This is a genomic window from Lacticaseibacillus sharpeae JCM 1186 = DSM 20505 (genome assembly GCF_001436225.1).
GTDB lineage: Bacteria > Bacillota > Bacilli > Lactobacillales > Lactobacillaceae > Lacticaseibacillus > Lacticaseibacillus sharpeae.
This window is the reverse complement of record NZ_AYYO01000011.1, coordinates 1-89,893: the sequence shown is the minus strand read 5'-3', so window position 1 is coordinate 89,893 and position 89,893 is coordinate 1. Positions and strand designations below refer to the sequence as shown.

Here is an 89,893-nt window from a genome sequence, read left to right as displayed (position 1 = left end):
AATTAAGGTCCAAGTGCTTTCAAAAAGTTCTATCAACTCTACTTGACGAAGAGCCAAAAAAAGCACCCACCCAATTGCTTGGGTAGGTGCTAGTTTACTTAGCAGGTAATGAATTACTTGCCGAGCTTGGTCTTGTCCGTAACCTTCAGCTTGTCGTCGAAGGTGTAGACAACTGGTTCACCGGTAGCCATTTCAACGTCCATGATGTCGGCGTCAGAAATGTTTTCGATGTACTTGGTCAGGGCACGGAGGGAGTTACCGTGGGCAGCGATGATGACGTTCTTGCCATCAAGGAGCTTAGGCGCAACTTCGTCTTCCCAGAATGGGATAACACGTTCGAGGGTGACCTTCAAGTTTTCACCACCAGGAACAATCCGTGGGTCAAGGTCTGCGTAACGACGGTCCTGTGCAGCAGATTCTGGGTCAGATGGGTCCAGAAGTGGTGGCAGGGTGTCGTATGAACGACGCCAGATGTGAACCTGTTCGTCGCCGTACTTTTCAGCAGTTTCAGCCTTGTTCAGACCCTGGAGTGCACCGTAGTGACGTTCGTTAAGACGCCAGGTCTTGGTTTCTGGGATCCAAAGCTGGTCAGCTTCTTCCAGAGCGTAGTGCAGAGTCTTGATAGCACGGGTCAGAACACTCGTGTAAGCCTGGTCGAAGAGAATGCCAGCTTCCTTGAGCTTCTTACCTGCAGTCTTTGCTTCCTGAACACCCTGTTCGGAAAGGTTAACATCGTGCCAGCCGGTGAACTTGTTTTCCAAGTTCCATTCGGACTGACCGTGACGAATCAGAACCAATTTTGCCATGTTGGAAATTACCTCGCTTTTTTTGTAACACCGGTTGCCCGGCGCTTTATCCTTTTCATTTTACACTATACATCCTGTTTGTGCACCCTACGTTTTATTGTTGGTGCGGGAATTTTCTTCACGTCCAGGATATCGAGCAGGAATGTAAACACCGGCAGGCCAACGATGAGGCCCCACGTGCCCCACATATGCTCGGCCACCAGCAAAACGACAAAGGTGAAGAAAATCGGTAATTTTGTCCGGCTGCTCATGAACTTCGGGTTCAGAACGTAGGCTTCGAGCATGTGGATGATGATAATCATGATGATAATCGTCACCACATCCTGCCAGCCGCCGACCGTGTACGAAATCACAGACAGCGGTACTACGGAAATGATGGCGCCGGCAACGGGCACAAGCGACAGCAAGAACACCATGACCCCCAAGCTCGGGATGTTCGGCATCTTCATGAAGATTAAGGTGATGACCGTGATGACCGTATTGACCGCAGCAATCAGGATTTGGGCCTCGATGACAATCCCGAACGTATTGATGAATTTGTCGGCGAAATACTTGATGTCCTGGAAGAACCAGCCGAACGCTGAATTCAGGAAGTTATGGCCGAACCGATTCATGCTGTCGAGCTCAATCGTATAGAAGAAACTGAGAATCAGCGCGAGGAGCACGTTCACCACCATGCCCCCAACGCTGGTGACATACTGCACGATGGTCGCCACGCCCAGTTTAAGCTGCTCGTTCAGATTTAGGTCGTTGAGCTGCTGCAAGGCCCACTGCATCGCCTCGTTATGGTCGAACGCCGAGCTGTTATAGAAATCCGCCACGGTGTTAAACAATGTGATGCTCTGCTTGGCGATTTCGGGCACATACTGCGTCACCACGGAATACAGTCCCGCAATGATTAAGATGTAGAGCGGCACCACCACCGCGGTCGGACGAATCGGGATCAGCTTTTGAATCCACCGCACTAACCGAATGATTAGGAACGTGAAGATGAAGGTGAACAAGATGGTACTCATCATGCTGCGTGCAAGCCACAGGACTAGCGCAAGAATCCCCAGCACCATGAAGCGCCGCGGCCGCACATTACTAATAATTCGGTCATATAACGACATAAACATTTCTCCCCTAGCGCCGCCCGCTCCCCGGGACGGCACGTGACCAACTGCTTGGTCTTCCATAAATTTCATTGTAATACACTCGCCCGCAAATTTCTGGTCAACTTGTAACGTATTACCCAGCTGTCACCTCCGTCGTGCTGCGCAAACACACGTTATTTAATCACGACCACATTCCGCCTTTTTCGACGGTGTTCATCACTATTAACCAAATTGCATGTTATAATGACTTCATCGTTAAGCGAAAACCGCGCACCACCCCCACACAGGAAGGAGTAATCGTGCCATGGCAACCGAATACACTCGTGAGCAGCAGGCCTTTAGTCGGGCCTGCATCCAGGAAGCATTATTCCTCCTCATGGCCGACCGTCCACTCGACGAAATCACCATTAGTGCGATTTCTGAACGGTCCGGCATTTCACGAATGGGCTTTTACCGTAACTACAAATCAAAAACTGACGTCCTCAATGACTACTTCACCACCGAATTGAACCGGGTCATCACCATGCTCGGCGATATCGAACCGCTGATTGCCGAGAACATCACCCCCGTCTATTTCCAATCCATCAAGGATGACGGCGACAAGTTCGTGCTCGCAATTAGTGCTGGCGGCGACCAGGTACTCTTCGACTGCTTCGTCGAAACGGTCGGCACCTTCTTCACCGAGAACGTGCGCCGGCCTTGGTTCACCGGGGCGTACGCGGAATACTGGAAACGCTTCGTCACCGCTGGCCTGTACGCCATCACGGTGCAGTGGATCAAAGACGATTTCCGTACCCCGATTCCAGTTCTAGTCTCCGTGACCAACCACCTGGTGGCCCAGGCACCCACGAATATTTCGAACGTGGAAATCAACTCCCGCAAATAACGCAAAAAGCCAGTTACGCAATGACGCGCAACTGGCTTTTTCATTTGCCTAACGAACCGCAATCACTGATACCCGTGCATACCGGGTCAGTTCAGCGGCAACACTACCCAAGTGGTGCTTGCTGTGGGAGCCGATGATGATCAGGTCCGGCTTGAACGACGGCACAATCTCTTCGTTAATCACGCGCGCCGGCTTGCCCTCGCCGATGATTGGCTCGGCATCTTGCACGCCGAACGCCTGCGCCTTCTCGACGTACGTGTTGAGGTGTGCTGCAATCTGACTGCGGCGGTTGCTCAGGATGTCTGGTGACAGGGACTGGTAAATGTTTAGGTCACCGGTTTCCAGAATCGACACAATGCCAAGGGGAATGTTGTACATCTTCGCAATTGTGCAAGCGTAGTTGAATGCCCGGTGACTGGATTCATCGTCATCGTCGTCGACTGCCAGCAGCAGACGGCGGAAATGCATTGTTTCAACTTCGAACTCTTCTTCAGTAGCCATAATACTCCTCCATGAATGGCGCAATTAAGCTTGCTCCGTTCGGTTCAATCAATCTGGCGCAACCATTTGCACCAGCGCTAGTCTCATTGTAACACGCGCCCATTTTACGTTGGCATCAAAAAAGGATTCGGGCCTCTCAATTCCCGAATCCTAAGGTAAAGTTGCTTGCGTTTTGGCTGGCACTATCTTGAGTTGCTTAATGCTTACACCTCTTACAATCATCTATTCAACTGTAGTGTTTCTAAACTCCGATTGTGACACCATACCGTATTACACGGTCATGTTTGACTACCATTGGGTTTAGTCCTAGAAATTGGCTACTTCACTACGGAGCGATTCTGCGCCCCCCGTGGTGCATGGAGGGATTTACTCGTTAACTTAACGGCAATCTGCTCCTTTCAAGCGTGTTCAGTGACTGAACAATTTATCTTGTGGCATCGGAACCAAATCCCTTCTAGTGATTCTGGTCTGTGTCCTTCGATACGCTTTACCGGCCATTCTCAACCTACTTGTTACCTTTGCTAATGATGCTTGGAAAACGGCCTTTGGAATTACCTTACTCATTGACCACACATCGTAATCTTGCCTACTCACGTGAAACTTACTGCTGTGAACTCTGTCGGTATTACGGTGCTTTTGTAACTTGTACCTTTAATCAAACTATTCAACTGTACTCTGTAACAAACTGTGGTACTTATATGCCTGACTGCAACTTCCAACAACTATCACCGGTGAATAACATCTGTAGCCACTCCGGAATGTCTGCAGATGCGGTTGAGAGGACCCGCCGCCATTACGCTGGTAGCGCTTCCTTTACCTTGACTAAAGCATAACACGGATTCCTACACCTGGCAACCCTCATAAAAATTTCTTAATAACTTTCGGGAATTCGGGCAAAAAAATACCAACTACCAGATCACAGTAGTTGGCATTTGGTAGCTATTTACTTACTGGTTCGATAACGTCCAGCACGAGCGGCGTTTGTTCGGGTTCATCTGCGCCAATCGTGAACGCGTGCTGGATATCCGCAGTCAGCTGACCAATCTCGGCCGTGCTGCTGTGGACAGTCACGAGCGTGTCGCCGGCAGCGACCGGCGTGCCCACCTTCTTGTGCAGCACCAATCCCACCGCCAGATCAAGGGCATCACCGGCCTGCTTACGGCCACCGCCAAGTTGCATGCTGACTAAGCCCAGCGCCTTGGCGTCGATAGCCTGCACGTAGCCGCTTGTGGTCGCCTGAACGTGAATGCGGTACTCGGCTTGCGGCAGCTTTTGCGGATTGTCGACCACCGTCGCATCCCCGCCTTGATCCGCAATGAGCTGTTTGAACGCCCGCTTAGCCCGGCCATCACGCAGCACATCACCCGCCAAGCTGGCCGCGGCCTGAATGTCGTCCGTCTTGCCCGCCATGACGAGCATGTGGCTGGCCAAAATCACGGTCAAATCGCGGACATCCTTAGGCCCGCGCCCATTCAAAACCGCGATGGTTTCGGCGACTTCCAGGCTGTTCCCAATCGTCACCCCAAGTGGCTGGCTCATGTCGGTGATGAGCGCCTTGGTGGCAACGTTGTGGGCCGTGCCAATCGCAACTAGGGCCTTGGCCAAGGCTTCTGCATCCGCCCGCTTTTGCATGAACGCACCCGAGCCGGTCTTCACGTCCAGCACCAGTGCGTTGATTCCCGAGCTGATTTTCTTGCTCATAATCGAACTGGCAATCAGCGGAATCGACTCAACCGTCGCGGTCACGTCGCGCAACGCGTACAGCTTCCGGTCTGCCGGTGCCACCTCACCGCTAGCCGAAATGATGGCGATATGGTGCTCCTGGACCTGCTTAATGAAGTCTTCCGTGGACATGTTAACGTTAAAGCCCGGAATGGCCTCGAGCTTGTCGAGTGTGCCGCCAGTAAAGCCCAAACCGCGACCACTGATCATCGGCACATCCACGCCGAGGGCGCCCATCACTGGTGACAAAATCAGGCTAATTTTATCGCCAATGCCCCCCGTACTGTGCTTGTCGATCTTAATCCCCGGGATAGCGGACAGGTCCAGGACATCCCCGGAATGCAGCATGGAATCCGCTAGTGCCGCCATTTCGTCATCTGCCATGCCGTTGAAGTAAATCGCCATGAGCAAGGCACTCATCTGGTAACTCGGAATCCGTTCGGCAACGTACTCACCAATCATCCAGTTAATCTCGTCCTTAGTTAACTGGCCCCCATCACGCTTCTTGGCAATCAAATCCACCATCCGCATATGCTCGTCCTCCTTCAAATTCACAACTGCCAAACCTAAAACTACGCAAATCAATTAATAATAGCTTAATTGTAACAGCTTACATTGCCATCATCAAAGGATTTTGCGTAAAAAAATCGTCCGCACCAAAATGCGGACGATTCCCGAGTTTACTTACTTAACCTGCCATGCGTGCAGGGCGTTTGCGGCCAGAATCAAGCTGACCACCGCGTCACTCGAAAGTGAGTCGCGCACGGTGTCGGCGTGGCCGGTAGCACTAACCGCACCAATAACTTCGAGCCCGAACTTCATGATTTCGAGGTCCTTACGTGCGTGGTACTGCCCATCTGTAAATGGTGTGTCGTGGTTGTACTTGAAATTGATTTCGTCACCAGAAACTGAACCGTCCACGTGGTTAACCATAATCCGGTCAGTCAAATCGCCAAGCCGGGACTTCTCGTCCAGGAGACTGAGCTTCTTGTCGGATTCGGAACGCAGGTAGGTTTCCTGACCCATTTCGGGGTACGAAGCTGCCGGGTTCTTGAGCACGCCCAGGTAATCAACCGCAGCGTACACCTTGTTCAGGTCCAGTACTTCCTTCTTCTCAAGCAAGGCACTGGTGTGTTCTTCAAACCAGTCGGCCAGCGTGCTAACACTGAATTCGTCCATGTTTACCTCCTGCATGCGCCGATGCGCTCATCGGCCTCTGTCCATGTATTATCGCTAATCATTGTACCACACAGAACAATCCAGGTGGAATCCTAGCTTGCGGGCACAATGTGGTCGTCAATCACGCCAACTGCCTGCAAGAAGTTGTAGGTGATGACGGGGCCGACGAACTGGCACCCATGACGCTTGAGGTCCTTGGCCACCCGCTTGGATAGTTCCGTCTGGGTCGGCGTCTGCCCCGCCGCAGTCGGCCGGTTGACGATTTGTTCGCCGTCCGTGAACGACCAGACGTAAGCGGCAAAGGAGCCATACTCGCGCTTTATCTGGAGCACAGCCTTGGCATTGGCGATTGTCGCCGCGATTTTCATCCGGTTGCGCACAATCGACGCATCGTGCATCAGGCGGTCAAAATCAGCATCCCCCATGGCTGCAATCACGTGCAGGTCGTAGTTGGCGAAGGCGCGAGCGAAATTAGCCCGCTTGTGCAGCATCATCAGCCAGTTCAGACCCGAGGAGAACACCTCCAGCACGAGCAGCTCAAAAATCTGCTGGTCGCTATGCTTGGGCACACCCCAGTCGTATAGGTAGTAATCGCGTAGTTCCTGGTTCTGATTCGCCCAGAAATCCGCCGTGGTTCCGGGAAGTAAGTCATTCATCAAATCATCCTCCTGATGCAACTTGGCAGCAACAGCCATCATTAATAGATTACGCAGATTAGTGCACAATGCCCCGAAAATATTTTGGCAAAATTTGGCCGCAAATAAAAACACCAGCAAATCCGCAGATTCACTGGTGCTTAGACGTCAGTGGTGCATTCGTGGCCACTACTTAGTCTTCACGATGAGCACGTCGCAAGGAGCAGTCCGGTTAACGTATTCCGTCACACTACCGACCAGCAAGCGTTCAACCGCATTGAGCCCGGTTGAACCGATCATAATCAAATCGGTGTGGTATTCGTGTGGAAAATCGGTTGCAATCACGTTCTTCGGGTTCCCGAAACGTACGTGAATCGCAACATCGCTGACGCCTGCATCTTCAGCTTCCTTCTGCAAGCGTTCGAGGTATTCTTGAGAGTCCTGGGTCAACTGGTAAATCGCATCTCCAGAAATCATGCCCCCATAACTACCGATAAACTGCTTCGTGTCGAGCACGTTCAGAATGTCGATGCGCGCGTGGTTTGCAATTGCCACCTTGATGGCTTTCTTGAAGGCCAATTCAGCCTCTTCCGATCCATCAACTGGGACTAACAAGCGTTCGTATTCTTGGTCCATACCAGGTCAACTCCCTTACATCTGTATTAAACGGGCTGACGGCTACGAGCCAAAATGCTTACCGCTACCCTGTTTATTTAAGAATACGTCCCTCAGCGCAAAAAAACAAGTGTAAGCGGTACCCGTGACGTAAAAACAGGGCAGATTGTCATGTGTGTAACTGATTGAACGCCTTACCATCACTGGATAGACACGGTTGTATCAATGTTTTAATAAAAAAGTTCCAAGATTTAACAATTTTCTGCCATTATTATTTGCATTTTGAGCAGCAAGTGGTTACATTATAGATAAACAAAAATATAGGAAATGTGGTGTATCATGAATATGGAAAACACAATTGGTTCAGCACTTCGTCGCATTCGGAAGAACCGCGGCGAGTCAATCGTTGAAGTTGCAAAGGCAACCCACACCTCACCCGCTAGCTTCACCAAGTGGGAAAACGAACAGAACATCCCTAGCGAACGCTCCGTGCGCAAGTTAGCTGAATACTACGACATGGAACCTCAGGAACTGCTGGCTCTGGCATACCCAGACAAGTACGCACCTAAGACCGCACCTGAAGAAAACGTTGCGGCAGATGCCATTCGCGTTGAAGACATCATCGCACCCGGCACCGAACTGAGCTACAACGGTAAGCTGGTTTCCGAAGCAGACAAGCACCTCTTCGCCGCATTCATTTCCGGCATCCTGCTTGCTAAAACTGAATAATTTAATCAGAACTGCAAAGCCCCAGAAGCGCACTCACAAACAGTGAATGCGTTTTTGGGGCTTTTACTAAACATGCACAATGCACGGTTGCCGTGTGCTATGATTGAAGTAAATAAATTTATAAGTGAGGCAGAAAACTTGGCACCGACGTTACTAAACATTCACCACGGATTTAACTTTCGCGACCTGGGCGGTTACACGAACCAAGATGGTCAGCGCATCAAAAGCCACCGCTTGATTCGTTCAGGCAAACTCGACCTGCTGTCCGACCGTGACGTCCAGTTCTTAACCGACTACGGTGTCAAGTACGACGTCGACTTCCGCTCCCCGGATGAACAAAAGGAAGCACCAGACCGCGTACCAGTTGGGGCCAGCTACCACTTCCTCCCCGTCTTCCCCGTTGACGAAACCAAAGTCACCAAGACGTGGGAAGAAGAGCAGCGCGAATTCGCTAAGGACGCGCGCGGCGGCTACAAGAACATGATTCGGACCTACGCCGAAATGGTATTACTGCCGGATGCGCAAAAGTCGTACCGGCAGTTCTTTGACCTGCTCCTCAGTAACGATGGGGATAAGTCCTCGCTGCTGTTCCACTGTTCTGCCGGTAAGGACCGCACCGGCATGGGCGCTGTGTACCTATTGTCTGCCCTGGACGTTGATCCGCAAATCATTCGCAGTGACTACATCACCACGAACGAATTCATCCAATATCCACTCCACCAGCAACTCGACGCCATCCGCGCAAACGGTGGTAACCAGAACACGCAGCAAAGCATCCGGGACCTCTGGACCGTCAAGGAGGACTACCTCGACAGCGCCCTCAGCACCATCAGTGCCCACTACGGCAGCATGCACCGGTACCTGGAACAGGCACTGCAGCTCTCTGCTAACCAGGTAGCTGACCTCAAGCAGCTATACCTCGCCGAATAATCTCGAAGGGAGACTTGTCCAATGAAGCTCTACCAAGCACTAACCCAGGTCACCATCAATCAAGTGATGGTTGACGATGCCCCTGAATTCAATATCCGCACGCAGTTGAACCAGCCTCTGCACTTCACGCCCACGGAACTCTACCACTACATTGATTCCGTCCTGAAGCCAGGCAGCCGGCACGACCAGAACAACCTGAAGTTCGTGGCCGACGCAGCCTTCATTGCGGAGAATTACGATTTCTCCGTTTTTGCGGCCCAAAACCGTTTTTACAACTTCGAAGCAAAAATGGAAGCGGCCCGCGACCTGGTGACTGACTTGAACCGCCACGTCAGCGTTAACCTGAACCTGGATACCCGGGAATACCAGCTCCTCTTCGTCGATTAGGGGGCCAAAGCAATGCAAAATAGTAGTTACCCGGCGATGAGCGGCGCCGACATGCGCCACGCCAAGGGGGAAGGCTCGACGCCTGACTGGCAGGCGCTTAGTCACCTACTTCCGGATGTCTTCGGCAAGAACATCCTCGTGCTCAACTGCGCGAACGGGTGGTTGTGCCGGCAAGTGCTGGCCAAAGGGGCCATTGGCGCGACCGGTGTGGATGCGGACAAAGACTTAATTAGCGCCGCCCGCAATCAAGCCGGTTCGGCGCGCTTACGTTACCGGCTCCTGCCCAGCGCGTTTTGGGGCAGCATCGGCGGACACTTCGACATCATCGTGGCGGCAAACGTGTCCAAGGAAGACGCATTGCACCTCGCCACCATTCCGCGCTTACTCCGCCACGGTCACGGCACGCTTGCCATCAGCGGCACGCCTGAAGCCCTAGGCGTTTTGCGCGAGGCCGTGCAGGTGACTGACCAGGAACCCGGCAGTTGGCACACCAACACCGCAACACAGCTTCCAGGCGGCAACGTGGTCCTCATCATGCACCGGCGCCGACTATATCGCGACTAAAAAAGGATGTATCGCTGGCCGATACATCCTTTTGCATTACCGCTATAAAAATGTTGCCGTGAGTAGTTCCGCCAGCCGGCCGTGCATGGCAGCGTAGTCCACGTCGCTGTCGTCTACGCTGACCTGCGCCAATTCGGCCCAGTCCTGTACCATCGCCGGCGTAACTTCCAGGTGGAACTGCAGCCCCATGATGTGCGCGTGGTACTTGAAACCCTGATTTGGCGTTTTGGTGCTCGTGTACAACTGGGTGGCCCCTGGTAGTTCACTCATGTAGTCGCTGTGCCAGTTCATCGCGGTGAACTGCGTGCCGGCAGTGATATCTGTTACCTGCCCGAACCCAAAGTCACGGTCCTTTTTAAACACCGGCGCGCCGAATGCCCGCACAATCTGCTGGGCGCCCAGGCAAATTCCGAACACGGGCCGGCCCAGCTTGTCCAGGCTGCGGATAATGATCCGTTCAGCCGCTAACCAGGTTTCATCGTCGTTCACACTGTTAAACCCGCCCAAAACGAGTAGCCCGTCCATGTCCGCGGGGTTCAGCGCCCGAATATCTTCGCCTTCATCCAGGCGGTGCACGCGCAGCTCAACATCGTTTGCCGCTGCCCAGTCGGCGATACTGCCAAGCCCCACCCGCGCGTCGTGTTGCATTACATCAATAATCATCTGTTCCGTCCTTTGCCAATTATTTGGCGTCCATGTGTTACTTATCCGCTCCAGCATACCACACATTCAGTTCCGGTTGACCACCGCTTGCGGCGACAACCCTGCATTTGCCCAGTATCCTTTCGGGAGTGCTAATTGTATTGTCAGTGTGTGCATGATAAACTAGGGGCAATCTTTTACATTGAAATGGGGAATAAAAACTATGGATAGTGGCCAAGTCGCCTCTAGTCTCTTGGTGATGGTCGTTACCTTCCTGTTCGCTGCGTTCTTCGTGGCGAGTGAGTTCGCGCTGGTGCAAAGTCGCCCAAGCGCGCTCGAGGAACTGTTAGACACCTCTTCTGGCCGGAAGCGGGGCAAGGTCAAGCTTGCCCTCAAAATGGTGCACAACCTAAATGAATATCTCTCCACCACCCAAATCGGGGTCACACTTGCGGGCTTGATTGTCGGGTGGATTGGGGAAGAAGTCGTTGAATTCTTACTGGTCGGCCTGCTCGGATTCGTCCACTTGCAGCTGCCAGGCGGCGGGCTCCACATCGTTGGGGCTGCCCTCGGGATTTTCGTTCTGACTTACCTGGAAGTGGTCCTAACCGAAATCGTGCCGAAGAACATCGCCATTGACTATTCACTGCAGGTCATGATGTTCGTCGTCACCCCGCTGCATTACTTCCACATCTTGTTCTTCCCGTTCGTCTGGTTCCTGAACACCTCATCCACCGCGTTCTTGCGCCTGTTTGGCATCAAGCCCGCCGAGGAAGGCAACGAAGCCTTCTCGCAGGCAGAAATCCTGAACCTGAGTAAGACCGCGGTCACAACTGGGGATATGGAAGAAAACGACGTGGTTTACATGGAACGCGCCTTCGACCTCAACGACAAAACAGCCCGCGACGTCATGGTTGACCGAACCCGCCTGGAAGTGGTCGACATCACTTCCACCGTCAAGGACGTCCTGCGACTGTACCTGGAAGAAGGTTACAGCCGCTTCCCCGTTGTGGCTAACGGTGATAAGGACAAGATTCTCGGTTACGTCTACGTATACGACCTCGTGCGTCAGTCCCAAGTCGACGACACGATTCGAATTTCCAAGATTATCCGCTCCATCGTCACGGTGCCCGAAAGCACGCCAATCCACGCCATTTTGCAGCAGATGATCAAGAGCCAAGCACCAATGGTTGTGGTCTCTGACGAATACGGTGGGACTTCTGGGATTGTCACGGACAAGGACATCTACGAAGAACTCTTCGGGACCGTCAAGGATGAAATCGATGATGTTTCCGATGAATACATCATCACCACTGCGGATAAAACAATTTTCCGCGTCAGTGGTAAAACCACCCTGTACGATTTCGAACGCTACTTCCACACTGACTGGGAGGACTTCGATGACGCCGACATCATCACGGTTGGTGGGGCCATTCTCGAAGACCACCCCGACCTGAAGCACGGCGACACGGTGCAACTCGGCCGGTTCAAGTTCGAAGCAGACGTTGTGGAACGCGGTTTCGTTGATTGGTTCAACGTCACCGTCGGCCCAGAACTGCCCGACCCCGACGAAGAAGAATAAACCCAAAAGGAGCAGAATCAATGCGATTCTGCTCCTTTTTGTATCCCGTGAATTCAGATGAATGATTGCCAATCCGGCGCGATGAACGCACCCACGACGCCTTCCCCAGTGTGTACACCCACCGCCGGACCAATTGTGCCGCGGTCAATGGGACATTCGGGCAGCACCTTCTTGATCTGGTTCTGCAGGGCCGCCACCGCTTCGGGGTTGTTGGCATCGATAACGTCAAACCGCACCGGCAGCTCAATTTTCTCCGCCGCCGTCAGGACGTTCACACCAATCTTCGCGTATGCCCGCCGTGCTGTTCGTTCCTTCCCCACCGGGATAATCTTGCCTTCTACCAGGCTCAAAACGGGCTTGATGGCGAGCAGATTACCGAGGAACGCCATGGAGCCACTAATCCGGCCCGTCCGCAGTAAGTGCTTGAGGTCTGCCACCACGAACCAAACAGAGACCTGCTGGTTGAAGCGCGCCAAAATCGGCAGAATCTCGGCCACCTGCAGTCCGGCATCGAGCAGCCTGGCCGCTAACTTCACCTGGTACCCCAGCCCCGCGGAGATGGACTGCGAGTCAACGACCACCACGTCGATTGGCTTGTAGTCGGCGACAAAACCGCGCAGGCTGTCCACCATCCCGCTGAGGGCCGCGCTCAGGTGAATCGAGAGCACCTGGTCATAACCGGCCGCAGCAAGGCGCCGATACTCCTGATCCAAGCGGGCAAGCGGTGCCTGCGCCGTCGTCGGTAGCGCATCTTCCGTCGCCATCCGGGTGTAAAAATCGGCGCTGCTGATGGTCTCATTCTCAAAGTACTCCTGCTGCCCAAAAATCACGGTCAGTGGGACCACCGTGATATTCATTGCGCGGGCTTCTTCTGGGCTTAAGTATGCGGAACTGTCAGTAACGATTGCGGTTTTCATTGCTTGCCTCCAATGCAAAGTCTTTAGCGCAATTGTATGTGTCTGGCGCGTCCGCCACAAGGTTGCAGCTGTCACCTACCCAAGTGCACAAAAAGTGGGAAAGGCGATTACGTATACTAAAAGTCAATTGGGCGGGAACGTAAAAACATCCCCAGAGATTGCCCAATTTACGCAATTTCTGGGGATGTTCGTTCAATTTTTTGGTCAAACATTATGAATTGGTTGCGATGAATTGTACCATGGCGTGCTGCATTCGCTGCCCACGTACACTAAAGGTGCACGCGGACAAGAACTACAGGTGCTTAGCAAAGAACTTGGTGACACGCTTGGTGTATTCCGCCGTGTGCTTGCCGTAGCTTTGTGCGTGGCCCGCGCCCGGGACAACCCACAGCTGCTTTGGTCCGCGACTGGCCGCGTAGTTCTGGTGCACCATCGTGGTCGGCACGAACTTGTCCTTAGCCCCGTGAATGAAGAACGTGGGCAACTGGTTACGGTGCAACGCGCTTACGGCGTTCGCCGCCGCGTAGTCGATTCGGGTGTGCAGGTGCGCCATGGTCAAAGTACCGGGCACCAGTGGCCAGCGCGGCAGGTTGTACATCGAGCCGGCCTGGTACGAAATTTCCGCATCCACGCTGGTGTAGCCGCAGTCCTCAACGATGGCGTGGACCTGCTTGGGTAAGTTCATCCCTGACAGATACATCACCGTCGCCCCGCCCATGGAGACGCCGAACAGGCCAATGTCGCTTTGCTGACCGTTCACCCGCACGACGCGCCGCAGCCACTTACGGTAATCAAGCCGGTCCGCCCAGCCGTAGCCAACGTAAGTTCCGTCTGAGCTACCGTGGCCGCGATCATCCGGCGCCAGCACGTTGTACCCCGCGTCGTGAAACATCCGGATGTATTCAGCCATATCCTTGTGCGTATTCATGTAGCCGTGCGCAACCACGATGGTCTTGCTTGTCTGCTTGGCCGCGGGCACATACCACGCGTTCAGCTGCCAGCTCGGTTTGCCCACCGCGGTTTCGTGCCACACGCTGTGGGGAACTTCAGCTAACCACTTAATGGCAGATTTCTTGCTGGCACTCTGTTTGGTACTCAAAAAACTCTTTTGACTAGGAATGAAGGCGACGCGGTAGAAATACTCACATGCACCAACATATGCACCGCCAATAATTACCACCAAGATGGTAAGCACGCGAATAAACGCCCGGTGCTTATGCAACCATAATTTCAAAATAACTTTACCTCACTTGCTCAATAATTAATTTATTTGTACAACTCGCCGCCGAATTACAGATTTTTGCCGCCAGCTATTGTACAATTAAAAGCATAATGTTCGATTTACAAAATGGGAGGCCTTACGAAATGGAAACCAACAAGCTGATGACTGAATTCATCGACGTGTACTTCAAGACTATGAAGGACCTCAACTTGACTCTGCAGGCATCCATGGCCCAATACCAAGTATCCTTCGAGCAATACCAAATTCTGCGTGACATCGCTAACGAGCGTGTCAGCAACCTCACCGACATCGTGCGCCTACGCGGTGTCACCAAGCCCGCGATTGCACGGCAGCTGCGCACCCTGCGCAACCTGGATTACATTAGCCAAACCACCGCTGAAGCAGACCGCCGCCGCCACGTGCTCAAATTGACGCCGGCCGGCAAGACCACTGAACGCGAAATCACGCAGACGGTCAACGCGAAGTTCAACCGCTTCGTCGAGACAATTGGTCCGGACAAAGTGGACGAACTGCGGGCGCTACTTGCGACCATTGATCAAGATTATTTGGAACCAGAAAAACGTGGCTAGTTCAGACTGGCTAAATTATAACATCAACAAGTAAGCTGAAGTAAAACCCCTAGCCGTGCAGCTGCACAGTTAGGGGTTTTTACTATTTGCGGTTAAAAAATATATTCGTAGGCCAAGCGTTCCGGCACCGGTTCGTCGAGGTAGACCGTCCCGACGTGAACAAAGCCGTTGCTCGTAACCACGTGCTGCATAATCTTGTTGTCCGGATGGGTGTCAACCCGCACATCGCGAACGCCGCGGCTGTATAGCTCACTGAGTAAAGCCGTCATGAACGGCCGGCTGAGGTGCTGACCGCGGCCATTATTCCCGATTGCAAACCGGTGGATGGCGAAATAGTCGCGGTTGGTTGACCAGCCCGCGCCCTCAATAAACCCGTAAAATGGGTCCGGCCCCGGAATGAGACTGGCAATGCCGCTAACAACGCCATCAACGCACAGCACGCGTCCTGTCCCCGCCGCGACGTCTTTTTGTACCGCCGCCGTGTTCGGGTAGGCGCCCTGCCACTGATCAATGTTCTGCCCGGCCAGGAAGGCTTTCGCGTCTGCAATCACCTGCATAATGGCCGGAATATCAGCAACTGTGGCTTTACGCACAAATATTTTTGTCATCAATAACCCCCACTATATCTTGCCTGTGGTGACATCCGTCAAGAAGTCGCCGAGACCCGCGAAGTAATCGTCCGGATTATCGAGCATCTGCCCGTGCCCCGCATCTGGGGTGATGTGCAACCGGCTGTTCGGCAATTCGGCCGCCATCCGCCGGGCGGCCGTGAGCGGCATCGTTTCGTGGCCGCCGAACGTCAGGTACGTGGGCACGGTAATCTGCTGCAGGTCGCCACGTCGATCCCAGTCCTTCAGCGCACCGACCATCACGAATTCGTTGTCCCCCTGGAAGTAGTTATAAACGGGCGTGCCCATGGTACTAATCAAGTGCCGTGGCTGCGGGTCGCTTTGGTGGTGCAGGTAATTCTCACCCAGCTGGGCCACAAGCGCAACGTAATGTGGGTCGTTGAAGTTGTGATCTGCTTCACACTGCTGCATGTACGCCACCTCGTCCGCACTGAACATTTGCTCACGGATTGCGTTGATGTTCACAATATACTCGTCAAGGTTGTCAATCATCGAGCTCAGAATCAGGCCGCGCAGGTGCTGCCCGTATTTGAGCGCGTACTCGATGGCGAGCACCCCGCCCCACGACTGCCCGAGAAGGAAGAAGTTGTCGAGACCGAGCTGTTTGCGCACTTCCTCCACTTCATCCAGGTAATAATCGATGTTCAGGAACTTCTTGCGGTTTTCGGGGTCCGTGAAGTCTGGTTGGTCAGAGAACCACGAACCGAGCTGATCGTAACGGCTCACCTGGACGCCGTATTTAGCCAGGCGCGCACCGAAGTTCTCGAACACTTCGTTGGTCCCCCCAGGTCCGCCATGTAGCGTGAGCAATTGAATATCACCCGTCCCGTTCGTCTGGGTCCAAAGGTGATAACCGTTACTCAAGGTGACAAAGCGTGTCCCCTGTGGATTTGTTTTTGGCATAGTATTCCCTCCAAGTATGTATTGTGAACATTATCGCGCACCGTCTGCGGCTGAACAAGACTTAAGTCGTGACAACCACCACTTAAGATTTCGTCTAAATCTCCGTCTCGTGTCCCTTTTCCCCCGCCAAACCAGTACAATAATAATATACAAGCAGCGCAGAAAGGGCGTGAGGAATTGACTACAAGCTCAGGATTAACTAGTGCGGAAGTGAACCAGAAAATTCAGGCGGGTCAGGTCAACACGACGTTATCGCCATTAACCCGGTCCGTCAGCCAAATCATCGCCAGCAACACGTTCACCCTCTTCAACTTGGTCAACGTCATCCTTGGCGCCCTGATTTTCACCACCGGCAGTTACACCAACTTACTCTTCCTCGGCGTGGCGATTGTGAACACTGCCATCGGGACGTTCCAGGAAATCCGGGCGAAAAAGCAATTGGATTCCTTGACCATCCTGAACCAAGCCCAAGCCCGCGTGCGCCGCAACGGTCAGGAACAAATGATTCCGCAAGACCAAATCGTTGACGGTGACGTGCTGCTTCTGCGCCGCGGCGACCAGCTTGTGGTCGACGGCACGGTGATTGGCACAAGCCACGTCGAAATCGACGAGAGCCCGCTCACCGGCGAGCCCAACGCCATCAGTAAGGTTCCGGGCGACAAGCTACTTTCCGGGAGCTTTGTCGTTGCCGGCCACACCGAGATGGTGGTAACCCGCGTCGGCCAGGAAACCTTCGCCGCCAAACTCGCACTTGAAGCCAAGGCTGAAAAGGTTGGTACCAGCCAGCTACTGGCCACCATCAACCGTATCATCCAGATTCTGACCTGGGTGCTCATCCCCCTCGGTGTCGCCCTCTTTGCCGTCTCCTTCTTCCGCCGTGGGGATTACAACCGCGCCATCTTAACCACCAGCGCCGCCATGATTGGCATGATTCCGGAAGGGCTGGTACTGCTCACGAACGTCGCTTTGGCCGTTTCGAGCCTGAACCTGGGCCGCAAACGCGTGCTGGTGCGCTCCCTGACCGCGATCGAAGCCCTCGCCCGTGTAGACACCATTTGTCTGGACAAAACCGGGACGATTACCAGCGGCAAGCTCTCGGTTAATCAGATTCAAAGTACCGGCAAGTACCAGCAACACGACGTCGAACAAATTGCGGCGGCGGTCGTATATGCACTTAATGACGATAACGAAACGGCACTGGCCATCAAAAGTAAGATTAACCAACCGACATTCGCTACAGTCACGGCCACAGTGCCGTTTAGCTCCGCGCGTAAGTGGTCGGGGGCCAGCTTCAGTGACGGCAACAACTACTTCATCGGCGCACCAGAATTCACCTTCCCGGACGGTCTACCTCAGGACATGCAAACCACCATCCACCAAGCGGCCGCCAGTGGGCTGCGGGTACTAGTGGTCGGCAAGGCCCGCGCCCTAACTACCCCGTTAACCGCGCCGGAACCAGTCGGTATCATCACCATCGCCGACGAATTGCGCCCAACCGCGATTGATACCCTTGGTTTTTTTGCCAAGCAGGACGTGTCCCTCAAAGTCATCTCGGGGGACAATCCCGTCACCGTGGCCAACGTGGCCAAACAGGCACAGATTGCGGGCGCCGACAAGTACGTGAACATGGCAACCATCCCTGACGATGCCGATTTCCACCAGCTGATGGCGAACTACACCGTCTTCGGCCGCGTCACACCCCAGCAAAAGCGTGCGCTGATTGCCGCTCACCAGGACAACGGCCACACCGTTGCCATGACCGGGGATGGGGTCAACGACGTACTCGCCATGCGCCAGGCAGACTGCGCCATCGCTATGGCCAGCGGCTCCGACGCGGCGAGTGCCATCGCGGATTTTGTCCTCCTCGACTCCAACTTCGACGCGATGACCGGCGTATTGAACGAAGGCCGGCGGGTCATCAACAACATCGAATCCGTCGCCTCCCTCTACCTGATCAAGACGATGTACTCCGCGGCACTGGCGGCAATCTTCATTTTCCTCAACATGGACTACCCCATCGTGCCCATCTACCTGACCCCCGTCTCCGCAGCAGCCGTAGCGATTCCGTCATTCTTCCTGACGCTCGAACCGAACTTCGCCCGCGTCACCGGCCAGTTCCTGCAGAAAGTCATGACCTTTGCCGCCCCGGCCGCGCTGGCGATTGTCATCTACACCCTGGGACTCACTTGGCTTGAATCACTCTGGCACATTCCGTTCGCCCAGACCGGCACCATCGTCGCGCTGCTGATTGGCTGTGTCTCGTACAACGTGCTGTTTCGTGTATCCCGACCATTTAACCGCTACAAGTTCGCCATGGTCGTCATCGTCGGCCTGGCACTGTTTGGCGTCTTCTTCGTGGTCAACCCGCTGTTCTCCCTGAGTAACCTCTGGGACTGGCACCTGTTTCTCATCTACGCGCCGTTGGCCGCTTCGACCGTGCCGGTTTACCTGGCGCTGCAAGAGTTCCTCGGTCGGCGGATTTTGGCCAAAATCAACTGGCGGCATTAACGAATTCAGTCCAAATATAAATGGGGCGTATGACATGCAACCATTGCATGTCATACGCCCCATTTTTTTATGCCCGCGTTAACGCCAGTGTCACCAGATAGATGCCCGCTTCAATCATCGCGATGAAGAAGCTCACCGGCATATCGGTCACGTATGCGAGCACCAGCGCAGACCATACGCCAAGAAGCGCAAAGAACACGGATCGACCAACCATCGCTTGCGGGCTGCCACCCCACCGCAGGGCCGCGCTCGCCGGGATGGTCATCAGGATGAAGATGAGTAGCGAGCCCACAATCTGAGCGGAAACGGCCACGGTTAAAGCCATTAACACCAAGAACACAATTCCGAGGAGATCAACATGTTTGATGGTATATTGGGCGGTCGCAAAATCAAAGGCGTAATGGCGTAGTGGCCGGAATATCAGAACGAGCAGCGCCAAAACGATGACGGACAGCCCGCACACCTGCAAGACATTTTCGTGGTCAATGCTGAAGATGGAACCGAAAAGAATGCTGGTGGCGGCACTCGCATTCTTGTGCGCCAGCGCGAGAAACGCCACACCTAGACCGATTGCGACGGAGCTGACGGTCGCAATCACAGCGTCGGCGTGGCGCTGTTTGGCCCCGAGCTGACCCACCATGGTGGCAGCTGCGGTTGTGAACAGTGCCATCCCAACTAGCGGCGACCACGACATGAACAGGCCAAACGCTGCACCAGCAAACCCGATTTCCCCCAGCACGTGCGTTAAGAACGCCATTTGCCGTGCAACCACGAACACGCCAAGTGCACCACTCACAATTGCGATTAATGTGCCAACGACAAACGCGTTTTGCATGAACGGAAAGCTAAACATGATCCGCCTCCATTCGCTTGGCGTCCGGAGCTAGATGAACCGTCACGTCGGCATACTGCTTAACAATCTCTGGGTCGTGGCTCACCATCAGCACGCTTAACTGACTACGCTTTTGCTCCTCTTGCACCAGATCCATCAATTGGAACTTCGCGTGTGTGTCCAAGTTCGCCGTGGCTTCGTCCAAAATGAGTAACTGTGGGTTGCGCAACAACGCTTGAGCCAAGTATGCGCGTTGCCGCTCACCACCAGAAGCGGTATCAATGCGGCGATTGCCAATTTTGGTCAAACCCGTTCGCCTGAGCACTGCGGCCAATCGGTCACGTTCCACTTGGCGCAGCCAGGGCAAAAGGCCGTGGTCAAAACTGAGCGCGACGAAATCCCTAATCCGCAGGCCAAAGGCATCCGCCTCGGCGCGGTACTGCGGCACGTAGCTGATTACAGGCATTCCCGCCGGCCAGATGATTTGCCCATAAGTGGGCGTCAACTGGCCCATGATGGCCCGCACAAGTGTGGTTTTACCCACCCCGTTCTCACCAGTTAATGCCAGTGTTTCACCCTGGTGCAAGGTCAAATCCACACCAGAATAGAGCAGGCGTTCACCCATGCGGATGCCAACGCCGCTCACCGTTAATATATTTCGCATCACATTATCCTAACCGCGCACCGCAGTTAGGTCCTGCGGTGCACTATTCTTCCTGCAGTCGTTTCAGTAAAACCGTCAGGAAACGACTGATTGTTGCCTGTTCCGACTCGCTGAATTCATCCAGAATCTCTGCATACGCCGCTGCCGTTTCAGCGTGACGCTGCCGGTGTGCGGCCGCATACGATTGGCCAGCATCGGTCAGCGACCAAGCCTTCACGCGCGCGTCACGGGCATCCACCGTTGCCACGGCTAATGCAGGGTCAGCCGTGCTTAAACCGCGCATTGCCTTCGTCACGGCCGCCTGCGACACACTCAGCGCTTTCGCCAGTTCACCATTGGTCATTGCGGGCGTATCTGCCAGTAGCATCAGCACATGGCCCTGCGTACCGGTTAACTGACTACCGCTACCACCAAGTAACAATTCACGGGAATTCTCCGGGAGCATCCCCCGAATATCATTGATGAATGTTGCTAATTGATTCGTGTACTGGTTATCCATCGCACTGTCCTCGCTTCAGTAATTGATAATCTCATTATAACTGAAAGACAGCTCTGCGCATGCATCCTAATCAATTAAGCGTCCGCATCACTTCCCGCAGCAGTGCCTTTTGCCAGGCAATGTACGTCGTGTGCGCGGGTTTAGTTTCAGTCACGTTGATCACCGGCACGTGGTACTTCTTAGCATCCGCGATGGCTTGCTCCACGGTTTTACTGCTGTTCTGCGGATTATTAATCACAAAGGCCACCTGCCGCTTGCGGATCAACTTGTGCCATGTCTTAATATCACTGGCGCGCGGGTCGGTTTCTTCCTCAACCGCGTTCGCGAAATCCGGCAGTTGTGACTGCGCCCCCAACCTAGTTAACGTGTTGTCGTAAACTGGTTCGGTTGTCAGGTAATGAACTCCGCGTAACTTGGTGCGCGCCAGGTGCTGCAGACTAGTTAATGATTGCAGCTTCTGTAAATATTCTTGACCGCGTCGCTCATACGCGTGCCGATGTTTAGAATCCAGGGCGCTCAACTTGTGCACCAACGCATCTGTCAGTTTGCGTGCCATGTCTGGCCGAAACCACAGATGCTCGTTGGCCCCGGTGCGGTAGTTAAGCAACTTAGCGACCGTTATCATGGGCACCTTGACCTGATGTGCGAATCGCGTGCTCCAAGTATCATAGCCGGCACCATTATTCACCACGAGGTCAGCCTCACTGAACTTGCGGGCCACGCTCGCAGTTGGTTCATAATCATGGGGATCAATCCTCGTACTGTGAATAATTGTGGTCACATCTGCATCATTACCAGCGACCGCCTGGGTGATTTCACCGTAAAAATCGAGACTTGCGACAATCTGTGGTCGTGCCTGTTTACGACTCTGCTGCTGGTGCCAGCCACAACCAATGGCTAACCCGACTAACACCAAACCCGCTGCCAGGCCAATCCAAGTTTTCTTCTTCAAAATATTTTCTCCCGTTAATTTTATTTAGTTAACCGGTTAATTAACCAGTTAAGAATAATCCGGGACTTACTTTTTGTCAACCTTCAATTTGCAATCAAAAGGAACAAAAAAGACCACTCCAGGAGAAGTGGTCAATTCGTCGATTTATTAGATGTAACGGGCGCGGTTTTCGAAGTTCAGCTTGCCGATGATGATATCACGGGCAGCGTGGTTCCCTTCGACGAGAATCCCCAGGTTGTCCAGGCACTTGAAGATGTAGTTCTGGGTTGCCAGGGTTGCGTTGCAGTTGAGGGGCAGCTTCTGGCCCTTACCTTCAGCGTATTCCACGGCGTCCATGATTGACAGCGTCACGGTGTCCTGGAAGCTCGTTTCCAGGTGCTTGTACAACTTGCCAATCTGCAGGTCGATGTATTCCTTCACGGCCAAGAAGTAGGGGCGGTTAGCGCTCTGGAGCTTCATGTACCGCTGCACGAGCTGGTTGTTATCGATTTCCATGTATAAATCCTCGTCTTTCACTTAATTCAGTTTCGTTATTGATTGCCGCCATCCGGCAATCATCCGCTGGGCCACGCCGCAGCACGAAAAACACTACTTAACAGTTTAGCTAATCCCGTCCACTTTGCATAGTAAGTTTCAGAAAAAATAATGCGTAAATGACTAAAAGCTAATGTATTTTGGCGTGCTGCCAAGATTTGCTGGCCCAAAAATTACGGTTAGGTACACAAAAGGCCCGTGCACAACGTGAATGTGCACGGGCCTTTTGCCTACGCGTTATTAGTCCTTCTTGTTGCGGGAGTATTCGCGCTTGTTACCGCCACGGTAGCCGCCCTTGCCCCCATCACGGGAGTCCCGGCCGCCACGGTGGTCTCGGTCGTCAAAACGACGCTTGCCGTCGCGATTACGGTCATTGCCGCGATCGGAGTTGCTGCGGCCGCGGTAACCACCACGGTCAGAGTTGCTCCGGTTGCCGCCACGGTAACCGCCACGACCGCCGTTCCGGTTACCACCGCGGTAGCCGCCGCGACCACGGTGACTAGGCAGAGGACGTTCTGGCGTAATCTTAACGGGTACGCTAGATGCGTCATCTGGGGCCACGGCCTTCAGGTAAGCCATCACCAGCTGTTCTGGCGTGTATTCTTCAAGCAGGTCCTTCGCGTCGTCCGCGAACCGGTCGAGGTCGTCAGCACCAAGCTGTTCCTTAACCGTTGCCAGTGCGGTTGCCATCTGGCCCTTGAAGGCTTCAGCTTCCGTTGGTGGCTTGAGGGGCAGCATCCGCTTCTTGGTGAGGTCCTCAATGGTGTGCAGGTAGTCGATTTCGTTAGGCGCAACGAAAGTGACAGACGTACCGGACTTACCGGCACGGCCCGTCCGCCCAATACGGTGGACGTAGCTGTCTGGGTCCTGCGGAATGTCGTAGTTGTATACGTGGGTGACACCGGAAATGTCCAGCCCACGGGCAGCTACGTCGGTCGCAACGAGGAAGTCGAGCTCCCCAGCCTTGAACTGACGCAGAACCTGCATCCGCTTCTGCTGGGTGAGGTCCCCGTGGATACCTTCAGCCTTGTAACCACGTGCCTGGAGGCCCTTGGTCAGTTCGTCGACACGACGCTTCGTGCGGCCGAAGATCAGTGCCAATTCAGGTGCCTGCACGTCAAAGATGCGGGTCATGATGTCGAACTTCTCGTAGTCCTTAGCGCGAACGTAGAACTGTTCAACGGTGTCAGCGGTCAGTTCCTTACTCTTAATCTTCACGGTGATTGGTTCGCGCATGAACTTCTTGGTGATGTTCATGATTGGACCAGGCATCGTTGCGGAGAAGAGCAGGGTCTGACGGTCAACTGGTGCCTGCGCCGCGATGCTTTCGATGTCTTCAACGAAGCCCATGTCGAGCATTTCGTCGGCTTCATCGAGCACCAGGGTTTTGAGTTGGCCCAACTTGACGGTGTGGCGGTTAATGTGGTCGAGCAGACGACCAGGAGTCCCAACCAGGATCTGGGGGTGGTCAGACAAGCCGCGAATCTGACGGCGAATGTCGGCCCCACCATAAACAGCCTGGACCTTGGCGTGCTTGTCGCGGCCAAGACGGTAGAGTTCTTCCTGGGTCTGAATAGCGAGTTCACGCGTTGGGGAAATAACCAGCGCCTGAATGGAACGGTCTTCGGTGTCAATGCTCTGGAGCAATGGCAAACCGAATGCGGCAGTCTTACCGGTACCCGTCTGGGCCTGACCGATAACATCCTTGCCGCTGAGTACGAGCGGAATGGTCTGGGCCTGAATTGGCGTTGCTTCTTCAAAACCGGAACGTTCAACGGCGTTCAGCAACTCCTGGTCGAGACCAAGTTCAGCAAATTTCAAAAAGATTCCTCCTGTTTGTGCACGTATCGCCTAAAATAACGCACACGTGTGTTCAGAACACAATGGTTCCGTATCGACAACGGCACCTCACAAAACAGGATGGAAACACATTTGAAAATACTGCTTTGAAAAGTGCTCAAATGATGCTTATGAAAAAAGCATTCTTACTACTTTACCATTTCCAAGAAAATATTGCAAAAACGCCCACCACAAAAAACAAACGGGCGGTGGGCGTGAAACCAGCCCCACCGCCCGTTTTGAGCGTTACTATGCAAATTATTGGCAATTGTTAACTAAAACTTTATTTACAGAAAACGGCTCAGCCACGTTCAGCGTCGAGCAACGCCTGTAAAACATTCTCGAGGTGCATTCCGTGACTGCCTTTTAGCATAACGAGATCGACGGAGCGCACATCCTCAACCAGCTTCACAATCAGGCGTTTCTGCTCACCTTCTGGGTAGTAATGCAGCTGGTCGGCTGGGTACTTGGCCGCTAGTTCATCGCGGAGTGCGGCCATTTCGTTCCCGTAAAGGTATACCTCACCGATTGCAGCCGGATCAAGGCTCTTCGCCAAACCCGCGTGCAGGTCACGACTGGCTTCACCCAGTTCCAGCATATCACCAAGAACCGCAATGCGGCGGCCCTTAGTTGGGAACCCAGAGAAGTTCGCGAGCACGGCGGCCATCGCGGTCGGGTTCGCGTTGTAGACGTCACTCAAGATTGACTCACCTGCATCGCCCACCAGCCATTCAGTCCGGTTGCTCGTGACCTTGAACGTCGCCAACGCCCGCTGGATGGATTCCGGCTTGACGTGGAAACGGCGACCGACCAGGATTGCAGCCAGCGCGTTGGTGACGTTGTATTCACCCATAATCGGAATGGTGAAGTGCAGATCAGGCCAGCGCGACAGGTCGAAGTCGGTGTGGGTTTGACTGGACACGATGTTCTTAGCGTACAGGTCATTGGTGGGATCCAGGCCGAACGTCTTTTGGTCCTGTTCGACATTCTTCGCGCGTTCCTGGAGCAGCGGTTCGTCACCATTGTAGATGAACAGACCGTCTTCCTTGAGCCCGTGCACGATTTCCATCTTCGCGTCCGCAATCCGGTCGCGGGTCTTGAAGAATTCGATGTGGGCTTCCCCAATCATGGTGATAATGGCCACGTCAGGTTCCGCCATCTTGCTCAGGAAATCCAGTTCGCCGGGGTGATCCATCCCCATTTCGACCACCAGAACTTCAGTGTTGGTCTCCATGCTGAGAATGGTCATCGGTACCCCGATGTTGTTATTGAAGTTATCCTTGGTCTTCACCACGTGGTACTGGGTCGAAAGGACGGCGGCCGTCATGTCCTTGGTCGTGGTCTTCCCGTTACTCCCGGTCACCGCGACGACCTTGGGGTTCACCTTAATCATCAGGTAGTACCGAGCGAGGTCCTGCAGCGCCGTCAGCGGGTCGTCAACAACCAGCAGTGGCAGCTTGGTGTCGACTGGTGCGTGCCCGGCGGCGAAGAAACTGGCAACGGCGCCCTTCTGTGCCGCGGTTTCGATGAAATCGTGGCCATCACGCGCCCCCGCCAGCGGTACGAACAAGTCGCCCGGTTTGATTTCGCGCGTGTCAAAGCACACACCGGTAACAGAGTACTGCTCTGCGGCCTTTGCAACGGTTGTATCCAAAACCCCTGCGATTTCCTGAAGGGTCATTTTCATGATATTACTTCTCCTAAAATCACCTGTAGATGAGCGCGATGGCAAGGACGCCAGGCAGCTCATCTACGGGTTTGCTTGTATTTGGTTACGCCCAGCTTAACTGAGCATCGAATGCCATACCCCAGTTGCCCGGTTGAGCACCAATTGGCCCACCTTCACGCTCGGCACGTCGTTGATGTCCGCATCTACGAACAACCGACGCTCCGAAATCTGGACGAGCGGGATGATGACCGTCTGGCCACTCACCTTCGCACTGTTCCAATCGAAGCCCACACCGTCGGGCAACATGTCCTGCCAGCTCTTCTGCACGGAAGATGGCAGTTGCGGCAATTTTTCGTGCCGGTGCATCCGCAGCCAGAACGCCTGCTGGTTCAGCAGGTCGCGCAGGTGGCGGTTAATCGCCGCACTGAAGACCGCTTCGAACATCTCGGGATGCCGCCAGTACGAGTTCACCAGGCCGGTCGCCATGGGCACGCGGGCATACTGATTCTGCAATTTGTAGTAGAAAGGCAGCGCCATGTGCGTTTTGCGGTGACCCAGATAAAGCAGCTCTGCAATCTCTTGGGGTAATAAATCGTTCACAAAGTCCTGCTCCCGATAGTCCAGCCAGGCAGCATTGCGTCCCGGCACACTCTCAAGAAACTGGCGGACTGCCACACCACCATCAATCACATTGAAACCAGTGTGGGCATTAATTGTTAGGTCGTCCGTAACCGGGGGCAACACAAGGATGTGCTGCGGGTTTGCGTTGGCCGTATTCAACATATCGACAGGTTCAATCCCCATCGTCACGAAGGCGGTCGAAATCGGTTCGAACCGCACGTACATCATCGAATTACGCAAGGCTATTCGTCACTTTCTGCATGGTCATAGACATTGTACACCGCTATTTTCATTGGGGCTATACGCGTGCGCAAATCTCGCGTGGTGGATTAAGGTTCCCTAATTTAACTATTTTTGATTACTGCCGCCGCAGCTTGAATGTGTCCAGCCAGCGCCGATTTTTGCGCAGCGCAAAATATCCGTATACGCCAAGAGCAACGCTACCAAGTACGTCCATCAAGAGGTCACCCATTGTGTCGTATAGCGCGGCTTGGCCAACTAGTGCGTGTCCGTGGGCCATGTAGCGCTGCATGTTCATCCCAAGCAGTGAGTCCCCCGAAAACTCATAGAATTCCCAGAAAACTCCGATGCTGATACCGAACACAGTGGCAAAGATGGCAATTAGCGCGGGATTGGTCCGGGCCAACTGGTCATCTGGCGTCAGCGCCGCGAAGATCATGTAGCCGGTCCCCGCCAAAATGCCGGCAGAAAAAATGTGCTCGATCTTGTCCCAGTACTGAATTGAATACGCCCGCATCCCGGTTCCGAGCAAGATCGCCATCAGGATGAACACTTCATACAATGCAACCAACACGTCCGGGAGCCGGCGCTTGGTCACGCGTTCAATGATTAGCGGCAGTGACGCAATGATAATGCCCGAAGCCACCTGCACCATTAACTGCATTTGGTTGGGGAACGTCTCGTGTCCCTGGGCCAGGCGCACACCACAAAATGCAATGTACGCAATTGCGCCCCCAATATTCAGCCAATAAAAAATTCGTTTCACCATCTGCATGACCGCCACCTCCTAAAATAAGTCTAACATACTGCCCAACGTATTTTGCGCCGACGATTAACTGAATGTGTGGCGGGCACGCTAAAGGCCCCGAAGACCGTCTCCATGTCCGCACGTACCCACACTGCACGATTGAATTTGGTGCGATCCGGGGCCTTATGTTCAAAAACCGTGAATATATGTTCAACATTTTGTCCAGGAATAAGTCTCTACTTACCATACGTTAAGTTTAGTCTGAAATTGTAATTCAGGGCATAAAAAAACCACCGCGGGGCGGTGGAAAGTTTGGGGGAACTTTTTTGGGGAGTGTAAGTTTAGGTTTGTATAGGGTTCATCGCCCTTGCAAAGACTATATTACCCCATCCCCATGCTTTTGCAAACACTTCCTAAACGGTTGGCGGTTCATTTATGACACCTAAAATTAGTGAATAGCATTAGTCTGCATAAGAATATCGTTAGCCAGTTTTTATATCTGTGAATTCTGTTAAAAAGCCGGCACTTTAGCGTTTTGCCGCTAACTATTCCCACGTCGAGATGAAAACGGCGCCCATTAAGGATTGTTCGGTGGCGAAATTCTGTTAAAGTCGCTAAAAACAGCATTTTACACGAAAGCCGCATAGTTTTTACTAAACAATACAATAAGTATTCAATGACGAAACTTTGCGATTTTCGCCAAGCTTTTTTATAAACTTTTTTGTGACATTTGCGAGCAAATTGGGGCAAACAAAAAACGGCAAACCGAGGTCTGCCGTTCCCGTTGTTTCTAGGATTACTTGTTGAGACCGTACTTCTTGTTGAAGCGGTCAACACGGCCATCTGCCTTAGCAAACTTCTGCTTACCAGTGTAGAATGGGTGGGAATCTGAAGAAACTTCGACACGAACGAGTGGGTATTCGTTACCGTCGTCCATGGTGATGGTTTCAGAGCTGTGCTTCGTTGAACCAGCGATGAACTTGTAGCCCGTAGCTGAGTCCATGAATACAACCTGGTGGTAATCTGGGTGAATGCCTTGCTTCATTGTAATTACTCCTTTGCCCTGAGATATTGCCTACCTCAGAGATATTATTTAACCGTCTCAGTTTACCACAACTCGATTACTGAAACAAACGCAAATCGAGTTAGGGCAAATCTAACAACTCAACGTCGGCGCCAAGGGCCTTCAGCTTCATCACGACGCGGTCGTAACCACGCAGGATGTTGTCGACCTTCGAGATGACCGTGTCGCCACTTGCCATGAGGCCAGCGACCATCAAGCACGCACCGCCACGGATTTCTTCCGCAACGACGTCGGCCCCATGGAGATCTGGACTGTGGTGAATAATAATCTGATCATTTTCCACGTGGATGTCGGCACCCATCTTCACCAGTTCCGGCACGTGCCGGGTCCGCTTAGGGTAAATGGTGTCGATAATGCGGCCCTCGCCGTGCGCCGTCAACATCAGTGGCGTGAGTGGCTGCTGCAGGTCCGTTGCCAGTCCCGGATAGGTGTTGGTCTTCACCTGCACCATCTTGAGTTCGCCGGATGGGTAAACGAAGATCGAGTCTTCGCCCACTTCCATCGTCACGCCCATTTCTTCGAGCTTCGCCAGGAACGCATCTAGGTGCTCCGTAATCACGTTGCGCACCATGATGCCCTCACCCATTGCTGCGGCGAGTGACAGGTAGGTTCCGGCTTCAATCCGGTCCGGAATAATCGTATGCGCGTTGTGGGCAGCAAGCTGTTCCACGCCACTGATCCGAATAGTCTCCGTACCGGCACCACGAATGGTTGCACCCATGTTATTGAGGTAAGTCGCCAGGTCGATGATTTCGGGTTCCTTAGCGGCATTCTCAATCACAGTCTGACCCTTAGCGGTGACGGCAGCCAAAATAATGTTAATGGTCGCACCAACAGAAGCCATATCCAAAAAGATACGTGCCCCGTGGAGGCCCTCTTTAGGCGCGTTGATTTCAATCAGGCCATTGTGGTCAATGACGTGGGCACCAAGCGCTTCGAACCCATTAACGTGCTGATCAATGGGCCGTGGACCAATATCGTCGCCCCCGGGCATCCCAATAACGGCATGCCCGAAGCGACCGAGCATCGCACCCATAAAGTAGTACGAAGCCCGTAATGATTTGATTTTTCCATCCGGCAAATCGGTTTTGACAATCGCGGTTGGGTCTATTTTCAGTATGTTCCCGGTGAAATCGGACTTGACGTTCATTTCGCCCAAAATGCTCATCAGGTTGTATACATCCTGAATGTGGGGTACGCCATCCAGAACAACAGGCGTCCGGGACAGGATTGCGGCGGGGATAAGTGCCACAGTACTATTCTTTGCGCCGCCGATGACGACCTCCCCGGCGAGTCGCTTACCGCCGTGAATCAGCATTTTTTCCATTAAAACGATTCCTCACTACTCGTAATCGGTCGTGTTACGAACTTGTAATTCGCATTCATTATTCCAGTGTATAGAAGCGCCCCTCAAAAAACAAGGGGCGCTTCAATAACAGGATATGAAGTTAAACGGTTCTAATTGAAGTTTCCTGCTGCCTTAATGAATGCTTCAAACAAACCTTCTGGCTTCGTTGGCCGGGACTGGAATTCTGGGTGGTACTGGGAAGCAACGAAGAACTTGTTTTCAGGTAGTTCGATGATTTCCATCAGGCGGTTGTCAGGACTGGTACCAGAGAAGACCATGCCCTTAGCTTCCATTGCCGCGCGGTACTTGGTGTTGAATTCGTAACGGTGACGGTGACGCTTCTGGACTTCCTTGACGTTGCCGTATGCAGCGGCAGCCACGGAACCTTCCTTGAGGTCACATGGGTACAGGCCCAGACGGAGCGTGCCCCCGAGGTCGCCTTCCTTGTCCTGGTCAGGCAGGATGTCGATGATTGGGTCGGCGCAGTCTGGCTGGGTTTCGGTACTGCCGGCACCCTTAAGGCCAAGCACGTTGCGGGCGAATTCGACGGACGCCATCTGCATCCCCAGGCAAATCCCGAGGAATGGCACGTTGTTCTCACGTGCGTAACGGATTGCGGCAATCTTGCCTTCCAGACCACGGTCCCCGAACCCACCAGGAACGAGAATCCCGTCTGCATCGCCGAGAATTTCCTGAGCATTGGCGTCGGTCACGTCTTCAGCCTGGATCATGTCGATGTCCATGCCGGTGTTGAAGAAGTAGCCAGCGGCCTTCAGTGCTTCCGCAACGGAAATGTAGGCGTCTTGGAGGGCAACGTACTTCCCAACCAGGGCAATCTTAACCTTACCCTGCAGGTGCTGCACCTTGGTTTCAAGGTCGGTCAGCGCCTTGATGTCCGCATCGTGGGCCTGGATGCCGAGGAACTTGCAGACGTATTCGTCCATCCCCTGTTCGTGCAGGACGCGGATGATGGAGTAAATGGTTGGGACGTCCGGTGATTCGATGACGGCTTCGGTTGGCACGTCGGTGAAGAGCGCAATCTTTTCCTTCATGCTGTCGGTCACGGGCTTTTCGGTCCGCAGTACCAGCATGTTCGGCTGAATCCCGACGCTGCGCAGTTCCTTAACGGAGTGCTGGGTTGGCTTGGTCTTCATTTCGCCGGCCGCACGCAGGTATGGCACGAGCGTTGCGTGAATGTAGAAGACGTTGTCGGAACCAACTTCTGCCTTCATTTCCCGAATTGCTTCGAGGTATGGCAGGCTTTCGATGTCCCCAACGGTCCCCCCGATTTCGGTGATGATGACGTCGGAGTCGCTGTGCTTAGCGGCCCGCATAATCTTCTCCTTAATCATGCCGGTGATGTGCGGGATAACCTGGACGGTCGCACCGTTGTAGTCCCCGTGGCGTTCCTTAGCCAACACTTCTGAGTAAATCTTCCCCGTCGTGACGTTGCTGTACTTGTTCAGGTTGATGTCAATGAACCGTTCGTAGTGCCCAAGGTCCAAGTCGGTCTCGGCACCATCGTCAGTAACGAAAACTTCACCGTGTTGGTAAGGGTTCATCGTCCCTGGGTCGACGTTGATGTATGGATCAAACTTCTGGATGGTCACCTTGAGGCCACGGCTCTTGAGCAGACGGGCAAGGGATGCTGCAACAATCCCCTTACCGAGTGAACTGACAACCCCACCAGTGACAAAAATATACTTGGTCATTAGTATCTCCTTTTAAACCGAGCACCAAACGCGACGTACACGTCCGGTTGCTCAACAACGAGTAGCAATTAACAACAGAAATTTCGGGGTGAAACAACAAAAATAAAACAAGCCCCCCATTTCTCATCGGAACGGGGAGCTTGTAACTGAATTGACTCCTGAACAGGTGAATTACTTCACGCTGTTTCTTGGAGTGCCCAAAAAGTATCGTACCCAAAAGCCGTTCCTAAGTCAACCTGATTCACCGTGGTTTCTTGATTTGTTTCATTTTATTGTGAAACATTTGCAGAAAACTTTCACGGCCGCCGATGGCACAAAAAAACTCCGCCGCACGTGCGGGGAGCTTCTTGCAATGCTTATTCTTCGTCATCGTCATCGTCGGAGAACTCGTTGAGCTGACCTTCGATGCCGTCTGGCAAGTCGTCTTCAGTGTCATCGCCGTCATCTGGGTCGTCTTCAGCTGCATCATCGTAGCCATCGCCAGATTCGTCGTAATCTTCGTCGGTATCGAGGTCGTCGTCTTCAGGATCGTCATCGTTGTAGTCGATCACGTCATCGTCGTCGCCCGCGTCAGCAAGGAAGGCGTTAACCTTCTTGCGCTTCTTGCGGCGGTTCGTGCCCTCTTCTTCGTCGAGGTGGTTAACCTCTTCGTCGACGGATTCGTATGGGTACCAGGAGCGCAGTCCCCAGACGTTGTCGCCGAGGGAGATGAAGCTCCCATCAACGTTCAAATCCGTGTAGAACTGCGGCAGGCGTTCGCGAATTTCTTCATCGCTCTTGCCAAGGTACGTCTGGATCTCGTTGGCGAGATCGACGAAGGCCATCGTGTCGCCCTTTTCCTCCAAGATTGCATGAGCAACCTCAATCATGGATAACTCAGTTTTATCGGCGTCTTTGAATACGTCAAGTTTCAAACTAGTCGCGCCCCTTTCAACATTTTCACAGATACATCTAAATATACTTGATTAAGCAGTAAAAAGCAATCGCATGCGGTAATCGCCTAAAATTTGCCCGTTAGCTTTGAGCCGGTATTCCACGTAGACTTGCCCACCAAGTGGCTCGGTCGTGAAGACGGCATCGAGCCGCGGCGTAATTGTACTTACCGGAATAATACCATATGGCGTGCGGTAGTGGGCCACGATTTCCTTCTCCGCGATGAAATCCATGTGCATGTGGGTGTCGCCCGCACTGCTCCCGCGGCTGAGACCCACCTGCTTGTCGCCCTTAATCTTAACGGTCACCGGCAGCTTGTCGCCATCCGGTTCGGTATAGCGCACATAGACCGTGTCGCCGAGGCGAACCATTTGCCCCTGCTCGTCGAACTGATGATGTTCCTGCTGGCCATCTTGGGTGACCCAGGTTTCGAGCTGCACCCGAACAGGAATTCCTTGTGCCATATCCATTCTGCGCACCTCCACGTACGTAACTTCGACTAATAAATGTCTTCAACCGATATTATAACGCGAAACCACGCTGGAGCCGAACAAAATTACGCTCTAGATGGGAAAGAACGGGCCAGTAGGTGGATTTAATGAGAGCTTTGAATAATAATATAGATAGAACGTAACCAAGTAGGAGGCCTTCTATTGAACAGTCCAATGTTACCCCGGGAAAAAGTTTTTCGTGATCCCGTGCACAACTACATTCACGTCCAGCACCAAGTAATTCTGGACCTGATTAACACCCCGGAAATGCAGCGTCTGCGTCGCATTCACCAACTCGGTGTCTCCAACATGGTCTTCCAGGGGGCTGAACACACCCGCTTCACCCATTCACTGGGTGTTTACGAAGTTGCCCGCCAGATTTGCGACAACTTCCAGCGCAACTACCCAACCCAAAATGGTGGTGCTGATGGTCTGTGGAACGACGATGAACGCCTAGTTGCCCTGTGTGCTGCCCTCCTGCACGACATCGGCCACGGCGCCTACTCGCACACCTTCGAGCACATCTTCGGGACCGACCACGAAGAGATTACCCGGCGGATTCTGACCGACCCCAGCACCGAAGTGAACAAGGTCCTCCGCGGCGTCAGTCCTGACTTCCCCGCCAAGGTGGCCAGCGTTATCGACCATTCCTACCCGAACCCCCAAGTCGTCCAGATGATCAGCAGCCAAATTGACGCTGACCGGATGGATTACCTGCTGCGGGACGCGTACAACACCGGCACTAACTACGGCTTGTTCGATTTGACCCGGATTCTGCGGGTGATGCGGCCGTACGCTGGCGGGATTGCCTTTGAACCCAGCGGCATGCACGCGGTTGAAGATTATATCGTCAGCCGTTTCCAGATGTACCAGCAGATTTACTTCCACCCCGTTTCCCGGAGTATGGAAGTGATTTTGACGAAGCTGCTCGAACGGGCCAAGGAATTATTCGAGGCCGGCGACTTCGACGAGCGCTTCAACCCGCGGCTCCTCGCGCCATTCTTCAACAAGAACTTCACCCTGCACGATTACCTGATGCTCGATGATGGTGTGCTGAACACGTACTTCCACTACTGGCTCGACTATCCCGACCCCACCTTGAGCGATTTGGCGGCGCGCTTCCTCGACCGGCGGCCATTCAAGTCGGCGACATTCACGACCAGCTCAGCGAACCTGCTGCCCGCAATGGCGGACCTCGTCGCCGCGGCCGGTTTTGACCGCCGCTACTACACCGCAACGGATTCGAACTTCGACCTGCCATATGACCAGTACGACCCCACAAGTGCGACCCCGAAGACACAGATTGAAATCATGCAGTTGGACGATACGCTGGAAGAGCTCTCTACACTCAGTCCCCTGGTCGGCGCCATCACCGGGAAGGTCACTGGGGACGAACGGTTCTACTTCCCCAAGCAGATGCTGGCCAAACCTGGCACTCCTGGCTACACGGCAACCATCGCCCAGTTCCAGCGGTACCTGCTAAACGGTGAAGTCATCGACCCCCAGCTTTTGCAGTAAGCACTAAAAAAGGACGCAACTGCAAGTCGCGTCCTTTCGTATTACTGCTTTTGCATTTTGAGCCATTCCGCCACCGCGTACCGGTGCGTGGGCCGCTTCAGTTGTGCCAGTGCCAAGTCAATCGGCATCATCATTAGCGTGTTGAAATCCTCCAGGGGGTCGGCAACCACCTTGATGTCCTGGGCCGCATAGAAGGTTGCTGGATGGTAATAGGCCGTCTGGCGGTGATGGGAATAGAAGTACTCAGCCGCCTTGCCGAGCTTGGCGCCGATGGTGACCGCGACCCCGAATTCTTCGAGCAGTTCGCGGTTCAACGTCTCGGCATCCGTTTCGCCCGGTTCCACCCCGCCACCAGGCAGGAAAATCGCGTTGTTGGGCGCGGCCAGCACTAAAATCCGGCGCTTGGATGAATCCGGAATGACGGCGTACACCCCAACACGTTCAACATAATCATAATCAGGATTCTTGGTACCAAATACTGGATTAGTCATACAAAATGCCTCCTGGCGGCTGGTATTAGTCGAGCAGTGGTGCATTGCTCTGTGTTTTCTCATTATATCCTAACTACTCCCAAACAGAAAGGATACAAATACGTTTTGGACAATTTCGTTATTTTTCTCACCGTCCTCGCAGTACTCTGGACGTTCATCGCGGCCGTCAGCTATGCGGTGGAACCGCGGCAGCTACTCAACGGTCTGCTCATTAACCTGGCCATTGGCTTTGATGCCGTGGCGGCCGGCGCGTTAGTCATCTCAAGTGGCAGTGCGTGGCTAATGACCCCCAGCATTATCTTATTCATCATCGTGTTCGGGGTCATCTTCATCTTCTTTGCCTTCCACTTGGTCTGGTTGCTGTGGAACGCGATTGTGGTGTGGAAGAAAGAACGGCACACGCTGGGGAACATGCTCACGCTGCTGCTTGCCATCTTGATTATCGTCGTTGATCTCTTCGGGGTTTTCGGCCGCAAGTTTTTGCCCGACTACATCTACGGCGGCATCACCAGCCTGATTATCCTGCTCACCGGGTACATCGGGCTAACCCTGATGAACTTCCTCACCGCACTGGTCGCCTACAACCTGCACCGGCCTTGGCACGACCAGGATTACCTGATTGTCCTTGGCGCGGGCCTGCTCGGCGGTGAGCGCGTTGGCCGTCTGCTCGGGGCGCGCATCGATGTCGCCATCAAGTACTACAACAAGCAGAAGGCAAAGGGCCGCAAGCTGCCAACGATTATCTTCTCTGGTGGTCAGGGCCCGGATGAAAAAATTAGCGAAGCAGCGGCGATGCAACAATACGCCATCGACCACGGAATTCCGGCCGCAGACACCTTGCTGGAAGACAAGAGCCGCACCACCCTAGAGAACATGCGCTTCTCCGCCGCAATCATCAACGACATCACGGACGGCGCCAAGTACCGCGCCCAGTTCTGCACCAACAACTACCACCTGTTTCGGGCCGGGTTGTTCGCCAAGCAGGCAGGCCTCACTGCTAACGGGCTCGGGGCCCACACCGCCTTCTACTACCTGCCCAACGCAACGATTCGGGAATACGCGGCCATCATCATGATGAACAAGAAGCGGCACCTCATCACCGGCGCATTGTTATGCTTCTTCCCCATTATCAGCATCGTGGTTGGTTTATTCACCCATTTGTACTGACAAGCGCTTGGGCAACCCGTTATAATTAGGTTATAAATATAACAATAAAAATTAGGAGGGACATTATGCTTAAAGAATTCCGGGACTTCATCGCGCGCGGCAACATGTTGGATCTGGCCGTTGGGGTAATTATTGGGGGTGCCTTCACGGGACTGGTCACCTCACTGACCACCAACCTTATCTCCCCATTAATCGGGATGTTCGTGCGGTCCACCAGTATGACCAAACTGAGCTTCACCATTTTCCAGGCCAAATTCACGTACGGGGCATTCCTGAACGACATCATCAACTTCCTGATTACGGCATTCGTGGTGTTCCTGCTAATTAAGTTCATCAACAAGTTGGTCCGCAAGCCAGAACCAGAACCTGCCGCTCCGGCTGGCCCAACGCAAGAAGAACTGCTCACGGAAATCCGCGACCTGCTGAAAAAAGACAATTAGTGCCACCTAAGTACAAAAATAAGGCAACCATCCAAATCTGGATGATTGCCTTTTTTAAATGCAATGATTAATGCTTATTCAGCGTCTTTACGGAACCGGTTTTCGAACAGTGGGGAAACTGGCCGGTTTTCGTGGATGTGCTTGATGGCACGGCCGATAAGTGGGCCCACGGAAACGGTGACGAGCTTGTCCATCTTGTTCTTTTCTGGCTGCTGGATGGAGTCGGTCACAACCACCTGCTCGATGACCGAGTTGGTGAGCCGTTCAACCGCAGGACCGGAGAAGACCGCGTGCGTTGCGGCAACCATCACGGACTTAGCGCCAGCATTCTTCAATGCCGCAGCAGCCAGCGTAATCGTGCCGGCAGTGTCAATCATGTCATCGATGATGATGGCGTGCTTGCCTGCAACTGAACCGACGATGTTCATGACTTCGGCAACGTTCGGACGTGGCCGCCGCTTGTCGATGATGGCGATTGGGGACTTGAGGAATTCCGCCAGCTTGCGGGCACGGGTAACACCACCGTGGTCAGGTGACACAACGACGGTATCGTCACCGACATAGTTGTTGCTCAGGAAATAGTCGGCGAGCAGTGGTGCGCCCATCAGGTGGTCGACAGGAATGTCGAAGAAGCCCTGAATCTGAGCGGCGTGCAAGTCAAGCACGAGCGCGCGGTCAGCACCGGCACGTTCGAGCATGTTCGCAACCAACTTGGCGGTGATTGGTTCGCGGCTGCGGGCTTTACGGTCCTGACGCGCGTAACCATAGTATGGAATCACAACGTTGATGGTGTGAGCAGATGCACGCTTAAGCGCGTCGATCATGATCAGTAGTTCCATCAAGTTGTCGTTAACAGGAGCTGAGGTGGATTGAATCAGATAGATATCATCCCCCCGAATACTCTCTTCGATGTTGATTTGAATCTCACCATCGGAGAAGCGACGTACAGACGACTTACCCAGTTCAACACCAACTTCAGCGGCAATTTTTTCAGCCAGTGGTTTGTTGGAGTTCAGGGCAAAAATCTTGAGTTTCGGGTCAGCGTAATGCGCAGACATGGTGGCCTCCATTGAATACTTGTATTTTACTTCCGTATTAAAGTCTAACGGAACTTGTGAAAAAAGCAAGCGTAAACCGCGATTGCTTTTCATGAAAAGGGTTACGCCGTTCGTTATCTCGTCAAGCTCTCATTAATGCGTCATTTGGCGATTATCCCGCAATATTCGCGTCTCACTGCAGTTTACCGGTGCTGCAAATACTGGTTAACCCGGTTATTCTTCGTCATGAAAACCGCTAAAAATCCGCCAAGATAAAAAATCGCCGGCAAATGATGGTGCTGCAGTGTGGTTAGTTAATATTTGCACTTCACTGACGCAAAGAGGACACGCACTAAGCAGCACGCATCCTCAAGTTAAAGCTTATTTCCAGTCTTCTGAATCAGCCAGTGGCAGGCGGTCCCAGAAGTCTTCCTTGTTCGTCTGCCGCTCGCGGGCAATGCCCATCGCGTGGAACGGAATGTCCTTGGTGATGGTGGAACCAGCGGCAACGAAAGCGTGGTCCGCAATGTCCACGGGCGCAACGATGTTCGAGTTGCTCCCGATGAAGGCCTTGTCGCCAACGTTACTGTGGAACTTGTGCACGCCGTCGTAGTTCACGAAGACGACCCCACAACCGATGTTGATATCCTTGCCCAGTGTGGCGTCCCCAACGTAGGTCAGATGACCCACCTTAGTGTTTTCGCCGAGGGTAGCGTTCTTGATCTCGCAGAAGTTCCCGATGTGCACCCCGGCACCAATGTCACTCTTTGGCCGCAAGTGGCTGTTCGGGCCAACGTTACTGCCCTGCCGCATGATACTGTCCTCGATGGTGGAACTCAAGGTGTGGACACCGTCTTCAATCGTAGAATCAGTGATGACGGTGTTGCTGCCGATGACACAGTCGCTACCAATGACGGTCTTGCCATTAAGGTACACGCCGGGTTCGATGATGGTGTCGTTGCCAATCTTAACGTCAACATCGATGTACGTGTTCTCGGGGTCAATGATGGTGACACCATCGCGCATGTGCTGTTCGTTGATCCGCTTACGCATGACCTTGGTGGCACTAGCGAGCGCCACGCGGTCGTTAACCCCCTGGCTCTCATCGAAGTTCTTCATCTTGTAGGCCGCAATCACGTCGCCGCGCCGCTTCAAGATTTCGATGACGTCGGTCAGGTAGTATTCACCCTGGGCATTGTTGTTCGTGGTTTCGTGCAGCGCGGAGAACAACGCCTGGTTGTCGAAGCAAAAGACCCCCGTGTTGATTTCGTCAATCTTGGCTTCTTCCGGCGTGGCGTCTTTTTGTTCCACAATCTTCTGCACGGTGCCGAGTTCCCCGCGCACAATGCGGCCGTAACCAGTTGGGTCTGGTGCCTTAGCGGTCAGAATCGTGGCCTTGGCGCCCTTGTCGCGGTGGTAAGCAAAGAGCTTCTCGAAGGTCTGCGCCGTCAGCAGTGGCGTGTCCCCGTTCGCGATGAGGGTCATGCCTTCCTTGTCGCCAAGAATGGACTCAGCCTGCAATACGGCGTGGCCGGTTCCGAGTTGCTGTTCCTGCACTACAAACTGGCTGCGGTCGCCGAGTTCGGCCTCGACTGCTTCCGCACCGTGGCCGACAACCGTCACGATTGTATCTGGGTGGACTTGTTCCACCTGCGTGAGGACGTGGTCCACCATCGGCTTACCAGCAACCTCATGCAACACCTTGTACAACTTACTCTTCATGCGGGTACCCTTACCTGCTGCAAGGATAATCGTGTATTTCTTCTCTGCCATCGATTCGGCTCCTTATTCCTTGGACAATCGTCCGTAGTCTTACCTAATAATCATAGCCCAGCGCACGCAACGACGCAACAACCTGTATAGGAATTAAGAAAAGGCGCCCACGCATTTATGCGGGCGCCTTTTGACAATTGGTATAGATGTTTTTATAAGGCAGATTACTTCAGACGGATGGTTTGGCCTGGCTGCAAGTTAGCATCATCAGTCATGTGGTTGATCTGCTTCAGCTTCGCCAGCGAAATATTGTTATTCGCCGCAATGCGGTATAGGTTATCCCCATTCTTAATCGTGTACGTGGAGGGGCTGGAATTAGTAGTCACTGCCTTTTTGACGGATGAACTGGATGCGCGGCTCGAGGAGCGCGAACTACTGCTGCTGCTGCGCGAGCTTGAACTTGAACTAATCGCACTGCTCGAGGAGCTGCTAGTACTGGTCGCCGTCGAAACGCTGGCAGAACTGGATGAGGTTGAACTGCTTGCCTTACTACTGCTGCTGCTCTTCTTCGCCTTCTTGTGCTTCTTCACCTTCGCGCTGCTCATGGCGATGCTGGTCTTACTGGAACTAGATGCAGCCGATTTTTTGTTGCCGTGGTTACCGAACGTTGCCAAGACAAAGATGCACGCCGCAGCCAGCAGCAACACTCCCAGGAACTGGACGAAGACCTTGCGCGCATGCCGACTTTGCTCAACATGGAGCATACGATCAATGCGCCGCTTTACGCCGCGATTCGGTGCGCCAGTTGCGGCCGAGCGCATGATTTGCACCCGCTCGCGGTAGCTTTTACCAGCTAAACGCGAGCGAGTATGTGAAATGTAGTGTAAATCATCGTTGTCAACAGGCATAGCGCACCACCGTTCCCTTCTTCTCACAAAATTATAAGCTTATGTAAAGTTTAAGGCAAACGCAAAAAAGCCGCCACGACGCAAATTATGCGCCGCAACGGCCAAAAGATTATCAGCAAAAATTAAACTGATTTAGTTGCTTGCTGAACCGTACTAATCTGCTTGGACTTGGCCCAATCGTCATAAAACAGGCGGCCGTCACGACAAATCAGTGTCCAGATGATGTCGGCGGTGAAGAACAGTACGCCGAGGCCCAAGATTGCCAGAATGATGAAGTTGAGTTCGGTGCGCGCACTAATCTTGGTTAGCACCAGTGACAATTGGCGCCACCAGCCAGACCAGATTGGCAGGGCCACAAGGTACAGGAGTGCCTCGCGGATAGAAACGACCCGCCGCCAGGACACTTTACTATTCTCATCCGCCGGCACAATCCGAATGCGCACGAGGGCTTTGCCGAGCGTTGCCCCGTGCAACATGTGCGGCACTCCGATGAAGACAATCAGCACCGCCAGCACGTAGGTCAGTGCGGTGTTTGCCGCCAGCGACTGGGCGTTTACCAAAGCAAATGCTGTGTGAATCAGGTAACGCACAATCGGCAGGATGATCACGGCATCAGCAATCAGCGCCACGAACCGGCGCAGCCAGCTAACTTTGCGCCCCTTGGCGTAACTAACTTGGTCCATCTTCTCCCGGTTCGGAAACGCGAGTCGAAAGAGCGGTGTCAGCCAAAAACCAAGCAGCCCGCCCAGCGAGTTCACAATCAGGTCATCTACGTCAAACAGCCGGTATGGCCGCGGGTAGATGAAGTACAGGCCACTCAGTTGGGTCAATTCATAGAACAAACTGAGGCAAAATGACATGACCAGCGTCTGCTTCCAGGACTTGCGGAAATAATACCGCAGATAGAACCCAAACGGCACCGTCAGCAACATGTTGAACGCGGGCTGGAGAAAATACGAGCTCTTGAACGCTGCCAGCCACGTCCCCGGCTGGCTAACAACGAACCCGCTCTTGCCGAAGAACTCCATCACACCCGTAAACGGCACGAGCTGCATGCGCTGGGTGGTGAGCTTGGCCACCGCCTCACGCGCCGGCAGTGGCAGAATCACCATGAAGTAAGCCGTGAGCATGTAGAACACAAACGAGTACAAGACAAACGCCCGGCTGAAGGTAAAGCTACCGTAGCGGCGGTACTGAATGATCAAAAACGGTAAGGCGATGAGAAGCGCAAGGAACGGAAAGCTGATGGCCGCCATCTTGATTGGAAAGAGGTAGGTCGCCATTTTTACTTATTCAACTCCTTGAACAGGTCGGCATTACGTTCCAGGTAGTTACCAGGCGCAGCGGAGATGTTCTTGCCCTTAGCGTCGACGGTGTCAATCTGCAGCAGGGAGGTGTAATCACTGACCATCCGTTCGCCGGCGAATGAGCCTTCCGCGAAGACCGACACGCCCACGAGCTTGACGTCGAACTCTTCAATCAGACTCTTCATCCCGTTGACGGTCCCGCCGCCCTTCATGAAGTCATCGACAATCAGGACACCCGCGCCGCTCTGGAGACTACGCTTGCTCAGTTCCATCTTCTCCACCCGGTCAGAGGAACCAGAAACATAGTTAACGGACACGGTGGAACCTTCAGTAATCTTGGAGTCCCGGCGCACGATAACAAACGGCACGTTCAGGTATTGGGCGACACTCTGGGCGATGGGAATCCCCTTCGTTGCCACGGTCATCACCGCATCAACGCTGGAATCCAGGTACTGGGTCGCAATCAGCCGGCCAATCTGACGCAGCACTGCGGGGGTGCCGAGCAGGTCGGTCAGGTAAACATAACCGCCGGGCAGCAGGCGTTCGGAATCAGACATCCGCTGCGCCATTTCGCTGATGAATTCAGATGCCTCATCGGCCCCGATAGTAGGGATGTAGCGCACCCCACCGGCAGCCCCAGGGACCGTTTCCAGAATCCCCGTCTGCCGTTGGGCAAACGTCCGGCGCACGATGGCCAAGTCTTCACTGATAGAAGACTTAGCGGATTCGTAACGCTGGGAGAAAAACGTCAGCGGCACCAAGGTGTGCGGACGTTCCAACAGATAACGCGTCATGTCAATCAGACGGTCACTACGACGAACTTTCATAATTTTACTCTCCTCGGTTTTCATTACTAAGCACAAAAACGAAACCGCGAACTGGGTTTCGTTTGGCAGTACGTTCATTTACGTATTATATCTTCTAATTATACATAAGCATACGGATTTTGACCAGCTTTTCGCCAACAAATCGGAGCTTAATTCGTAAATTGCTGACGTTGAACGCGCTTTTCCCGGCAAAAAAAGTCCAACGTTCGGCTGCACACTCATTGGTGCAAGCAAACGCTGGACATTGATAGTTTAATATTGGTTGTCCGTCGAAAAATTACCACATTCAATCTGGATGGTGACGTGGTCAATCGCGCAGGTTTGGCGTAGGGCCTCCGTTAATCCATCAAGGAACGCGTCGTTGCCCTCCCGCGTCGTGCGTTCAAGGTGCACCGTGAGCGCGACGTCCGTGGTACTGATGCTCCAAATGTGCAGGTCGTGGTATGACCGCACCGTTGGGTAATCGCGAATCACTTCCGCCACCTGGGCGGGATCAAGACTGCGGGGCACGGCAGCGAGCGCCATGTTGACGGCGTCCCGGAGCAGGCCCCACGTTGCCCACAAAACGACAAAGGCAACGACCAGCGACATCACGGGATCCAGCCAGGTCCAGCCGGTAAACTGCATGAGCAGGCCCGCTAACACCACGCCGAGGGATACGCCCGCGTCCGCAGCCATGTGCAAAAATGCCCCGCGCACGTTCAAATCGCCGTGCCGGCCAGACATGAAGAGTAGCGCCGTACCACCGTTAATCAGAATCCCAATTCCGGCAACCGCCATGACCAGCCCCGCTTGCACGGGTTCGGGGTGGGCCAAGCGCCCGATTGCCTCAACGATAATTGCCCCCATGGCGACGAGCAGCAACATCGCGTTAATGAGTGCGGCCAAGATGGAGCCGCCCTTCATTCCGTATGTCCGCATCGTCGTCGGGTGCCGGTGCGTCAACTTCTCCGCAATCCACGCAACCGCCAAGCTGAGGACATCCGACAGGTTATGCACCGCGTCCGCCACAAGGGACATTGAGCCAATCATGAACCCAAACAGCAATTCAAGCACCGTGTACGCCGAATTCACAATGATGCCCAGCGAAAACGCGCGGCCCTTGCTGCCAGGAAGTGTTGCGTGCTCGTGTTTCTTGTTTTGTTCCATATCGATAACTCTTTTCTACCTCGGCGTCTTCCACATGCGCCGAAGAACCTACTTCAAGTATACCGACAATTGGCATTAAAGTCCCCTAACAAATAATCAGTTAGCGGGTGTGGACCAGATAGACCTCTTTGCAAAAGCCCTTCATGCTGTTGTAAACGTGCATGGCCCGGCTCTTCTTCTCACACAGGGCGAACACGGTTGGGCCACTACCGCTCATCTGGGCCACCTGCGCGCCGTACTTCACGAACCGCTGCTTGAGCGCCGTAATCTCCGGGTACCGAGCCGCGGTGACAGCTTCGAGAACGTTCGACATCCCCGCGGTCATCTCTTCGAAGTTGCGGTGGGCAATGCCGGCCAGCACGCGCTGGGTGTCAGGTGCTGCCCCCTTATTCGAGTCGTCCACTGCCCGCAGAATCGTGGGCGTCGAGACGGACACGCGGGGCTTAGCGAGAATCACCCAGAAGTTCGGCAAATCGCCTAGGGGCTCCACTACCTCGCCGCGGCCACGCACCAGGGCGGTTTCGGAATACACGCAGTACGGCACGTCCGAGTCCACCGTCAGGCCAATCTCCGCAAGCTGCTGTTTGCTGTAACCCAGTCCCCACAATTCATTAAGCCCACGCAAAACGGCGGCTGCGTCGGACGAACCACCGCCAAGCCCCGCCGCAACGGGAATGTGCTTTTCAATGTGAATGTGGGCACCAGCGTGAATCCCTGCCGCCGTTTGCAAAGCTCGCGCTGCTTGGTACGCCAAGTTGCGCGGATCTTCAGGCAGGAACCCGCTATCTGTTGTCACGTGAATGTGCGCGGCCGGCCGAATCCGCACGTAATCTGAGAGGTCGACGCTGGTCATCACCATTTCCCATTCGTGTTCACCGTCGGAATGGCGAAAAAGGGAGTCGAGGCTGAGATTAATTTTGGCCGGTGCTTTCTGATTTATCTCCATAAGCAACCACCAGTCGTAGCGTAATATTTACTTATCAGTATACGGTTTTTTATAAATGATGAACAGTGGCAAGTGCATGGCGCCACCGCGAACATTCGTCACCCATTGCATATTATGTAGGCACAAAAAAACACGCCGCCAGTTGGGCAACGTGCTCTAATTACGAAACTTGGGCTTCTTCATCATCAAATTCGACTTCAATTGATTTTGTCAGTAAGTCTGCGTAACTGTATGATACCCGTTCGAAGGAGTTCTCTTCCTGATCGAGATCTACAACGAAGATGGCTGGGAACGTCTCGCGAAGAGTGCCCCGACGCCGGGTGACTTTTTTACGGCCTGCTTGTGCAACAACCATAATCTTTTCCCCGATTTTGTTATCGAGTTTATGCTTGATACTTGCTAGTGTAGTTGGCATCCACTTCACCCCTTTATATCAACATTCTATCACTTATTGGTAAAAATTGCAATTATACCACGACGGGCAACCAAGGACAATATAAAAACACGCCAAATGACGAAAGATAGCGCATTCAGGCGTGCTTTTAGTGATTATGCTAAACCATTTTTTTGCAAATTTTGCTGCAATTCTGCGAACTTTTTAATGCTTAATTGTTCCGCACGTGCTTGTTGCTCGACACCGGCATCTGCCAGCGCCTTTTGAATCGCTTCTTTGGCGTCCGGACTCTTGCCGTAGAGGTGCACCAAGTTATTCCAAATCGTCTTGCGCCGGGCCGCAAACGCCCCTTTGACCAACTTATCGAAGCCAGCCTGGTCGGCAATTTCAGCCACCGGCACCTCGCGCATGTGCAGGACCACAATCGCGGAATCAACGTTTGGCGCCGGCACGAAGGAGTTGCGGTTCACCGTGAAGGCGACCTCAACTTCCGCGACGTTCTGGACGGCAATCGACAGGCTACCATAGTCCTTGCTGCGGGGCTCAGCAGTCAGCCGGCCCGCCACTTCCTTTTGCATCATGACCGTAATGCCGGCAATGTTGATGTCAGTGCCGAGCAGGTGCATCAGAATCGGTGTCGTGATGTAGTACGGCAAGTTCGCGACGACCTTGATGTTGTGCTGCCCGTCAAAGTGCTTGGCAATTAGCGCCGGCAAGTCGGCCTTGAGCACGTCCTGGTTCTCCACCGCCACGTTCGGGTACGGTGCCATGGTCTCGGCGAGCACGGGTAGCAGGCTTGCATCAATCTCCAGTGCCAGTACCTGGTGGGCACTGGCCGCGAGGAATTCGGTCAGGGCACCGATGCCGGGGCCGATTTCGATGACGTCATCGGCAGCGGTGACGTCCCCCGCCGCCACGATGCGCTTTAAAACGTCCGTGTTGGTCAGGAAGTTCTGACCGAGGTGTTTCTTCGTGTGGAAGCCGAACTCCTCCATAATCGCGCGGGTGCGGGCTGGAGATGCTACTGGTGGTAAGTTATTAGTCATGGTTAACCTCTTCGTTAATTGTCTTCAGTGCAGTGGCGAAATCCGTCTGGCTGATGCGAAATTCTTGCAGGCGACGGAGCAGCTGCTTCCCGTTCGCGTAGCCAATGCCGAGAATATCACCGAGCCGTTCCCGCCGGTGCTTGGCCGCCGGACCACCGATGAACCCAGCAGTCATCAAATCGGCTTGCGTGATCAAAGTCGGTGCCAGCGTATCCGGTGTGGCGACACTAGCCAGCGCCTTGCGCAGTGCAATCGCGTCCGCGTGTTCTACCCCCAGTGACCCGCCGCTACGTTCCGGCACGGCCGCTTTGCGGGGCAAAAACGCGTGTTGCGCATCCGGAACGTGCTGGCGGATGATGTTCCGAATTCGCTGTCCCTGAAAGTCGGGATCGGTCATCACAATCACACCGCGCACCTGCTGGGCCAGCGCAATCTTCTCAAGTGTTGCCGCGTTAATGGCACTGCCACCAGTCTCAATGGTATCCACATCGCCCAGTGCCAGCCGCAACCGCTTCGTGTCATCGCGGCCCTCGACCACGATGATTTGCTTGAATTCCGTCATCTAGTCTTCCTCATTTAAGCCAAAAATCCGGTGCGCATTGGTCCAAGTTAACGCCGCAATGCGTTCCGGCGTGTCTTCGCGCCACTTAGCCACAGCGTCCACGACGTAATGCGTGTACCCCGGCTGGTTCGGGCGACCCCGGTATGGTTCGGGGGTCAAATACGGCGCGTCGGTTTCCACCAGCAACCGGTCCGCTGGAATCACCTTAACGGATTCGTGCTCTTCGGGGGCGTTCTTGAAGCTGACAATCCCGGAATACGAAACGTACATTCCGAGGTCCAGGAACTTGCGCGCCCACTCCGCATTCCCGGTGAAGCTGTGCATAATGCCGCCAAACTCACGAATCTTGCTCCGCTGCATAATTGCATATGTGTCTTCAAAGGCATCCCGTGAGTGAATTGAAACGGGAATATTCAGTTCTGCCGCCAAATCAAGCTGGCGGGCGAACACCTGCCGCTGGACATCGCGCGGTGACGTATCCCAATGGTAATCCAAGCCAATCTCGCCCATGGCCACGGTTTTCTTAGCTGCCAGCTGTTCCAGTAAAAGCTTTTCGGCCGCGGGGGTGTAGTCCTTAGCTGACTCTGGGTGCCAGCCGACGATGGCGTACAGGTTAGGAAATTCCTGTGCCAGCCGCATTGCACCGGCGTTCAGGTTGTAGTCAGATCCGACAATCGCCATCTTGGCCACGCCGAGTTCCGCCGCCTTTTGGACGTAATCAGCTTCCTGGCCCGCGTATGGCTCGTCATTCAAGTGGGTGTGTGAATCGAAAATTTGCATTGTATGCCTCTCTTAGCTACTGGCAGGGCGTCGTGCTCGTCTTGCCTAGTTTGAACTGTCTGCACCAAGTATATACTATTTGCTGTATGCTTGAGGAATTTCCCTGGTAAAGGGTGCAGTTAGCTTTAACCGCCAAAAATATTTGATTCACAAAATTACGCTGTATTGACCAATAATCATTGTCTTGCACACAAAAAGAGCTCTTCAAATGAAGAGCTCTTTTTGAATCGTTATCCGAGCAGTGCCCCGTTCTCCAGTGCGTTGTCGACAAACGTCAAGCTAATCTTGCCCTTGCTGTCTTCAGTTGACAGCAGCATGCCTTCACTAGCGATACCCATCATCTTACGTGGCTTGAGGTTAATGACCGCCATCACCTTTTTACCCACGAGGTTCTCGTAGTCAGGGTGGAACTTCGCCATGCCGCTCAGAATCGTGCGGGTACCTTCATCGCCAGCGTCCAGGGTGAACTGGAGCAGCTTGGAAGAACCCTTCACCTTTTCAACAGCCAGAATTTCAGCGACGCGGATCTCGACCTTGTCGAAGTCGTCGAACTCAATCTGGTCCTTACGCGTTGCAGGGTCCACAATCACCTTTTCGGGCTTGCTGTTAACCGGACTCTTGGCGCGCTTGTTCTCGTGCTTCTTATCCTTGCTCTTGGCCATTTCGCCCTTGATGTAGGCTACTTCTTCGTCCATGTCGAGACGCGGGAAGATTGGCGTGCCCTTAGCGACGACCTTGATGCCAGCAGGCAGGTTGCCAAATTCAGGCTTGGTCTGTGCAGCATCATCAATGTTCATGCCCAGCTGAGCAAAGATCTGCTTGGAAGCTGATACCAGGACTGGCTGAGCGAGCAGCGCAATCACACGTAGGCTTTCCGCCAGGTGCGCCATCACGCTGTCGAGGGCCGGCTTCTTGGCTGGGTCCTTAGCCAGCGTCCATGGTTCGGTCTCGTCGATGTACTTGTTGGCCCGGGCAACTAGGCGCCAAGCAGCGTCCAGTGCGTCAGAAAACTGGAGCTTGTCCATGAACTCGCCGTACTGCTTAACTGACGTTGCGGCGGCTTCTTCCAGGCTCGCGTCGAAGTCGGTGTGGCCAGCGTCCAGCGCGGGCACAACGCCATCTTCGTACTTGTTAATCATGGCCACGGTCCGGTTGAGCAGGTTCCCGAGGTCGTTAGCAAGGTCGTAATTAATCTTCTCCACGTAGTCTTCAGGGGTGAAGATACCATCACGGCCGAACGGAATGGCCCGAATCATGTAGTAACGCAGTGCATCCAGGCCGTAACGGTTGATCAAGGTTTCTGGGTAAACCGCGTTCCCCTTGGACTTACTCATCTTGCCGTCCTTCATCAGGAGCCAGCCGTGCCCGTAGACCTTCTTCGGCAGTGGCAAACCGAGGGCCATGAGGATGATTGGCCAGTAAATGGTGTGGAAACGCACGATTTCCTTACCCACGAACTGAACGTCGGCTGGCCAGTACTTCTTGAACAAGCTGTCGTCGTCACTCATGTAACCCAGCGCGGTGATATAGTTGAGCAGCGCATCAACCCACACGTAGACCACGTGCTTCTCGTTACCAGGAACGGGTACGCCCCACTTGAAGCTGGTCCGGCTCATCGCGAGATCTTCCAGACCTGGCTTGATGAAGTTATTAATCATTTCATTCTTGCGGGATTCTGGCTGAATGAAGTCAGGGTGTTCGTCATAGTACTTCAGCAGACGGTCGGCGTACTTGCTCATCTTGAAGAAGTAGCTTTCTTCTTCAACCAGCTGCACGTCATGGCCTGATGGGGCCTTACCGCCAATCACCTTACCGTCAGCGTCGCGGTAGACTTCTGCCAACTGGGTTTCGGTGAAGTACTCTTCATCTTCAACGGAGTACCAACCAGTGTACTTGCCCAGGTAAACGTCGCCCTGGTCAATCAGCTTGGTCACAATCTTCTGCACCGCTTCAACGTGCTGCTTGTCAGTTGTCCGGATGAACTTGTCGTTGGTGATGTCTAGGGTCTTCCAGAGGGCCTTGATGTCCTTGACCATGCCGTCGACGTATTCTTGCGGCTCCATGCCCAGCTTCTCGGCCTTTTGCTCAATCTTGAGTCCGTGTTCGTCCGTCCCGGTCAGGAAGAACACATCGTAACCCATCTGGCGCTTGTAACGAGCCAGAACGTCGGACACGATTGTCGTGTACGCGTTACCGATTGTGAGCTTGCCTGATGGATAATAAATTGGCGTTGTAATGTAGTAAGTTGGTTTTGCAGCCATGAATGAAGCCTCCAGAATTCTAAGTCGGGGGATACTATCCCATAGATACCAACTAGTATAGCACAGCCCGCGCGCAATTTCGGTGAAAACTGACCGCAAAAAAATGGTGCCAACCGTTTTCGCGGCTGACACCATTGACTAGCTAATTAGATATCCTGTTTGGCTGCTTGATTTTGATCACGCATCAAGATTAAGGCCGCGGCCCCCGCGATGACCAGCACGATGGCGGACGTAATGGTGATGCCGCGCATCGAGTTGCTGTAGGCGCCCAGGACCACGTTCTGCAGTCCATGGGCGAATGGCATTTTGGTCATGCGGGCAGAAAAGGCAATACCGTGACCCGCAAACGGTCCGGCGTCAACTAGCGCCTGCTTGATTGCACTGCCAGCAGCAGCCGGCATGCCCGCAATTTTGTCCATGTGGCTGGCCAAGAAGCTTGCGTACCGGTGATCTTGCACCAGCCCGAGGCCGACCACCCCGATTGTGGTCCCGATTTGGCGGAACACGTTGATGAGACCGGAAGCCATCCCCATTTCCTTCGGGTTCACGCCTTCCATCCCCGCCGTGTTCAGCAGTGGGTTCACCATCCCGTTCGTAATCCCCATCAGGATCATCGCTGGCCACATCCGGCTGAAACTCAGGTGGACCGTCATGGCGTTCATGAAGAGCAAAAAGCCGATGCCCCCGAGAAAGAGCGAGAAACCAATCATCTTCCGCTTGCTGTACCGTGCCCCAAGAATCCCGGTGACGGGGCCGAGGATAAGCGACCAAATGCTGATGGTGAGCTGCCGCAACCCAGTCGCAAAGGCCGAGTAGCCGATGTAGTTTTGCATCAGCACGGTCAGGAACGCGTTGAAGGAGTAGATGGCCACCCCTAAGGCAAGCGCCACGATGATGGTGCCGATGAAGTGGCCGCTCTTGAACATCGTGAGGTCGACCATCGGCGCTTTGACTTTGCGTTCAGCGACGATGAAGGCGATGAATAAGATAACCGCGGCGATGAGCCAACCCGCCACGTGTAGGTTGGTCCACTGCCAGTTCGTGTGCGCCTCTTTTTGAATCAAACCGTAAATGAGGCTGAACAGCGTGGCCGCAGACAGAATCATCCCGGCAAAGTCAATCCGATCATTGGCGCCATAACTCGGCGTTTCCTGCACGTAGACAATGGTGAGCAATACCGTAATGATGCCGACGGGAACGTTGATGTAGAAAATCGAGGACCAGCCGAACTGTTCAACCAGGTAGCCCCCGATTAACGGCCCAGACGCTGTGGACATCCCAATAACCGAACCAAGGATGCCCAGCGCAAGTCCCCGTTTCTTGCCCGCGAAGTTCGACGCCACCAGCGCCATGGCCAGTGAGTTCATGCCGGCACCCCCGATGGCCTGCACGGCGCGCCCGATGTTCAAAATGAGCAGGTTTGGCGCCATCCCGTTGACGGCGGACGCGACCACGAAGATAACGATGGACGCCAGGAAGATCTTCTTGCGGCCGTACATGTCACCCATCTTGGACATGATGAGCAGACTGACCGCGAGCACCAGGGTGTAAATATTCAGCACCCACTGCAGGTTCGTGAAGGTCTCGTGAAAATGGGTGGCCATGGTTGGCAGCGCCACGTTCACCACGGTCACGTCCAAAAGCCCCATGAAGGTCCCGAGGCACATCGCGATGAGCGCGAGCCACTGCCGTTTACTATTTTGCATAATTTGATTACCCCCGCACGGATTACCCGTGCACATTCTAATTGCTAGCGTCCAGCGCGGTGTACTCCGCGTCGTCCGGCAGGTCGGCCATGGCCTGCAGTTGTGTTTGCGCCCAATTAATCTTGGTCGTCGCCAGCGCGCGTTCCAGTTCTAACGTGCGCAGCGACCACCCCGCATCCTGGCGCGTGGTTCGCCCCGCAACCTCTTGTAGATGTTGCGTCACGAATTGGTAGACTTCCATGTCCGCTGCAGTCGCGCTGATGTAGGCCCGCAGCACCAGCCGCTGAAACCCGACGTTTTCCCGGCCCAACGCGCGGAACTTGAAGCGAAAGGTGGATTCGCGCTTGGCATCCATCGGAATTGGTGTGTGCATGAGCTGGGTGAAATACGCCCGCCCCGCATCCGTAATGGTCGCGAGTTTCTGCGCCCGACCCTTAATTAGCTCGTCGCTGAGCGTAATGTACCCGGCCGCTTCCAGCTTGTGCAGGAGCGGATACATCACCCCGTTCGAAATCTGACGGCGGGGTTCAAGGTTACCCTCCAGAATCTGCCGCAGCTTGTAGCCAGTACGTGCATGCACCATGAGCGCACCAAGAATTAATAAATCATACATAGAATCATCACCATTTCGTTTGTTAACGTGTCGAACCGACATGTATCATTATAGGTCGGTGCGACATATTGTCAACATTTTCTGAAATGTAAGCCAACATTTTTGAAAAATTGTTGGGTAGCGCAAATTGAAACTGACGTGAATTTAGCGTACTTTATTTATGTAGCAATAACTTGGCGCGCAAGATTTGCAGGCGCGTCAGGGCACTATGACACATGGATAACTACATATCTGACTGGAGAAATCATGGATTCGGAAGAACTACGGAAAAATCATATCCACTTAACGCCATCTGCCAAGCACCACATGACCATTCACTGGCACAATTTCGTGCAAAGCGGCGATAAGCCCATCACTGAAAGCAGCCTGCGCGAACGGGCAACCGTGGTTGGCCGCGTTGGGCTGATTATGCTCGCTTGTGGTACCGGGGCGTGGCGGGTGCGCGAGGCAATGAACCAGATTGCCCGGCCCCTCGGCATGACCTGTGCCGCCGACGTTGGGCTCACAACCATTGAGTACTCCTGTTTCCAACGGGGACACCACTACACGCAAACCCTCGCGTTGCCCAGCAGCGGCGTGAACACCGACAAGCTAACCGACATCGTTCGCTTCGTCCGCAACTTCACCAGCGACTGCTTGACCCTCACGCCGCACGAAGTCCACAGTAAGCTGGACGTCATCGAACACAAGGCGGGTAACTACACACCCATCCAATCCGGGCTCGCATCCGCCTTTGCCTGCGGTGCCTTCGTCTTCCTGCTCGGTGGTGGGCCCATCGAAATGCTGTGTGCATGGTTCGGTGCCGGTATCGGCCAGTACTCGCGGCGCATCATGGGCAAGTACTCCGTCACGATGATGGCGGCCACGGCCGTCAGTGTGGCCCTGTCCTGCTTGGGTTACTCCCTCGCATTTGGATTGCTCGAACAATTCATCGGCGTGGCGCCCGTACACGAAGCTGGCTACATCGGGGCAATGCTGTTCGTCATCCCCGGCTTCCCGTTCATCACTAGTGGCCTGGACATCGTCAAATCGGACATGCGATCCGGGTTGGAACGCGCGACGTTCGCCATCACGGTGATCGTTATCGCCACGCTGACTGGCTGGCTCGTGGCGATGCTCGTCCACTTCCGTCCGCAAGACTTCGTGCCGCTTGGCCTTGACCCCGTGCTCAACATGGTATTGCGGCTCATCGCCAGTTTCGTCGGGGTGTTCGGCTTCTCGCTGATGTTCAATAGCCCGGTGAAAATGGCGGCGGCGGCAGGAATTGTCGGCGCGGTCGGCAACACGCTGCGGCTGGAACTTGCTGACCTCATCGGCACCCCCGCTGCTGCAGCCGCATTTGCTGGAGCGCTGGTCGCCGGACTGGGAGCATCCTGGTTTAGCAAGCGCCTCGCCTTCCCGCGGATTTCACTCACCGTGCCCAGCATCGTCATCATGGTGCCCGGCCTTTACATGTACCGCGCCGTGTACAACCTCGGCCTGAACAACTTCGACGTTGGCGGTTCGTGGCTCATTAAGGCGGCCCTGATGGTCGTCGCCCTTCCATTAGGCCTCGCAACCGCCCGGATTCTGACCGATCCGGCTTGGCGGCATTCTGGTTAAACTAAACTGCACGTCCTCCACCTTACCGTGGTGGACTTTTTTGACCCGCCAAATATTAATCGCAAAAAAAAAAATCCCCGGACACCCACCGGGGATTCGCACCGAAAACATGAAAGGAAATAACAGCCGCCTATGCTGTTAAACACGTATTGCGGATAACATGGCTCCGCAGACATAATGTACCGCACTAACGCTCTGCTGTCCGCATTTATCCGATATTTGTTAAGTCGAATTTTGCGGATAGGGCCGACACTAAATGCATGCAGAGATGAGCCAATTATTTTCCTAACGTTTCGGGGCATTAACCTCTTTTTCGCGTAATCTACTAGTAGGGCCATTAAAACACAACTAGTTCACGCACGAGAATTTTATTGACACGCCCACCCAGCTACAATGAGGGTGGCAAGGTTCGGCGTCGTGGCCACTAAGTTGACTAAGGAGGGATTACATGTTTAACAAACACCGCAAGCACCGCGTAATTGAAATGGAGCCCAAGGACTACGACGAGTTTGTTGACCGTATCAACGGCAAGCTGACGCCGGAACGCAAACGGGAACTGGAAGCAAAAGGCAAAGCCATGTTCATCAAAGTGCGCAAGCTGCAGGAGGAACGTACTAATGACCAGTAAGTGGCGTGCTGCAAGCTTAACTAGTTACTACGCGGCACCAATACCTGCTAGTAATATTAATCAGTTTTGCTGTGGCAACCCGGAAATTGATGTTTTTTTACACCAGTCTGCGGATGCCCCAAGAATTGCGAATATTTTCCTGCTCCAAGATCATTCTGAACTTTTAGGCTTTTTTACCTTACAAAATGATTCGCTCGAGCTTTCACGTAAGTTTCGCAGCTCTCACAGCTTGAAGAACCTCGGAATCAATACGTACCCAGCCATTGTCATCAATTTTTTTGCTGTTGCGAAACAACATCAAAACACGCACATTGGCTTTGAAATGATGGTCAAACTATTTGAACTTGCTTTAGCACAAAAATTCAAACTAGGCAGCTATACAATCATCTGTGTGGAATCACTTAAATCAACTAGGGCATACTATGAACAGTTTGGTTACAGTGCCATTAGCCGACCACATAGCCGTGACACAGTCATGCTGGCAATTACACTTGATGAAGTGGCCAACATCATGCAACCTTGGCAAAACAACTGAACAAGCAAAAACAGCACCAACTTCTACCTAATCCAGATAGAAGTTGGTGCTGTTTGTTAGTTCAACGCATGAACGCTAATCAGTTCGTCGCCTGCATACCGCGCTTCCAGGTGTTGCCCGGTCTTGCCCGTCATCATGTGGGGCAATACTTCCCGCACATCGGGCACGGCGCCCATGTTGTTCGGGGCACTGAGCCATTCTGGATCAAGCGCGGCCAGAATGCCCTCGCGCGTGTTTCGCGGCAGGCCCAGTTCATCACCAATTTTGGCGGTGTACAGATAAATCAAGCCGACAAGCTCGTCGTCAACGAACCAGTCCAAGACCCCTAAGTCCGTGAAGCGGTATTCCGGCAGACGCACGCCTGCTTCTTCATAGGTTTCGCGCGCTGCACCGGCCAGGTTAGTCTCGTCCGGTTCGACTTTGCCGCCAATCAGGTTCCACATCCCGCGAAATGGCTTCTTACGCCGGTTAATGGCCACAACGCCAATGGGGGTCATCAAGCTAACTAACGTGTATTTTTGCACCATAATCCAAACTCCAATCAGAGATTCTTATGTTGTTTTTGCCAAACGTGCCGTTCAATTCGCCGGTCCGGCACCGCCCACACGATGAGGTTCACGCCATCAATGATTAGCACCAGCGGCGGCCAGACGAACGCACTAGCCATGGCCACCACGTTGGCCGCCACGCTGAAGACGTTCTTGCGGAAACTACCAGCGTACAAGCGCACGGGCTCACGCAACTTGCGGTTGTCCCGCATGAGCGTCCACACCAAACAGCCATAACCCAGGTTGGCGAGCAGGTTCACCCCGCCGTAGAACATCGCGGGCACGAGCGCGGTCAGGCGCGTGCTGCCCAGCCACGCGGTCGCAAACGGGAAGAAGGACAGCGTGAGTAAATAGATCATGTTCGCCCACAGAACTGGGGTGCTGACGTGGCGCACTAACTGGAACAGGTGGTGGTGATTCACCCAGTACACGGCCAGGGCCAAATACGAGAACAAGTACACCGCGAACTCATGGCGCAAGGCCCAGAGTGCGGCAAATGAGGTTGCAGATGGCGTCTTGAACTCGAGCACCATCACCGTGATGATAATGGCAATAATCCCGTCCGTGAACGCCACTAAGCGTGATTCAGACATAATTCATGCTCCTTAGTCTCCGCCCGCAGCATCCCCCCGGCCGACATTAACGGGCAGAAAATGGCAGCTGGTACCGGCTGATGATTTCGCCCAGCGGCATCTCAATCAATTCGGCAATCAGGCCGGCTTCAAGTGTAGCCTGGTCTTCATGCAACATGAAGGCTACCTGCCCATCCGTTACCCCGGTGAAGGCAATAACCACGTCGGCGTCAAAGGCACTCTTGTATGGCGTGAGTTCGATGTTGAACAGCGCCCCGGCTGGTTGCCGCAGCTGCCGTTCAGACAGCACTGGTGGCACCACGACGAGCTGGCCGAAGCTAACCCCTTCCAGGTCGAACATGTCATCGAACGCCTTGAACATGGCGATGATGGTGCGGCGAATCCCGCGTGCATCCTGCAGGTCATTTTGCAAAATGGTAGCGTACAGCTGGCCCGCAATGGCAAAGGCTGATGGGTACTGATCCTGCCAAGCGGCAATTCCCGGGTTGTCGATGCCAGCAACAATGAGGCCGTCCAGCACGGTCAAGCCTTCACGCACCAGGTCTTCGGCTTCCTTGCCGTCATCACCTGGCGTCACGTCGGCTTCCACGCCCTTGATGATGGCCGTCCGCACGTCGCCGTCAATGAGGCCGTGCTTGCGCTGCCAGGAAGTAATGATGGCCACGTGGATTGCGTCATCAATCCCGGTTGCCACGTCGGCGACCAACTTGCCACTCGGGTCTTTTTCGAGGTCCAATTCATTGTGCACGATTGGGTAACCGCCCATGTCGATGAACAGGTGGCTCAGTTCGCGGCTGAAGGTGTATTCGATGTTGCTGGCGTTGTCGATCTGAATGTAGGCGTCATCGTTATCATCGTAGCCATAGCGCGCGTCGCTTGGCCGCAGCAAGGGGTCACTGGCATCCGCAATCGCCACGTGCAATGGGTTCGGCAGTGCTTTGTTCACCGTAGCGAGGACCTGCTGCGTTGCGGGGTTTAAGTTATCAACGTTGAATTCTGTCATAGTATCTTCTCCTTATGTATGGCACCCGGTTCTCCGGGTACGGGTAAAAAATGGTTAGCGCTGCGAGTAGCCGATGCCAAATGAATCGAGCACTTCACCCAGTGGCTTCGCGTAGAGCGCCTGGAAATATTCCGGTTTGGTCTGGTTCTTGTCCAGCTGCAACACGAATGCGGCCTGGTCATCGCTCTTACCCAGTGCAGTGTAGGCCTGCGTGTGCGGCTTGTCGCTCAAGTATTCTGAATCCGCCAAGAGGTACAGCTGGTTCATGCTGAGGCGCAACTGACGCTTGGACAACACGGGCGGCACCACGATGAAGTTAGCGAAGTCAAGGTTCAGGCCCATGACGCTCATCGTCTCGTTGAACTGCTTGAACATCTTCACAATCGCGGCACGGTAACCCCGTGGTTCGCTGAGGTCAAAGCCGGCAAGCGTGTTGAACAATTCGGTGGCAAAGCCCAGCGCCATCGGGTATTTGGTGTACCAGGCCGAAATCATGTCGCTGTCCGGACCACCGAGAACAATCAGCCCGTCCAGCAGGTTGAAAATCCGCGTGAGCACCATGCCGTCGTCTTCCTTGCTGACTTCAACCGGCGTGTCCGCTTCGATTCCGGCGCGCACGGCCTTGAGCGTATTGTTCGTCAGCAGGTTCGCTTCCGACTGCCAGCCAGCAATGAGCCGGTGTGCCACTGAAGCTTCGAGACCGCCCGCAATCGCCCGCATCTGGTCGTTGTAATCCTGGTTCTCCGTGTGCACTGCCGTTCCCGTAGATGGGAAATTCATGAGACGCAACAACACGTGCCACAATTCGTGGCTGGCCGTGTAATCAACGTCGAATGTGTTGGTAATGCGCAGGTGTCCGTGCAACTGCTCATCAACCTCGGTGTCCCCGTCCCCATTCCGTAATTCTGGCGTTGCGGGACCGTCCACGGTAATCGCAATCGGTTCATCGAAGCCCTCATTAACCTTATCGAGGAGCTCCTGCACCGCGGGATCAAATTCTGTCATCGTCGTGCCTCCCTACTTAGTATCTCCATAATAAAGGTTTGCGCGGCATAGGGAAAGGGGTTTGCGCCGCTAATTATTCAATTCGTCACACTTCGGCGCATAAGTTTCGTTGCTGACGGATAATTTCAATTGCGGACCGAAATTTACCACTTGGCCCATTTTTTTGACCGGTTACGTTAAAAGTATTTTGTTTTTTCTCTTAATGTAGTCTAATAAAGTCATAGCAATCCAGAACTAACCACTTCGTCGGAAAGGAGGCCGCCCATGAAAATTCATATTGAGATTGATGACACGCTGCAAGAGCCCGTCGTCACCATCAAGGCAGCGAGCGCGGATCCGGAACTTGGCCGCATTCAACAGCTCCTAACCACCCCGGTAGACCAGACGCTTGCGTGCTTCAAGGACACCACCGAGCATTTCATCCACCTCAGTGACATCCTGTTCATCGAAACCAGCGACCGCCTCCTCCAAGTACATACGGCCGACAACATCTACACGAACAAGCACTCGCTGCACGAACTAATTGCCGTGCTGCCGGGGTCCTTCTTGCAAATCGCCAAGTCGACGGTGGTCAACCTCAATCAAGTTGGCGCCGTCACCCACTCGATTGCCAACTGTTCGGTCGGGTTCCACCATTCCTACAAACAAGTTTATGCCTCGCGCAGGTACTACAAGCTGCTGCTCGAGCGTCTAGGCGAAATGAGGTCATTATAATGCGTAATCAAACAGTCAAAAATATCTTCTGGGGTGTCTTCTTCCTCGCTTTTGCGGGCCTCATGTTCGCCAGCGCGACGGGCAACCTCATCGGCGTCTCGTTTTGGGCTTGGGTGTTCACCATCTGCTTTGCCGGATCTGCCATCAGCAGCCTGCTTAGCCTCAGTATCACTGGCACGGTTTTCAGCCTCGCCTTTCTCGTCTACATTTGGCGTGCTAGCCTCGGGGTTGCCAGCCTGTCATTTTGGCTAACCATCGGGGTGGCCGTACTCGCATCCATCGGACTCAACATCCTGCTGGCCCCACTCCTGCGCCACCATCGCCGCACGCGCCACATTAAGATCATCACGAACGGCAAGGAATTCACGTTCAATAAGGACAAGGACCCACAGCCAGACGTTAATCCGCTCGCTACCACTGACGTCGACCTCAAAGTGAACGTCAAGATGGGCAGCGCCACCCGCTACGTGCAGTCCACCGATTTTCGCCACGCCCAAATTAAATTCATGATTGGCGAGGCCAAAATCTACTTCGACCAGGCACAAATCAAGCGCGAGCCCGCCATCATCGAAGTCGAGGGCAGTATCGGCGACCTCGACCTATACCTGCCGCACACCTGGAACGTCGACAACCAGATTGAAAGCTACCTCTGCGACATGGATACCAAAGGCAAACCTAGTGCGGACGGCCCGCAAGTCATCCTCATGGGTAACTTCAAGCTCGGCGAAATCACCATTCACTACATCTAAGCGTCAACCTAACTACATCAGTGCGTTCGCTACTTAACGCGTTCAGTCCGCAAGCACAGGTCGCTGGCGGGTGGGGGAAATTATGCGCAAAATCACACCACAAATCTTCAGAATTCTCGTCATCAAACTCGCCGGCAACTTCGGCAGCGCCATGCTGTCCTTTGCCATCGGCCTCTACATCCTCAAGCAAACCGGCTCGGCACTGGGCATGGGTATCAGCATGATTACTGGCCCGCTCGTTTCGCTTGCCATCACCCCCTTTGTTGGCTACGTGGTCGACACGAAAAAGCACAAGCCCATCATGATCATGGCGCAAATCACTACCAGCATCGCGCTGATTGTCTTCGCCATCATTTTTAAGCTTTGGCCCGCGCAGTACTACGCCGAGCTCATCGGCCTCATCATCATGCTGCAGGTCACCGACAACTTCTTAGGCACCACCATCACCGCCAGCCTCATCCAGCTGTTCAAGGGTGACGAGCTGCAACAGGTCAATTCGCTCAACCAGTCCATTCAATCCCTCGCCCAGTTCGCCGCCCCGCTGGTTGGCGCCGTTATCTACACGCTGGTTAGCCTCGACACGTTAGCCTACATCGAAGTGGCCTTCGAACTCATCGCCCTCGTCGGGATTCTGGGGCTCAAGTTCCAATACAGTCAGCACGCGGATAACCCCGCGGCGGACACGCAAAAGCCCAGCGTCCTGCAGAACTTCCGTGAAGGCCTGAGCTACCTCGTCCACGAACGGCTCCTGCTCATCCTGACCATGTCCAGCGCGTTCATCAACTTCCTGTTCGCCGCGCTGAACGTGGGGCTGCCGTTCCTGTTAGTGCAGACGTTGAAATTGAGTAACGCGCAATACGGCTTGATTGAGTCTTCCTTCCCCATCGGCATGTTCATCGGCGGCCTGCTGCTGAGTCAGATGCACCTGAAACGCCACCCGATTACGATTGCGTACCTGAACCTCTTGTACTTATCCGCCGTGCTAATCACGCTTGGTCTCCCCACACTGACCGGTTGGCCCAACTCCCTGAACACGGCGTACTTCATCGGCGTCTGCATCATCGCCGGCATCATCCTCGTATTCGTGAACGCCCCCATCGGCACCTTCATGCAGCAGGTCATCCCGCAACAAATCCAGGGCCGCGTCTTCTCGCTGGACACCACGATTTCCATCGTCCTCACGCCACTTGGTACCATCTTGTACGGCGTCTTGTTCGACCACATTGCGGTCATGCCCATCTTCGCGACCAGCGGCATCTTGCTCCTCGTCCTAACTGCAGGCATTATGCTATACCTCCACCGCGCGGATTTGGTTAAACCACTGCCAGCGGCCGCAGCAGAAAACAAATAATTCGCAAAAACGCGCGTCCACAATGCTGTGGGCGCGCGTTTGGTGAAGCACTCTTTTAACTACGGCTGGGTAAGTCCAGCGTGCTTTGGGCCAGCACGTGGCCATTCAGTGTGTGCTTCAACTCGTTCAACCAGAAACCCTCGTGCAATGGCAGCTCAGTATCCACCGCATAGACAGTCAGCGTGTACACATGCGTCTTGTCTGGCGGGGTGGGTCCGGTGTAACGCTGGTAGACATTGGGGTTGCTGCTACCGACGAACTTCGACGCGTTGGAATTGCGTCCCTGCACGAACTGCCCGGCAAGAACGCGACTCGCGTCTTCCGGAATCTCGGTCAACGCCGCCGGAATGTTCGCGGCCGTCCAGTGAATCCAGGTGAAGCCGGCAACCGGAATCGCGTCATCATCGGTCAAGCTAACGGCAAAACTTTGCGTGTCCGCGGGCGCCCCAGTGATGGTGATGGGGAAGCTGCGGACAGGATTGCCGTCCAGCATGTCACTACCTTCAGCGTACTTGCCGTATTTATCGGGCAACTGGTTAGTACTGGTAATCGGAACAGAAATTTGCATTCAGAACACGTCCTTTCACCTTCAATTATAGTCGGGTTCGCGCTCTTTTTGGGGAAAAGTCATGCTGCAATATTGCGGACCAAAATTCCCAGCTTCTGAATCGAATCGGCACGAAACGGGCAAAAAATGGCGCAAAACTGCTTGCAATTGGCGCACGGTGCTATGCTAGTTGCGTCGAAGGAATGCAGGTCCGCGTTCCCGAGACTCCCCCGTTAGAGCATTGACCGCTGCTAACGAACTAGGCATATACCTAAACCCCAACAACACAAAAGAGGAGACGCCGGAAACGCCTCCTCTTTTGTGTTTATTTTTTGTGCAGCGTGTAGGTGCGCAGCGGTGTGCCGTCCGTGAACGCGCCGTGCACTTCTTGCAGCTGCACCGGCAGCGCGAACGTGCTGGCATTCGGGTGGATCGCGGCGGTAATGCGGACTGCTGAGCCCGGCACCTTCTTTTCTGCGTTCAGCCGCACGGTCAGCAGATTGGCCCGCAGTCCCAGCTGCCGGACAATGCCGTCCTCCCGTGCCACTTCATCGAGCAGCTGCGTGTACTGCTCGATGCGCTCACGGCCCCCGTTGCGCGGTTCGAACGGCCCGGTCGCAATGACAAAGTCAAAGTCGCTGCCTCCGTTATCCTTGAACTGCTGCAGCTCATTTCGTAGTGCCGCCAGCGTGTCTGCCCGGAGCATCTGACTCACCTGCGTATCGCAGTAGCAGTTGCACATGTTGATGGCATTGGCCAAACCAACCGGCCCCGCCCAGACGTGACTGGTTGTGTTGAGCACCAGGACGTTCTCGTACATCATGATGCCGCGCGAAATCTTGTTCAACAAGCCGTTAACTGATTTTTCGTTCACGCGCCACTGCGCCGGCGTATCCGGCAGGGGTTCGCGCCAAGTCTGCCCTTGGTGATCAAAAGTGTACACGCCTAGTGGCCCCGGCTTCATCGTCATCAGCACCAGTAATTTGCCCTTGGCGGCGGGGAAAACTGGATTAATATGTACCCGCAACCAGGTCCGGTGCTTGCGCTGATCGCCACTCAAATAGAACTGCGCTTTGGCCTGCACATCGTCCCAGTACATGTCGGGGGCGTCAGGAATATCTGGTGTCATATTTGAACCACGATACAGCTTGAAGTCTTCGGTCAGTGCTTCCATCGGTCAATATCTCCTCTCGAGTATGGCCGCCTGCTGGATACGCAAAATCGGCCGGTGCATAACTGGAAATATTCCATTACGCAGACAATCCTGTTGCATTTATGCAAAAGCGCTTTTGACGCAAGGATTGTGTTTGACCGGCCGATCATTTTTTTGGATTCGTACTATAGTATACGTATATTTTCGGATAACACTTAACAGATGTCAATAGTGTGTCATGAATAAGGTACACAAATTGAGATGAATTAGGCAAATGTGTGGGAAAGTTGCGTAAATTCGATGACATTTTCCTAGGTTCTGTCTTAAACAAGCCGCGGACAAAAAAACAGGCCAATTGCTGGCCTGTATCTTGCTTAAAATAGTGAGGTAATCCAATCAATCAGGCTCTTGAAGAAGTTCGCGATGGCATCGCCAACCTTCTGCAGGAAGTTGCGGCCCTCCTCGGAGTTCAGGCCGGACTTAATCTTGCTGAAAAGGCCCTTCGCTGAATCTTGAATGGAGCTCGCGAGCTTGCTGGCCTGTTCCTTGAAGTCGGAACTCTTGAGCGCACCAGAACTCTGAATCTTCACGAGCAGGTTAATAATCTGCGTCCGCTGGTTGTTGTTGATGATGGTGCCCAAGTTGTTGTTCTTTAGCTGGGAATCGACGATGTTGCCGATTTGATTCTGGGACAGCGTCTGTTCCCCGCTGTTGGACTGGCTCGCCATCTCCTTCTTCATCCCCGCGACCGCGTTGTTCAGCAGCTTGTCGGAGTAACCGTCCTTGTCCTTGTTCGCCTGGGTAATGTCGGACAAGGTGTTCACTTCGGTTTGGGCAGCCGTAACCTGCGCGGTATTCAGCTTCTCACCGTTCGCAGCAAAGGCGGCGTACACACCGGCCAGTGCACCGGACCCATCGATGCGGGTGGCACTGGTGATGTAAATGTTGGCGTTAGCGACCCCGGCCGTGACCGCGGCGTTGCGGTACTGGTCCGCGGTGATGGTTGTGATGTTGTTGGCCCCGTTGTAATCCAGAATCTTGACGTTGATCCCGCCGTTATCGGTCTTCTGCACCATCGCGGAACTCCAAACGCCGCTGGCGCTGGTGAAGCTGCTACCACTCGGGTTCAGGTACTTGACCAGCGTGTCACCGGTCACGGTCAGGGTGCTGTAGTTGCCGCCGTTCAGGCTGGCGGTCAGGGTATTAATGGTCCCCTGCTTCTGGTCGGCGGTCAGCGATGTCCCGAGCGTGACCACGGGCTGACTCCAAGCCTCAGAACTGGACGAACTGGAGGAAGATGAATCGGTATCAGCATTAACCGCGTGCAGGCTGATGCCCGCAGCGACCGCGCCGGCGAGGGCAACGGTTAAAATAGCAGTCATGAATTTCTTCATAGTAATCACGATGAACCGCAGTGGGTCCATTCCTTTCTTACATAATGCGGGCATGCCGCACGTTATCTGCCTAAATTCTAGCAAAAAAAGTCGCCGCGTGTGCGCATGCGGCGAAACTTTATCAATTATGCAATTAATCCGGTGCCGGGGCGAAATCGGCCGCGGTCATCCAGCCCTGCTGAATCGTGTAGTCTTGCAGGTACTGGTAAGTGGCTTCAGAAAAAAGCAAGCGGGTAGTCTTGATGACTTTAGCGAACTCTGCCCGGGTTTGCGCGCTGGGCTTTGCCAACATCGCCCGCATTTTTTTAACCGTAACCAGGTTGTACTGTAAAGTCACATTCTCCGGCAACAATGCACTCATTTGCGCTGCCTGTTCAATGACCCGGTCAGCTGTTACCCACTCTCGCTCCAAGATTGCGTGTTCGCCAACACGATTAAGTCGCGACGCCATCTGCTGAATCTGGATTTTGGGTACAGCCTGCCATTTAGCCATAATTACCGCAACCGACTTCGCTAACCATGCGGCACTTAGCCTGCTTGGCACATGTTCCACAATGGCCTGAAATATGAATCCCTCAATGCGCGTAAATTCAGATAGCTGCATAAAATACTGGTTGAGCACCTGTAATTCGCTCTTGGTAAACTCCGCACTCAGACCATCGTGGATTGTTAGCAACCGTGCGGCAACCAATTCAGCAATATCGAGGAATCCGTTCACGGTCTCTGGTTGCCGCATCGCCTGTAATTCTTTAAGCAACCTACGCGTCGTCGCCTCGTCCCAATGTGTATCCGCCAGTCCGACCCATGCATCCGGATGTTCCACGCTGATTACGTGGTTCAGGGTCAAATCATCGAATGTAATGCCCAGAGCCTGCGTGAGCGGTCCAAGTCGACTACTAGTCGTCTCCACCAACCCGTTCTCGATTCGCGATAAAGTAGACACTGAAAGATCAAAATCAACCTCGTTCAAAGCAATGCCGCGAGCCGTGCGCACACGTTTGATGAAGTAACCCATGCTTGTGTCAGTCATTAACTTCACTCTCCGCCCGGTCAATTTCATTATTAATAAATTGCAGATAATTTTTGGTTTTACTCATGCCCAGCACATCAAGACTGCGGAATAGTTCCGCAACTGTCCCATCATCCTCAGTGCCATTAAGTACAGCGTCGGCCCGTGCCAACAAGTAATGCTTCATCATCGCATCATTGCCCCATAGTTCATGTGGACGCAACCGCCGTAGAAGCACGACCGGTTGGGTTAACTCTACTTTGGCCCCTCGCAACAGCAATGTCTTGACCACTTCACTCGTGACCACGGCGCGTTGATCAGTATATGCGTCTGTATACTGATCCGCTTCATTCAACATTTGGGTGAACAAGTTAAGTACAGTACGTTGCTGCAAAAAAGGGACGGCAAGCGTGAACAACGCATAATCGTATTGTAGCCAATGCGCATTGGCCTGTAGCAACTGTGTGACCTTCCGCTCAACCTCAGAGTCAAGAAACACCAATTCTTTGGTGATTAGCTGGGCGCGCACGGCCTTAAACATTAATTGATTAACATCTGCCAGTTTTCCGGTCGCAACGTGTGCACGTGTGTAAGTACGCCACAAATCGTTCAACCGGGCCAACGTCATTTCCCGCCGTTCGCGGAGAAAATCCTCGGTAAACCGAACAAATGGTGATTGATACTGAACAAACGACAACTTTAAATCGTCAATTCCAACACCGAGTCGCTGCATCACCAAGAATAAGTCTTCATTGCTGAGATTGGTCTTGCCATTTTCAAACCGGGACAGTTTGGCCACCGACCCCGGCGTGACAGCATCAATTCGAATTTTGCGTTCTGTCCGCACCCGTTTAATGTACGCACCCAGTTGATTATTGTCCAATATCTTCACCTCCAACCGAATTTATCTAAATCATGTTACTAATTTTAGCATATTCAGCTTAGAACTGAATAAAATGAAACCCCTTAGTCGTGGCTGTGAACGAATAAAACACAATTGTAACTTTAGTAACGGCACATTAATTACGTAGATAGCAAAATCACGCCTTCCTATATTTCTCTAATTAAGCATTGTTTTTGACAATAATCACCGACTATTAGATGACAATGTAATTTTATCTTATTTTTTTTATCATAATATTTGCATTGTCACTTCGCAGCTGATACATTATTTTCGTACCAAAAATACTTAGCCAACACAAAATGCCACCCCGCCGGCAAGCTTAAGGTGACATCAACGTTTAGCTATGACTAGGAGGTGCAAACATGATTACCAGCGAAGAACTCGAACTTCTCGGTGTTATCATCGACAACAACTAGTCAACTTATATAAGGTCAGTGCAATCACGCACTGGCTTTTTTTATTCTACCACTTCCGTCGCGCCGCCAATTACCTTCTGCACGCCATTGAGGTGTTCGTACAACGCCCCTTCACGCAGGCCGTTCTGGGAGAACACGAGGCGGTCGGAATCCAGGTAGCGCATCATGGTGACGACGGGGATTAACCCGCCAACGATAATATCCGCACGGTACTTGGACAAACCGGGAATCGCCTTGCGCTGCTCGAGGTCCGCATCCAGGATTTCCGCGAAAATCTTGTTCATTTCCTTGGTGTGCATCCGGTAACCGTGGATATCTTCGAAGTTCTTGAAGTGTTCCTTGCGCCGTTCAATCTTCGCGAGCGTCCGGTTGGAGCCACCCAGTGCAATGAGCGGCAGGTTCTGGGCCTTGCGCAGCCACCAGATACCGTTGAACGTGCTATTCACGTGCGCCATCAGGTTGAACAACTCGCTGGCCTTGACCGGATCACTGTGCAAGTGGCGTTCCGTCAGGTTCACGGAGCCAAACGGAATCGAAATTAGGTTCTGCATCTTCCGGTTCTGCACCAGAATCAGCTCGGTCGATGCGCCACCGGTATCAATAATCAGGGCATTCTGCACGGGCAACGTGTTGATGACGCCCATGTAATCCAGCTCAGCCTCCTTGGTACCGGGAATGACCTCGATGGTGAGCCCGACTTCTTCCTGCACCCGCTTGAGGAACAGCTTCTGGTTGCGGGCCTGCCGGGTTGCGGCCGTGGCGTAGGCCTTAATGGTCACGTCTTCGTAGCCATTAAGCGCGTCCTTGAACTTCTTGAGCGCGGCGAGTGTTCGCACGATTGCGGGTTCACGCAGAATGCGTTCATCCCCCATGTCCTCGGACAGGCGCACCATTTCCTTCATCTTCAAAACCGGCGTGGGTTCGCCGCCGTCAATCCGCCACACCGACATGCGGGCAGAGTTACTACCGAGGTCAAATACTGCAAAATGTGCCATGTTTTCTCCTAATTAGTGTACCGGGTTATGCTTCCGGGTCGTCCACGTCATCCGCATCTGGGTCTTCTGGTGCCGTCAGCGGAATGAACCGCCGGGGCCCGGCCGTCTGCTGGTCGTCGTCTGGTTCCTCGACGCCAAGCAGGTCGGTGGCCATATCGGCGGCGTGCTCAACGAAGTAGTCCTGCACGTTGAACACGGTCCGGCCGCGCCGCTCGCTGCGTTTCCACGTATCATCCGGCTGCAACTCCCGCGTCTTGGCGTTGTCGTCCCACATGAGGTTGAAGATGCTGCGGACCTGCTGGCGAATGTCTTCCTGCAGAATCGGGAACAGGATTTCCACCCGCCGCGACAGGTTACGCGTCATCAGGTCGGCCGAGGACAGGAATACCTGGTGCTCACCGTCCGCGTAGAACGCGTATATCCGGGAGTGTTCCAGGTAGCGGCCGACAATCGAGTGCACCTCGATGTTGGTCGACACGTGCGGAATGCCCACCTTAAGGTCACAGATACCACGCACGATGAGCTCGACCTTAACGCCGGCCGCCCCCGCTGCGTAGAGCTTGCGAATCATGTGCGGGTCGGACAGTGAGTTCATCTTCATGTGAATCTCCGCCGGCCGCCCCGCCTTGGCCGCCTTGATTTCGTCATCAATCCGGTCCGACAGGAAGTCACGAATGCCGTCTGGAGAAATCACCAACTTGTGGAAGTACGGTGGTTCCGAGAAGCCGGACAGCATGTTGAAGATGTTGCTGGCGTCCGCACCGATTTCGGGATTGCAGGTGAACAGGCCCATGTCAGTGTAGAACCGCGCCGTCACGTCGTTGTAGTTCCCGGTCGCCATGTGCATGTACCGGCGCATGCCGTCTTCTTCGCGGCGCACGACCAGCGCAATCTTACAGTGGGTCTTGAGGCCAACCAGCCCGTAGATAACGTGACAGCCGGCGCGCTCAAGTTCCTTGGCCCAGTGCACGTTATTTTCTTCATCGAACCGTGCCTTCAGTTCCACCAGCACCGTGACCTGCTTGCCGTTATCGGCAGCTTGCTTCAGATACTTGATGATTGGTGACTTGCTGGAAACCCGGTAGAGCGTCATCTTAACCGCGAGCACTTTGGGGTCTGTGGCTGCCTGACGAATGAATTCAACGACGGGCGTGAAGCTGTCGTAAGGCAGGTGCAAGAACAAGTCGTGCTGTTTGATGAGGTGAAAAATCGACTCATCCTTAAACTGGGGCGCCAGGAATGGCTGGGCTTCCGGATAGAACTGGTCGGGCCGCGGCGCCACACTCTTCACCAATTTGCTCAAATACTGCAGGTCGATGGGCCCGTTAATCGGGTACACATCACGCGTATCGATGTCCATGTGCTTGACGAGGTAGCGTTCCAGCGACTTGCTCATGTCGCTTTCAACTTCCAGCCGCATAACGCGTCCGCGTTCACGCTTCTTGAGCTGCTGCTGGATTTCCTTCATGAGGTCGGACGTGTCTTCTTCATCCACATCCAGCCCCATGTCCCGGGTGACCCGGAACATCGCGGATTCGCGAATACGCGCACCGACGAACAACTCGCCGACGTACTGGCGCACCACGTCTTCTAGCAGGACAAAATCATCGCCGGTACCGGGCAGGCGAATCACCCGGGGCATGCTGTCGGGAATCTGGACGGTCGCAAAGTTGCGCTTGTCGTCCTTATCTGAGGGCCGCTCGAGGCGCAGCGCCAGGTTCATGGTGTGGTCCCCGATGAACGGGAACGGCCGGGAGACGTCAACGGCCAGCGGCGTCAGGATGGGGTAGAGTTCTTGGTGGAAATAATCATCCACGAAGTCCAGCTGCTCGCCCGTCAGTTCACTTGGTTGGTGCACGTTAATCCCGATTTTGGCCAAAGCCGGCATCAGGGACCGGGACAAGGTGCTGTACTGCTTGTCCACCATCTTGTGCACGGCCTCGGCAATAGCGTTCAGCTGCTCGTTGGGTGACATCCCCGCCGCATCCGCCTTGCCGTAGCCAACCGAAACCAACTTGCGCAATGACGCCACGCGGACGTTAAAGAATTCATCCAGGTTGCTCTGGGTGATAGCTAGGAACCGGACCCGTTCCAGTAACGGGTTGGCCTTATCGCGCGCCTCATCAAGGACCCGGTCATTGAAACTAATCCAGCTCAATTCCCGGTTAGTGTAGAATTTTGGATCAGCAAACGGATTTTTACTCATGATTGTGGATTCCTCCATTTCAAACGTACTGGCATCCCGAACACGGCCTCAAAGAAGTACCCCTTCTGTGCCAGGGTCCACTTCTCTAGCTCCAGCTTCTCCCGCGTGTGCGCCGTGATGGTGACCTGGCCGTTACGTGTCGACACGCTGATAGTATCAATCTTCTGCTGCCGACTGGTATCCAGCGAATCCGCCACTCGCAGCAGTGCGGATAGCTTGGCCACAATTAGGCGGTCGCCGCCCTTGAACATCTGCAGCGCGGACATATCCAGTTGTGGTGTCGCGCTGGTGTGGTAATGCGCGATGGTTGCGACAATGCGCTGCTCACGGCTACTAAGGCCCATGATGTCGGAGTTGCGGATGATGAAATCGGAACTCTCGGCGTGATCATGGGTGTCGATGTAACTACCGATGTCGGTAATCAGCGCCGCCGTTTCCAGGAGCAAACGCTCGCGTTTGCCCAGCCCGTGCAACTTGTGTAGGCGGTCGAACAGTTGCAGAGCGAACTTAACGGTGGTGTCCCGGTGCTTAGCGTCAACGTGATACCAGTTAGACAAAGTCAGCGCACTGGCGCGGGTGGTTTCAGTGGGGTCGAAGTGGACGGCGCGCGAATCGGCGTTGACCGCGGCGTTGACTTCCAGCCCGTCGATGAGCCGCAGATTGCTGCGCCAGGTGTCCTTCGCGTCGAGGCGCTGCACCAGCTGGTGAATCAACAGAATCGTTGGCAGCACCTGGCTGACCTGGCCCGGTGCGATGTTGTAGGTACTGCTGATGTACTGGTCACTAGCACGGGTCAGTTCGTGGTAGAGCTTGCGGAAGTGGTGGCGGTCAATTTTGTTCTTGTCGTCTTCCGGCCACATGTTGCCGAGCAGCCGCATGCCACTACCGGTCAGAATCATGTTCTGGTAGTCATGCTTCTGCGGCAACAGGCGCATGAACTCGAGCAGCCGACTGTCGATGTAATCGTGCATGACCTCGACGTAATTCGGCTCGCTGTTTTGCACGTCCTTCATCACTTCAAACACACGCAAAGGCCCCAGGTTCAGATTGCGGGCGAAGCTGAAGGTCCCGTTACTAAAGGCAATCAGCTCGACGGTCCCGCCACCGATATCAACCAGCACGGTCCCATCCTTAATCATTTGGTCAAAATGGGGGAAGTTCTGGCGGACCGCCGACGTGCGGTGGTACGCCTCTTCCGTGATTGCCAGGCGGTGCACCCACATCCCCGTGCGGTTAAACAGCTGGTCGCGCACGAACTCCGCGTTCTCACCCTCGAAGAACGACTGGCCGGCGTAAACCTCGTACGTGCCCACACCATAATCCCGGAACAGCTGCTTCACCGCTTGCAAGGCATTCTGCAACTCACCGGTTGTTTCTGGTGACAACACGTGATCCCCGAATATCTCTTCCCCCACCGGCACCGGATACGTCCCGCGCTCGATGGTGGTCAGATTATTCAGGTTCGTAATGGAGAACGTCACCCCTTGTGAAGTAATAACAACTAACCCGCGTTCTGGACTGCTCATTTGGCGAACCTCCCACAATTTTTCCGACAAATTTACTAACCTCATCATACCACGCAGAGCGGATTCAGGCCCTGGCACCAGTGAAAATCTGCGCAAGATTTGGCCAATTGCCGCGGCGGATTTGGCATTAAAAAACCACCCTTGTTTGTGCAAGGATGGTTTAGTCAATTGCGTCCGGTCAGCAGCCGCAATGAATCAATTAGTGGAGGCGCAAATCACCGTCGCCGGTCTCGGCAGTGAGGGCAAACGTTGGCGTCGCGCCCTTCTGTCCGCGACGGCGGTGCTTACCATGCTTAGTGAATTGCACATCGTCTTCGGCCTGGTCCACATGGCCGTCGCCGGCGTGGAGGTCGAAGGTGTAGCTGGACTGCCGGGGCAGAACCAAGTCCACATCCCCATCACCGGACTTAACGGTAATATCACCGGTCACGGCGGTGAACTGAATATCGAGGTCGCCATCGCCCGTCGTGAAACTGCCGGCCCCAGAGAGTGCCTGGAGGTCTGCATCCCCGTCACCGGTTGCCACCGCTAGCTCGCTACCCGTAACGTCGTTGAAGCTTAGGTCACCATCCGCGGTGCTGGCCGTAACTTGCTCGCCGTTCACGTTATGCAGCGTGACGTTACCATCCCCGGAGGTCGCCTTGAATGCCCCCGTTGTCCGCACGTTGGTCACGGTAACGGCGCCATCCGCCGTGTGCGCACTCAGCTGCTCCGCGTGCACGTTGGTGACTTCAATATTGCCATCCTGGGACGTGAGGGTCGCCGTTTCCACTTTACTTTCCCGTAAGTCCAAATAACCATCCGCCGTCGCGGCGGCAACGGCCTTGATGCCCAGGCCGACTAGTTCAATATTGCCGTCACTGTTCGTCGCTGACAGCACGGTTGGCTGTTCAAAATCGCGCACACTGAGGTTGCCATCATCATTCTTCAGCGTTAATTTACCTGCGAAAGTGCGCGGAATGGCAATGACAATGTGGGACCAAAAACCCAGGTGGATAGTCCCCAGCGTGAGGCTAATCCCCCCCAGCGGACGGACCCCGGAGGCAATGGTGAGGGTATCGCCGGCGCGCGTAATCCGCCCGTTGTAATCAGGCCGGTAGCGGTGGAAATATTCACTGACGGTAATCTGATCATCATCAGTGGCAATGATCTCCACGTCATCGCGCTTGTGGTCGGTGACAATCGTATTGATGTCGTCAATCGCCGCGTGCATCACGTTCTGTGCTACCCGTTCATCCACACGGTGATCGTCGCTCTTGTTAATTTTGTTCTCCGCTTCATCGGCCGTAATGTCGACGCCAACGACCTGTCCGTTCACGGAAATGCTCTGGGCGTCGCCATAAATCTGGATGCCGTCGTGGTCACCGCTTGCAGCCCGTTTCCGCGCCGCCTCTGCTCTGGCCTTGGCTGCTTCTGCCCGCGCTTTGGCCGCCGCAGCCCTTTCCTCTGCTTGCGCCTGCATCTTGGCTGCGCGCTGTTTAGCCTCTTCAGCGCGCTTGCTTGCATCCGCAGCGCGTTCCTCAGCCCGCGCCTGTTGCTCACTGGCCCGTTGTTTGGCTTCTTCCGCTCGCTGTGTCGCAATCTCGGCCCGCTCCTTGGCCTGCGCTTGCATCCGCGCCGCCTGCTTCGTTGCGCGCTCGGCTGAGGACACCGCTGCCGCCGCAATGTTCCGGGCGCGCCGGGCAATGTCATGCACGTCGGCGTCAGCGGTGTCTGCTTGATCAGCACCAGCGGCACTTTGTGGTTGCGCCGCGACCAATTCGTCCGCCAGCCCCTTGATGTCGCCGAATTCGGCAAAGGCCTGGTCAATGGCGTCCGCTTCATCTTCGCCTTGCGCCACCTTGTCAATGACTGCGGCCATCAGGTTACTCTCCACTTCAGCCGCTAACTCTGCCAACTCTGGCGTCTGCGCGTAGTCGGCCAAGATTGCTTGCAACCGCGCGTTAATTTGCTGTTCCAGCTCACTGTTTGTTTCCATTGATTAATGCCTCCAAACTCTTCTTTGCCAGTGCCCATGTTGCTCGTTCTTGCTCCAGTTGCGTTACGCCCGCTTCCGTGATGCGGTAGTACTTGCGCCGGCCGCCTTGGCTCTCATCGCCCCAGTACCCTTCGATACTGCCGGCCTTCTCCAGCCGCTTGAACACCGTGTACAACGTTGCTTCGTTGATGCTGTACGCGCCGCCGCTCATGTTGCTTACGTCCTTGGTCACCTGGTAGCCATAACTATCGCCCTGACTCAAGACGTTGAGCACGATTGCGCTCAGGTAGCCGCGTACCATATCCTTGCTTAATTCTGGTTCCAAAGTATCGCCTCGATTTCGCTTTCCGTGCCTTACCTTTCGATGCCATTATCATAGCACAAGTACTTGCTTGAAAATAGTACTTAATTCAAAAAAGTTGATAAATGTTTTGAGGTACACAAAAACCGGCCAGGAGCGGCCGGTTTGCGAGGTAAATTATTTGCGTTGCCAGGTTTCAAACGTGTGGGTTAACGCCGGGTCTGCGTTGACTACCGTGCGGGCCGTCGTGCGCGTGAAGTCCGCCCACGGCAAGGCCGCCATCTGCGTGTCACCGGCAAAAGTTCCGGCGAGGCGCGTCACGTACAGCGTGTCCACAACATCCGCGAATAGGCGGTAAATCTCCGCGCCGCCGATAATCATCAGGTGCTGCTCAGGATGAGCGGCACCAAAAGCGAGCACGGCCGCCTTGTCGTGCAGCACGTGCACTCCTGCTGGCGCCGTGAAGTTCGCCTGGCGGGTAAGCACAACGTTGACGCGCTTAGGCAAGGGCCGTTCGCCCATTCCCGTGAACGTCTTGCGGCCCATCACCACAATCTGGTCGCGAGTTTGGTCCTTGAAGAACTTGAGGTCATCAGGTAAGTGCCAGGGTAACGTGCCGTTTTTGCCAATCGTACCGCGGGCGTCTTGGGCCCAAATGTATGCAATCATGTTATCCTCCACGCTTCAGACGGCCACTGGGGCCTTAATCGCTGGTTCACTGGTGTAGCCGATAAGCTTAATGTCTTGCATCTCGAAATCCATCAGGTCGTGCTTCTCGGGGTTCAGCCACAGCTTAGGCGCTGCGTGCGGTGTCCGGCTGAGCTGCTCGTGAATTTGATCGAGGTGGTTGCTGTAGATGTGGGCATCACCCAGCGTGTGGATGAATTCGCCCACCTGCAACCCCGTCACCTGCGCCACCATCGCCAGCAGCAGTGCGTAACTGGCAATGTTAAACGGTACGCCGAGGAAAACGTCCCCGGAACGTTGGTACAGCTGCAGTGACAACTTGCCGTCGTTCACGTAGAACTGGAACATCGTGTGGCACGGTGGCAGCGCCATGGTCGGCACGTCTTCGGGGTTCCACGCCGAAACAATCAGGCGCCGTGAATTGGGGTTACGCTTGATTTCTTTAATCACGTCGCCAAGCTGGTCGATTGTCTCCCCCGTGCTCGTGCGCCAAGCCCGCCACTGACTACCATAAACGAGGCCGAGGTCGCCATACTTGGCCGCAAAGTCGTCATCAGCCAAAATCCGCTGGTCAAACAGCTGCTTTTGCTGCTGATAGGCCACAGCGAACTCGGTGTCGACCAAACTCCGGCGGCCAAAGTCAGTCATATCAGGTCCCGTGTATTCCGCCGACTCCACCCACTTCTTGAACGCCCATTCGTCCCAAATGTGATTCTTGTGCTGGAGCAGGAAGCGAATATTGGTGTCCCCGCGCAGGAACCAAAGTAACTCGCTCTTGATCAACCCGAACGGCACCTTCTTGGTCGTCAAGATTGGGAACCCTTCGCTTAAGTCAAAGCGCATCTGGTACCCGAAAATGCTGTAGGTCCCCGTCCCCGTGCGGTCGCCCTTGAAGTGGCCGGTGTCGAGAATGGTTTGCGCTAGGTTTAAGTATGTTTGTTCAAGCATAATTGCCTCCGTTAAGCAGATTTTGGGTGTCAGCCGCGCCGACAGTACTACAAGTAGTATACCAGCCTGCGTGCGGGCGTGAACATGAAAGCTAAGTTATTTGGCGAATGTCCGCCACTACCGCGATTGTAAACACTGATGACAATTAACTGGGTAAATTAGCTGATACTTTGTCCATGTTTATCACCGCGAATATAAGGGTAACGGTTGACGCAACGTTTGGGTCAAGGGAGAAAATCATTTTAGCGTGGATTTGTCTCCTATTACACTCTAAATCGAGTTATAATGAATCCAAGAGGTGATAATAATGGCAGAAGATACCACTCGCATTCAAATCTACGTTGACTCAAATAGGTTACGTGAGGCCGATTCAACAATCAACCGTCTGGGCTTGACCAAGTCTGCAGTCATCAACGCACTATTGGCTAGAATTGCCGCAACTGGCTCAATTCCGTTCAGTCTGACCCTAACAACCGAGGAAATGGCAATGGAAAAAGCAACGCGACTGGGACTCACTAACACCGGTGGCAAAATCCTCGCGACGAATGCAGAAATTAATGCAGCATTACCCGAACCAGACAATGATGATCTCTACACTGATGACGACTTTCATAAATAAGTAGGTGCGCTAGTGATTAACGATGAGCTCAGCAGAATGGTTGTGCAATTTCGGGTTCCCGATGAAGTTACGGGCGCAACCGCCAAGTACAGACCAGTTCTACTACTCTGGGATTCAACACGCGTGGTGTTGTTCCCGATTACCACTAAGTATAAAAATAAAAGTCCACAAATTAAGCGCCAATACGTAAAAATCGACCACTGGCAGAAATGTGGACTTAAACGTGAATCATGGGTTGATACCGGCAATCCCGTTCAGATTACATTTTCCCAGCTTAACGAACTACACTCCGCCAGAATTGGTGCGTTAGTTCCTTCCGATTTGCACAAAATCATCATGCACCTCTATCACGCGAATATATAACCAAAATGGCAGCCAGGATTATGAACGAAGTCCTGGCTGCCATTAATTTACTCGATTTTCTCCGCGTCCGCCGCACCAGCCCGTGCAAGCTCCTGCTGGCGTTCCTTCTCCTTCAACTTCTTCATCGTGTGGAAGTAGGAGGTAATCAATACGGCAACGGAGCCGATCCACGCCAGCGGGTTAGCCATCGAGGCCCCCGTGAAGCCGAGCAGCGGCACGAGCCCCAGGCCGGCAATCACCCGCATGACCAACTCGAACATCCCCGCCAGCATTGGCACCCCGGTCTGGCCGAGGCCCTGCAAGGTGTAACGGGTCGTGAATAGAATCGCGAGGAACCAGTACATGCTGGAATTGAAGTGGAAATACGTCTGCGCCATGCTGATGACGTGCGTCTGGCTGGATGAAACAAACAGCCCGATGAGCGGCTTGCTGAAGATGATGATCAGCGCGCCCAAGATGGCCGACACGGCGCAGTTGAGCGCCATGGTCTGGTGCACGCCCTGCCGAATGCGGGCGTATTCCCGCGCACCCAAGTTCTGCGCAACGTACGTGGCCATGGTGACCCCGAAGCTGGCCGCGGGCATCGTCGCCAGTTGGTCAATCCGTCCCGCCGCAGTGTACGCCGCCACAGCATCGGTGCCCAGAGTGTTCAGCATCACCTGCAAAATCACGGCCCCAATGGCGATAATGGACATTTGAAAACCCATAGGCAGGCTGATGGTCAGTTGCTTCTTGATTTCCGGCCAGTCGAACGTCATGTCTTCCTTACGCAGGTGCAGGTACGGGATTTTCTTCCCGATGTACCACACACAACAGAGCGAAGAGAAGACCTGGGCGGTGACGGTGGCCCAGCCGGCGCCGGCAACCCCCATCTTGAAGACCAGGATGAACAGGAAGTCGAGCGCAATGTTCACGATGCAGGCGATGATGAGGAAAATCAGCGGCGTGCGCGAATCGCCCAGCGCCCGAATCTGGTTACTGAGCATGTTGAACGCCATCGAGGCACTGAACCCGAGGAAAATCACGCGGACGAACGCCGCGGAATCCTGCAAGATGGCCGCGGGCGTCTGCATAATCTTCAGCATCGGCATCGTCAGCCCCGCAGTCAGTGCCGTCAGGATCACGCTAATCATGATGGCAATCCAGATGCTGGCGACAAAACTGCGACGAACCCCGCGTTCATCACGCGCCCCGAATGCCTGCGCGGTCGGAATCGCGAGCCCAGAACTTGCCCCTTGTGCGAACCCGATAATCAGGAACGTGAGGCTCCCGGTCGCCCCAACCGCGGCCAGCGCGTTCAACCCGATGAAGCGGCCCACGAACAGCGCGTCCATGAAGCTGTATAGCTGCTGGAACATGTTCCCGATGAGCAGTGGCACGGTGAACCAGATGACCAGCTTCATTGGATTCCCAGATGTTAATGACTTCATATCAGTCCCCCATTTCTCGTGCAAATATGTATTAAATAACTACCTCACGTCACAATAGCGAAATTCAGCATTGGCCGCAACATACAAATTCGGCTTTCCGTCCGCAATTACCAACTTTTCGCAAAATTGGCCCCACCACGGCCGCAAATGAGAACGAAAGCGGTATGATGATGGTAACTAATTCGCATTCGTTCACGGACTGCGGATAACTTATTGCCATTATCGCGCCCGCACGCGCAAACCATCGTGCGGCAATACGGAGGTTTAGCATGACCCAAACAACAAGACGGTCTGCGCGGCGCAAACCAGCGCGCACGTCATATTCATCAAGCAAGAAGAAGCACCCTTACCGTGTCCAACGGTGGTTTGCGACGTTCTTCCTCGCCCTGGTCGCAACCATCGGGCTTGGCATCTACGGAGCGAATAAGACCGTTCTTAATTCAGATTTTACGACTAAAACGCTGACGACAGGTGACAATTTGAACACAATTACCACCCAGGTGCAAAAAAACGTCGGCGTCCAAACGGGCAAGGCGGCAAACGTCTCGACCCTCGTCTCCCGCGCCATTAGCACCGCCACCGCGAAGGCCGTCGTCACTACCGCCGTGGCTGACGTGTACACGAACACGACCAACCAGATCGACTTTACCGACATGGATAGCGCGGTCAAAAATGCCCTTAGTCCTACGTCCACGGGCCTGAGTAGCACCATCACCACGCTGCTAGCCTCTGAAATCCTGTCGCGTCTGCATGATTACTTCAACAACGAGCTGGCTAACCGCACCGCCACCGCGCGCGCCGAGTACCAAGAAGTGGCGAAGGGAATCCACTCCCTGATCATTCCGCTGATTGTCATCGCCGTCGTGCTGGCCGTCTGGCTGTTCCTGGTTGCCGGCTTCTCCGGCTTCCTGCACAACCTCGGCTGGGTCGGCCTGGTTGCCGGGCTCCTGGGCCTCGGCGTCATGCAGCTGGGCCAGAAGCTGCCAATGGTCGACACCCTGACCGCCAAGTTTGGCGACTTCCAACTGGTGGCCGCTGACTACATCGCCCAGACGGTGAACCACATGAGCGGCTACTACATCATCGCCGCTGTCGCCGGGCTCATCGTCCTGCTGGTAACCATTCCGTTCGTGCGGCGGGCAAACCGGTAACACAACAAACCACCTCAACTATGCCGTTGGGGTGGTTTTGTTTTGCCCAAATTATTGCAGTCTAAAGTACTGATTGCTGATGCCGCCGTTCAGCGTCGGCGACAACGAGTTCATGTAGTTCAAGACGCTGGTCGCCTCGCTGCCGGTGTACGGCGTCGGCTGGTAATCATTGTACGCACTCGTGGAGGAAATGCGCGTCGGGATGACCTTGAACTGACTGCCGGCCACCTTGCCATCCTGCACGTTCAGTGACGCCTGCAAGATGAACGAGCGCATGTCGCTGGGGTGACTGTTGCCCCCGAAGCAGAAGTTGCTCATGGAATAAGCAATCAGCTTGCCCTTGTACTGCTCCATGGACTCGATGACGTGCGGGTGCGAGCCGATGACCATGTCCGCCCCGGCGTCAATCGCCGCGTGTGCCAGCGTCGTCTGGGTCGCATTCGGCCGCGGCGCCTTCTCGATGCCCCAGTGGAAGTACGGAATCACAATCTGACAACCAGCGGCGCGCAACTCCTTGATGTCCGTCTTGATTTTGGTCAAATCCGCAGTCGTAGCCGTCCAGCCTTGGTAGCCGAGCATGCCAATCTTCACGCCCTTGACCGTGGTCGTGTACTTGTAGCCTTCACCGAAGTAGCCGACGCCGGCGCCCTTCAACGTGGCAATCGTGTCATCGAAGCCCTGCTGACCATAATCGTAAATGTGGTTATTCGCCACCGTCACCGCCTCAATGCCGGACGCCGTCAAGGTTTTGACAATCGCCGGATTGCCCTTGAAGTGGAACACGGTGCCCGTCCCCTTGAACTTCTGCGTGCTCGTATTCGTGAGCGTGGTCTCCAGGTTGGCAATCGTCAGGTCGTCGTTTTGAAAATACCGCGCGACGTTCTGAAAGAAATACGTCGGGCTGTTGCCGTGCTGGGCCCAGACCGTGGGCAGTGATGTCGCCGCGTTGAATTTCGGGTCGGTTCCCATCGTGTTGTCACCCATAAAGGTCAATAGCAGGTGCGCGTTGGTCTGGTCCGTTTTGGCGGTACTGCTACTCTTAGTGGCCGTGCTACTGGTCCGCGCCCGCTTCTTGCTCGATGCAACTGTCTTACTGCTGCGCGTACTGCTAGTTTTGTCCGCACCCTTGCTGCTGGTGCCGGAACAACCCGCCAGCACCATGACGCTAAGCAGGGTCATGAGCCCCAGCCCCGTCCGTTTTAATTTGCCCATTTTGTAACCCCCATCGCTATAAATCTTTTAATATACTATGTGAATTTTACTACATAGCGCTCACGAAAACGGTTTCTGAGCAATTTGTGATGTAGATGAAATGTTCCCGGGTAATACAAAAGGAGCGGACCCCAGTCGGAATCCGCCCCTATCTATACTAATCATTTAATTAAACGCTGGCGCCACCGCCACCGGAGGACCCGCCGCCGAAACCGCCGCCCCCGAAGCCGCCGCCATCGCCGAAGCCACCACCGCCAAAACCGCCGAAATGGTCATCATCGTCGCGGAAGCTGCCGCGGCCGCCAAAGCCAGAACCGAGCATGTTGCCCAGCAGGAACCAGAGCCAACCATTCCCGCCACCACCGCCGTGGCCGCCCCGGCCATTACCGCCAGAGCCACCAAGCACAACAACGAGAATTACCAGCAGGATGATGATGGAGACAATACCCTTGATCAATTTGGCCAGCGTACTGCTGCCCGTGCGCGTCTGCGTGCGGCCACGGTACTCGTTGTACTTGGCGGACGTCAGGGTATTGCTGTCGGACTTGTACTTGTAGTGCTTATCCACCATCGTCGCCACGGCGTTGAACACGTTGCGCAGGCCGGTGTTCACCTCGGCGTCATCGTTGCTCTTGAGGTCGTCCAGGTTGTCCTGAAGAATCCGGCCAGAAATCGCATCGGTCATGTAGCTTTCGGCGCCATAACCGACTTCGATACGCACATTGTTGTCACCGTCGTTGCGGGCGAAGAGGATGAGAATCCCGTTGTCCTTGCCCTTTTGACCCACGCCCCACTTGCTGAAGAGGTCGGGGGCATAGCTGTCGATACTGTCGCCGCCCGTGGACTTGATGGCGGCCAGCACGACCTGGGGCTTTTGCTTCGTGGACTGGTAGAACTGGTTCTTATCTTCGACCAGCTGCCGGGTGGTGTCATCCAGCAAGCTAATGCCGTCGTAGTAGTCAGCATCCGGTTTGGCGGGCATGGTCGCCGCGTGTGCGTTGACCGGCGCAATTCCAATCAGTAACAGAACCGCCGCTACGAGTGCGAATGCCCATGCATGTAGTTTGCGCATGCGCTCACCTACTCTCACTTGTCAGTGTCGAGATCCACAGTTGGGGCCTTCGCCGCGTTGGCATCAGCCTTGAAGTAATCCTTCTGGCCCATCCCCATCATGTTCGCGAAGATGTTCTTCGGGAAGGAAACCACGTCCTTGTTGTAATCTTCGACGGATTCGTTGTACCGCTTGCGTTCAACCGCAATCCGGTTTTCGGAGCCTTCCAGCTGGGTCATCAGGGTCTGCACCTGCTTGTTGCTGTTCAGGTCCGGGTAGTCTTCCTTGATGACGTTAATCAGGGTGCCCACGCTGGAATCCAGCTTGGCGTTCGCGTTAGCCTTAGACTTGGTGGAACCGGCATTGCCGTAAGCCTTGCGCGCATCCGCGATGGCAGTGAAGACTTTTTGTTCCTGCTTCATGCTACCCTTAACCGCGTTGACCAGGTTGGGGATGAGGTCGTAACGCCGCTGCATCACGTTTTCAACCTGACTCCACTTCGCCTCAACGGTTTGGTTCTCCTTGGCCAGTGAGTTATACGTGCCGATACCGCTGATTGCCAGGATGACCACGACGACCGCCGCGATGATACCCGCAATGAGCCCAGAATTATTTTTGCGCATAATTTTCTCTCCTTAATCCGTCATGTTGCCGGATATTATCTATAATTCAATTGTACCGTGTTGGCGATTAAAAGACTCAGTCCCAAGTCGCATATTGCGCAAAATTCGCATGCAGACGGTGCGAATGTGGCATACAATAATGGTTAACTATTGCACATGGGGGCAAAATTATGACGGACGCAGTAAGCAACCAAAGTCTCGGCACCTGGTTCCATGATTACCGGGAAAATCTCGGGTTATCGCTGCGCGCAGCCGCCGGCGACTCGATGTCTGCAGCGCGCCTGTCGCGCTTCGAACGCGGGCAAAGCGAAATCAGCACGGAGGCGGCAGTCACCTTGATGTTCAATCTGGGCATGAACCGGACGGAGATTCGCAACCTGAACGCACAAAATCCGTATTCGTTCCCGCTGAACCTCATCGAACTGCTACTGACGGACGACCGGGCGGCCATTCAGACAGCGGCCAACCGCTTCCTGAGCGCCCACATTAGCGATCCGGATACCTATCTGAAGGCAGTGGAACAGTTAATTTTCCAATGCGCCACTACCGAAGTAACGAGCGACTTCCAGCTCAGCATGCGGGATGAAATCCAGTTGCACAAATTCCTCGCGTACCCGCAAAGTTGGGGCACCATCGAAGCCACGGCCATCTTCACCGTCCTGCCCTTTGCCAGCACGGAATTCCGCAACTTCTGTCGGGTGGGGATTGCGGCCGCCGGCGGTTCTTTGCCGCTGCAGACCACCGTTGGCCTGGCTATCGCGCTGGCCGCGGCCAAGTTCGGTGACCGCCCAGCGCTCAGTCAGAGTCTGCAAGACCTTGACGACATCGTCCAGCCGCGCTGGAACTCGATTGCGGTGCGCCAAATTCGGCCGGCGCTGAACATGTTGCAACTGGTGGCGAACAGTACTAGCACACCAGCCGCGACGCCCACATTTACCCTGCTACTTGCAAACCTCGAAACCGTTGGTGCTGGCGCCATGCTCCCCTGGTTGCAGCGTTACTGGCAGTTGAGCTGGCACCCGCACGCGTCCGTGCACTCGGGTGCCAAGTTCATGGTTGCCCACCAGCAGGAAGCGCCCGCCGCCGAGATTGGCCCGCACCTGCGGATGATTCGCCACCAGCGGGGCCTGAACCTTACCGACGTGTGCCTGCACTGGTCCACCGCCGCCCAGTCGCGGTTTGAAAACGGGGCGAGTCAGCTCAGTTTCAACCGTACCCAGCAGCTCAACGACTTCCTGTTAACGGAATGGTCGCAGCTGGGTCGCCGTGAATTCTCCATTAACGCCGCCGCCTTTAACGCCATCACCGCGCTCAAGGCCCGCGACCACAACCTGTCGCAGGCGACCGCGGCCCCCGTCATCGCGCACCTGGAAGCCCAGATGGCCCAGGTGCCCGCCACCGTCCGGACGTTGCGCGTGCTGCCGGTGCGCATCTACAGCTATGCGTTTAATTACGACCACGTACCTGAAGCCCTCATCGCGCAGGCAGGCACCATTTTACTTGACGCTAAACGCTGGAACCAAGCGTATTACACCCTATTCACCTGTGCGAGCGGCAATATGGACTACCAGTTGGCGTACAAAATCTGGCGGGGCCTGATTGGGGCGGATGCCGGCTACCATAGCGCCGTCGAGTACCGGGACCTTCTGGACTTCTACATTGCGCTGACGGTCATCGAATCCGGCGATACAGAAATTGCGGCAGCCATGCTAGCGGACATGCAACGTGCTGCCGCGCCGAAGATTATCAGCGTGCAAACCATGTTCACCAAACTGGCAAAGCTGCTCTGCCAGGCAACCATCACCCCTGGCCGCGCGGTGGAAGATCAAATTGAGACTTTCCTGCGCACGATGATCGAGCTGGGCTATTTGACCGAGGTGCAGGAACAGATCCCGAACTTCGCCAATTTCTTAAACCGGCCCGACTTCATGGCCGACGTAACAGCTGAATAAGTTATCTCAATGCGGCGCTGCCATCCCCGGCGCCGCATTTTTGCGCAAAAAAATAGCCGACCGTTAAGTCAGCTACCTTGCCAGCGCGTGCCGAATGGCCTGTGCGGTGGCGAATATCACACTATCAATCTTTTACATTGGGGTGTTAGCAAGCGTCCAAGTCAGGTCGGACGTGTAGTCAGCGGCAACGTTCCCGGATGGAATGTCCAGGCTCACTTCGGTGTTCGCGAAGCTGGTGTCGTAAGCACCAACGCCAGTACCGGCAGCAGCGTTAACCAACGTCTGGCTATCAGAACCGGCCTGAACGGTGGTTGGCTGAACGGTAGGTACGGTAGAAACGTTACCAGCTGCAGTTGCCTTAACGGAACCATTGGTGAACTTGATTGCGGCACCAGCAAGACTGACGGACTTGTCAGAAGTGGTAAAGTTGCTTGCTGCTACATCAACGTGCCAGCCAGTTGCGAAACCTGGGTTGTCGATGGACAGAGGTGCGTCAATGTTCTTCGCCTGAATGTCCTGACCACTGGTGTTAACCTGTTCAGACCCAAAGTCGATGTTTGGCATGGACGTGATTTCGATTTTGCTGTCTTCTGGCAGCGTGAACGTAACCGTTGCATGCGTTGTTGTATCAGCCTTTGCGGACTGTGTGTTCCCAGTGATGCCAAGAACGATGGCTGCAGCTGCGACGGCAACTACCCCAAGAAAAGATTGTTTGATCATATGCGTTTCCCCCGAACCGAGTATGACAAGTGTGCTATTTAATTTCCTAAACTTCCCCTAAATAACTGTCTTATTTATAACACAGAAAAAGCGCCCATACTAGTACCCATGCGGGGTCACTAGCAGAACGCAAACTTAAAATTCGTTATTTAATTAGCAGCCACTGGTCCGTGACATACTGGTGGATAAAATTTTATCCTGAATAACGCACGGGGGATTGTGTTATTCATTACATTTATATTTCATTACTGATATGCTCTCTATATAACTCTTAAATGATATGAATTTGGTCATTTAAGTAAATAAACCCGCACGCATCGCGGAGTTCGCATGCGCACGGGTCGTCTTACTCTGCCCGAACCGGGACTTACTAAGCAAGTGAGCAATGTTCAGTTTTTGTTTACAAGGAATAAGATACGCCCTATTTATTAATAATGCAATAGGTATGGACAAAAAAATCGCGGGAAGATTAACTTCGCCGCGATCATTACATTAGTTCCCTGATGGGGTTTGTTCCAAAGTCCAAGTAATCGTCCCTGTGTAGGTACCTTCCACGTTACCAGCCGGCACGTTAAGCACTGGCTTAAAGGCTGTCTGCCAAACACCAACACCGCCGCCCTGCACTGCGGAGAACACAGTTGCTGCAGTTCCAGGCGTCAATGTTGGACTAGATGCTTTAGGAAACATATCAATAGCTGACGCGTTGTCCTTTGTTGTTGTTACACCGTTGAGCACAGCGCCATTAGGTAAGTAAGCAACACCAGAATCACCTGCATAATCAGTATTGTTGATCATGTCAATACTTGCACCCATAAGCTGTAGACCACTTGCTGTTTCTAACTTGCTCATCTCGGCAGTGACATTCCATCCAGTGTCGTTACCAGGGTTGGTCACTTGAATTGGACTTTTATCACCAGTAATTGCATCATAATGCTGCAGTGACTGCTTAGCGTCGTGCGTGTCGAAGTCATACATCGCAGGAACTGCATCCAATGTGATTGGGCCGCCAGAAGTTAACTCAACATTAGCCTTGGTTGTTGTACTGGAGGCTGCGTCAACACTAAGAGTACCATTGATTACCAGAGCAACGATAACTGCCACAACTGATGTCACAATTTTCTTAAGCATATTCCCAGCCTCCTTTCTGACTAAATAAAAATGACCCGTTACACAACGGGTGAAGTTCCCTTGTGAACGGGTCGTCCCAAACTCTTTAACAGTTCAGGTGAGCAATTTCGATTTAAATATCTTCCAGTATTATATCGAATTTAGTGCATGGTTTCAATGGAAATCATGCATATAGCGTGCGAAATGTGACAAAATATTTGAAAGCAATCACGGCGCGTCCGTTAAAGTCCAGGTCAGTTCCCCAGAATATGAACCAGCCTTAGCATTACCGAAAATATCCAAGAAGATGCCTGGTTTCGCCCCAGCTTCAGCATCGGTTGTTGCCCACTTTGAGGTCACGTTGACGCTCCCATTTAAATCGTTGTTTGCAGGTACTCCGGTATCAATATCAACCGATGACCGGTCTACCGTGCCGTCGGTTGAGCTTGATAAGTCTGTGTACTGATCGCCAGAACCAGTATAATACATCAGGTTAGCCGCCAGTGTTTTGCCAGTTGCATCATTCGTAATAGCTGTGGTTTGGCTAACACTCAGCTTCCATTCGAGCAAAGCAGTGTTCGTAATCGAAACATTGGCAGATGTCGGTGCAATTGACTTCTCTCTGCCATTCAACTGGGTCTTAAACTCAATGTCAGCAGCGTTAAGCTTAAGCTGGCCTGGCTGAACGTAGACCGTCTGCGCATCCGTTGCCGCACTACCGTCATTCATGACAGCTTGAATCTTGATTGTATTAACCTTATCTGGTTCCAAGTACCCCAGCGTAATTGGCACAACACTGTGTGTAAATGAGCTGGCCGCATTTAGACTTGACTGAATGTTGCCATCCCAGGTCTGTTCCTTACCAGGTTTAATAAACTTAAAGCTGAAAGCAGAATCGTTCAAACTTTTCGCGGGCAACTGAACCTTCAGCGTCCGATCACCATTTACCGTAATCAGATACGTAATTAAACCACTTGGATTATTCGTACTTGAGCCTTCTACCGTAACATTACCATTAATAATGAATCCGTTGCTGTCTTCATTATAGTTTGTGTAGCTTCCGTCATCACTAGTCACTGCCTTGACGGAAATATTCCCATTACTATCAAACGTAAGATTTTTACCTAACTGATAGCCGTTACTTGCCGTAGTTCCCTTCGGATTGCTGATAAATAAGTTCATCTTGGTGTTATCAACCTTGAACGGCTCAGGAATCACTGTATAGCTACCAGTCGTCATCGTTTCCGCATGCTTGGGTGAGTCCGAACTCAACGTCGCTGTTGTCGTGCCCACCGATTTCGCACCCGAGTTGACAGTACCCTCAACAATTATGTGGACTGTCTGGTTATTAGCGTTCAAAGCATGCTGCAACTTATGGCCAGAAACAACATCCGAAGCATCACTACTTTCGCTTGAACCATCACTGTACTTAATTGTGTACGTTTTTGGCGTAAAACCACTTGGTGTGCTGATTTTAGCTAACACATCTGACCATGAAGCAACCGAACTAGACTTATCATAGGTAGCACTGTAGTCGTAGGTGAGTGAATCACCTGCAAGAACAGTAGAACCGTTTACGAGTGTCTTGCCGCCATCTTTGCTTTCCCAGTCATTGTCAACGACACTAACTTTGGATGAGGTCTTCAGGGCAGGAAGAATAGTGAATTTAGGGGTCTGAGATAAATTAGACGGGAAACTAAAACTGGATGTGGAAGAATTCAACTTTGATAACGGGTCTGCATCCATGTATGACTCAGCGCCACCATTAAAGAAGCGATACGTTTGGGCTGCAACAGCGGTTGGTTCCGTTACATCATCAGCCTTACCATTCATCGAGATTTCAATTGTATCGCCAGGCTGCAGCGAACCAAATACATCGTCCTTGTTATCCGTAATATCAGTTAAGCTCACATTATCCTTAACCGGTGTAGAACTGCCCGTCGGATTACCACTACCATCTAAGCCAGAATACTTAGTGACTGTAGCATTTTCCCAAGTAACATGGTCAATCTGGCTCGCTTCAAATTCCATATTGTCAATCGTGGTGCTCAAAGTATCCTTCGACAAAAAGCTAAAACGATATGTCAAAGACAGATTGTCGCCACTGTATACGTTACTTGTAGTGGTATTCGTCGAAACAAAAGTTGCTCCCGTACCAAATTGACTAGAACTTGATCTAGAATCACGAACCTGCATGTTTTGATCTGTGTCAACAAGTGCAACTTCCGCACTAGTAGTGGCATAACTACTAAAGGAGTTCATTACAACATAACTACCGGAACTAGTGGTATGAATGCCATACATATAGCTGCCACCGGCAGAGCGATCAACCAGTATTTTGGTATTATTGTTCCCGGCAGTACCACCATTTGCATCTGGAACACCATTCATATCACGATCATTGTACCGATAAAAAATCGCTCCGTGTTCAGAACTTGTTGGTGTGTAGAAAATCGTCACGTGTGTCCATTTTCCGACAGTTCCATTTAAATCAAGCGGTTTGGTTTCTGATGCTTTAGCAGGATTTTCAATCAAATCCTTTTTGTTACCATCAGTGATTGAGAACGTTGCCGTACCCATTACCCACAGACTCATTGACCATTTAGTATCAAGAGTTACTGCACCAGCTGAAGAATAACTATCACCGTTAACTAACGCTGCATGAGTTTCCTCATCTGTTAACGCACCATTTTCCCAAATTTGGATAGGCGCATTCATCATATAACCAGGGATTGAATCCTTCTGAGGCTGTGAGGCGTCACTGCGCCCGGTTCCCGCCGTAATACCAAACACTACCCCAATGCTAACTACGAGGAAGACAAGCAGATACACTATTTTGTTTTTTCGCATAATTGTGTTACCTCCCAGTTATCAGGGCCTACTTCTTAGCGTTATCCTCGTCGTCATCCTTCTTCCGCCGCTTAAGCAACAGAATAATGATGAGCAGCAGAATCAGGAAAATCAGAATTGCCAGGGCAATCAGAATGTACATCAGCCAATTGGTCTTCGGCTTCTTCTGATCCACGGCCGTCTTGTTCAACTTGTTGGCTTCGGCACCAGTAATGACGAAGCTCTTGGAGAAGTGCCAGTGGTACTTGCCGTTTTCTGCCCACGCGTCACCGACCAGCTTGTAGTTGCCGGCCTCCAGTGGGTATTCGTTGGCATTGATTGGGAAGGCAAAGACAGAGTTTGGCGCCATCTTCATGTCGGACTTGTCGGTCTTGACGAACACATCGTTGCTGCCGTCCTTGTAGACCTTCGCCTTCACGCGCACGGTGGTCATCATGGTCGGCTGCGTGTTTTCCAGGTAGGCCGAAATGTAGTTCCGGTTGTTGATCTGGGTCGCGCCCACCTTGTTCAAGCGCATGTCAGGTTTGATGTTGCTGACATTCTTGGTTTCCCGCAGCTGCAGACCGAGCACGTAGGCGAACTTGTTCGTCAGTGTCAGGCCCTTGCTCTTCTTCGCGGTTGAGGTCGTGTCCAGTTCTTCCACACGAATCCCCCCGAGAACAACCCCGGTGAAACTCTTGGTTGGCACGCTCAGCTTCATGGTCACCGTCTTAGCACTCTTAGCGGGCACCTTCACCTTGGTTGGTGCAGGCATCATGTCTTCGATGTTTGCCTGCAGGGATGCGGGCTTGGTCTTGTTATGCTTGTTGTAGTCAATGACCCCGTTCGTGTTGGTTTCGGAACGGTTCGTGGCCACGCTGTAGTTGTGGGCCTTGCTATCGCTGTTAGTGATCACGATGCTCAGGTTCTGCGTAGAACCCGGCTTCACCAACAGATCGAAGTATGACGCTGAGGTGTCGAGCTGGTTGTTCGGCAGGTTAGCAGAGATAGTGTAGTGCAGCGATTCGGCGTGGGCCGTCAGACCTGGGATAAACAGGAGTGCAGCAACGAATGCGAGCAGACTTGAGACTAGTTTCTTCATTAGAGTGTTCTCCCCAAATGTTTTTAAACAAAGAGGGCGTTAACCCGCGCATCTGAACTCGGGTTCAGATTTGCTGACAGCTAACGCCCCCATGCGCTTTATTCACCTTTAGTGTACCAGTGGAGCTGAAGAAAGCCAATTGTTATGAATGAAATTTGTTATTATTTGTTCGTGCCGTCTGCAGGTGTTTCAGTTGCAGGATCTGCTGTAAGCGTCCAGGTGATGGTAGAAGAGTAATCACCAGTTACGTTACCAGCAGGAACGCTGATGTGCGCTTTTGCGGTAGAGTTAGAAGTACCAACACCAACATAACCGTCTGAGTTCTTACGTGCACCAAAAGTTGCGTTTAAGACCGTGCTACCATCTTTAGAAATATCTGCGCTCGTTGCACCTTCTGCTTCAGTCTTAGCGTCGCGGGTGGTGGTAAGAGAAAGAACTGCACCGGACAGCTTGCCGCTAGCACCAGTGAATTCAGTTGCCTTAGCAGTAACGCCCCAACCCTCAGCAAGCCCTGGGTTCAAAACAGAAAGGGTAGTGTCTCCGTCTGCATCAGCGGTAGTGTCAGTGTCTGCCTTAAGCTCAACAGAGCCAAAATCAAATCCTGGTGCGCTAACAAGTTGCAAGTCGCCAGATTTGTCACCAGATGTTTTGTCTGCAGTGAGAGTAATCTTCGCTGTCGTGTCCTTAGTTGCAGCGGAAACCTTGTTCCCAGCAACAGCGGAAAGTGAAAGTGCTGCAAGAGCAGCGGTAGCAAACATCAAAACGGTCTTCTTCATGGTAAGTTCCTCCAGGGAAAGTAGTTTAGGATAAGAAAGGGTCTACACTTTCTGGTGTTGGAGATTTTTCTCCAACTCAGAGGTGTAGGCC

At 53.7% G+C, this 89,893-nt stretch carries 87 protein-coding genes; 21 read left to right on the top strand and 66 right to left on the bottom strand.

What is annotated here, in order from left to right:
- Nucleotides 1-113: 113 nt before the first annotated feature.
- Nucleotides 114-806, bottom strand: a complete 693-nt coding sequence (locus FC18_RS03850) for a 2,3-diphosphoglycerate-dependent phosphoglycerate mutase (protein WP_054677869.1) — start codon at nt 804-806, stop codon at nt 114-116.
- 65 nt (nt 807-871) lie between these two features.
- A complete protein-coding gene (locus FC18_RS03845) occupies nt 872-1,918 on the bottom strand; it encodes an AI-2E family transporter (RefSeq protein ID WP_054677867.1) in 1,047 nt (348 codons plus the stop codon).
- Nucleotides 1,919-2,207: 289 nt separating this feature from the next.
- On the opposite strand from FC18_RS03845, the gene FC18_RS03840 reads away from it, so the two are divergent.
- A complete protein-coding gene (locus tag FC18_RS03840) occupies nt 2,208-2,789 on the top strand; it encodes a TetR/AcrR family transcriptional regulator (RefSeq protein WP_054677865.1) in 582 nt (193 codons plus the stop codon).
- A 48-nt stretch (nt 2,790-2,837) separates the two neighbouring features.
- On the opposite strand, the gene FC18_RS03835 is transcribed toward FC18_RS03840, so the two are convergent.
- The 5 genes from FC18_RS03835 to FC18_RS03815 all read right to left on the bottom strand — a co-directional run bounded on the left by FC18_RS03835 (nt 2,838) and on the right by FC18_RS03815 (nt 7,462).
- Nucleotides 2,838-3,290, bottom strand: a complete 453-nt coding sequence (locus FC18_RS03835) for a universal stress protein (RefSeq protein WP_054677863.1) — start codon at nt 3,288-3,290, stop codon at nt 2,838-2,840.
- A 939-nt stretch (nt 3,291-4,229) separates the two neighbouring features.
- Nucleotides 4,230-5,543 (bottom strand): thymidine phosphorylase, encoded by a 1,314-nt coding sequence (locus tag FC18_RS03830; RefSeq protein ID WP_056975486.1) that lies wholly within the window; start codon nt 5,541-5,543, stop codon nt 4,230-4,232.
- A gap of 153 nt (nt 5,544-5,696) precedes the next feature.
- Nucleotides 5,697-6,191, bottom strand: coding sequence for a hypothetical protein (locus FC18_RS03825; protein WP_054677861.1), 495 nt, complete (start codon nt 6,189-6,191; stop codon nt 5,697-5,699).
- Nucleotides 6,192-6,283: 92 nt separating this feature from the next.
- The gene (locus FC18_RS03820) at nt 6,284-6,847 is read right to left on the bottom strand and encodes a DNA-3-methyladenine glycosylase I (protein ID WP_054677860.1); all 564 of its coding nucleotides are present in this window, start codon (nt 6,845-6,847) and stop codon (nt 6,284-6,286) included.
- A gap of 168 nt (nt 6,848-7,015) precedes the next feature.
- A complete protein-coding gene (locus tag FC18_RS03815; protein ID WP_056975485.1) occupies nt 7,016-7,462 on the bottom strand; it encodes a universal stress protein in 447 nt (148 codons plus the stop codon).
- 324 nt (nt 7,463-7,786) lie between these two features.
- Between FC18_RS03815 and FC18_RS03810 the strand changes: the two genes are divergently transcribed.
- The 4 genes from FC18_RS03810 to FC18_RS03795 all read left to right on the top strand — a co-directional run bounded on the left by FC18_RS03810 (nt 7,787) and on the right by FC18_RS03795 (nt 10,051).
- On the top strand, nt 7,787-8,170 hold the full coding sequence (locus FC18_RS03810) for a helix-turn-helix domain-containing protein (RefSeq protein ID WP_054677878.1): 384 nt from the start codon (nt 7,787-7,789) through the stop codon (nt 8,168-8,170).
- A 138-nt stretch (nt 8,171-8,308) separates the two neighbouring features.
- Complete coding sequence (locus FC18_RS03805) at nt 8,309-9,100, top strand: tyrosine-protein phosphatase (RefSeq protein WP_054677858.1); 792 nt, start codon at nt 8,309-8,311, stop codon at nt 9,098-9,100.
- 21 nt (nt 9,101-9,121) lie between these two features.
- Nucleotides 9,122-9,487 carry a hypothetical protein gene (locus FC18_RS03800; protein ID WP_056975484.1) on the top strand — a complete coding sequence of 122 codons (366 nt, stop codon included), beginning with the start codon at nt 9,122-9,124 and terminating at the stop codon, nt 9,485-9,487.
- A gap of 12 nt (nt 9,488-9,499) precedes the next feature.
- Nucleotides 9,500-10,051, top strand: a complete 552-nt coding sequence (locus tag FC18_RS03795) for a class I SAM-dependent methyltransferase (RefSeq protein ID WP_054677856.1) — start codon at nt 9,500-9,502, stop codon at nt 10,049-10,051.
- 42 nt (nt 10,052-10,093) lie between these two features.
- Here the strand turns inward: FC18_RS03795 and FC18_RS03790 are convergent, their stop codons facing one another.
- On the bottom strand, nt 10,094-10,714 hold the full coding sequence (locus FC18_RS03790; protein ID WP_054677854.1) for a type 1 glutamine amidotransferase: 621 nt from the start codon (nt 10,712-10,714) through the stop codon (nt 10,094-10,096).
- A gap of 202 nt (nt 10,715-10,916) precedes the next feature.
- Here FC18_RS03790 and FC18_RS03785 point away from each other — a divergent pair, with 202 nt between their 5' ends.
- Nucleotides 10,917-12,275, top strand: a complete 1,359-nt coding sequence (locus FC18_RS03785) for a hemolysin family protein (RefSeq protein WP_056975483.1) — start codon at nt 10,917-10,919, stop codon at nt 12,273-12,275.
- Nucleotides 12,276-12,328: 53 nt separating this feature from the next.
- Here the strand turns inward: FC18_RS03785 and FC18_RS03780 are convergent, their stop codons facing one another.
- Together FC18_RS03780 and FC18_RS03775 are read right to left on the bottom strand one after the other, a co-directional pair.
- A complete protein-coding gene (locus tag FC18_RS03780) occupies nt 12,329-13,192 on the bottom strand; it encodes a DegV family protein (protein WP_056975482.1) in 864 nt (287 codons plus the stop codon).
- 292 nt (nt 13,193-13,484) lie between these two features.
- Nucleotides 13,485-14,426 (bottom strand): alpha/beta hydrolase, encoded by a 942-nt coding sequence (locus tag FC18_RS03775; RefSeq protein ID WP_235804206.1) that lies wholly within the window; start codon nt 14,424-14,426, stop codon nt 13,485-13,487.
- A 131-nt stretch (nt 14,427-14,557) separates the two neighbouring features.
- Between FC18_RS03775 and FC18_RS03770 the strand changes: the two genes are divergently transcribed.
- Entirely contained in the window at nt 14,558-15,004 is a 447-nt protein-coding gene (locus tag FC18_RS03770; RefSeq protein WP_054677848.1) for a MarR family winged helix-turn-helix transcriptional regulator, read from the top strand.
- 92 nt (nt 15,005-15,096) lie between these two features.
- On the opposite strand, the gene FC18_RS03765 is transcribed toward FC18_RS03770, so the two are convergent.
- Together FC18_RS03765 and FC18_RS03760 are read right to left on the bottom strand one after the other, a co-directional pair.
- On the bottom strand, nt 15,097-15,612 hold the full coding sequence (locus FC18_RS03765) for a GNAT family N-acetyltransferase (protein WP_054677847.1): 516 nt from the start codon (nt 15,610-15,612) through the stop codon (nt 15,097-15,099).
- Between the two features lie 12 nt (nt 15,613-15,624).
- Nucleotides 15,625-16,536: a proline iminopeptidase-family hydrolase gene (locus FC18_RS03760; RefSeq protein ID WP_054677845.1), complete on the bottom strand. Its 912-nt coding sequence runs from the start codon at nt 16,534-16,536 to the stop codon at nt 15,625-15,627.
- A gap of 147 nt (nt 16,537-16,683) precedes the next feature.
- Here FC18_RS03760 and FC18_RS03755 point away from each other — a divergent pair, with 147 nt between their 5' ends.
- Nucleotides 16,684-19,044: an HAD-IC family P-type ATPase gene (locus FC18_RS03755; RefSeq protein ID WP_056975481.1), complete on the top strand. Its 2,361-nt coding sequence runs from the start codon at nt 16,684-16,686 to the stop codon at nt 19,042-19,044.
- A 67-nt stretch (nt 19,045-19,111) separates the two neighbouring features.
- Here FC18_RS03755 and FC18_RS03750 read toward each other — a convergent pair whose 3' ends face one another.
- The 14 genes from FC18_RS03750 to FC18_RS03685 all read right to left on the bottom strand — a co-directional run bounded on the left by FC18_RS03750 (nt 19,112) and on the right by FC18_RS03685 (nt 33,189).
- The gene (locus FC18_RS03750; RefSeq protein ID WP_054677843.1) at nt 19,112-19,897 is read right to left on the bottom strand and encodes a metal ABC transporter permease; all 786 of its coding nucleotides are present in this window, start codon (nt 19,895-19,897) and stop codon (nt 19,112-19,114) included.
- Nucleotides 19,890-20,540, bottom strand: a complete 651-nt coding sequence (locus FC18_RS03745; RefSeq protein ID WP_056975480.1) for a metal ABC transporter ATP-binding protein — start codon at nt 20,538-20,540, stop codon at nt 19,890-19,892. Before FC18_RS03745 ends, FC18_RS03750 begins: the two co-directional genes overlap by 8 nt.
- A gap of 43 nt (nt 20,541-20,583) precedes the next feature.
- On the bottom strand, nt 20,584-21,039 hold the full coding sequence (locus tag FC18_RS03740; protein ID WP_054677841.1) for a MarR family winged helix-turn-helix transcriptional regulator: 456 nt from the start codon (nt 21,037-21,039) through the stop codon (nt 20,584-20,586).
- A 70-nt stretch (nt 21,040-21,109) separates the two neighbouring features.
- Complete coding sequence (locus tag FC18_RS03735; RefSeq protein WP_054677840.1) at nt 21,110-21,991, bottom strand: metal ABC transporter solute-binding protein, Zn/Mn family; 882 nt, start codon at nt 21,989-21,991, stop codon at nt 21,110-21,112.
- Nucleotides 21,992-22,138: 147 nt separating this feature from the next.
- Nucleotides 22,139-22,486 (bottom strand): hypothetical protein, encoded by a 348-nt coding sequence (locus FC18_RS03730; protein WP_054677838.1) that lies wholly within the window; start codon nt 22,484-22,486, stop codon nt 22,139-22,141.
- A 279-nt stretch (nt 22,487-22,765) separates the two neighbouring features.
- Complete coding sequence (cshA, locus tag FC18_RS03725; protein ID WP_054677836.1) at nt 22,766-24,346, bottom strand: degradosome RNA helicase CshA; 1,581 nt, start codon at nt 24,344-24,346, stop codon at nt 22,766-22,768.
- Between the two features lie 319 nt (nt 24,347-24,665).
- Entirely contained in the window at nt 24,666-26,051 is a 1,386-nt protein-coding gene (locus FC18_RS03720; RefSeq protein WP_054677834.1) for a UDP-N-acetylmuramoyl-tripeptide--D-alanyl-D-alanine ligase, read from the bottom strand.
- A 96-nt stretch (nt 26,052-26,147) separates the two neighbouring features.
- Nucleotides 26,148-26,894 (bottom strand): hypothetical protein, encoded by a 747-nt coding sequence (locus FC18_RS03715; protein ID WP_156660862.1) that lies wholly within the window; start codon nt 26,892-26,894, stop codon nt 26,148-26,150.
- 118 nt (nt 26,895-27,012) lie between these two features.
- The gene (locus FC18_RS12465) at nt 27,013-27,663 is read right to left on the bottom strand and encodes a DUF2238 domain-containing protein (protein WP_056975487.1); all 651 of its coding nucleotides are present in this window, start codon (nt 27,661-27,663) and stop codon (nt 27,013-27,015) included.
- 775 nt (nt 27,664-28,438) lie between these two features.
- Nucleotides 28,439-28,687: a type B 50S ribosomal protein L31 gene (locus tag FC18_RS03705; protein ID WP_054677830.1), complete on the bottom strand. Its 249-nt coding sequence runs from the start codon at nt 28,685-28,687 to the stop codon at nt 28,439-28,441.
- Nucleotides 28,688-28,787: 100 nt separating this feature from the next.
- A complete protein-coding gene (locus tag FC18_RS03700; protein ID WP_054677828.1) occupies nt 28,788-30,053 on the bottom strand; it encodes a UDP-N-acetylglucosamine 1-carboxyvinyltransferase in 1,266 nt (421 codons plus the stop codon).
- A gap of 131 nt (nt 30,054-30,184) precedes the next feature.
- On the bottom strand, nt 30,185-31,786 hold the full coding sequence (locus FC18_RS03695; protein WP_054677825.1) for a CTP synthase: 1,602 nt from the start codon (nt 31,784-31,786) through the stop codon (nt 30,185-30,187).
- 356 nt (nt 31,787-32,142) lie between these two features.
- The gene (gene rpoE / locus FC18_RS03690; RefSeq protein WP_054677823.1) at nt 32,143-32,700 is read right to left on the bottom strand and encodes a DNA-directed RNA polymerase subunit delta; all 558 of its coding nucleotides are present in this window, start codon (nt 32,698-32,700) and stop codon (nt 32,143-32,145) included.
- 51 nt (nt 32,701-32,751) lie between these two features.
- A complete protein-coding gene (locus FC18_RS03685) occupies nt 32,752-33,189 on the bottom strand; it encodes a YwiB family protein (RefSeq protein WP_054677822.1) in 438 nt (145 codons plus the stop codon).
- Between the two features lie 195 nt (nt 33,190-33,384).
- Here FC18_RS03685 and FC18_RS03680 point away from each other — a divergent pair, with 195 nt between their 5' ends.
- Nucleotides 33,385-34,728 carry an HD domain-containing protein gene (locus FC18_RS03680; RefSeq protein ID WP_054677875.1) on the top strand — a complete coding sequence of 448 codons (1,344 nt, stop codon included), beginning with the start codon at nt 33,385-33,387 and terminating at the stop codon, nt 34,726-34,728.
- Nucleotides 34,729-34,769: 41 nt separating this feature from the next.
- Here FC18_RS03680 and FC18_RS03675 read toward each other — a convergent pair whose 3' ends face one another.
- The gene (locus tag FC18_RS03675) at nt 34,770-35,219 is read right to left on the bottom strand and encodes an NUDIX hydrolase (protein ID WP_054677820.1); all 450 of its coding nucleotides are present in this window, start codon (nt 35,217-35,219) and stop codon (nt 34,770-34,772) included.
- 105 nt (nt 35,220-35,324) lie between these two features.
- Here FC18_RS03675 and FC18_RS03670 point away from each other — a divergent pair, with 105 nt between their 5' ends.
- Nucleotides 35,325-36,386: a YdcF family protein gene (locus FC18_RS03670; protein ID WP_054677818.1), complete on the top strand. Its 1,062-nt coding sequence runs from the start codon at nt 35,325-35,327 to the stop codon at nt 36,384-36,386.
- Between the two features lie 65 nt (nt 36,387-36,451).
- On the top strand, nt 36,452-36,826 hold the full coding sequence (gene mscL / locus FC18_RS03665) for a large-conductance mechanosensitive channel protein MscL (protein WP_054677816.1): 375 nt from the start codon (nt 36,452-36,454) through the stop codon (nt 36,824-36,826).
- A gap of 74 nt (nt 36,827-36,900) precedes the next feature.
- Here mscL and FC18_RS03660 read toward each other — a convergent pair whose 3' ends face one another.
- The 14 genes from FC18_RS03660 to FC18_RS03595 form a co-directional block, all read right to left on the bottom strand.
- Nucleotides 36,901-37,884 carry a ribose-phosphate diphosphokinase gene (locus FC18_RS03660; RefSeq protein WP_054677814.1) on the bottom strand — a complete coding sequence of 328 codons (984 nt, stop codon included), beginning with the start codon at nt 37,882-37,884 and terminating at the stop codon, nt 36,901-36,903.
- A gap of 360 nt (nt 37,885-38,244) precedes the next feature.
- Nucleotides 38,245-39,636: a bifunctional UDP-N-acetylglucosamine diphosphorylase/glucosamine-1-phosphate N-acetyltransferase GlmU gene (gene glmU, locus FC18_RS03655; protein ID WP_056975478.1), complete on the bottom strand. Its 1,392-nt coding sequence runs from the start codon at nt 39,634-39,636 to the stop codon at nt 38,245-38,247.
- A gap of 164 nt (nt 39,637-39,800) precedes the next feature.
- Nucleotides 39,801-40,484, bottom strand: a complete 684-nt coding sequence (locus FC18_RS12015; RefSeq protein ID WP_054677813.1) for a LysM peptidoglycan-binding domain-containing protein — start codon at nt 40,482-40,484, stop codon at nt 39,801-39,803.
- Nucleotides 40,485-40,606: 122 nt separating this feature from the next.
- Nucleotides 40,607-41,767 carry a VanZ family protein gene (locus FC18_RS03645; RefSeq protein ID WP_082620460.1) on the bottom strand — a complete coding sequence of 387 codons (1,161 nt, stop codon included), beginning with the start codon at nt 41,765-41,767 and terminating at the stop codon, nt 40,607-40,609.
- 2 nt (nt 41,768-41,769) lie between these two features.
- Complete coding sequence (gene purR / locus FC18_RS03640; RefSeq protein ID WP_054677873.1) at nt 41,770-42,618, bottom strand: pur operon repressor; 849 nt, start codon at nt 42,616-42,618, stop codon at nt 41,770-41,772.
- A 252-nt stretch (nt 42,619-42,870) separates the two neighbouring features.
- Nucleotides 42,871-43,767 carry a cation diffusion facilitator family transporter gene (locus tag FC18_RS03635; protein ID WP_054677812.1) on the bottom strand — a complete coding sequence of 299 codons (897 nt, stop codon included), beginning with the start codon at nt 43,765-43,767 and terminating at the stop codon, nt 42,871-42,873.
- Between the two features lie 100 nt (nt 43,768-43,867).
- Nucleotides 43,868-44,713, bottom strand: a complete 846-nt coding sequence (gene ispE / locus FC18_RS03630) for a 4-(cytidine 5'-diphospho)-2-C-methyl-D-erythritol kinase (protein ID WP_056975477.1) — start codon at nt 44,711-44,713, stop codon at nt 43,868-43,870.
- Between the two features lie 160 nt (nt 44,714-44,873).
- A complete protein-coding gene (locus FC18_RS03625; protein WP_056975476.1) occupies nt 44,874-45,128 on the bottom strand; it encodes a Veg family protein in 255 nt (84 codons plus the stop codon).
- Between the two features lie 134 nt (nt 45,129-45,262).
- Complete coding sequence (rsmA, locus tag FC18_RS03620; protein ID WP_054677811.1) at nt 45,263-46,153, bottom strand: 16S rRNA (adenine(1518)-N(6)/adenine(1519)-N(6))-dimethyltransferase RsmA; 891 nt, start codon at nt 46,151-46,153, stop codon at nt 45,263-45,265.
- Nucleotides 46,146-46,715 (bottom strand): ribonuclease M5, encoded by a 570-nt coding sequence (rnmV, locus tag FC18_RS03615; protein WP_056975475.1) that lies wholly within the window; start codon nt 46,713-46,715, stop codon nt 46,146-46,148. Before rnmV ends, rsmA begins: the two co-directional genes overlap by 8 nt.
- Complete coding sequence (locus FC18_RS03610; RefSeq protein ID WP_054677810.1) at nt 46,716-47,495, bottom strand: TatD family hydrolase; 780 nt, start codon at nt 47,493-47,495, stop codon at nt 46,716-46,718.
- Nucleotides 47,496-47,725: 230 nt separating this feature from the next.
- A complete protein-coding gene (gene metG, locus FC18_RS03605) occupies nt 47,726-49,756 on the bottom strand; it encodes a methionine--tRNA ligase (protein WP_054677808.1) in 2,031 nt (676 codons plus the stop codon).
- Nucleotides 49,757-49,902: 146 nt separating this feature from the next.
- Nucleotides 49,903-51,462 (bottom strand): MFS transporter, encoded by a 1,560-nt coding sequence (locus FC18_RS03600; RefSeq protein WP_056975474.1) that lies wholly within the window; start codon nt 51,460-51,462, stop codon nt 49,903-49,905.
- Nucleotides 51,463-51,499: 37 nt separating this feature from the next.
- A complete protein-coding gene (locus tag FC18_RS03595; RefSeq protein ID WP_054677806.1) occupies nt 51,500-52,075 on the bottom strand; it encodes a PadR family transcriptional regulator in 576 nt (191 codons plus the stop codon).
- A 246-nt stretch (nt 52,076-52,321) separates the two neighbouring features.
- On the opposite strand from FC18_RS03595, the gene FC18_RS03590 reads away from it, so the two are divergent.
- From FC18_RS03590 to FC18_RS03580, 3 genes are all read left to right on the top strand, one after another.
- Complete coding sequence (locus tag FC18_RS03590; protein ID WP_056975473.1) at nt 52,322-53,677, top strand: threonine/serine exporter family protein; 1,356 nt, start codon at nt 52,322-52,324, stop codon at nt 53,675-53,677.
- Nucleotides 53,678-54,125: 448 nt separating this feature from the next.
- Complete coding sequence (locus FC18_RS03585; protein ID WP_054677803.1) at nt 54,126-54,305, top strand: hypothetical protein; 180 nt, start codon at nt 54,126-54,128, stop codon at nt 54,303-54,305.
- On the top strand, nt 54,295-54,840 hold the full coding sequence (locus FC18_RS03580) for a GNAT family N-acetyltransferase (RefSeq protein ID WP_056975472.1): 546 nt from the start codon (nt 54,295-54,297) through the stop codon (nt 54,838-54,840). Before FC18_RS03585 ends, FC18_RS03580 begins: the two co-directional genes overlap by 11 nt.
- A 56-nt stretch (nt 54,841-54,896) precedes the next feature.
- Here the strand turns inward: FC18_RS03580 and FC18_RS03575 are convergent, their stop codons facing one another.
- Genes FC18_RS03575 through FC18_RS03560 form a run of 4 tightly spaced genes read right to left on the bottom strand, consistent with a single transcriptional unit; the run spans nt 54,897 to nt 57,989 of the window.
- Nucleotides 54,897-55,367 (bottom strand): NUDIX domain-containing protein, encoded by a 471-nt coding sequence (locus FC18_RS03575; RefSeq protein ID WP_054677799.1) that lies wholly within the window; start codon nt 55,365-55,367, stop codon nt 54,897-54,899.
- Nucleotides 55,368-55,381: 14 nt separating this feature from the next.
- The gene (locus FC18_RS03570) at nt 55,382-55,981 is read right to left on the bottom strand and encodes a TMEM175 family protein (RefSeq protein WP_054677796.1); all 600 of its coding nucleotides are present in this window, start codon (nt 55,979-55,981) and stop codon (nt 55,382-55,384) included.
- 46 nt (nt 55,982-56,027) lie between these two features.
- The gene (locus FC18_RS03565; RefSeq protein ID WP_056975471.1) at nt 56,028-56,984 is read right to left on the bottom strand and encodes a hypothetical protein; all 957 of its coding nucleotides are present in this window, start codon (nt 56,982-56,984) and stop codon (nt 56,028-56,030) included.
- Between the two features lie 54 nt (nt 56,985-57,038).
- Nucleotides 57,039-57,989, bottom strand: coding sequence for a hypothetical protein (locus FC18_RS03560; RefSeq protein WP_054677791.1), 951 nt, complete (start codon nt 57,987-57,989; stop codon nt 57,039-57,041).
- A gap of 264 nt (nt 57,990-58,253) precedes the next feature.
- On the opposite strand from FC18_RS03560, the gene FC18_RS03555 reads away from it, so the two are divergent.
- The 3 genes from FC18_RS03555 to FC18_RS03545 all read left to right on the top strand — a co-directional run bounded on the left by FC18_RS03555 (nt 58,254) and on the right by FC18_RS03545 (nt 60,803).
- A complete protein-coding gene (locus tag FC18_RS03555; RefSeq protein WP_054677789.1) occupies nt 58,254-58,703 on the top strand; it encodes a LytTR family DNA-binding domain-containing protein in 450 nt (149 codons plus the stop codon).
- Nucleotides 58,703-59,452, top strand: coding sequence for a LiaF domain-containing protein (locus FC18_RS03550; RefSeq protein ID WP_054677787.1), 750 nt, complete (start codon nt 58,703-58,705; stop codon nt 59,450-59,452). Before FC18_RS03555 ends, FC18_RS03550 begins: the two co-directional genes overlap by 1 nt.
- Nucleotides 59,453-59,534: 82 nt before the next feature.
- Complete coding sequence (locus FC18_RS03545) at nt 59,535-60,803, top strand: MFS transporter (protein ID WP_056975470.1); 1,269 nt, start codon at nt 59,535-59,537, stop codon at nt 60,801-60,803.
- 55 nt (nt 60,804-60,858) lie between these two features.
- Here FC18_RS03545 and FC18_RS03540 read toward each other — a convergent pair whose 3' ends face one another.
- The 12 genes from FC18_RS03540 to FC18_RS03485 form a co-directional block, all read right to left on the bottom strand.
- Nucleotides 60,859-61,371, bottom strand: a complete 513-nt coding sequence (locus FC18_RS03540; RefSeq protein ID WP_054677781.1) for a YbhB/YbcL family Raf kinase inhibitor-like protein — start codon at nt 61,369-61,371, stop codon at nt 60,859-60,861.
- Between the two features lie 304 nt (nt 61,372-61,675).
- Entirely contained in the window at nt 61,676-62,524 is an 849-nt protein-coding gene (locus tag FC18_RS03535; RefSeq protein WP_054677779.1) for a hypothetical protein, read from the bottom strand.
- A gap of 353 nt (nt 62,525-62,877) precedes the next feature.
- On the bottom strand, nt 62,878-63,897 hold the full coding sequence (locus FC18_RS03530) for a DUF1002 domain-containing protein (RefSeq protein ID WP_054677870.1): 1,020 nt from the start codon (nt 63,895-63,897) through the stop codon (nt 62,878-62,880).
- Between the two features lie 133 nt (nt 63,898-64,030).
- The gene (locus FC18_RS03525; protein ID WP_054677777.1) at nt 64,031-64,927 is read right to left on the bottom strand and encodes a helix-turn-helix domain-containing protein; all 897 of its coding nucleotides are present in this window, start codon (nt 64,925-64,927) and stop codon (nt 64,031-64,033) included.
- Nucleotides 64,920-65,789 carry a helix-turn-helix domain-containing protein gene (locus tag FC18_RS03520; protein ID WP_054677775.1) on the bottom strand — a complete coding sequence of 290 codons (870 nt, stop codon included), beginning with the start codon at nt 65,787-65,789 and terminating at the stop codon, nt 64,920-64,922. Before FC18_RS03520 ends, FC18_RS03525 begins: the two co-directional genes overlap by 8 nt.
- A 478-nt stretch (nt 65,790-66,267) precedes the next feature.
- Nucleotides 66,268-67,221: a Ppx/GppA family phosphatase gene (locus FC18_RS03515; protein ID WP_054677773.1), complete on the bottom strand. Its 954-nt coding sequence runs from the start codon at nt 67,219-67,221 to the stop codon at nt 66,268-66,270.
- Between the two features lie 25 nt (nt 67,222-67,246).
- Nucleotides 67,247-69,427 (bottom strand): RNA degradosome polyphosphate kinase, encoded by a 2,181-nt coding sequence (locus FC18_RS03510; RefSeq protein WP_056975469.1) that lies wholly within the window; start codon nt 69,425-69,427, stop codon nt 67,247-67,249.
- Nucleotides 69,424-70,953: a Ppx/GppA phosphatase family protein gene (locus tag FC18_RS03505; protein WP_054677771.1), complete on the bottom strand. Its 1,530-nt coding sequence runs from the start codon at nt 70,951-70,953 to the stop codon at nt 69,424-69,426. Before FC18_RS03505 ends, FC18_RS03510 begins: the two co-directional genes overlap by 4 nt.
- Before the next feature lie 199 nt (nt 70,954-71,152).
- Nucleotides 71,153-72,931: a DUF4097 family beta strand repeat-containing protein gene (locus FC18_RS03500; RefSeq protein WP_054677769.1), complete on the bottom strand. Its 1,779-nt coding sequence runs from the start codon at nt 72,929-72,931 to the stop codon at nt 71,153-71,155.
- Complete coding sequence (locus tag FC18_RS03495; RefSeq protein WP_082403953.1) at nt 72,915-73,232, bottom strand: PadR family transcriptional regulator; 318 nt, start codon at nt 73,230-73,232, stop codon at nt 72,915-72,917. Before FC18_RS03495 ends, FC18_RS03500 begins: the two co-directional genes overlap by 17 nt.
- A gap of 177 nt (nt 73,233-73,409) precedes the next feature.
- Nucleotides 73,410-73,901: a dihydrofolate reductase gene (locus tag FC18_RS03490; RefSeq protein ID WP_054677765.1), complete on the bottom strand. Its 492-nt coding sequence runs from the start codon at nt 73,899-73,901 to the stop codon at nt 73,410-73,412.
- Between the two features lie 15 nt (nt 73,902-73,916).
- A complete protein-coding gene (locus tag FC18_RS03485) occupies nt 73,917-74,867 on the bottom strand; it encodes a thymidylate synthase (protein ID WP_054677763.1) in 951 nt (316 codons plus the stop codon).
- Nucleotides 74,868-75,174: 307 nt separating this feature from the next.
- Here FC18_RS03485 and FC18_RS03480 point away from each other — a divergent pair, with 307 nt between their 5' ends.
- The gene (locus tag FC18_RS03480) at nt 75,175-75,486 is read left to right on the top strand and encodes a type II toxin-antitoxin system RelB/DinJ family antitoxin (protein ID WP_054677760.1); all 312 of its coding nucleotides are present in this window, start codon (nt 75,175-75,177) and stop codon (nt 75,484-75,486) included.
- Between the two features lie 12 nt (nt 75,487-75,498).
- On the top strand, nt 75,499-75,849 hold the full coding sequence (locus FC18_RS03475; RefSeq protein ID WP_156300838.1) for a toxin-antitoxin system, toxin component, MazF family protein: 351 nt from the start codon (nt 75,499-75,501) through the stop codon (nt 75,847-75,849).
- 47 nt (nt 75,850-75,896) lie between these two features.
- Here FC18_RS03475 and FC18_RS03470 read toward each other — a convergent pair whose 3' ends face one another.
- Nucleotides 75,897-77,279 carry an MATE family efflux transporter gene (locus FC18_RS03470; protein ID WP_054677756.1) on the bottom strand — a complete coding sequence of 461 codons (1,383 nt, stop codon included), beginning with the start codon at nt 77,277-77,279 and terminating at the stop codon, nt 75,897-75,899.
- 269 nt (nt 77,280-77,548) lie between these two features.
- On the opposite strand from FC18_RS03470, the gene FC18_RS03465 reads away from it, so the two are divergent.
- Nucleotides 77,549-78,430 (top strand): hypothetical protein, encoded by an 882-nt coding sequence (locus FC18_RS03465; RefSeq protein ID WP_056975468.1) that lies wholly within the window; start codon nt 77,549-77,551, stop codon nt 78,428-78,430.
- 51 nt (nt 78,431-78,481) lie between these two features.
- On the opposite strand, the gene FC18_RS03460 is transcribed toward FC18_RS03465, so the two are convergent.
- The 3 genes from FC18_RS03460 to FC18_RS03450 form a co-directional block, all read right to left on the bottom strand.
- Complete coding sequence (locus FC18_RS03460; protein WP_054677751.1) at nt 78,482-79,642, bottom strand: CapA family protein; 1,161 nt, start codon at nt 79,640-79,642, stop codon at nt 78,482-78,484.
- Between the two features lie 169 nt (nt 79,643-79,811).
- Nucleotides 79,812-80,714, bottom strand: coding sequence for a TPM domain-containing protein (locus FC18_RS03455; protein WP_054677749.1), 903 nt, complete (start codon nt 80,712-80,714; stop codon nt 79,812-79,814).
- Nucleotides 80,715-80,728: 14 nt separating this feature from the next.
- Complete coding sequence (locus FC18_RS03450; protein WP_054677748.1) at nt 80,729-81,316, bottom strand: LemA family protein; 588 nt, start codon at nt 81,314-81,316, stop codon at nt 80,729-80,731.
- A 170-nt stretch (nt 81,317-81,486) separates the two neighbouring features.
- On the opposite strand from FC18_RS03450, the gene FC18_RS03445 reads away from it, so the two are divergent.
- Nucleotides 81,487-83,268, top strand: a complete 1,782-nt coding sequence (locus FC18_RS03445; RefSeq protein WP_056975467.1) for a helix-turn-helix domain-containing protein — start codon at nt 81,487-81,489, stop codon at nt 83,266-83,268.
- A 132-nt stretch (nt 83,269-83,400) separates the two neighbouring features.
- Here the strand turns inward: FC18_RS03445 and FC18_RS03440 are convergent, their stop codons facing one another.
- The 5 genes from FC18_RS03440 to FC18_RS03420 form a co-directional block, all read right to left on the bottom strand.
- Nucleotides 83,401-83,988, bottom strand: coding sequence for a WxL domain-containing protein (locus tag FC18_RS03440; protein WP_054677744.1), 588 nt, complete (start codon nt 83,986-83,988; stop codon nt 83,401-83,403).
- A gap of 492 nt (nt 83,989-84,480) precedes the next feature.
- Nucleotides 84,481-85,116, bottom strand: a complete 636-nt coding sequence (locus tag FC18_RS03435) for a WxL domain-containing protein (RefSeq protein WP_054677742.1) — start codon at nt 85,114-85,116, stop codon at nt 84,481-84,483.
- Nucleotides 85,117-85,323: 207 nt separating this feature from the next.
- Entirely contained in the window at nt 85,324-87,945 is a 2,622-nt protein-coding gene (locus FC18_RS03430; RefSeq protein WP_156300837.1) for a hypothetical protein, read from the bottom strand.
- Nucleotides 87,946-87,973: 28 nt separating this feature from the next.
- Nucleotides 87,974-89,026: a WxLIP family cell surface protein gene (locus FC18_RS03425; RefSeq protein ID WP_054677738.1), complete on the bottom strand. Its 1,053-nt coding sequence runs from the start codon at nt 89,024-89,026 to the stop codon at nt 87,974-87,976.
- Nucleotides 89,027-89,187: 161 nt separating this feature from the next.
- A complete protein-coding gene (locus tag FC18_RS03420) occupies nt 89,188-89,802 on the bottom strand; it encodes a WxL domain-containing protein (protein ID WP_054677736.1) in 615 nt (204 codons plus the stop codon).
- Between the last annotated feature and the right edge of the window lie 91 nt (nt 89,803-89,893).

Excerpts from the sequence above, each read along its gene's own strand:
- FC18_RS03850 (WP_054677869.1), bottom strand. The coding sequence starts at position 806 with ATGGCAAAATTGGTTCTGATTCGTCACGGTCAGTCCGAATGGAACTTG.
- FC18_RS03845 (WP_054677867.1), bottom strand. The coding sequence starts at position 1,918 with ATGTCGTTATATGACCGAATTATTAGTAATGTGCGGCCGCGGCGCTTC.
- FC18_RS03840 (WP_054677865.1), top strand. The coding sequence starts at position 2,208 with ATGGCAACCGAATACACTCGTGAGCAGCAGGCCTTTAGTCGGGCCTGC.
- FC18_RS03835 (WP_054677863.1), bottom strand. The coding sequence starts at position 3,290 with ATGGCTACTGAAGAAGAGTTCGAAGTTGAAACAATGCATTTCCGCCGT.
- FC18_RS03830 (WP_056975486.1), bottom strand. The coding sequence starts at position 5,543 with ATGCGGATGGTGGATTTGATTGCCAAGAAGCGTGATGGGGGCCAGTTA.
- FC18_RS03825 (WP_054677861.1), bottom strand. The coding sequence starts at position 6,191 with ATGGACGAATTCAGTGTTAGCACGCTGGCCGACTGGTTTGAAGAACAC.
- FC18_RS03820 (WP_054677860.1), bottom strand. The coding sequence starts at position 6,847 with ATGAATGACTTACTTCCCGGAACCACGGCGGATTTCTGGGCGAATCAG.
- FC18_RS03815 (WP_056975485.1), bottom strand. The coding sequence starts at position 7,462 with ATGGACCAAGAATACGAACGCTTGTTAGTCCCAGTTGATGGATCGGAA.
- FC18_RS03810 (WP_054677878.1), top strand. The coding sequence starts at position 7,787 with ATGGAAAACACAATTGGTTCAGCACTTCGTCGCATTCGGAAGAACCGC.
- FC18_RS03800 (WP_056975484.1), top strand. The coding sequence starts at position 9,122 with ATGAAGCTCTACCAAGCACTAACCCAGGTCACCATCAATCAAGTGATG.
- FC18_RS03795 (WP_054677856.1), top strand. The coding sequence starts at position 9,500 with ATGCAAAATAGTAGTTACCCGGCGATGAGCGGCGCCGACATGCGCCAC.
- FC18_RS03790 (WP_054677854.1), bottom strand. The coding sequence starts at position 10,714 with ATGATTATTGATGTAATGCAACACGACGCGCGGGTGGGGCTTGGCAGT.
- FC18_RS03785 (WP_056975483.1), top strand. The coding sequence starts at position 10,917 with ATGGATAGTGGCCAAGTCGCCTCTAGTCTCTTGGTGATGGTCGTTACC.
- FC18_RS03780 (WP_056975482.1), bottom strand. The coding sequence starts at position 13,192 with ATGAAAACCGCAATCGTTACTGACAGTTCCGCATACTTAAGCCCAGAA.
- FC18_RS03770 (WP_054677848.1), top strand. The coding sequence starts at position 14,558 with ATGGAAACCAACAAGCTGATGACTGAATTCATCGACGTGTACTTCAAG.
- FC18_RS03765 (WP_054677847.1), bottom strand. The coding sequence starts at position 15,612 with ATGACAAAAATATTTGTGCGTAAAGCCACAGTTGCTGATATTCCGGCC.
- FC18_RS03760 (WP_054677845.1), bottom strand. The coding sequence starts at position 16,536 with ATGCCAAAAACAAATCCACAGGGGACACGCTTTGTCACCTTGAGTAAC.
- FC18_RS03750 (WP_054677843.1), bottom strand. The coding sequence starts at position 19,897 with ATGTTTAGCTTTCCGTTCATGCAAAACGCGTTTGTCGTTGGCACATTA.
- FC18_RS03745 (WP_056975480.1), bottom strand. The coding sequence starts at position 20,540 with ATGCGAAATATATTAACGGTGAGCGGCGTTGGCATCCGCATGGGTGAA.
- FC18_RS03740 (WP_054677841.1), bottom strand. The coding sequence starts at position 21,039 with ATGGATAACCAGTACACGAATCAATTAGCAACATTCATCAATGATATT.
- FC18_RS03730 (WP_054677838.1), bottom strand. The coding sequence starts at position 22,486 with ATGGAAATCGATAACAACCAGCTCGTGCAGCGGTACATGAAGCTCCAG.
- FC18_RS03720 (WP_054677834.1), bottom strand. The coding sequence starts at position 26,051 with ATGAAAATGACCCTTCAGGAAATCGCAGGGGTTTTGGATACAACCGTT.
- FC18_RS12465 (WP_056975487.1), bottom strand. The coding sequence starts at position 27,663 with ATGGTGAAACGAATTTTTTATTGGCTGAATATTGGGGGCGCAATTGCG.
- FC18_RS03705 (WP_054677830.1), bottom strand. The coding sequence starts at position 28,687 with ATGAAGCAAGGCATTCACCCAGATTACCACCAGGTTGTATTCATGGAC.
- FC18_RS03700 (WP_054677828.1), bottom strand. The coding sequence starts at position 30,053 with ATGGAAAAAATGCTGATTCACGGCGGTAAGCGACTCGCCGGGGAGGTC.
- FC18_RS03695 (WP_054677825.1), bottom strand. The coding sequence starts at position 31,786 with ATGACCAAGTATATTTTTGTCACTGGTGGGGTTGTCAGTTCACTCGGT.
- FC18_RS03685 (WP_054677822.1), bottom strand. The coding sequence starts at position 33,189 with ATGGATATGGCACAAGGAATTCCTGTTCGGGTGCAGCTCGAAACCTGG.
- FC18_RS03680 (WP_054677875.1), top strand. The coding sequence starts at position 33,385 with ATGTTACCCCGGGAAAAAGTTTTTCGTGATCCCGTGCACAACTACATT.
- FC18_RS03675 (WP_054677820.1), bottom strand. The coding sequence starts at position 35,219 with ATGACTAATCCAGTATTTGGTACCAAGAATCCTGATTATGATTATGTT.
- mscL (WP_054677816.1), top strand. The coding sequence starts at position 36,452 with ATGCTTAAAGAATTCCGGGACTTCATCGCGCGCGGCAACATGTTGGAT.
- FC18_RS03660 (WP_054677814.1), bottom strand. The coding sequence starts at position 37,884 with ATGTCTGCGCATTACGCTGACCCGAAACTCAAGATTTTTGCCCTGAAC.
- glmU (WP_056975478.1), bottom strand. The coding sequence starts at position 39,636 with ATGGCAGAGAAGAAATACACGATTATCCTTGCAGCAGGTAAGGGTACC.
- FC18_RS12015 (WP_054677813.1), bottom strand. The coding sequence starts at position 40,484 with ATGCCTGTTGACAACGATGATTTACACTACATTTCACATACTCGCTCG.
- FC18_RS03645 (WP_082620460.1), bottom strand. The coding sequence starts at position 41,767 with ATGGCGACCTACCTCTTTCCAATCAAGATGGCGGCCATCAGCTTTCCG.
- purR (WP_054677873.1), bottom strand. The coding sequence starts at position 42,618 with ATGAAAGTTCGTCGTAGTGACCGTCTGATTGACATGACGCGTTATCTG.
- FC18_RS03635 (WP_054677812.1), bottom strand. The coding sequence starts at position 43,767 with ATGGAACAAAACAAGAAACACGAGCACGCAACACTTCCTGGCAGCAAG.
- ispE (WP_056975477.1), bottom strand. The coding sequence starts at position 44,713 with ATGGAGATAAATCAGAAAGCACCGGCCAAAATTAATCTCAGCCTCGAC.
- FC18_RS03625 (WP_056975476.1), bottom strand. The coding sequence starts at position 45,128 with ATGCCAACTACACTAGCAAGTATCAAGCATAAACTCGATAACAAAATC.
- rsmA (WP_054677811.1), bottom strand. The coding sequence starts at position 46,153 with ATGACTAATAACTTACCACCAGTAGCATCTCCAGCCCGCACCCGCGCG.
- rnmV (WP_056975475.1), bottom strand. The coding sequence starts at position 46,715 with ATGACGGAATTCAAGCAAATCATCGTGGTCGAGGGCCGCGATGACACG.
- FC18_RS03610 (WP_054677810.1), bottom strand. The coding sequence starts at position 47,495 with ATGCAAATTTTCGATTCACACACCCACTTGAATGACGAGCCATACGCG.
- metG (WP_054677808.1), bottom strand. The coding sequence starts at position 49,756 with ATGGCTGCAAAACCAACTTACTACATTACAACGCCAATTTATTATCCA.
- FC18_RS03600 (WP_056975474.1), bottom strand. The coding sequence starts at position 51,462 with ATGCAAAATAGTAAACGGCAGTGGCTCGCGCTCATCGCGATGTGCCTC.
- FC18_RS03595 (WP_054677806.1), bottom strand. The coding sequence starts at position 52,075 with ATGTATGATTTATTAATTCTTGGTGCGCTCATGGTGCATGCACGTACT.
- FC18_RS03590 (WP_056975473.1), top strand. The coding sequence starts at position 52,322 with ATGGATTCGGAAGAACTACGGAAAAATCATATCCACTTAACGCCATCT.
- FC18_RS03585 (WP_054677803.1), top strand. The coding sequence starts at position 54,126 with ATGTTTAACAAACACCGCAAGCACCGCGTAATTGAAATGGAGCCCAAG.
- FC18_RS03580 (WP_056975472.1), top strand. The coding sequence starts at position 54,295 with ATGACCAGTAAGTGGCGTGCTGCAAGCTTAACTAGTTACTACGCGGCA.
- FC18_RS03575 (WP_054677799.1), bottom strand. The coding sequence starts at position 55,367 with ATGGTGCAAAAATACACGTTAGTTAGCTTGATGACCCCCATTGGCGTT.
- FC18_RS03570 (WP_054677796.1), bottom strand. The coding sequence starts at position 55,981 with ATGTCTGAATCACGCTTAGTGGCGTTCACGGACGGGATTATTGCCATT.
- FC18_RS03565 (WP_056975471.1), bottom strand. The coding sequence starts at position 56,984 with ATGACAGAATTCAACGTTGATAACTTAAACCCCGCAACGCAGCAGGTC.
- FC18_RS03560 (WP_054677791.1), bottom strand. The coding sequence starts at position 57,989 with ATGACAGAATTTGATCCCGCGGTGCAGGAGCTCCTCGATAAGGTTAAT.
- FC18_RS03555 (WP_054677789.1), top strand. The coding sequence starts at position 58,254 with ATGAAAATTCATATTGAGATTGATGACACGCTGCAAGAGCCCGTCGTC.
- FC18_RS03550 (WP_054677787.1), top strand. The coding sequence starts at position 58,703 with ATGCGTAATCAAACAGTCAAAAATATCTTCTGGGGTGTCTTCTTCCTC.
- FC18_RS03545 (WP_056975470.1), top strand. The coding sequence starts at position 59,535 with ATGCGCAAAATCACACCACAAATCTTCAGAATTCTCGTCATCAAACTC.
- FC18_RS03540 (WP_054677781.1), bottom strand. The coding sequence starts at position 61,371 with ATGCAAATTTCTGTTCCGATTACCAGTACTAACCAGTTGCCCGATAAA.
- FC18_RS03535 (WP_054677779.1), bottom strand. The coding sequence starts at position 62,524 with ATGGAAGCACTGACCGAAGACTTCAAGCTGTATCGTGGTTCAAATATG.
- FC18_RS03530 (WP_054677870.1), bottom strand. The coding sequence starts at position 63,897 with ATGAAGAAATTCATGACTGCTATTTTAACCGTTGCCCTCGCCGGCGCG.
- FC18_RS03525 (WP_054677777.1), bottom strand. The coding sequence starts at position 64,927 with ATGACTGACACAAGCATGGGTTACTTCATCAAACGTGTGCGCACGGCT.
- FC18_RS03515 (WP_054677773.1), bottom strand. The coding sequence starts at position 67,221 with ATGGCACATTTTGCAGTATTTGACCTCGGTAGTAACTCTGCCCGCATG.
- FC18_RS03510 (WP_056975469.1), bottom strand. The coding sequence starts at position 69,427 with ATGAGTAAAAATCCGTTTGCTGATCCAAAATTCTACACTAACCGGGAA.
- FC18_RS03505 (WP_054677771.1), bottom strand. The coding sequence starts at position 70,953 with ATGAGCAGTCCAGAACGCGGGTTAGTTGTTATTACTTCACAAGGGGTG.
- FC18_RS03500 (WP_054677769.1), bottom strand. The coding sequence starts at position 72,931 with ATGGAAACAAACAGTGAGCTGGAACAGCAAATTAACGCGCGGTTGCAA.
- FC18_RS03495 (WP_082403953.1), bottom strand. The coding sequence starts at position 73,232 with ATGGTACGCGGCTACCTGAGCGCAATCGTGCTCAACGTCTTGAGTCAG.
- FC18_RS03490 (WP_054677765.1), bottom strand. The coding sequence starts at position 73,901 with ATGATTGCATACATTTGGGCCCAAGACGCCCGCGGTACGATTGGCAAA.
- FC18_RS03485 (WP_054677763.1), bottom strand. The coding sequence starts at position 74,867 with ATGCTTGAACAAACATACTTAAACCTAGCGCAAACCATTCTCGACACC.
- FC18_RS03480 (WP_054677760.1), top strand. The coding sequence starts at position 75,175 with ATGGCAGAAGATACCACTCGCATTCAAATCTACGTTGACTCAAATAGG.
- FC18_RS03470 (WP_054677756.1), bottom strand. The coding sequence starts at position 77,279 with ATGAAGTCATTAACATCTGGGAATCCAATGAAGCTGGTCATCTGGTTC.
- FC18_RS03465 (WP_056975468.1), top strand. The coding sequence starts at position 77,549 with ATGACCCAAACAACAAGACGGTCTGCGCGGCGCAAACCAGCGCGCACG.
- FC18_RS03460 (WP_054677751.1), bottom strand. The coding sequence starts at position 79,642 with ATGGGCAAATTAAAACGGACGGGGCTGGGGCTCATGACCCTGCTTAGC.
- FC18_RS03455 (WP_054677749.1), bottom strand. The coding sequence starts at position 80,714 with ATGCGCAAACTACATGCATGGGCATTCGCACTCGTAGCGGCGGTTCTG.
- FC18_RS03450 (WP_054677748.1), bottom strand. The coding sequence starts at position 81,316 with ATGCGCAAAAATAATTCTGGGCTCATTGCGGGTATCATCGCGGCGGTC.
- FC18_RS03445 (WP_056975467.1), top strand. The coding sequence starts at position 81,487 with ATGACGGACGCAGTAAGCAACCAAAGTCTCGGCACCTGGTTCCATGAT.
- FC18_RS03440 (WP_054677744.1), bottom strand. The coding sequence starts at position 83,988 with ATGATCAAACAATCTTTTCTTGGGGTAGTTGCCGTCGCAGCTGCAGCC.
- FC18_RS03435 (WP_054677742.1), bottom strand. The coding sequence starts at position 85,116 with ATGCTTAAGAAAATTGTGACATCAGTTGTGGCAGTTATCGTTGCTCTG.
- FC18_RS03430 (WP_156300837.1), bottom strand. The coding sequence starts at position 87,945 with ATGCGAAAAAACAAAATAGTGTATCTGCTTGTCTTCCTCGTAGTTAGC.
- FC18_RS03425 (WP_054677738.1), bottom strand. The coding sequence starts at position 89,026 with ATGAAGAAACTAGTCTCAAGTCTGCTCGCATTCGTTGCTGCACTCCTG.
- FC18_RS03420 (WP_054677736.1), bottom strand. The coding sequence starts at position 89,802 with ATGAAGAAGACCGTTTTGATGTTTGCTACCGCTGCTCTTGCAGCACTT.